The sequence below is a fragment of the Actinoallomurus bryophytorum genome (assembly GCF_006716425.1).
GTDB classification, from domain to species: Bacteria; Actinomycetota; Actinomycetes; order Streptosporangiales; family Streptosporangiaceae; genus Actinoallomurus; species Actinoallomurus bryophytorum.
The window spans coordinates 1879632-1993758 of sequence record NZ_VFOZ01000001.1 but is presented as its reverse complement, the minus strand read 5'-3'; the positions used below and the strand labels follow the sequence as shown (position 1 = coordinate 1993758).

Here is a 114127-nt window from a genome sequence, read left to right as displayed (position 1 = left end):
CAGCGCGCGGTCACGTGCGATCTCGCGGACCATGAGCGCGAGCGGTACGAGGAAGGCGAGCGCGACCATCGACGTGACGGCCGCGGACACCAGGGCGAGGGACCGTCTCATCCGGGGCTCGTGCGGGTCTCGTACCGGGATCGTCCAGGGCTCATGCGGGGCTCACGGGACTTATGCGGGCTCATGCGGGCTCATTCGGGGGGCAGGAGCTTCACACCGACCCCGCGGACCGTGTGCAGGTAACGCGGACGCGACGCGGTCTCACCGAGCTTGCGGCGCAGCCAGGACAGGTGGACGTCGATCGTCTGGTCGTCGCCGTAGGACTGACGCCACACCTCGGCGAGCAACTCGCGCCGCGAGACCACCTGCCCCGCACGGAACGCCAGGTGCGCGAGCAGGTCGAACTCCCGGCGGGTGAGATCGAGCAGCGCTTCGTCCAGGTACGCCTCGCGCCCCTCGAGGTCGACCCGCAGCCCGCCGACCTGGCAGACCCGCGGAGGGGCGGACTGCCGGGACCGGCGCAGGATCGCGGTGAGACGGGCGATCAGGTGCTCGGGGGAGAACGGCTTGATGAGGTAGTCGTCGGCACCCGCGTTGAGGAGCCGTACGACCTCGGCCTCCTCGTCGCGAGCCGTCGCCACGATCACGGGCACGTCGGAGACCGCACGCAGCATCTTGAGAGCCTCGGCCCCGTCGAGATCAGGTAGTCCCAGGTCGAGGACCACGACGTCCGGCGCGGCCTGGGCCACCTCGCGCAGAGCGTCGAGTGCCGTGCTCGCGCTGCGTACGGTGTGGGAGCGCTCGGAAAGCTCGCGGATCAGTGCGGAGCGTACGAACTGGTCGTCTTCGACGACTAGCACATTCGCCATGTTCCGTACCCTAAGGGGCACGATGGCATCGATGCGGCAAGTGTTGACATATGTGGTTATGTGGTGTGGCGCGACCGCGCTGGCCGTGCTGCTGGTCTGGTTCGGTGCGCGCCCGGTCCTGCACAACGCCGTGTTCGGCGAACCGCCGGCCCGGCCGGTCGTCGGCGACCAGCCCTCCGTGCTGCCGACCGCCGTGAGTTCGAGCGCTCCGCCCGCCGACTCTTCCACGTTCGCGACACCCGCGCGAAAGCCGTCGTACTCGGCGACGGCCTCCCTTTCCTCCGCGGGGAGCGACCACACCTATGTGGTCCGCGGCGGCCGGGTCGTGCTGTCCATGACGGACACCGCCGCGCGGCTGGTTTCGGCCATCCCCAACCCGGGGTACACCGTGCAGACCTGGCGGGGCGACCAGTGGCTCCGGGTCGACTTCACCAAGGAGGACCGGACGTCCAGCGTGATCGCTGCATGGAATGGGCACGCGCCCACGGTCCAGACCGCCGAGTGATCCCGTGGGGTTTTGGCGACCGTTGCTGGGTTCATCGACGAATCTCATGTTCCATCGATGGACGTCATTCGTTGACGCAGCCTGAGCCCTTGTGCTGTCGGACCCTGCCATTACCGTCTCGGCTGTGGAGTACCGCGATCGGTTGACCGTCGTCCAGGCGTATCGCTTTGCTTCGGACCCAACGCCCGGCCAGGTGCGCGCGCTGTTGCGACATGCCGGTGCGGCGCGCCTCGCCTACAACACCGGCCTGGACCAGCTCGCTCGCGCGTTGAAGAACTGGTCCGACTTCCGGAAGGGTGAGCGGAAGGGCCGCCGGATGGGCTTCCCACGTTTCAAGTCCAGGCGCAGGTACGCGCCGTCGGTGCGGTTCACCACTGGCACGATCCGGCTTGAGGATGACCGCCGCTATGTGAGGTTGCCGCGCCTTGGGCGGCTCAAGACCCACGAGTCCACGCGCAAGCTCCAGCGACGTATCGCGGAGGGCCGCGCCCGGATCTTGTCGGCGACCGTCCGTTCCGAGGCAGGACGCTGGTTCGTGTCCTTCACGGTCGAGGTCCAACGGTCCATACGCGCGCCGGCCCGCCCGGATGCGGTGGTGGGTGTGGACCTGGGGATCAGGACCCTCGCGGTATTCTCCGACGACCGGCCGACGGCCACCAACCCGAAGCACTACGACGCGGCGCGACGCAAACTCACCCGGTCCTCCCGTGCGGCCTCTCGCAAGCGGGGTCCGGACCGGCGTACCGGACAACAGCCCTCCAATCGCTGGAAGAGCGCCAACGCCGCCCGCAACCGCGTCCACCATCGCGTCACTGCCCGAAGACGCGATGCGATCCACAAGCTCACCACGGCCCTGGCCCGCGAGTACGGCTCGATCGTGGTGGAGGACCTGCACGTTGCCGGGATGGTGAAGAACCGCCGGCTGGCGCGAGTCATCTCTGATGCCGGGTTCGGTGAGATCCGCCGGCAGCTCGCCTACCAAACCGTCTGGAACGGTGGGACGCTCATCGTCGCGGACCGCTGGTATCCGTCCTCGAAGAGGTGCTCGGGATGTGGTGTGGTGAAAGCCAAGCTGCGCCTGTCCGAACGCGTCTTCACCTGCGGTGAATGCGGCCTGTCCTTGGACCGGGATGCCAACGCCGCGAGCAACCTCGCTTCCCTGGTCGAACATGTTGTTGTCGCCGGGAGTGGCCCGGAGACCCAAAACGGACGCGGAGCCGACCATAAGACCCGGCCAGGCCGGGCTGGTGGCTGTGAAACGTCTACCCCGCACCGGGCGGCCCCCGCCCAGGTAGGACGGGGACCTTCGCCCAGCGATGAGCGAATCACCGAGATTATGAGGTCTCGGTGAACGGTGAGTAAGGTCACCCGAATAGCGTTCGGTCGACTCCGGTAACCTCCTGCTTATGGACGTAAACGGAGCTGCAGCCATTGTCACCGGTGGCGCGAGCGGACTTGGCGAGGCCACCGCGCGCGACCTCGCCGCACAGGGCGCCAAAGTAGTGATCGCCGACCTCAACGAGACCACGGGCAAGGCCATCGCCGACGAGCTCGGCGGGGTGTTCGTCAAGGTGGACGTCTCCGACGAGGCCCAGGTGCAGGCCGCCGTCGACGCTGCCGTCGCCACCGGTGCGCCGCTGCGCGTCGTGGTGAACAGCGCCGGCATCGGGTGGGCGTCGCGGACCGTCGGCCGGGACGGGACCCCGCACGACCTCGCGTCGTACAAGAAGGTCATCGACGTCAACCTGATCGGGACCTTCAACGGCATGCGCCTCGGCGCCGCGGCGATCGCCAAGACCGAGGCGCTGGACGAGTACGGCACCCGTGGCGTGATCATCAACACCGCGTCCGTCGCGGGCCTCGAGGGCCAGACCGGGCAGGTCGCCTACTCCGCCTCCAAGGGCGGCATCATCGGCATGACCGTGCCGGCGGCCCGCGACCTCGCCGCCGTCGGCGTACGCGTCAACACGATCTGCCCCGGCATCATCGACACGCCGATCTACGGGCAGGGCGAGCAGGCCGAAGAGTTCAAGAAGAAGCTCGCCGCGCCGGTCGTGTTCCCCAAGCGCATGGGCACCGCGCCCGAGTTCGCCCACCTGGTGCGCTCGCTGATCGAGAACGACTACGTCAACGCCGAGACCGTCCGCTTCGACGGCGGCATCCGCTTCCAGCCCAAGTGAGGTCGTGACCATGTCGGATGCAGTGCTGACCGAGGTCGACGGCGGCGTCGCCGTCATCACGATCAACCGTCCGGAGGCCAGGAACGCGGTCAACGGCGCGGTCGCGAAGGGCATGGCGAGCGCGCTCGACGAGCTCGACGCGCGCAAGGACGTGTCCGTCCTCGTGCTGACCGGCGCGGGCGGCACGTTCAGCGCCGGCATGGACCTCAAGGGCTTCCTGACCGGCGACAACCCGATCGCGGAGGGGCGGGGGTTCGGCGGCATCGTCGAGCGCCCGCCGGCCAAGCCGATCATCGCCGCCGTCGAGGGGTACGCCCTGGCGGGCGGCTTCGAGCTCGCGCTGGCCTGCGACATGATCGTCGCATCGTCCGAGTCGAAGTTCGGGCTGCCCGAGGTCAAGCGCGGCCTGGTCGCGGGCGCCGGTGGCCTGCTGCGGCTGCCGCGGCGGATCCCGTACCACGCGGCCATGGAGCTCGCGCTGAGCGGCGAGCACTACCCGGCGTCACGCCTGGCCGAGCTCGGCCTGGTCAACAAGCTCACCTCGCCCGGAGAGGCCCTGGCGGAGGCGCGTGAACTGGCCCTCAGGATCGCGGCGAACGCGCCCCTGGCCCTCGCGGCGACCAAGCGGGTCATCGTCGAGTCGGCCGACTGGGACAGTTCGGAGCAGTTCGCGAAGCAGGGCGAGATCATCAACCCGGTCTTCGTGTCCAAGGACGCGATGGAGGGTGCCGCCGCGTTCGCGGAGAAGCGCCCTCCGGAGTGGTCGGGCGAGTAACCGCGGTGAGGGCGGCCCCGGTGCGGGGCCGCCCTCAGCCGTTCGCGGCGGCCGAGGACTGGGGGAGACGCTCGCGCAGGGCCTTGAGGTAACGGTCGCGGGGCAGGGTCCGTACGCGTAGCGGCAGGCGCGGGTAGGTGAGCCGTACGGTGGCCATCAGCAGACGGAAGCGCGCGCGGCGCGAGCGGTTCCACCGCCAGCCGTACTGGTCCCGTATCTCCTCCGGCATGAGCCCGGCCGTGATGAGCCGGATCGCGGCGAGCGCGGGTGCGTTCAGCGGGCCGCCGGGCAGCTTCGGATGCAGCACCTGGTGGGCGATGGCCCGTGAGGCCTCGCTGATCCGCAGCGAGGCGAGCGTCCCGGCGTAGTAGTCGCGGAAGTCGGCGTAGGTGGCCGGCATCATCGCGTACGGGCAGCCGAGGATCGTCGCGTAGATCTTGCTCTGCTCGTAGTACGCGGCAAGCTCCTCCGGGGACAGCCGGCGGAAGATCAGCTCGTACACCTGCACGGCGGTGGCGAAGAGCGTGGCGGCGACCCAGACCTGCAGCTCCGGTTCGCCGGCCGCGTAGCCGGGGCCGGTGACGCGGTCGTGCATTCGCCGGACGACGTCGCTGAGGCGTTCGGCCTGCGCGCGGGAGCCGAAGCCGACCACGTAGACCCACTGCATCGTGCCCCGCAACCGCCCGAGCGGGTCCTCGGCCGTGTAGCTGTGGTCGTAGACGCCTTGGGCGATCTTCGGATGGGCGGTCTGGAGGAGCGACGCGGCGCCACCCGCCGCGATCAGGAATCCCTCGCGGCCGATCACCCGGATCAGGTCCTCGTCGTGGAAGAGGTCGTCGTTGGGGGAGCGGCCGTCGTCGGACCGGCCGGAGGAGCCAGATGCCATGAACGCATTGTAAGTAACCACTTGCGTCACGTCAGCCCCCGCGCAGGTCGCGAAAACAACACGACATTCGGGTCGTGGTCCGGGGATAATCAGATCTATGTCCGGTCCAGTACACGTGCGAGGTTCGGTGGTCATTCCTGACGCCGAGCTCAGCTGGCGTTTCTCGCGTTCGTCAGGGCCGGGCGGCCAGCACGTCAACACGAGCGACACCGCGGCGGAGTTGTCCTTCGACGTGGCCCGGTCGGCGGTCCTGCCGCAGACGTACAAGGACCGGGCGCTGCAACGCCTCGCGGGCCGCCTCGTGGGCGGCGTCGTGACGATCCGCGCGGAGGAGCACCGCTCTCAGCTGCGCAACCGTGAGGCGGCCAAGGACCGGCTGGCGGCGTTGCTCGCCGAGGCCACCGCGCCTCCGCCCAAGGCGCGGCGCCCGACCAAACCCAGCCGCCGCGTGCAGGCGCGGCGGATCGAGGGCAAGCGCCGGCGCGGACAGATCAAGAAAGGGCGCTCCGGTCGTTTCGACGACTGATCACGCGCTCCAGGTCGCGGAGCGTACGGCGCGCAGGGCCTCTTTGCGGGTGGCGCCCTCGAGCGTGTCGACGTACAACTGGCCCTTGAGATGACCGCTCTCGTGCTGGAGACAGCGCGCGAAGTAGCCGGTGCCCTCGACGCGGATCGGCTTGCCCGTCAGGTCGACCCCCTCGACCACGGCGCGGGAGTACCGAGGCGTCGCGAACCGCAGGCCGGGCAGCGACAGGCATCCCTCCTCGTCGTCGACCAGCTCGCCGTCGGCGGCCACGAGTGTGGGGTTGAGCACGTGCCCGACGTGACGCCGCCCCGCCTCGTCGGCGCAGTCGTAGACGAACGCCTGGAGCGAGACACCGATCTGGTTCGCCGCGAGCCCCGCGCCGTCGGCCGCGTACATCGAGGCGAACATGTCATCGACCAGGCGTTTCAGGTCGGCGTCGAACGCCCGGACCGGGTCGCCCTCGGTGCGGAGTACGGGATCGCCCATGTAGCGGATCGGGCGTACGGTGCCGGCGCCCGCCTGGCGGCGTTTTTCGGTTCCCACGAGACCAAGACTCTAGGGCCTCATCCGAAGTCTCGCTGTCCTACCGCGCGGCGCCCATAGGACGCCTCGCCGCGTTGTCGTCGGCACCGGGCCGACTCCCTCCTCCGCCTTGCGACGCGCCGCCTGGACGCCGTTCGCTACGGACGGAGACTTCGGATGAGGCCCAGCGGTCTTTGACCTCGTCCCACTGCCCGCCGGTCGCCACGAACGGCTGGGACGAACAGATCGCCCTGGCGGCCGTGACGGCTGCCAGGGCGATCCGCATCACGTCACTCCGCCGGGTCGCTCGCGGGCGGCGACGGCGGAACCTGGATGATCCGCTGCGGGTCGGGCTGGCCGGCGGGCGGCATCGGGTGCGCCTGTCCCTGCGGGTGGGCGTGCGGCTGCGGCTGGGCATGGGGATGAGCGGGCGGCTGTGCGTGCGGTGCCTGCTGCTGGGGACGCGCGTGCTGGGCCTGCGGCTGTCCCTGCGGCCGGCCGGGCCCCTGGCCGTCGCCCTGCCTCTCCTGCCTGTCCTGCCTTTCCCCCCTGTCCTGGCGGGGGGCGGCGGCGATGTCGCTCACCATCTTTTCCAGCGGACCGGCCTTGTCCTCGTTGCGCAGCAGACCGACGAGGGTCTCGCTGATCTCGCCGAGCCGTCCGAGTGCCTGTGAGTGCTGCTGGGTGAGCTGCGTCAGCCGGTCCGAGGCGTCCTCGTTGATGGCCGAGGCGCGGCGCTCGGCGTTCGTCAGAGTGCGCTCGGCGTCATTGCGGGTGTCGAGGAGGAGCTTGTCGGCCTCCTGCTTGGCGCTGGACAGGACCCTCTCGGACTCCTGCTTGGCCGCCGACAGCATGTGGCTGGCGTTCTCCTGGGCCTGGGCGACCGTCCGCTCGGACTTGCCGTGGGCCTCGTCGATGACGCGCTTGGCCTCTTTTTCGGCGTCCTGCCGAATCTGGGTGACCTTCTGGTCGGCGTCGCCCAGCTTCGACTGCGCCTCCTCCTCGGCCAGGTTGATGATCTGACGGAGGCGCTCGCTGAGGTCGTCACCGGTCGGCCGGCGGGCCTCGCGGACCTCGGTCATCTCCCGGCGGGTGCGTTCGACCTCGTCGAGTGCACGGGACAACCGTGCCTCGAGCTCGCGGATCTGGTTGCGCGTGCGGGCGATGTATTCGTCGACCTGGCGGCGGTTGTAGCCGCGCATGACGATCTCGAACGTCTCCTCGCGGAGGAGATTTGGCAGGATCTCGGCTTCGTTGCTCATTGGCCCAAAGGGTTGAAGGTAGGTCTGATGAACTCTCGACGCTTCTACCCCTTTCGCGCAAGGGGAATGCAGCGTCTAGTGAGAATTAGTGACTCTCCGCTGTCGCGACCCAAGAGTCTGCACACGATATATACCGCTAAATGACCCCCTTGGGAGCGAGAACCGTCCCATCCGCAGGGAAGGTTTCGGCCAAGCCGCTCCGATGAGGGCCGGACACGTGCTTGCACGGGTGCTCGTCGGTCACGGTCCGTTCGCTCCTAGACTCGGGGACCGTGACTGACTTCTTCCGTGGTGTGCTGGGTGACCATGAGCCGCAGATCCACCCCGAGGCGTGGGTCGCGCCGGGTGCCGTCATCGTCGGGCGGGTGACACTGGGACGTGCCGCGAACGTCTGGTACGGCTCGGTCCTGCGTGGCGAGGACGAGGAGATCGTGGTCGGTGAGGAGTGCAACATCCAGGACCTGTCCTGCCTGCACTCCGACCCGGGCGAGCCGGCCGTGCTGGAGGACCGGGTCAGCCTCGGGCACAAGGCGATGGTGCACGGCGCGCACATCGAGACCGGTTCGCTCATCGGGATCGGCGCGATCGTGCTCGGCGGCGCGCGGATCGGAGCGGGGTCGCTGGTCGCCGCGGGCGCCCTCGTACCCCCGGGCAAGACCATCCCTGCGGGCGTACTCGTCGCGGGCGTGCCGGGAAAAGTGGTGCGGGAGCTGAACGACGACGACCGCGCCGTACTCGCGTACACCCCCGCCGTGTACGTGGAGAAAAGCCGCCTGCACCGTGAGGCCCGCTGGATCTGAGTTTTTCTCGTGATCGCCTTTGTGATGGTCATCCGTTTACCATTGCCTGGTGGTCTGGGGGCAGGCATATGGGGAAGTTCCCTCGTCCGCCGTACAAGATCCATTTACGGTGGCCGAGCGTGACACGCATGCCATGGTCTCCTCGGGATGGTGGCCCGGCACACCACCACAACAACGACAGAACCTCGTCGCCGCGCGCATGCTCGCCCTGCCCGACGGCAGCTGGTGGCTCTTCGGCGCGTGGGGCCGCTGGTACCGCTGGACCGCCGCCGACGGCCAGTGGCACCTCTGCCCGCCACCGCGACTGTCGATCACGCGGATGTCCGCGCGCCCCCTCCAGCGGGGCATGCCGGTGCCGCCGGTGCCCCCGCACGTCGTGCCGACCGGCCCCGACCTCACCTACGAGCCACCTCCCGCGCTCGCGTTCGTCGACGCGAGCATCAGGCCGGAGGTCACCTCCCGCGTACGCGCGACCGTCGAGTCGGCGGCCGCGCTGCCGCCGCCGGACTTTCCGCACTGGTGGGGCCTGTTCTCCTCGTCCGTACCCAGCACCGTGGCCCTCACCTGGGGCGTGATGCTCTGGTGCGCGACCGCCCCGGTCTTCGACGCACGCCTCGACGGCCAGTTGCTCGGGCTCTGGGCGTCCCACCGCTCCCGGCCCCTTCCGGAGATCGAGGGACCTCGCTGGCTGACGCCGCCGCCACTGGAGTCGCTGATCGGCCTGTACGCCGAGCGGCTGCGGTCCGGCCGCGTCGACTCGGCCGTGGTGATCCTGCGCACGATGTGGGCGATGGCGAGCGCGCTGCGCGAGGACTCCCGCTTCCAGCCACGCGCCGACGCGCTGCTCGCCATGCTCGGCGTGACCCTCCAGAACCCCACGGTCGACTACGGCGCGCTGTCCTACGGCGACCGGGCGGTCATGCAGCAGTGGCTCACCCGCTGCCCACCGGCCCTGGCCCCCGCGTTGCGCATCGAGGCATCGGCCGGCGAACACTTCCGCAACACCTACTACGACCTGGCCGTCGCGCTCACCCCGGTCGCCGGCGACCCGTCCGGACGCGGCTACGTCGAGCCGAGGCTGCTCGCGGCCGCACTGCTCGCCGCCGACCTCGCCGTCGTACGCCAGGACGTCTCCACCCAGGTCATCGGCTGGCTGGACCCCCAGGTCGGCGAGGCCATGCGGGCGATGCTCATCCAGCGCGACCATCCGCTGCGCCCGTACTGGCCCGAGGGCGACCGGATGCCCCGCTCCCTGCGCGAACGCATGGACGTGGTCGAACCGGCCGTACGCAACGCACTCCTCGCCACCATGTACACGGCCGACCTGGCGTGGTGCCGGCTGGGCGGCGGCATCCCGGCGAGACCACGCGGCTTCCCGTCACCGGTCGCGATCCTGGCGGAGATCATCGGCCCAAGACGCGCGACGTCCGTGGCGTCCACCGAGCCGATGTCGCAGGCGCCGGGCATCGCACCCTTGGCGCAGCAGTACCCCGCCAACCCCGGCACCCCGGCCACGCCGGGCGTCGCCCTGGCACAGGAACCCCCCACCGGCCCACCCGGCCAGGCCCCGGCCTGGGCGCCCCCGAGCGCGAACCCACCACTCCCACCACCGTCGACCGAGGCATGGGAGGGCGCACGGCCGTGGCCGTCCGCGAGCGAACCCGGCCCGGCCACACCGGCACCTCCGCCCGGAACGGAAGCCTGGCCGGGCGCGCCCGGCGGCACGGGAGACGAGACGCGCCGCGAAGGCGGCGGGGGGAGCACGGGGGCGGGCGTGGTACCGCCGTCGACCGCGGCCTGGTCCGGCGCCGAGGGCGTCGACGTGGGCGGATCGGCACAGCCCCCAGGGCAGGCCTGGCCTGGTACGGGTGAGGGCGCCGCTTCTGCGCCCGTTCGTCCGCCCGCGACGGAGGCGTGGTCTGGTGAGGGCGCGGGTCCCGCGCCTGCTCGTGCGCCTGCGACGGAGGCCTGGCCTGGTACGGGTGAAGGCGCGGTTCCTGCGCCTGCTCGTCCGCCTGCGATGGAGGCGTGGTCGGGTACGGGTGAGGGCGAGGCTCCCGCACTTGCCCGCCCGCCCGCGACGGAGGCGTGGCCTGGTGAGGGCGCGGGTCCCGCGCCTGTTCGTGCGCCTGCGACGGAGGCGTGGCCCGGTACGGGTGAAAGCGAGGCTCCCCCTGTTCGTGCGCCTGCGACGGAGGTGTGGCCCGGTACGGGTGAGGGCGCGCATCCTGCGCCTGCTCGCCCGCCTGCGACGCAGGCATGGCCCGGTACGGGCGAGAGCGAGGTCCCCGCGCCTGTTCGTGCGCCTGCGACGGAGGCGTGGCCGGGTACCGGCGAGGGCGCCGGCTTCACGTCCGGGGGTTCACCCGCGGCCGAGAGCCGGCCCGGCGCGGACGAGCATGCGGCCCCGACGGCGGCCTCTTCGTCGGAGGCCGATGCCCGGCCCGCCACAGGTGAGCGCGCGAGGTCTCCGTCGGTTGCCTCACCGGAAGCCGAGGACCGGCCCGATACGGGTCAGGGTGTGGCATCTGCGCCCGCCCGCCCCCCGGCGACGGCGATGTGGCCCGGCACGGGCGAGCGTGAGGTGGTGACCTTCTCACCGGCGAGCGGATCGCGGACCGGACCGGAGAACCGTGAGGGGGTCGCTCCGCCGGCCGCGTCCGAGGCCCGGCCCGCAGCCGAGGGCCGCGACGCGGGCAGGCCCACTCCGCCCCCGGCCACGCAGGCATGGCCCGGGACCGGTGAGCACGCGGCCGCGTCACACGGAACCGAGGCGCACCCCGGCCCGAACACGAGCGAGACGGACGACGCGCCGCCCCCACCCAGCGAAGCCCGCGCGATGTCCGCAGCGGCCGGGTCCGGCGAAGGCGCCGAGCCGGACAAGCCGATCTCGCCACCTGCCACGATGGCCTGGCCAGGATCCGAGGAACCCGACGCGGACGGATCACCCGCCGCCACGCCACAGGCGCCGGCAGAGGGCTCAGCACCCAAGTCGCCCGAGGCGGCGCCGGGGCATGACGACCCGGGCGTGGAGATATCGGATTCGCCGTCCGGAATGACGTCTGGCCCCGGGCCCGATGGGCCTGACGCGGACGGGACGTTCACTCCGCCCACGACGGCAGGCGGATCCGGAGGCGAAGACCTCGATTCGGAGGGACCCGGTTCGCGACAGGGTATGGCGGCTCAGGCGCTACCCCAAGGACCTGACGTGGGCGGGTCGTCCGCCTCCGCGGGGCAGACGCCATCCGGACTGGGACAGGGTGTGGTGCCCGCGCCGCCGGGGGTGGTGCCCGGGTCCGGGAGCGGAGATGCCGAGTCGGACGGGCCGGGAGTACGCGCGCTGCCCGGACCCCCTCACCTCGTCGATCGAGGTGAAGCTCCGCCGCTTTCCGAGGCGGCGGCTGGGTCGGTGTCCGGAGGACGTGATGTGGGCGGGTCGGCCGCGTCCGCGGGGCCGACGCTATCCAGGTCGGGACAAGGTGCTTTCTCCGCGTCGCCTGGGGGCGGAGGTGCCGAGTTGGACGGGCCCGGGCCGCTGCCGGAGGCGGCGGCAGGGCCGGTGTCCGGAGGACGTGATGTGGGTGGGGCGCCCGTCCCTGCGGAGCGGGCGCGGTCGGGGTCGGGACAAGGTGCTGTGTCCGCGTCGCCCGGGTCTGGGGGCGGAGGTGCCGGGTCGGACAGACCCGATTCGCTGCCGGAGGCGGCGGCTGGGTCGGAGGCCGGTGGACCTGACGTGGGTGGATCGGGCGTAGCCGCGACGCCGGCTGCATTCAGGGCGGAGGAGCGCGAGGTGTCCGGGCCGCCCGAGGCGGCCGCCTGGTCGGAGATCGAAGGGCGTGATGGGAGCGGACCCGCGGCGCCGGTGCCGCAGGCACCGTCCGGCGGCGTGGGACAGCGTTCGTCCGCGACTGTGGGGCGGGGCTTGTCCGAGGGTGTGGCACAGGACTCGTCCGGGACCGTGGGGCGGGGCTTGTCCGATGGCGTGACACAGGGTTCGTCCGAGGGTGTGGCACAGGACTCGTCCGCGACTGTGGGACAGGGCTCATCCGAGGGTGTGGAGCGGGGCTCGTCCGAAGGCGTGACACAGGGTTCGTCCGAGGGACTGACCCAGCACTCGTCCGAGTCCGTGGGGGAGGGCCTTTCCGAGAGTGTGGCGCGGGGCTCGTCCGGGGCGAGCGAGAGTGAGGTTTCCGCGGCGCCCTCTGCCGGGAGTGCGGAGCCTCCGGCGACGCCTTCGCCGTCCGTGACGCCTTCGCCGTCCGTGACGCCTTCGCCGTCCGTGACGCCGGTCCGGAGCGCCGCTGACGATTCCTCGGCCTCCGCGGCGGCCGGCGGTTCTCCAAACGTTTCCTTCGTCGGCGATGCGGAGCGCACCACCGTTGACGGGAGTGCCTTTGGCGACGACCACACGGTCGTCGACAGCGGCGCCTTCTCCGGCGGGACCCGGGCCGTCAACGAGGGTGACCCACTCGGCGGCGAGGCTGTGGCCTCGGGTGAGGGTGTCAGTGGTGGTGAGAGCGGCGAGGACGACGACGCCACAGCTCCAGACAACGGAACAGCATCAGCCGGCGACGCTTCCGACGATGGCGCCCACGACAACGGCACCCGCGACGACGGCACCCACCATGACGGCACTCCCGGCGACGGCGCCCCCGGCGATGGCGCCCACGACAACGGCACCCGCGACGACGGCACCCACCATGACGGCACTCCCGGCGACGGCGTCCCCAGCGACGGCGCGCACGACGACGGCGCGCACGACGACAGCACCCATGACGGCGCGCATGACGACAGCACGGCCGAGGACTTCTTTGAGGGCGTGAGCGGGGATGCCGGGGGGATGGATCCGGCCGGCGAGGGTGTGAACGACGCCACCATGCTGGATCCGCTCGACTCTCCGGGCGACCCCGGATACACCCCCACCTACGTCGACTGGATCGGCGGGACGCGTGCCGACAGTGGGTCGATTCCGATCGTGCCGCCCTCGCCTGTGACCTCCGGCCCTCCACGGACCCGACGCCCGGGCGACGGCCAGGACACCGCGCCGCCCCCGCCCCCGCCACCCCCGCCACCCGCCCACCCCGACCCGCACCCGCCGGCCGACCACCCCGGCACCCGCATCATGTCCGGGACGATGTTCGGCGGGCTGCTCGGCGCCGCGCCGATGCCCGAACGCCCGGTGGACCAGATCGCGCCGCCGGTGCCCGCGCCCATGCCCAAGGTCGCCGAGCACTTCGGTATCCGGTTCCTCTCTGACGCCGACGACGCCAGTGAGCTGTTCGGCGACCTGCGCAGGAGGGTCGCGACGCCGGACAGTACGGCTCCCGCCCTGCTTCTCGTCGGCGGCCCCCACAGCGGGCAGCGGCGGCTCACCCGCCTCATCGCCCGTACGCTCGCCGACGCCGGGGTGGGCGACGGCTCCGTCCGTACGGCCGACGGTGGCGAGCTGCGCGGCGACCACGCGACGACCGTGGAGGCGATCATGCGTGGCAAGGGCCCGCCGCTGCTGTTCGAGCGCCTCGACCGGGCCGTCCTGGACGCCGCCGACCCCGCGAGAGTGGCCTCCGCCGTGACCGGGGCCCGGACGAACAGGACGGTGCTGATCGCGACCTGCGAGCCGGACTCGTACGCTCGCATGGCGTCGGACTTCCCCGAGCTGACCAGGGCGTTCGAGATCTTTCGCCTGCCGGATCTGTCGGGTGTCCAGGCGCGGCTGGCGCTGTTGCACGTACTCGCGGACGAGCGGCGGGTGACGATCAACGCGGCGGGGCTCGATGTCGTACGAACGGATCTGGCGCGGCTCGGTGGTCATGGTGACCTCGCCGGCGCCCGGCTCGTCGAGGCGTACCTCGACCTGGCGGTCGGCCGGCACCTCGACCGGGCCGGGGCACCACGGGACCGGATGGTGCTGGCACCGGTGGACTTCGCCGGGGTCGCGGAGAAGATCGAGCCGTCCCTGCGGCCCCCGCGGGACGTGGACGGCTTCCTGCGCGGCCTCGAGGAGATGATCGGGCTCGAGGAGGTCAAACGCACCGTCGGCGGTCTGGTCGCCGAGGCTCGGCTGGCCGCCGACCGGGCCACGCGCGGGCTGCCGTCCGGCAATCCCAGCCGGAACCTGATCTTCCTCGGCCGGCCGGGTACGGGCAAGGCCACCGTCGCCGGGCTGATCGGCGGCATCTACGCGGCCCTGAACCTCCTCGACACCGGGCATCTTCTGGTGTGCGGGGCACGCGACTTCGCCGACGGGGAGACCGCCGCGAAGGTCGCGGCGCGTGTCGACCGGGCCGTCGGCGGTGTCCTCCTCATCGAGGACGCCTACCTCCTCGACCGGATGCCGGCGGCGGTCGACGAGCTGTCGCGCCTCATGGCCGGGCGACGCGACAAGTTCATGGTCATCTGTACCGGCCTGCCGGACGAGATGGAGGGGTTCCTGCTCGCCAACCCCGGCTTCCGCGCGGAGTTCGGGGCGATCATCGAGTTCCGTGAGCCGACCGACCGGCAGCTCGTGCAGCTGTTCTCCCGGCTGGCCGAGCGCGACCTGTACATGCTCGACGAAGAGCTCCGCGTCGAGCTGCTGGACCGGTTCGGCGGCATGCGTAACTACCCCGCGTTCGCGTTCGCCGACACCGTACGCCGCCTGTTCGACCAGATCGTCGCGCGCCAGGCCTCGCGGCTCGGAGGTTCGCAGGTCAGCGCGGCCGCGGTCGCGCGGCTGAGCGTACATGATCTGCCCGCTTCCGAGGGCGGCCGCCTGCTCCAGGAGCTTCATCCGAACCGGTCACGGCGGTCACCCGACCAGACCCCCGGGTAGACCCCCAAACAGACCAGAACCACCCCGGTGGGGTGGCTGCCGAATGGCCCTCTTGGGTCATGTGCGGAACCGTCGGCGGCGCGTAGCCTCGTCAGCAGGTGGGGACGAGCGGAGGTGGACGCGGTGCGTCAAGCAAATGTGGATCTGCGCGTCCACGATCGTGTTGCGCTTGATGAGATCGAGCTCTACTCAGAGATGCTCAGCGCCGTCGCTTCGGCCGAACGGCCGCTGACGGTCGACGAGATCGACATGGTGCTCGGTATCGGTCACGCAGCCAGATCGTGATCGCCGTCGTGGCCGGCGTCTCCGTGAGCGTGCGGAGACGGCCACGGCGACGGAATGCCGGTGAACTCGGAGCAGATCCGTCAAAGTGTGATCATTTTCACGAACGTACGAGCCGCGCGATGGCGGCGGAGGCCTCCTTGACCTTTTCCTCGGCCTCGGGCCCGCCCTCGTCGATGGCCTGCGCGACGCAGTGCCCGAGGTGGTCCTCGAGTAGCCCGAGCGCGACCGACTGGAGCGCACGGGTCACGGCCGAGACCTGGGTGAGAACATCGATGCAGTACTCATCTTCGGCGACCATGCGCTGCAGCCCGCGTACCTGACCCTCGATGCGTCGCAACCGGGTCAGGTAGGCGTCCTTGTCCTTCGCGTACCCGTGCATGAGGCGCACAATATACCCCCAGGGGGTAACTTTCAACAGATCGTTTGGGTAGATCTGTTCCGGGTAAAGCGGGCCGGGCACACTGTGTGACCACCAAGGACGTCGACGAACGCGTCTCAACGGGAGGGTACGTAACCGGTAACTTGGGGGCGAAGGTTCGCTTTCCTGCTGGTTAGCCGTAGCATCCTCTGCGGACTGTTCCCGCACTTCAGGAGAAGGACGTGCGATTCCGACTCACCCCGCGTGAGGATAGCTACTACGACATGTTCGCGGACTCCGCGAACAATCTGGTCACTGGCGCCCGGTTGCTCGTGGAGCTCATCAGCGACGGCGGTAACCGTGAGGGGATCGCCGAGAAGATGCGCGCCTGCGAGCACGCCGGCGACGAGTTCACTCACGCGATCATGCGCAGGCTCAACGAAAGCTTCATCACGCCCTTCGACCGAGAGGACATCTACCGGCTGGCCTCCTCACTCGATGACGTCATGGACTTCATGGAGGCGGCCGCCGACCTCGTCGTCCTCTACAAGATCGGGGAGTTGCCCCGAGACGTCGTCGGCCAGGTCGAGGTGCTCGAACGCGCCGCCGAGCTGACCGCCGAGGCGATGCCGCGGCTGCGCGGAATGAAGGACCTCAGCGAGTACTGGATCGAGATCAACCGCCTGGAGAACCAGGGCGACCAGGTCTACCGTCGTCTGCTGGCCGAGCTGTTCGGCGGCGAGTACGACGCGTTGACGGTGCTCAAGCTCAAGGAGGTCGTCGACCAGCTCGAGGCGGCGGCCGACGCCTTCGAGAAGGTGGCCAACACCGTCGAGTCCATCGCGGTCAAGGAATCGTGACCGCGACGCGACCGGGGCGGGCCGCCCGGCACCGAAGGAAGGACGCGCAGGCGTGGAGCTAACGGCCCTCATCGTCGTCGTCGGCATCGCGCTGGTCTTCAACTACACCAACGGCTTCCACGACGCGGCGAACGCCATCGCCACCTCCGTCTCGACGCGGGCGCTGACGCCCAGAGCGGCGCTGGCCCTGGCCGCGGTCATGAACCTCGTCGGAGCCTTCCTGGGTACGGGCGTCGCCAAGACGGTCGGCAGCGGCATCATCGACCCTCCGAAAGACATGCACGGACTCACGATCGTCGCCGCGGCGTTGATCGGTGCCATCGCGTGGAACCTCATCACCTGGTACTACGGGCTGCCCTCCTCGTCCACGCATGGGCTGGTCGGCGGCCTGATCGGGGCGGCGCTGGCCGCCTCGGGCAGCGTGCTCTGGGCCCAGGTGCTGGAGAAGGTCGTGCTCTGGATGGTGCTGTCGCCGGTGGTCGGGCTGATCCTCGGCTACTTCGTGATGGTCGCGATCCTGTGGATCTTCCGGCACGCGTACCCGGGGCGTGTCAGCCGCCGTTTCCGCATCGCCCAGTCGCTGTCGGCGGCCGCGATGGCACTCGGGCACGGGCTGCAGGACGCGCAGAAGACCATGGGCATCATCGTGCTCGCGCTGGTCACCACCGGTTACCAGGGCGCGTCGGACTCCCACGTTCCGGTGTGGGTCATCCTGAGCTGTGCCGCGGTCCTGTCGCTCGGCACCTATGCCGGCGGCTGGCGGATCATGCGGACACTCGGCCGGAAGGTGATCGAGCTCGACCCGCCGAAGGGTTTCGCCGCCGAGGCCACGGCGGCGAGCATCCTGTACGCCACGGCGTTCATCTGGCAGGCACCGGTGTCCACCACGCACACGATCACCGCGGCCATCATGGGCGTGGGTTCCACCAAGCGCCGCTCGGCGGTCCGCTGGGGAGTGGCCGGCAACATCGTGACCGCCTGGATTCTCACCATCCCGGCGGCCGGCATCGTCGCCGCCGTCGCCTACTGGATCATCAACCTGTTCCACTGACACGTACGCCGGAGCCCGGACGGAACCCTCGATCCGTCCGGGCGTCGCCACCACGATGATCAACCGAAACGGCCGGTGATGTAGTCCTCCGTCGCCTTCTCGGTCGGATTCGTAAAGATCTTGTTCGTGTCGTCGATCTCGATCAGGCGGCCGGGTTGTCCCTGGGCGGACAGGTTGAAGAAGCCGGTCGTGTCGCTCACCCGGGCGGCCTGCTGCATGTTGTGGGTGACGATCACGATCGTGTACTGGTCCTTCAGTGAGGCGATCAGGTCCTCGATGGCGAGTGTGGAGATCGGGTCCAGGGCCGAGCACGGCTCGTCCATGAGCAGCACCTGCGGCTCCACCGCGATGGCGCGGGCGATGCACAGCCGCTGCTGCTGACCGCCGGACAGCCCGGCGCCGGGCCGGTTCAGTCGGTCCTTGACCTCGTTCCACAGGTTCGCGCCGCGCAGGGACCGCTCCACGATCTCACCGAGCCGGCCTCGGCCGCGTACGCCGTTCAGCTTCAGCCCCGCGGCCACGTTGTCGAAGATCGACATCGTGGGGAACGGGTTCGGCCGCTGGAACACCATGCCGATCGCGCGGCGTACCGCGACCGGGTCCACCTCCGAGCCGTACAGGTTGAGGTCGTCGAGCAGCACCTTGCCCTCGACCCGCGCCGCGGGGATCACCTCGTGCATGCGGTTCAGTGTGCGCAGCAAGGTCGACTTGCCACACCCGGACGGACCGATGAACGCGGTCACGGAGCGAGGCTCGATCGTCATCGAGATGTCCTCGATGGCCCGGAACTTGCCGTAGTAGGCGTTAAGCCCGGAGATCTCGATCCGCTTGGCCATGGGGGCACTACTCCTATCGGGAAACGGGCTTGCGCAGGCGGGCGATGACGCGCGCCACCAGGTTGAGCAGCATGATGAGGACGATCAGCGTGAGCGCTGCCGCCCACGCCCGGTTGATCGCGGTGTCGTTCGGCCGGCCGGCCTGGTCGAAGATGAAGAGCGGCAGTGCCATCTGCGGCCCCTCGAACGGGTTGTTGTTGATCGCCGAGGTGACGAACACGGTGAGCAGCAGCGGAGCCGTCTCTCCCATGACGCGGGCGATGGCCAGCATGATGCCGGTGACGATGCCGGTGAAGGCGGTCGGCAGCACGACGAAGCAGATCGTCCGCCACCGCGGCACGCCCAGCGCGAACGACGCCTCGCGCAGGTCGGTCGGCACCAGCTTCAGCATCTCTTCGGCGGCGCGTACGACCGTCGGCATCATCAGGATCGACAGTGCCATCGAGCCGGCGAACCCGGAGAAGCTGAAGCCGAGCAGCAGCAGCCAGAACGCCAGGACGAACAGGCCCGCGACGATCGAGGGGAGGCCGGTCATGACGTCGACGAAGAAGCTGACGGTCTTGGCCAGCCGGCTGTCGCGGCCGTACTCCACCAGGTAGACGGCGGTCAGCACGCCGATCGGGATCGCGATGACGCTGGCCAGGGCGACCTGCTCGATGGTGCCGATGATCGCGTGGTACGCGCCACCGCCGGCGTCGTTGGCGCCGATGCCGTTCAGGGAGTGGGTGAAGAAAGTGAGGTCGAAGCGCTTGGCGCCCTTCGAGATCACCGTCCACAGCACCGAGACGAGCGGGATGACGGCGAGCAGGAAGGCGACGTAGACCAGGATCTGGATGATCCGGTCCTTGGCCTTCCGCCCGGCGGAGACGCCGGCCAGCGCAGGCGAGGTAGGGGTGCTCACACGAACTCCTTGCGCCGGGCGACGATCGCGCGGGCGAGCATGTTGACGATGAGGGTGATCACGAACAGCACCAGGCCGGAGGCGATGAGCGCGCCCCGGCCGGTGTTGCCGGCCATGCCGAAGGTGTTCGCGATGTTGGCGGCGAACGTGTTGCCGCCAGGCTTGAGGATGCGCAGGGAGATCCCGGCCGCGGTCGACAGCACCATCGCGACGGCGATCGTCTCGCCGAGCGCGCGGCCCAGGCCGAGCATCGCGGCACTGACCATGCCGGAGCGGCCGAACGGGAGGACCGCCATCCGGATGACCTCCCACCGCGTCGCGCCCAGGGCCAGCGCGGCCTCCACGTTGGCCTGGGGGACCTGGAAGAAGACCTCACGCGAGATGGAGGAGATGATCGGCAAGATCATGATCGCCAGGACAACGGCGGCGGTGAGGATGGACTGGCCGCCGACGCTGTCGCCCCCGAACAGCGGGATCCAGCCGAAGTTGCCGTTCAGGAAGTTCGCGACGCTGGCCATCTTCGGGACGAAGAACTGCAGGCCCCACAGGCCGTACACCACACTCGGCACCGCGGCGAGCAGGTCCACGACGTAGCCGAGGCCCGACGCCAGCTTGCGCGGTGAGTAGAAGGCGATGAACAGCGCGATCCCGATCGCCACCGGGGTGGCCAGGAGCAGCGCCATCAGCGACGACAGCAGGGTGCCGAACGCCAGCTGCAGGATGCCGAACCTCGGCTCTGCCGCGTCCGGGTTCCACACCTGCGAGGTGAGGAAGTTGGCCTTGTCCGCCTTCAGGGCGGGCAGGGCCTTCGCGACGAGGAACACCGCGATCGCCGCGATGATGAGGAGCAGCAGGATGCCGGAGCCACGGGCGGAGATGCCGAACAGGCGATCCCCCAGGCGGCCGGTGCTGAGCTTGCGTCCCCGTCCGCCTCGAGCGCGGGTAGCGCCCTGTTCCAGGGTATCGCTGGTCACTCGTCCCCCTCGTGGGTCACGCGGTCGTTGTGGTGGTATGCCGCCGAGCCGGCGCGGATCGACCGCGCCGGCTCAGCATGCTTCTCGGTCAGGACAGGCCCTTAACGGCCGCCTGGACCTTGGTCAGGATGCTGTCCGGCAGCGGGGCGTACCCGAGGCCGCTCAGAATCGACTGACCCTGCTGGCTGGAGGTGTAGGTGAGGAAGGACTTCACGAAGTCCGCCTGCTCCTTGGGGAGCCCCTTCTCGCAGGCGATCTCGTAGGTGACCAGGACGACCGGGTAGCCGTCCTTGGCCTTGTAGTCCAGCGTCAGCGCAAGGTCGTTGCCCTGGCCGGAGACCTGGGCGCCGGCGATGGCCTTGGACGCGGCGTCCGAGCTGACCTCGCTGAAGTCGCCCGCGCCGTTCTGGACCTTGGCGGTCTGCAGCTTGCCGTTGGTGGCGTAGGAGAGCTCGGCGTAGCCGATGGTCCCGTCGCCCTGCTTGATCCCCGTGGAGACGCCGTCAGAGCCCTTCAGGCCCTGGCCACCGGCCGCGGCCGGGAAGGTCTTGCCGCCCGGGAACTTCCAGGCGTCCGGCGCCGTGGCGAGCAGGAACTTGGTGAGGTTGTCCGTGGTGCCCGAGTCGTCCGAGCGGTGCAGCGGCTTGATCGGGGTGGCCGGCAGCTTCACGCCGGAGTTGTCCTTGGCGAGCGCCGGGTCGTTCCAGGTCTTGATCTTGCCGGCGAAGATGCCGGCGATCGTCGCAGGCGTGAGCTGAAGGTTGTCGACACCCTTGAGGTTGTAAATGATCGCGATCGGGCCGCCGACCATCGGCAGGTCAAGTGCCTTACCGGTCTTGCAGCGCGCGTCGGCCGGGCCGTGCTCCTCCGGCTTGAGGGCCGAGTCAGAGCCGGCGAAGGCCACCTGGCCGCCGGTGAACGCCTGCACGCCGGCTCCCGAGCCGCTGGCGTTGTAGTTGACGTTGGCGCCCGCGCAGCTCTGCTGGTAGCCCTTGATCCACTCGCTCATGGCGTTCGCCTGAGCGGACGAGCCGGCCGCGTTGACCGTGGACTTCACACAGTCGCCGCTCGCGGCAGGCTTGCCGCTGCCGCCGCCGTTGTCATCCGAGCCGCACGCGGTCAGCGAGAGCGCACCCACAAGGGCCACGCCGCCGAGGGCGGCCAGCCGTGTGCCGATCATCACCGAAAATTCTCCTCATAGGTAGGTGGGCGGCCCCCCTGGTGTTTGTCCAGGTTGAGACCACCGTCGATGCCCGACGCTAAGGAGAGGAGATGACCACTCACTCTGATCTAGGTGAACGGCGAATGAACTCAGTCATGATGTCTGGCTAAAGAAGGTCTTACTTGAGGCGACCGTACGGTTAACGGCCTTACGCGGAACCGCGTCGGGGCTGGTGGCCGAGGATTATCTGCGAGGTTTACCGGGAGTTGCGGTACATCGCGTCCGTTGACCGGCGCTCGAAGCCCAGCTTCCCATAGAGCGCCGTCGCGGCCGTGTTCGACTCGTCGACGTACAGGATCACCGAGGGCAGGCCGAGATCCTGGAGATGGTGGAGCCCGGCCAGCGTCAGCACCCGGCCCAGCCCGAGTCCCTGCGCGGACGGGTCGACACCGACGACGTACACCTCGCCGACCGGTCCGTCCTCCTCGTGCACCTTCGTCCAGTGGAAGCCGACCGGCTCACCGTCGCGCTCGGCGAGGAAGAAGCCTTCGGGGGAGAACCACGGCTCACGCTCGCGGCGCTCCAGATCGGTACGCGTCCAACGGCCCTGTTCCGGGTGGTCCGCGAAGGCGCGCGCGTTGATCCCCACCCAGGCGTCCTCGTCCCGTCCGGTCTCGAACGTGCGCAGCCGTACGCCGGCGGGCACGGCGACCTCCGGGAGGGTTCCGCCGAGCGGACGCGCCATCTTCCACAGGGCACGGAACCGTTCGAAGCCGAGCGCGCCGCCGAGTCCGACCGCCGCCGGGAGCTCTCCGTGCGCCCAGACGTTCAGCGACTCCACCTGGCCGGCCAGCGCGGTGACGAGGGCACGGCCGTGTCCGCGCCGCCGGAGCGACGGGCGGACCGCGAGCTCGCCCGCGTCACCGTCGAGGATCGCGACCCCGGCGAGCGCGTCCCCGTCATAGGCGAGCACGGCTCCGGCGCCGTCGCGCAGCCGCAGGAGCGCGCTTTCGCCCATCGGCCGCACCCCATCGGCCGCCGCGGCCTCTTCGGTGACCTCCAAGGCCGCCGCGACCTCGTCGTTCGTCAGTTCTTCGCGTACGACCAGGCTCATGATCCGGAGCCTACCGAGCCCTCTTCATCCCGCTCAGCCCAGGTCGCCCTGTCACGATGTTGTTTCGGGGTGCCATCGGCCCCTCCCGCATGCCCACGCGTGTGTCGTAGCATCTGGCCCTTGTCTGTGCGGGAAGGCGGTCGTCGTGGGCGATCCCGGAGTGCCGGTGATGGCGGCTCTGCTCGCAGTGCCGCTCGGTGTCCTGCTGTTCGTGGTGGTGCTGGCGGCGATGGGCGGCCGGTGGGCCGTCCCTGAGCCGAGCTACGAACTCGAGCCGGGTCACGAGCTCGAAACGGGGTACGAGCCGCGAGCCCTGGCGCAGCCCGCGTGGTTCGACGACCCCTGGCGACACACGGAGCCGGCGCGGCAGGACCCCGTCCCGGCGCCCCGCACCCAGGAGCGCCCTCCGGCTCCGCGAAAGGCGCGCCACGCGCTGCCGCCGGCGTCACGGCCGGCGTCGCGGCCGGCTCTCCCCCCGGCCTCGCGGCCGGCTCCGCCGCCCGCGCGACCGGCGATCGCACCGCCTGCCCGTCCGGCTCTGCCGGCGCCCGCGCGCCACGCGCTGCCACCGGCGCGCCCGGCGTACGGGTCCCTCGCCCGTGAGTCCCACGCCCAGCCGGACAGGGATTCCCCTTCGCTGGAGAACTTCCCGTACGGGTCTGTCGCTCGTGAGCCGTATGGTCGTCCTGCCGAGCCCGAACCGGAGTCCTCCTCACAGGAGGGCTTCCCGTACGGGCCGTACCCGGACTCTTCCCCACAGGAAGGCTTCCCGTACGGGCCGTATCGGCATCAATGAGGCTCGTCGGCGAAGAAGGGGATTCATGACGGTACTCGAGCTGCTGATCATCCTGGTGCTGCTCGGCGCGGTCCTGGTGATCGTGATCGGCGTACGGTCGGCGTCGCGCCGTTCGCGTCGGCCCAGCCCGTTCCCGCCGCCGGGCTACGGCCCGCCACCCGGTTATGGTCCGCCGCCTGGCTACGGTCCGCCTCAGGGGTACGGTCCCCCGCCGGGACAGGGGCCGCCGCCGGGCTACGGTCCTCCGCCTCAGGGCTACGGTCCTCCGCCGGGCCAGGGGCCGTACCCAGGCTACGGGCCGCCGCCCGCCCAGCATCCGACCGCAGCGGACCCGCAGGGACCTCCGGAGCAGGCCTGACCCCTCGGTTGGGGACTGCGTGCGGAACACGGGCGGCCACACCCACCCGCGGCTGTACATCACTGGGCGCACGCCGGGGCACTACCGGACCCTCGGCCGCGTCGACGGGACGACCGACACCAAGCGGTGCGCGTCGGCCGGCCACACCTACGCGGTCTGGTTTCGACGGCCCCGCGTACGTGCTGGGCGTGCGAAGGCTCTGAGGGCCTTTCAGGTGTGCGCCGGGACCTCCTCGGCGCGGTGGTCGGGCACGAAGCGGTAACCGACGTTACGGACCGTTCCAATCAGCGACTCGTACTCCGGGCCGAGCTTGGCCCGTAGCCGCCGTACGTGGACGTCGACCGTGCGTGTGCCACCGAAGTAGTCATACCCCCAGACCTCCTGGAGGAGCTGGGCGCGGGTGAAGACCCGGCCCGGGTGCTGCGCGAGGTACTTCAACAGCTCGAACTCCTTGAACGTCAGATCGAGTACGCGACCGCGCAGCCGCGCGCTGTAGGTCGCCTCGTCGATCGTCAGCTCACCGCTGCGGATCTCACCCGGCACGTCGTCCTGCTCGGCCGCGGTCGTACGGCCGACCACCAGGCGCAGCCGGGCCTCCACCTCGGCCGGACCGGCGGTCTGGAGCAGCACGTCGTCGAGACCCCACTCGGGGGTCAGGGCGGCCAGGCCGCCCTCGGTTACGATCGCGAGCAGCGGTACGTCGAGTCCTGTCGTGCGCAGCAGCCGGCACAGACTCTTGGCCTGGGCGAGGTCCCGGCGCGCGTCGACGATGACGACGTCGGACGGGGGCGCGTCGATGAGCGCCACCCCCTCGGCCGGGGCCACCCGTACCGAGTGAAGGAGCAACCCGAGCGCCGGCAGGACTTCATCGGACGGCTCGAGCACATTCGTCAGCAAAAGCAGAGTGCTCAATACGGCCTCCTCGGTTGGCGGCCCCCAAAAAGACATTGAGGACCCGAGGGCGACGCTGCCCGGATCCCTACTACGGGAGGATACCGAATGGCGGGCGAGACCTCACTACTGAGTGGTGTAGACCATGAGAGAGGGAACATGGCGAAGGGGCTGATCAGATACTGGGCGGCGGCGCGGGCGGCCGCCGGAGTCGCCGAGGAGCCGTACGACGCCGCGACGCTGGAACAAGCGCTGACCACGGCGGCGGCCGGCCGGGACCTGGAGTTCGAGCGCGTCATCGCCCGCAGTTCCTACCTCGTCGACGGCGACCCCGTCGGCACCCGTGACCACGCGTCCGTCCGGCTCCCGGACGGCGGAACCGTCGAGGTCCTGCCGCCTTTCGCGGGAGGCTGAGGCCGGACGGTGGCCGGATGAGGTCGGCGACCACGTGGAGGCGGGCAGTGGGACCGCCCGGAGCGGCCCGGCGCCACGGATCGTGTGCGGCAGGTCCCCGGCGATCCGGCCGGGGCGGTCGAGAGCGGTGAGTTCCGCGGGCGGCCGGTGCCGTGTGCATCCTGGTCAGCCGTTACCTGCGGATCGCCCGTTCGTACACCGCCGGCGGTGGCGACGCGCTGGTTCCGTGGGGCGATCGGGCCGGGGCACACGTCAATACGGAAGGTGACTCGGCCGGACCCCGGGCGCCGGTAGTGTGATCACGAATCGGCGACGGGAGAGACATGCGCAAGGGATTGGTGATTTTCCTGATCCTGCTGGTCGGGGTGATCATCGCCGCCGATCGGGTCGGTCTGTGGGTCGCCCAGGACCAGATCGCCAAAAATGTCGCGTCGCAGTACGACCTCGACCACAAGCCCGAGGTGAAGATCAAGGGCTTTCCGTTCCTGAATCAGGCGCTGAACGGCCGGTACGGCGAGATCGACGTCAACGTCGGCGACGTCACCCAGCTCGGTGTCCACCTGACCAACACCGTCGTCACGCTGAAGGGCGTCAAGGCCCCGCTGTCGGACGCGCTGCACGGTGACGCCTCCCAGATGGTGGCCGACACGGCGACCTCCGTCGCGACCGTCTCCTACGCCGACGTCGACAAGCAGGCGCCGCGGGGGCTGAAGGTCTCGGCCAAGGGCAAGGAACTGCAGGTGCGCGGCCCGGTGACCGTCCTCGGCCTCAGCCGTACGGTGACCGCGACCGTGACCGTACGGCCCTCCGGCCGTAGCGTGCGTGTGCTGCCGCTGACGGTCGACGCCGGCGGCACCACGATCCCGGTCACCCTGGTCCAGCAGGCGTTCTCGTTCACGATGCCGGTGAAGGGGCTCCCGCAGAACACGCGGATCAGCGACGTCCAGATCGGCCAGGACGGCCTGCGGGTCACCACCACCGGCGAGCACGTGAACCTCGAAAGCCTCAACGAGCACTGACCTACGCGCGAATCCAGCGGCCGTTCCGGTTGGATCGTTCCTAAATCATCAGTCTTCCGGTGAACCAACCGCGTATTTGGTACGTGTCTGAAGTGTGGGACCGACAGCGAACGAGCGCCTCCTCCGCGCCCTGTACGCCGAACACGGAGGACCGCTCCTGGGATACGTCCTGCGCCTGACCGAAGGTGATCGGCATCAGGCGGAGGACGTGGTCCAGGAGACGCTGCTGCGTGCCTGGCGACATCCTGAGGCCCTGGAGGGCCGCCCGATAAGGCCGTGGCTGTTCACGGTGGCCAAGAATCTGGTCGTCGACGCACACCGGGCGCGGCAGTCCAGGCCGCCCGAGGCCGGTGAGGCGGGACTCGCCGCCGTACCGGCCACCGACGAGATCGGCCGCGCGCTCGAGTCGTGGACGTTCGCGGAGGCGCTCGCCGATCTGAGCCCCGACCACCGGTCGGTGCTGGTCGAGACCTACTACCGAGGACGGTCGGTCGCCGAGGCCGCGGCGGCGCTCGGCGTGCCGCCCGGCACGGTGAAGTCGCGGTCCTACTATGCGCTGCGAGCCCTCAAACTCGCACTGGAAGAACGGGGGTTGGCGCCATGACATCGGGCACCGAATGCTCCCGGCTGCGGATACTGCTCGGTGTGTACGTCCTGGGCGCCATCGAGCCGGCCGAGCGCGCCATGGTCGACGCGCACCTGGGCGTCTGCGGACGCTGCCGAGACGAGCTCTCCTCGCTGGCGGGGCTGCCCGCCATGCTGGGGAGGGTCACCGAGGACCAGCTCGAACAGCTCGGGTCACCACCGGAAGAGCTCCTGGACTCGATCCTGACCAAGGCCGCCGACGAGAGCCGTGGCCGGCGGCGCAACAACCGTCTGTGGCTGGTGGCGGCCGCGGCCGCGCTGGTCGTCGTGACGGGTGTGGGCGTACGCGCGGTGAGCGGCACGGACGGCGGGACGATCGCCAAACCGCCTCCCTCGCCGACCGGCCGGCCCAGTGCCACTCCCTCGGCCGCCACGACGGTGGACGGAAACGATCCGGCCACCGGTGTCCGGGCGGAGATCGGCATGCAGCCCAAGGAGTGGGGCACCGCCTTCTCGGTACGGCTGGCCGGCGCGCCGGCCGACTCCGAGTGCCGTCTGATCGCGATCGACAAGAAGGGCCGGCGGGACGTCGCGGGCGGTTGGAAGGTCGAATACCTCGGCGATGCCAGCTTCTACGGCTCGTCGATGTTCCAGAAGCAGGACATCGCGTCGGTCGAGATCCGCACGCTGGACGGGAAAAGGTTGCTGCACGTCCGCGTCTGAGGGAATGAAGCGGGCGGCGGAGGCCTTGTGACCTTTCGATGACTGGGATGTACGTCGCGGCGGCGGCGCTCGTTCTCGCCATGGCCCTCGGCCTGGTGTGGCGGCGCCGCAATGGAGCGCTGCGCGAGCACGGGCGTCGGGAGGGTGCGGACGTGGAACGACTCAGTACCACCGAGCTCGGCGCGTCCCTGGGCGAGAAGGCCACGCTGGTGCAGTTCTCCTCGGCGTTCTGCGCGCCCTGCCGGGCGACCCGGCGCATCCTCACCGACGTGGCGGGCATGATCGACGGCGTGGCTCACGTGGAGCTCGACGCGGAGGCCCACCTGGACCTCGTACGCCGCCTGAACGTCCTGCGCACCCCGACGGTCTTCGTACTCGACGCCGGCGGCGGCATCGTCCGCCGCGCTTCGGGCCTCCCGCGCAAGGCGGACATCATCGCTGCCCTGGGCGAGACCGTCGCCTGAGACCACCCGCGGACAGGCTGTCTTCCGGGGTAAATTCAGAATGTGACCGCCGCGCACGACTACGAAGACCTGCACCGTCTGGTCGACCAACTGACCCCGGACCAGGTGCAGGAGGTCCGCCGGCACGCCCTGCGGCTGGTGGACGAGGGGGAGGTTGTGAGCGAGGAGACCGGGCGGACGCCCGCTTTCGCGGGCATTATCGAGGACGGTCCCTCGGATCTCGCGGAACGCATCGATGAGTACGTTTCGGAGCGATTTAATCACTCCTTGTGACGACTCTCCTCGACTCGGGGCCGCTCGTAGCCACTGCGAACCGCAGGGATTTCGACCACGAGCGCTGCCTTCGACTTTTTCGTGAGTTCCCCGCCCCCTGTTGCTCCCGGACACTGTGCTGATCGAGGCCTGTTGGGTCATCGGGGACAGGATCGGCCCGAAGAGCCACGCGGTCTTTTGGAGGCGGTCGCGGCCGAACTCGAACGCGACCGATACCAGCTTGTCGCCCTCATGCCGGCGGACCTGGCCCGGATGGCAGAGCTGGTGGCCCAGTACTCCGACCTCCGGCTCGACCCCACCGACGCTTCAGTGATGGCGATCGCCGAGCGACTGAACGTGACACAGGTGGCGACACTCGACCGACGGGATTTCAGCGTCGTGCGGCCGCGGCACGCAGAGGCGTTCTCTATCGTTCAGTAGGTGTGTTGTCGCAGGTCGGAGTGGGTTCTGACGGCTCGAGGGGCGAGATGGCATTTTACGCCGAGCGAGACGCCGCTTACTATCGTCTCGTGCGTTCCTGGACAGAGCTGCTTACCAAGCGACGGGCGGTCGACTTCTGCCGCGTCGCTACCGCGCTCTGTCGTACGGCCTGAGTTGGTTGGCCCCTCTTCAGCCCATCTCACTCGCCGCCGTCACCAGGAGCATCTTCCGATGCAGGTCGACCCCAGAGGCCAGCGCTTCAGCGCGATCCTCACGTCAATTGTCCTGATCGTCGTCTTGGTGACCAGCAGCTGGCTGCTGTTGGCGGCTCAGGCCATCGTGTTCGCCATCGGAGTCGTGTTCGGTCTCCGTAGCGCGCCGTACGGCCTGATCTACCAGGCTTTCGTCCGTCCGCGGCTCGGTCCTTCCAAGGAGCTCGAGCCCGAGACCCCGCCCCGCTTCGCGCAGGGGGTGGGTGCGGTGTTCGCGCTGGTCGGAGTGGTGGGATACGCCCTTGGGATCCCGGCATTGGGTATGACCGCCACAGCGTTCGCGCTGATCGCGGCGTTCCTCAACGCCGCCTTCGGGCTGTGCCTGGGCTGTGAGGCCTATCTGCTCATTCGCCGGCTCACCCCTAGGCGAGCCACGTCCTAGATCGAGTTCGTTCAGCACGTGGCCATGCCGCGAGTGCCCGAAGACCGAACCGCCACTCCAACTAGGAGGACAACAGCATGAGCCGCTCCGACGTCCTGGTCGACGCTGACTGGGTGCAGGCGCACCTCGATGACCCCGGAATCGTTCTCGTCGAGGTCGACGAGGACACCAGCGCGTACGAGAAGGGCCACATCCGCGGGGCCGTACGCATCGACTGGAAGACCGAGCTGCAGGACCCGGTACGCCGCGACTTCGTGGACAAGACGGGCTTTGAGAGCCTGCTGTCCGAGAAGGGCATCGCCGGCGACGACCTGGTCGTCCTGTACGGCGGGAACAACAACTGGTTCGCGGCCTACGCGTACTGGTACTTCCGCCTGTACGGCCACCAGAACGTCAAGCTCCTGGACGGCGGCCGCAAGAAGTGGGAGCTCGACTCCCGCGACCTCGTCGAGGACGTGCCGGCCCGCCCGAAGACCTCCTACTCCGCCAAGGAGCAGGACGGCACGATCCGCGCCTTCCGCGAGGAGGTCGTCGAGGCGATCGGCAACAAGAACCTCGTCGACGTGCGGTCGCCCGACGAGTTCTCGGGCAAGCTGCTCGCCCCGGCGCACCTGCCGCAGGAGCAGGCGCAGCGTGGCGGCCACATCCCGACCGCGCGCAGCATCCCGTGGTCGAAGGCCGCCAACGATGACGGCACCTTCCGCTCTGACGAGGAGCTGCGGAAGCTTTACGAAGAGGCGGGCGTTGACCTCTCCAAGGCGACGATCGCCTACTGCCGGATCGGTGAGCGTTCATCCCACACCTGGTTCGCCCTGCACGAGCTGCTCGGCCTGCCGGACGTGAAGAACTACGACGGATCCTGGACCGAGTACGGATCGCTCGTCGGCGTACCGATCGAGCTTGGGGAGGCAAAATGACGGACGGCTGCGGAGCGCCGGCGCAGACGGCGAGTCTGCCCGCGACTGTGGATCTGGCGAACGAGGCGGTCATTCAGGGCACCGTCGAACGCGAGGGGAATGTCGTCTCCGGTGCGTACGCGCGCCTGCTCGACGCGACCGGCGAGTTCACCGGTGAGGTCGTGACCAGCGACGAGGGCATCTTCCGCTTCTTCGCCGCACCGGGTGACTGGACGGTACGCGTGCTCGCGCCCGGCGGGGTCAGCATCGACTCGACGGTGCGAGCCCAGACCGGAGAGATCGCCAACCTGAAGGTCGCCATCTAGCCGCAGGACCCGGCGAACTCCACACACGAAGAATCCCGCTGCCACGCCATCGCGTGACGGCGGGATTCTGTTTTCGCCGGAACCTTCAGCAGCCTTCCAACGGTGCCACGACCTGAGCACCAAGCCGTTACGATCGCGTATTGTGCTCCGTTTGTCCCCAGTGACTTTGCCCTGGACCACGCTTCGGCTGGCCGGGCGTTTCGCGGTGCCGCTGGCCCTTTGGTACACGGTCGGCCAGGTCCTGCGATACCTGCTCTTCCTCGCGGGATATCACTTCGGACTGCACCGCGCCGCCGTCCCGATCTTCGTGCTCAGCCTGACCGTCATGGTCTCGCTCAGCGTGACCGTGGCGATGGTGCACAGCGTCAGGGACGGCCTGCCCGCGGTCAGGAAACGCGAGCTCGACGAGTCCCTGACCTCCTGGACGGCGTCCGAGGAGGAGTCGATCCTCGACGGGCTCACCCGCGCGCTGCTGCCGTTCATGATCTTCTATCTGGCCTGGAACTGGTTCAGCGAGGACGCGCAGGCCTTCGAACAGTCGGCGGCCGGCCGGGGCAACGCGCAGGGCGGCCTCATGGGCCAGCTCGAGGCGATGAAATCGCTGATCCTGCTGAACGATCACGTCTACCTGGCGGTCGTGCTGACCGCCGGTTTCTTCGCCCTGAAGTTCATCGCCGAGCGCTTCGTGGAGCCGAAATGGTCCCGCGTCGGCGGGGTGGCGGTGGCGTTCTTCGAGGTCAACTGGACGCTCTTCGGCCTCTTCTCGGTGAACAAGGCCCGCGGCGCCTTCTCGGACTGGGTCCAGGGCCGGGTCGCCTGGGGGTGGCTCGGTCACCTCACCGGGCCGGCGCTCGACTGGTTCGGCGCGCTCTGGCCCTCCTTCAAGGAGGCCGTGCTCGGGGGCCTCGTATGGCTGGTGATCGCGGGCGTGATCCTCGGCGTCGACGCCGACGAGGAGACCGCGCTGGGCAAGGGACGGGTCGGGCGCAGGCTTCTGTCGGCCAGCGGGATCGACCGGCCGCACACGCCGTGGGAGGTCGCCACGCGAGAGCTGCGCGACAAGTGGCTGCCGACGTTCTACGGGTTCCGGATGGTGATCCGCGCGGGGCTGCTGCCCTTCGCGGTGTTCTGCGTCCTGTACATGGGGCTGGAGGATCTTGCGCCGCTGGCCGAACGCGGCGTCTTCTATCTCCTCGGGCCGCACCCGATCGGCTACTGGGCGCTGCGCCTCGACTCCATCGACTTCGCCGTGGACCTCGTACACCAGATGTTGCGCGTGTGCCTGATGGCCGCGGCGTTCGACCTCGTGGTGGCGCGGGTCAGTGAGCGAACCTCAGCACCGGCGTCGCAGCCGGGCCCTTCGATGCCAGCGCCCCAGGTCGGACCTCGAGTACGACCGAGCTGACCAGGCGCTCCGGCACGGTCGCGGTGACGCTCACCTCGGTGTCGGTGCCCACGGCCTTCGTGCGGTCCCGGTCCGTCGACGGGAACGCCGACCAGACGTGCCCGGCGCGGTCGCGGACCGTGAACCCGAGAATGTCGATGCTCTTGACCCCCTGGGCGTCGAGAGGCCGCGCCGTCACGACGAGTTTGAGGTTCACCCCGCCGGCCGGCGTCGTGCTGCTCTTCAGGGCGCCCGTCGTGTCCCGGCCGAGCAGCCGCAGCTTGACGTGCCCGAGGGTGCCGGTGCCGCCGCGGCGCACGACGGTGACGCGCTCCTTCGTCTGCCACTGCCGCGACTGCTTGGAGCCGTCGACCCACTCGGCCGCGAGCAGGCCGGGGACGAGCAGGATCAGCGCGACCACCTCGATCGCGTGCCGCCATCCGTCATTCAGGCGCCGTCTGCGCGGGATCGGGTCCGGCGAGGTCTCCTCGAGCGGATCCCGTGTGGTCCACTCCAGCGGGTCGTAGCTCACGTCGTCTTCAGGGCGTACGCCGGGGATGCGTGGGAGAGCAGTTGTGCCGCCTCACCGTTGTCGAGGCCCAGGTCGACCTCGGTCTGCGCGCTGAGCTGGATGAGCAGCGCGGACTCTCCGATGGCCAGGCGCGCTCCGGCCAGCCGGTCCTTGGGGATCTCGAAGACGTACGTCGCGGGAGCCCACAGCATGGGCTGGAAGTCACCGTTGGGGGTCGAGATGGCCGCCCGGCCGCTCTCGTCGTAGGACACGCCACCACGTGTGATGAGCTTCGGGTCGCCGGGCTGGAAGGGCTTCTGGTTGCTCTTGATCTCCAGATGGACGATCACGAAGATGCCCAGGCTCCGCATGACCTGTGCCTTTTGCTGCAGGAAAGAGGACTTCGCGATCCCGGTCGCCACATCGATCTTGCCCACCTTGACGCTGAAGTCGGGGTTGTCGACGACCGCGCCGGCGCGGCCGCTGGTGACGAGGGGATCTTGCTCCTTGTCCTCGAGGTGGGGCTTGAAGGTGTACAGCCACATGGCCAGTGCCATCAGGCCGACGGTCAGCAGACCCGAGATGAGTTTCCGTGGAGCGCTCACGACGTCGCTCCCTGCCGGACCGGGACGGACACCTTGGCCGTGATCGGAGACTGCCCCGTCACGCTCCAGTAGAAGGTGTCGGTGGTGAAGCTCTGGCCGTACTCCCAGGTGCGCAGCGCGACGGTCACATTGGGCGGTGCGGCCGCGTTTCCGAGGACCCAGACGACCTGCACGGTGACGGGCAGCCGCGGATGGATCGAGCTGGTCTCCTCGCCGTCGATGTCACCCTCCGACCGCGTGAAGTCGGCCTCGGCGAACTTGCCGGGCTTCGGCTCGGCCGCGATGCCGTGGATGAACGACCCGATCCCGTACGACTCGTTGCCGGTGTCGGTCACCCGCATTCGCACGATGAGGAGGTTCGCCGCCGGGTCGAACTCGTGCAGCTTCATGCTGCCTGCCCGAGCGTCCAGGATCTGGACGTGGAAAAGCCCTTGGTCGACGGCCCTGCCGGGCTTGGCGGTGATCGGCCCGCCGGGTCGGGCCTTCAGCCCGCCCGTCGCCCAGAGTGTCGCGATCAGGATCACGAGGGCGGCTGAGATCACCAGTAACACCTTCGGCCTGCGCCGGTGTGCCGCGGGGGGGTCGTGAGCCACGAGCACGATCGTAACGGGCGATCTACCGCTTCGATGGAGATAAACGGCCGAATCACCGCCCTGGTCCACCGGCGGCCGCTCACCCACGCCACTGTGGCAGGCGGAGAGCGTAGGTGTCCCTGACCGCACGTAGCCGGACGGTGCCGAAGCGGCCCGGCTCGCGATCGAGGACGGCGCGTCCAGCCGATGTGGTGAACGCCGAGATGGGTACCACCTCCGCTCCCGGCGGCGCGAACTTGAGCACCTCGTCGAGCGCGGCGATCGCGGTCGCCAGGGCGTGGCGGGCGCCCCGCCGCTGCTCCGGGTCAAGGCCGGTACGGGTCGCCGGCACCCGACGAGCCCGGTCGTCGGCGTACGCGAGCCACTGGCCCGGATCCAGTAGCTGAGACGGCTCGTCACCGCCGAAGACCACCTCGCCCGCCTGGGCGTGCAGGATCTCCTCGGGAATCCGGAATCGGTAGACGCGCTCGTGGCCGCAGCGCGGGCAGACGGCGGTGTAGCGCGAGGCGAGGTCACGGCCGGCCCTGATCACCGAACTCCGGTAGTCGCCCCGGGTCTCGCCGCACGAGGGACAGGGCTGGAGGCTCAGGAACACATGAGCCTCGGCGTTGGTCCGTGCGAGGGGAAGCTCGTCGTCGGCCGGCATCTTCGCCCCACTCACCGGGACCGCAGCTGCGGATAGTGCTCACGCTGCTGGAGCGACAGCGACGTGATCGAGAGTTCTCCCGCACCCCGGCAGATCGGGCAGAGCTCCTCGCCCGCGCACAGGGGGCAACGTTTGCCGTCGATCCAGCCGTCGCCCTCGCACACATCGCACCAGCCGAGGCCCTGGCATTCGTAACACAGGACGCTGCCGGGGTGTACGGCCTCGGCCGTGATCACCGGTGCGGGCCGTACGTGGCGGACCTGGGAGATCTGTAGCTCCGGCGTGGCGCCGTGGAGCTCGACGCCGTCCGGATCGGCGTACACCTCCATCGCGGCGTCACCGTCACGTGCGGACATGGCGAGCTTGGGACCGAGTGGCCGGGGTTCGTCGGTCGCCCAGCCCGCGGCGGTCAGTGCCGTACGGGCGCGTGCAAGGACCTGAGCCGGGTCTTCCGGGCGACCGGCACGGGCGAGGACGGTGATCCGGCATCTGGCGACGCCGGGGCGGCCCACCAGATCAACCGGGCTCGGGCCGATGTCGGACCCCACGTCCGGAGTCGCCTCGGGGAGCGCCGCGACCGCCACCGAGTGGAGCAGGTCACGCAGTGCTTCGCGGGCCCGCTCGAGCTCGGCCGCTCTGTCCGGGTCGCTCGTCCACTCCAGCACGTCAGTGACCCCCTCGTTCGGGCGACGAGAGGAACTCGATGACCGTACGGAACTGTGGTCGTGGGCTGGCGAAGGTCTCGATCACGGACTGGTCCGGGTCGTTCCGGGTCGCGGCGTCGATCGAGTAGTCGTAGTCGTCGTTTCCCTGCACGCCGAATTCCTCGTTGGTGACGCTGATGTCGGCTCCCCGTTCCCGGAGTACGTCCACGAGAATATCGCCCTGGACATGGCCCCTGTCGCCCGGCGTTCCGCCCGCCTTTTCGGGCTTCATGTCCCACTGGACCTCCACCCGGCCACCCTCGCTCATCATCCCGATGAACTGGTCGCCGAGCCTGGCGTACTGCTCATGCGTGAACTTGGCGCTCACGTTGTTGAGGTAGACACGCGCCACTCCGCCGTTCTCGCCGTGCGCGAGTACCTGTCCATGGGACAGCAGATCGCCGAAGACCAGGACCGAGCCGTCGCCCGTGAGCGGCGCCGGATCCATGATGTCGATGTCACGGCGGCGCAGCCCGTTGAGCGGTGCGTCGGGGAGCTCGGTCTGGATGATCAGGCCACCGCCCTGCCGGTCCGCCGCCGGCGTCATCTCGGCCGCGTAACCGCTCCGGCCGACGCCGACGTCGATCGTGTGACCGCCGCGGGCGGCGGCCGGGGCCGGAGGACGCGGCGAGTGGCCCACGGCGTCCTGCCGGTGCTGCGGACGCGGCCTGGACAGCACGTCGATGTGGGACTGCCCGTCGACCGGGTCGTGGATGACCACGGCGTACTCCGCGTGGACACCGCGCTCGGCGAATCCCTGGTTGGCGCGGTCGAGCACGGCGAGCAACTCGCGGAACGGAACCCTGGACCCGGCAGGCGCGCCGGGAAGGTCGTGGTTCAGGAGGATGTTTCCGGAGGCGTGGTCGAGCGCGCCGGCACTGCGATAGGGCGCGGCGATCGAGTCCCGTGCCGCTTCGCGCATGGCGTCGAAGTCGATCGCGTCTATGAGTGCCGGGGGGATCTCGCTCACGGCCCGCAGACGATCGAGCATCGCCTCGGCCACCGGCCGGGGGCCCGTCTCCACGGCCCGCATGCGCTCGATCACTGCGTCGATCGCGGCATGGCGCTCCGCCGGGGGGATGTGCCGGTCGCTCATCGCAGCGGTGATCGGCTCCAGGTGCTCGAACACCGCACGCTTTCCACGCCCGGCGGCCTGGAACCGTTCCTTGGCGCCTTCGAAGATCGGGTCGAAGACGCGGCGGGACTGCTCCATCCGCATCCGTCCGTCGAGTGCGGCCGACTCGGCGTACACGATCTCCTCCATGTGCCGGTCGCCCTGCAGGACTTCCCGGAGCCGATCGAGATATCGGGCCCTCTGCTCGGCGTACCGCGGTTCGGTGAGGCGAGGATCGAAGATCGGCCGGTCCTGGAAAAGCCCTTGGCTCTGGAGCTCGAACCGGTGCGCCAGCGCAGGGTCGTACTCGGCGAGGAGCCGCAGTCGGTCGTCCGCCGTCGGGTGGTCGTGCAGGCCGATCCTCTCGGTGAGGTCGCGTAGGTCCTTGGTCAGTCGCGGCAGGTCACCGGCCCTCGACGGGTCGAGCACCGCGCGGTCGATCTGGTGCGAGAGGATCCGCACCTCCGCGAAGCGACCGCCGAGGTGGTCGGTCATCTGCGTCGGCGTCTCGCTGGAGATGTCGTGCACGACGTCCGGGTCGTTCCGCAGCCGGATCTCCTCGACTTCGTGCCCGACCCCGCGTACGACGTCCTCGGGGCGCGCCTGCGGGGAGACGGTGATGCGGTAGCCGTCCGGGTCTTCGGAGAAGCTGGCGACCGCGTCATCCTCGGTACGGCCGGTCTCGATCGTGATGTCCCGGCCGTCCGGCAGTACGAAGTGGTCACCCGCCCAGCGGATCTCCTTTGGCGCGATGAGCCGGATGTTGGGAACGATCTCGTTGAGCACGTCGCGCCGGGTCAGCGACCCTTCCGACGGGTCGATGGCGTCGCCGCGGAAGTCTCCGACGTTGGCAGCGGTCGCGTCCCGTTCACGGGTGCCGGCGTGAGGTGTGCCGGACCCCGGTCGCACGTGCTCGTCGCCGCCCGTGAGGTCGTGGATCGCCCGGTGTGTCGTCTCCGCGCTCGGCAGTGTGCCGAGGCGGTCCGCCGCCGCCCGGTGCAGGGCGTCGGCGGGCGGTTCGAAGTCGCGGGGGCCGCCCATGTCATCCAGGTGCTCGGCAAGCCGGGTCAGGCCCTCGACGTCCCGCGGTGTCGGCTCGCGGCCGGCGACCTCACGCGCGACGTCGAGCATGACCTCGGCGCGAGGGATCATCCCGTCGGGGGCCGCTCCCGACAGGTCGGCCAGGTGGCGCAGTCCCCGCAGGTCGGACGGTGTGAACACATGGTCCGGCGCCGCGCCGTAGAGCTCCCGGGCAGCCTCGGTCAGTGCCTCGGTATAGCGCAGGTGGCCCGGGGTGAGGTGCGCGAAGTCGCCGAACAGCGCATGCATCCGGTCGAGGAGCCGAGCGTGTTCGAGCGGCTCGCGGCCCTGTCGCGGGAACACCGGACGGCCGTCGTCACCGGTACGGTCGAGCAGGTCCCGTACGTGGTCCGGAAGCACCGAGCGGTCCGGACCGCGGTCGGCGTCCGTCATCTCGCGCTGGTAGACGCGGAGACGGCCGTCCGGCAGGTCCTCGACGCCGGTGACCTCGAAGTCGGTGTCGCGACGGAAGTGCACTTCGTGGTCGGTCCCGTGATCGGTGATCGCCGGTCCGACGAGCCGTCCCGTACGGGACTCGATCACGAACTCGGTGTTGCCGTGGAACTGGCCGTGCGGATTGGCCGAGCCGATGACGTAACCCGGTTCGTGCGCGACCTCGACCTGCCGGTAGCGCGCCTGCTGCGCGGGATCGAGATCGACCACCCGGTGCACCCTGCCCTCGAAGGCGGGCAGCTGTTCCAGCACCGCGTCGTGTGAACGGATCTGCTCGGTGTAGGGGGCCAGGGCCTCCTCGTGGCCTCCGTACAGCCCCTCGTTGATCGGCCGGTGGTCCCCCTGGGCGAACAGCCGTGACGAGGCCAGGTCCTCCGTCTCGACCCGTTCGTAGGTCTTCTGCCAGCCGCCCTGTGTCCTGTCATGGACGTGGGAGACCGCGGCGTCGACGGCCTCTCCGCCGTGCCGTCCGACCAGCTCGGAGTGAACGGGGCCGCGCGGAGCGTCCGGCGCCGCGACGGGCCGGTCGGCGCCGGCGTCGAGTGGGGCGGGGGACGGCGGCTCGTCGTGCGTGCCGTTGAGCAGATCCGCGATGCTGGAATGCGGCGCCTCGGCCGGACGGAGCGTGGCAGGCACCGGCTCCGCCACCTCCACGTCGGTGAGTTCGCGCAGATAGACCCGTTTGCCGCCACCCGGCAGGTCCTCGGTGTCCAGCACCTTGTAGTGGCGATCAGGCATGAGGACGACTTCGCGTTCCTGTGGCCGTGCGTGCAGCCCCGGGGCGACGAGCCGTCCGGTGCGGGAGTCGATCACGAACTCGACGTTGCCGCCGAGCTTGGCCCTCGCGTCGGAGGAGGCGCTGATGTACGCGGGCTCGCGGATGACCACGCCAGGCTGGTAGACGTCGAGTTGGTGGAGCTGGTGGGGCTGGAGCCAGATGCGGCGGAAGACCATGTCGGTGTGGACCGGCATCTCGTTGAGCGCCGAGGTGATGCCCTTGATCACGGGCGCCCAGTGCTCCAGGGCGGTCAGATCGCCCGTGCGCATCGCCTCGTTGACCCGGGGATCGGTCGTGTAGGAGTACAGCGCGACCTGGTCCTCGATCGGTACGCGTTCGAGGACGGGGGCCCAGTCGTCGTGGCCGCTCAGCCGTCCCTGGTCGAACTGCCGTCGCGCCTCCCGTACCTGGTCCGCCAGCTCGTTGAACCTCTCCTCACCGAAATGGTCCCGGATCGCCTGCCGGTCCTCGGCCGTGCTGCGGTACCGCGGGCCGAGGTCGTCCAGGCCGAGACGCCGCAGGCCCTCCTCGTGCGCCGGCAACGGGTGATGGCCCGCGGCGGCATGGTCACCAGCGCCGGCGGTGGTGGCGTGCGATGAGGCCGGGTCCGGCGGGTGCGAGGCCACGGGATGGGAGGGTGCCGGGGTGTGGCCCTCCACGCCGTCCGGCCGCGGTCCCGCCGCCGCGTCCGGATGAGCCGTGGTGTGCGTCGTTCCCGCAGAGCGGACCACGTCCGTGCCCTCGTGCGCGGGGTCGTGCCCAGGGAAGAGGTTCAGCGAATCTTGGAGGCTCTCGGCGAGTTTGGGGTGGAGGTCGCCGTTCGCGGCCATCGCCTTCAGCTCTTCTTCGGTGAACCACTTGGCGTCGGTGGCCTCGAGTCCGTCGGACCGGGGTTCGAACCTGGTCGGGGAGTCGATCGCCATGGTCGTGTGAGTGAAGCCGTTCGGACCCTCCACCACGCGCTCGCCCTGAAGAGACAGCGTGTCCAGATATCTCTGGTCGGCCCCCGACTCCTCGCTGAACTCTCGTGCGAAACCCTGGGCCGGGGTCTCCAGGCTGTTGCGGGCGCCACCGGGGAGCTGCCACTTGCCCTCGTGTTCACGGACCATCGGCCCGGCCTGCTGCAGCAGGTAGCGGGGCGTTCCGGTCGCGTCGGTGTGCCTGATCAGTCCGCTCGAGGCGCCGTGTTTGCCCCAGACTCCCGGCGCGACATAGCCGTCGCCGGGACGTCCCTGTTCGACGATGATCTGGAACGGGCTGCTGGGTGAAGCCTCGACCTCGGTGAGGTAAATGACCGTCGTGTCGCCCCGCTGGTCGACGCCGAGCACCTTGAACTCGGTATCGGGAGCGAAGATGACCTCGCGCTCGTGGCCCATGGCGGTGGCGAGCGGGCCGATCTCGCGGCCGTTGCGCGATTGGATGACGAAGTGCGTGTTGCCCGGCAGCCTGCTGTGGAGGCTGGTCGTGGCACTGGTGAAGGCGCGTTCCTTCACCACCGTGTGCGGCAGATAGTGCTTGAGTTGCTCGGATGTCAGGTCGGCGCCGCGATGGGCGATGCCGTCGTACCGCGGGAGCCCGTCCAGGGCGACCTTCAACGCCTCGATGTGGGCGGACTGTTCGGCGAGCGCGGCCTCCGACCCTTCACGCAGCGCGACGTTGAGGTCGCGATGCCAGCCACGGGTGTAGGCGTGCACGGCCGCAAGGAGCTCTTTGGGCATCCGCTGGTAGACCTCGTGCCACGGCGAGTCCGAAGGGAGGCGCCGCAGCCTCTCCTCGAACTCCGCGACGAACCTGTTGTAGCGGTCCGTGCCGAATTCCCTCACGAACGCCTGGCCGACCTCCTCGGGGGTGCGCGCAGCGCCGGCGTGTGGCGTGTGTCCCGCGCCGCCGGGACCGGCATCGACGGGCGCGACCACCACGTCCGGGGTGTCGGGCGCCCGGCCGTCGCCATGACGTCCGGGGGGGCCGTCGGCGCCCCGGCCCGGCTGCGGCGCGGTGTTCGGCTCCGCGCCGGCCTGCCCGCCCTTCGCTTCGCCGGGACGGGCTCCGGTGCCCTGATCGGGACGGCCCGCGCCGGCATGGTCGGGACGAGCCGCGCCACCTTGGTCAGGACGGGGCGTGCCGCCCTGGTCGGGACGGCCCGCGGTGCCCGGGTCGGGGCGCTGTGCGGTCGAGGTCGGGCCACGCCCACCCTCACCGGGAGTCGCCGGACCCGCGACCCGGCCGTCTCCCTGCGCCGGAGCGACGGGGACGACGGGCGACGGTTCCTGGTCGAGGCCGGGCCGCGGGGCGGAGTCGGGCCGGTCGCCGCCCGGCCTCCCGTCGGCCGCGAACGGCTGCGAGGGATGGCCACCGCCGGACATCGGGGCGTGGGCGCCGTCGGCGGCCGACGGGCCGGCGTCCGCGAGAACGGTATGCGGTGTCCCGGCGGAGCCGCCGGAGTCGTACGTGCCCGTCTGGTGCGGCCCGCCACCTTCCTGGTGCGCGACCACCTGCTGGCCACCGCCGTCGTACGCGACCGTCTGGGGCGCGCCCGGGTCGTGCCCGCCGACCGGCGGGTTCTCACCGGCCAGGACGTTCTCGCCCGGCGGGATGTGGTCACCGGCCGGTACGACCGCCCCGCCGTCACCCGAGGGGCCTTCGTAGGACCCGGCCAGGATGCCTTCGGTGTCCATCGGGGGTGGGCCGTCGGAGACGGGGTGACCCGCGTCCGCCACCGTCGGGTGGGTACCGGGAAGCGTGAGATCACCGGGTGGGGGGCCGCTCCCGTGCGCAGCGCTCGTCGGCTCGATCAGATGCCCGTCGGCCGCGCCGATGAGGCCGGAGGTGCCGGCCTTGGCCAGGTGCTCGAGGTCGAGCTGGCCGCTGGCGGCCAGCATCGGCAGGCTGCCGAGCATGTTCGCCGCGCCGCTCTGCAGCATGTGGCCGCCGACCGAGTTCGTCATGAAGGACGCGAATTTCTCCCGGCCGGTCAGTTCGCCGAACTTCAGGTCGTGTGCGGCCGCCGACGCCAGCCGAGACCCGCCGATCTTGCCGAGGAGCCCGGCCATCCCGGTGAACGCGGCGCCGGTCATCACGCCACCTTCGAGGCTGGCGAGGGTCTTGTCGAAGTCCCAGCTCCTGCGGTTCCCCTCGATCATCTGAATGCTCTGGATCCCCCAGTCCATTCCACCCATGATCGCGGTGGACATCAGGATGTTCACCAAGAGCTGGCGGGCGAGTTGCCGGACGCTCATCTGGGTGATGGCGCACGCGCCCGGAATGAGGCTCAGAGAGGTACCGAAGCTGGGCGCGGCCATGGTGATGAAATAGACGATCTGATACGCCAGCAACATCAGCGAGAACAGAATCATGTACTTCGTGTACTCGGCGTCCAGCCCGTAAGCGTGCAGTTGCTTCGCGGCCTCGTTGCAGGCCTCCGTCAGCTTCGGAAGATACTGGGGGTCGGTCTTGTTGAACTGGTCCCAGTACTTTCCGAAGGAGTCGGCGGCCACGCCGTCCATGCAGGCCTTGACCGCGGCGAAGGCGATGTCGCCGGAGGTTCCCGCCTCGGTGGCGCCCTCGCCCGCGTGGGCGACGGCCTCGGCGGCTGCGAAGAGCTTCTCCTCGTCGGCCTCGGGCCAGTCCATGCCGACGATCCAGCCGACGTACGGCTTGACGACCCCCGGAACAAGATCCTCGAGTAGCTGGTCCACGCCCTACGCCTGAACGGTGGTTGCTTTGTTCGCGTTCTCGTAGGTGGTCGCCATGTCGTCGAGACCCTTCTTGACCCCGTGCAGCCCCTTGGCATTGTCGTCCAGCATTTGCCAGATGCTTTCGAGCAGCGGCTTGTAGTTCTTCAGGAATTGTTCGGCATACTGGTCATGGCCGATGTATTCGCCGTCGCCGAGCGCCGCTTCGAGGACCTTCTTGACGTTTTCGAGGTCATGACCGGCGTCCGTGAAGCCCGTGGCCCGCGTTCGCATCTGCGCCGGATACACCTCAAACCCGTTGTACATCACCATGGTGGCGCCCCCTCAGGACTTCGCCTCTTCGCCGGGCTCTTCCCCAGAAGCCGCCGACGGCTTGGGCAGAAAGGCGGTGAAGTCGCCGTCCTTGCCCAGCGTGGTCTCGTATGACAGACCCTCGGGCATGAAGGGCGTCATGATCTTTTTCATCTGCTCGCTGACATCGGTGGTGGCCTCACCGATCAATTGCATGATCGCGCGCGAGAGTTCGTCGCTGTCGAGCCTGCGGTAAACCCGTGGGTCGAGGCGGATGTCCTGCACCTGCCCCCGAGGACCGACGACCACGGTCACGAGACCGTCCGGGCGCGTCGCCGTAGCGCTGACCTTGTCAAGGTCGCGCTGCATCTCGTTGAGGCGTCCCACCTGCTTGGAGTAGTCGTCCATGAGTTCCTCGAGCGAGGCGCGAAACTCAGCCCTCATGTGCGGTCACCCCTCCGTCTCTCGCCCATCGGACTTGATGTAGAGACGCTGATCCCCCGCGATGGGTTCCTTCTTATGACAATCAACCCGTATGTCGCCGTACCGAGCATAAGCTAGTCGGAGCCGCATGGAGGTGGGGGACACGTCATGGCCGAACTCTCCGATGAGGACCGCGAAGCCCTGAAGCGTATGCGCCGTGCCGTCGAAGAGCGCGACGCGATCCCGCCTGAGGAGATGATCCCGGTGGAGGATCCGCGCCGGTACGCCTTCCCGATCGGCATTGACGACGACGGCAACCCCTTTCCCACCTCGGAAACGCGGATGAGGCCTGAGCCCGGCAGTACGCACTAACATCACCCGTTGTGTCGCCTTAGCCGGTGCATCGGCCGTACCCGGTCACGCGGCGCTGGCGGATCCCCGGCCCTGCGGCCGACCGGAGCGACGGTGGATGGGACGGGTATGAGGGCAGTGAAGATGGGCGGACTCGCCGCCGTGGGCGCTCTTGTCACGGCTGCGCTCACGTGCGCACCGGCCGCCGCCGTCAAGCCCAGTCCGACGCCCCGGACCACGGCGTCGCCGAGCCATCCGGCGACCAAGTCGCCGTCGCCTCCATCGACTCCGACTCCGACTCCGACTCCGACTCCGACTCCGCAAGTCCAGTGCACTCCCCCCCAGCCCGTCGCCGCGCTGCACACCGAACCCTGGGCGCAGCAGCGGCTCGACTTCACCCAGGTCTGGAACCTCACGCGCGGCAACGGGGTCACCGTGGCGGTCGTCGACAGTGGCGTCGACGTGAAGCAGGTCCAGCTCGCCGGCCACGTCACCTCGGTCGACGTCACGCACACGATGACACGTGACTGCGTCGGGCACGGCACGGCGGTCGCGGGCATCATCGCCGCCCAGGACCGGCGGTCGAACGACCTCCCGTTCGTCGGCGTCGCGCCCGGCGTCCACCTGGTCTCGGTGAAGTTCACGAACAAGGACCACAGCGATGGCCCCGACCCCAACCTGCCCAAGGCGATCAGGGCGGCCACAGCGCTGCACGCGAAGGTCATCAACGTCTCGGTGACCGCACCCGACACGAGCGAACTACGGTCGGCGATCAGGAACGCGCAGGCGCACGACGCGGTCGTCGTGGCCGCGGCCGGCAACGTCACCGACCAGGACAAGGGAACGGTCGGTCCCGCGTATCCGGCCGCGTACCCGGACGTCATCGGTGTCGGCTCGCTGAGCCCCGACGGTACGATCGCGGACTCCTCCAACACCGAGACGAAGGTCAGCGTCAGCGCCCCGGGCAAGGCGGTCGCGACGACCTGGCCGGGCGGGTACGCGCCGAACGAGGAGGGCACGAGCTTCGCGGCGGCGTTCGTCTCCGGGACCGTCGCCCTGGTGCGTGCCCGTCACCCGGACCTCGACTACAAACAGGTCAAGAGCCGCATCGAGGCGACCGCGGACGGATCCGTCGGCGTCGGCTCCGGCGCCGGCATGATCAACCCGGTCCTGGCGGTGAACGCCCTGCTCCCCGGAGAGGACGCGGACTCGGGAGCGACGGCGACCGGCGACAACCGGCCGATCCGCATCGCCTACCGGCGCCCCGCGGACCGGCAGACCCGTTCGACGGCACTGCTCGTGACCGGCATCGCCGCGGGCGCGAGCGCACTGGCGGTGGCCGCCGGCGTGTTCATCCCGATGGGCCGCCGCCGCGGCTGGCGCCCCGGTCGCCCCACCCCGCCGCAGGAACCGGACGCCTAGGCTCTGCCTCATAGCCATGCTGTTGCCGTGTGACGCCGCCTGCGCCGTGTGGCGCCCGCCTGGGCGGCGCTACCCGGGGTTATCCACAGAACCCCGCTCTACTTTCGTCCGCCGTTGTTCTCGCTGGACAATGAGAGTGGGATGGCACCCCCGGGCGGGTGGGCTCCGGCGGGTGGGCTCCGGCGGGTGGGCTCCGGCGGGTGGGCTCCACGGGGGGGCTCCGGCGGGTGGGCTCCACGGGGGGGGTGGGCTCCAGACGGGTGGGCTCCAGACGGGTGGGCTCCAGACGGGGCACGGCTCAGAGCGAGCGCGCGGCTCAGGCCGGGCGGGCTCAGGCCGGGCGCGGCTCAGACCAGGCCCGGCTCAGACCAGGCCCGGCCCGGCCCGGGCCAGGCCCGGCCCGGACCGAGGACTTCGAGACAGGCCTAAGCCCTGGCGAGCTGCCCGGTCCGTACCTGCGCTCAGCCGGTCGCCGGGCCGCCGATGAACGCGGTCTGGATGAGCCTGGTTCCGGTCCGCCGCTCGACGAAGTACCCCCGCCCTGGCGGCAGTGGCCTCGGCCGTACGTTTCCGAACAGGGGGCCTTCGTCCTTGTTGCCGGACAGGATGAGGGCGGGGTTGGCCATGTCCTTGATTCGCTGGATGACCGGGTCGTACAGGCCACGCCCGGCGCCGCCCATGGCCCGTGCGAGGATCACGTGCAGCCCGATGTCGCGTGCCTGGGGCAGCAGCTCCACGATCGGCATCAAGGGGTTGTTCGAGGTCGCCACGAGGTCGTAGTCGTCGATGATCAGATACAGGTCCGAGCCCTTCCACCACGACCGGTTTCGCAGCTGCTCCGGGGTCAGGTCCGACGTCGGCAGCCGGCTGACGAGGGCGCCCTGTACGTCCTTGAGCAGTGACGTGGCGGACGTGCTCGCCGCCGCGTAGCCGATCCGGTGCTCGGTGTCGGCCGTGTCGAGGAGAGCGCGGCGATAGTCGACGATGATGAGCCGCGCCTCTTCCGGTGTGTTACGGGCGATGATGCCCTCAGCGATCTGCCGGAGCAGGTTCGACTTACCCGACTCCGTGTCGCCGACGACGATGAAGTGAGCGTCGTTGGAGAAGTCGAGCATGACCGGCGAGAGCGTGTCCTCGTCGATGCCGATCGGAATCCGCTGGCCGGTGACCGACGGAGCCGGGAGCTCCGACGGGGAGAGCATGGCCGGCAGCAGCCGGACCTTTGGTGCGGCCGGGCCGGTCCACGCCGCCGACACGGCGTCCACGAGCCCGCGGACACCGTCGGTGAGGTCGTCCGCCTGCTGCCGCCCGTCGATGCGCGGAAGGGCGCCGAGGAAGTGCAGGCCGTCGCGGGTCAGGCCGCGTCCCGGCGAGTTCTGCGGCACATTGTCGGCGAGCTTGCGGTTGATCTCGGACTCGTACGGGTCACCGAGCCGGAGTTCGACCCGGGTGCCGAACAGGTCCCGGATGTTCATGCGGAACTCCGACCACTTGTTGGTGGAGGTGACCACGTGAATGCCGAAGCCCAGGCCGCGCGCCGCGAGATCGGTGATGCCGCCCTCCACGGTGTCGAACTCCTGCCGCAGCAACAGCCAGTTGTCGATGACGAGGAAGACGTCGCCGTACCCGTCGCCAGGGACCTTTCCCTCGGCTCGCAACCGGCGGTACGTCGTGATGGAGTCGATCCCGCGCTCGGTGAACTCACGTTCGCGCTGGGTCAGCAGTGCGGACATCTCGGCGACCGTACGCCGGACGCGGTCGCCGTCGAGACGGGAGGCCACGCCGCCGACGTGCGGCAGGTTCGCGAGTGTCGAGAGAGTGCCGCCGCCGAAGTCCAGGCAGTAGAACTGCACCTCCTGCGGTGTGTGCAGGAGGGCGAGCGAGGTGATCAGGCTCCGCAGCATGGTCGACTTGCCGCTCTGCTGGCCGCCGACGACCGCGACGTTGCCGGCGGCACCGCTCAGGTCCACCCACATCGCGTCGCGCCGCTGGTCGAACGGGCGGTCGACGATGCCGACGGGCGCGCACATCCGGCCCCGGCCCTCCCAGCCAGGGGAGGTGTATCCCAGGGTCGGCGTGGCCGTGAGCGAGGGGATCAGCTGGTCGAGCGATGACGGGTCACCGAGCGGCGGCAGCCAGATCTCGTGCGCCGGTGGGCCCTGACCCACGAGCTGGCGGACCACGAGGTCGAACAGGCTGTCGTCGAGATCGGACTCGCTCACGTCGCGGGTCTGGTCCGGCTCCGGATCCGCGATCATCCGTGGCGCGAGGTATTCCGGCACGAAGGGCACGATCTGCGGGACCGCGCGCGGGCCGGATTCCTTCTCTTCCTCATCGGCCGTGAACGCACCGGAGACGTACGCCGCCTTGAACCTCGTCATCCCGGTCGTGTCGAACTTCAGGTAGGCGTTGCCCGGCTGTGAGGGCAGCTCGTACGCGTCGGGCACGCCGAGGACGACCCGGCTCTCCATGGCCGAGAAGGTACGCAGGCCGATGCGGTACGACAGGTGTGTGTCGAGCCCGCGGAGCTTGCCTTCCTCCAGACGCTGTGACGCGAGCAGCAGATGGACCCCGAGAGACCGGCCGAGACGGCCGATCATGACGAAGAGCTCCGCGAACTCCGGCTTGGCGGACAGCAGCTCGGAGAACTCGTCCAGGACCACGAAAAGCGTCGGCATCGGCGGAATCTGGGCCCCGCGCTCGCGCGCGGCCTCGTAGTCGCGCAGCGAGGCGTAGTTACCGGCCGACCGCAGGAACTCCTGGCGCCGGATCATCTCGCCGTGCAGCGCGTCGTACATGCGGTCGACCAGCGGGAGCTCGTCTTCCAGGTTGGTGATGACCGCGGCGACGTGCTGCAGGTCGTCCAGACCGAGGAAGGTGGCACCACCCTTGAAGTCGACGAGGACGAAGTTGAGGACCTCGGAGGAGTGCGTCACCGCGAGCCCGAGGACCAGCGTGCGCAGAAGCTCCGACTTTCCGGATCCGGTCGCGCCGATGACCAGGCCGTGCGGGCCCATGCCGCCCTGCGCGGACTCCTTGATGTCCATCTCCACCGCCCGGCCGTCGGCGGCGACGCCGATCGGGACCCGCAGCCGGTTACGGGGCGCACGCGGGCGCCACAACGTACGCGTGTCGATGCGGGTCGGGTCCTTGATGCCGAGTAGCGAGGTCAGTGTGCGGTTCGCGCTCAGAGCGCTCTGTTCCGGCTCGCTGACACCGCTGGCGCGCAGCGGGCTCAGCTGCCGGGCCAGACCGTCCATGGACATGAGGTCCACCGAGTCGGGCTTGCCGAGGGACTGCGCGACCTCCTTGCCGGTCCGGTCCCGCCTGATGATGCTCATGGCGTCCGGCAGGACGTGGAGCCGGAGCATGGTGGATTCGGGCGTCGGCGTGACCACGCCGCTTAGGTCGATCACGGTGACGCCGTCGATGCCGTCCGCGCTGAGCTGGCTGTCCACGCTGACGGCCCCGCCGTCCACGATGACGATGTGGTACGGCATGTCGTCCGCCGACAGGCCGGGGGAGAACCGCGGCCGATCCTTCAGCTCCGCCCCCAGCATGGATTCCAGCTCGGACATCGACTTGGCCATCAGCCGCACCGGGCCGGCGGCATCGGTGTCCTCGGGGTGCATCGTGTGCGGGAGCCACTTCATCCAGTCCCACGACGGCAGCCGGTCGGGCGCCGCGCAGAGCGAGATCCGCAGGTCGTCAGGGGAGTGGAACGCGGCGGCCTGCGCGATCAGAGCGTTGACCAGGCCGCGGATGGCGCGGGCGTCGCCGGTCGGCAGGATCCGCGAGAAAGACGAGAGCGAGACCGCGATCGGCAGGTTCGGGACGGTGGAATGGGCGCGCACGAACCTGCGGAGCGCACCCGCGGTCATCGGCTCCAGGTCCTCGATCGGCTTGGTCTCCGGCGGCACGAGCTGGATCGCGAGACGCTGAGGTCCACTGCCGATCCTGATGTTGCCGAAGTCGCCGTCGCTGGCCCGGCGTTCCCACAGCCGTGCACTCATCACCAGCGACCACAGGGACGCGGGGTCCGGGCTGTTCCATTCCAGCGCCTCGCGCTGCTGCGCGGTGGCGCGGCGGACCCTCTGGCGTACTTGGGACAGGTAACGGAAGTAGTCGCGGCGGGCCCCGTTGAGACGATTTTTGCGGTCGCCGGTGCCGCGGCCCAGCTGGCCCAGCATCATGCCCATCATCGACAGCGACATCATTCCGCTGGACAGGAACATGGTGGGGTTCGACCCGGGGGCGACGAGCATGAAGGCCATCGCACCGCCGCCCGCCACCATCGGCACGTATGTCAGGATCGCCTGAAACCCGGCTGACACCGTTTCGGGGATTTCCGGCGGCGATTCGAGCAGGATCTCCCCACGAGGCATGTCCGGGGGTGACCGGCGTTCCTGCCTGCTGACAATCACCGTGCTCAACGGAGTACCTCCAGAGGCCGCTGGCATTGCGCGTAAGTAGGCGTCATCCTATTAAGCCGGTTCGTGTTGTTCCGTTCAAATTCCGCCGTTGGGGGAGACCGTGAGTCCGAGAGCCGGAGCCGACCTGTGCCGGATCACCATCGTCGCACCGGGGCGGCGTATCGATCTGTCTTTGCCGGCCGAGGTCCCGCTGGTCCAGATGCTACCCACTTTGCTGCGCGCCTCCGGCCGTGAGATGGCCGACGCCGGACTCGCCCATTCGGGATGGGTGCTGCAGCGGCTGGACGGACCGCCGCTCGAGAACGGGCTCAGCCTCACCCAGCTCGATATTCACGACGGTGAGGTGCTGTACTTCCGTCCGCGCATGACCCTGATCCCCGAGCTGGTCTACGACGACGTCGCCGATGTGGTCGCGACGGGCAAGAACGACCGGGCCGACCGCTGGCGTACGGAGACGACGCGCCGCTTCGGACTGTTCGCCGGTGCCGCGGCACTCATCCTCGGTGTCGTTCCGATCCTGGCGTCGGGGCCGCCATGGCGGCCCCCGGCGGTGGCGGCGGCGATCGTCGCCCTGGCCCTCGTGATCCTGGGTTCGGCGTTGTCACGCGCGGTGGGCGACTCGACGGGCGGGGCGGCTCTCGGCTACGCGGCGCTTCCCTACGCGTTCCTGGCCGGGCTGCTGGTCCCCGCACGGGCTGAGCTGCCGCTCCTGGACGTGGGCGCTCCGCATCTGCTGGCGGCGTTCGCCGCCACGACCGTGGTCGCGGTCCTGGCGGGCTTCGGGGTGGCCGACGGGCTGCCGTGGTTCGTCGGCATCGGCTTCGCCGGCGTCGTGGGCACGATCTCCGGCGGGATCACTCTGGCGTTCGACGGCATCAGGCCGGCCGGCGTGGCGGCCGGAGCGGCCGTGATCGTGGTCGGCCTCAGCGCCCTCATTCCGACGCTGTCGTTCCGGCTCGCCCGTGTACCGCTGCCATCGATCCCGACCAGCGCCGAGGACCTGCGCAGTGAGGTCACGGTCATCGACGGCAAGGCCCTGTTGCATCGCGCCGCCTCCGCCGACCGGTTCGCCACCGGCCTGGTGGCCGGCATCGCACTGGTGGCCGCCGTGGCGCTGCTGTTCCTCGCCTTCTCACCGGGAAAGGCCGGGCCGTCCATGGCGGCCGTGCTCTCGCTCTCGCTCCTGCTGCGGGCCCGTATCTTCCGCGGCCGTTCGCAGCGGAGCTGGATGCTCGTCGTCGGGCTGGGCGGACTCGGCCTGCTCGACATCGGGCTGTCGCTGCGAGGTACACCCGCGCAGACACTGGTGCTGGTGCTGCCGTTGATCCTGGCGGTCGCCGCGATCGCCCTCACCATGGCGATGTGGCTGCCCGGGCATCGGCCCACCCCGTTCTGGGGCCGTGCGGGGGACATCGTGGACATGATCGCCATCGTCTCGCTGGTCCCGCTCGCTCTGGCCGTTCTGCGGGTGTACTCCAAGGTACGCGGCCTGAGCGGCTGATTCGCTGCCGCTCCAACGGTGCCGGTTAACGTTTGACTCGTACGTCGTGACAAAAAGGATGAAATATGAGCGAGTTCGGAGATCTGGCCAATCTTGATATCGAACGGCTTCTTCGGATCTCCGAGGATTATTCGGCAAAGGTCCAGGAGATGCAGGAGCGCTCCGCCGAGCTCAAGGGATTCGCGGAGAGCAAGGACCGCAGGATCAAGGTGACCTGCACGGTCAGCGGCGGGGTCACCGACATCGACATCGACCCACGCGCCATGCGCATGCCGACGGCGAACTTCGCCGAGACCCTCAAGACGCTCATCCACGACGCCAACGCCGACCTGCAGAGCCAGCTCAGCGACCTCATGACGGAAATCTACGGCGCGGACGCGAACCCGCTGGCGTCCGAGCAGAACCGGAAGAGCGCCGAAGAGAAAGTCGAAGGGGCCGCGTCGATGTTCGATCGTACGCTGGGAGAGGCGATGACCGAACTCGAACGCATCAGCAAACAACTCGGATTGTGAGCCGCGAGAAGGCGATCACAGGCCTTGTGTGCACGTCCGGCCGGCGAGGGTTGTGACTAAGGCTCCGTCGGCCACGTCACCTGCTTGTGGGGAATCGGCAGGATCGAAGCCACCCCGCTTATCGCCTGGTCGTGCATCGTAACGCCGAAAATGCCCAGTGTGGCAAATATCATTTTCCTTTTGGCGGACATGCTTTTGATCCCGGAAAGCATGGTTTTCAGCTTGGAGAGCATGTTGAGGAAGCCCTTGACCACGGTTCTCAGCGTGGCGCCCACGCGAGCGGCGAGGCCATTGGCCTCCGCATAAACCGAAGCATTCACGCCAGGGGCCCAGGAAAGGCTGATCACCCCGGTCGCGGCCAGTGCCAGGGCGCTGCCGACGGCGAGTGACGCCAGACCCAGCGCTTCGACCACGCCGGCCGCCCACTTCAGGATGACGTCGAGCGTGCCATGCTGGTCCTTGGTCTCCTGGAGCGCCGTGGAATAGCTCTCCATGCGCTTGTCGAAGGCCTGTTTGGCGTCGGGGGTCTTGAATCCCTCGGGATTGCCCACGATGGTCTGCACTTCGTCCTTGGCCTGCGCGGTGGTGTCGGCCACGAGCTTGTGCCGATCACCGGCATGCCAAATTTGGCCTGGGTCGGAGATGAGCCCGCCGGCGAGAGCAGCGATCGGAATGGCCATCGGAATCACCGCTGCGGCAAACGTCGCCGTTAGGAATCCGGCCATACTCGGCGCGGTGGTCAGAGTATCCCGTGTGCTAAGGCCCATTGGTTTTATCTCCCGCTACACCCGTGTTTTGGACTAGGCTACCGTTTTTTATCTCGGTGTCCGCATAGGTCTCACCGGTTGTAGCCAGGCTCGTCGAGGTACTACTCAGTGTGCTGCTTCCTTGCTGCAGTTCCGTCGCGGCGGTGTCCGTCAATGCCCCATGGATCATCTGGAGCGGGGAGCCCAGCGCACCGAAACCCGGGAACCCAATGCCGATGTCACGTGCGTGCCCGGCAGCCGTGTCCAGAGTCTTCACCGGACCGTTGACGAGGTCTGTGCCTCTTTTTTTGATCTCGGCACCGTCCACGTCCAACGTGCCGTTGTCGGCGACCGGCACGGTCTTCACCGGTGTGGCGGGTGGCTGTGACTTGGCAGTGGGCGAACCAGCGCCGCTCGGCACGCCACCGCTCGGCACGCCACCGCTCGGGACGCCACCGCTTGGCACGTCACTGCTCGGCGTATCACCGCTCGGTATGCCGCCGGCGGTGGGATCTCCTCCGCTCCCGGCGGAGGGCAGGTCACCTGACCCTCCGCCGCCAGGCGAAGCCGCCGAAGCATCGGGCTGCTGCGGAATGTCGGACACCGGGACGCTTCCGTCCTGCGGGGCGCCGGCCTGCTGCGCCGGATCCGTACCCTGACCGTCGTTCTGTCCGGCGGGGCCCTTCAGCCCGGCCCAGTCGCCCTGCTGCTCCGGGGGGTGGTCGTGGGCATCGATCTTGAGATGCCCGTCCTTGTCCTGGGTGATGTTCAGGTCGACGTGCTTGTCCGGCTGCACGTGGATTTTGATCTCGTGCGGATTGGTGTCGCTCTTGGGCACCGTGAGGTCGAGGCTGCCGTCCTTGTTCGACTGGACGTGGACGGTGATGGCCTGCGGATTGTCCGGCCCCTTGGGGATGGTGATGTCCTGGCTGCCATCGGGGTTCTGGTGCGTGACGGGCGCCGGCATGTTCGCGTCCGGCCCGTGCACCGCGAGGTCGGCCTGGGCGGCGTGATCGCCGGTGCCATGCAGGTGCTCGACCGGGGTGGTGTCCTGCGAGGGGTCCGGTGCCGTCCCGGTCGGGTCTGACTGGCCCGCTGCCGCCGCGGAGCCGGGGTCTGCCGTGCCGTCGCCGGTCGGTTGCGTGCCGTCCTGAGAAACGCCCGACTGGTCGGGCTGCCCCTGCGGGGACGCGCCGGAACCCGTCGGATCACTGCCCGGAGGCAGCGTGCCGTTCTGGCCCGTGACCTGCGTGCCGTCCTGCCCTGCGACCGGCGTGCCGTCCTGGCCCGTGACCGGCGTGCCGTTCTGACCCGTGACCGGCGTGCCGTTCTGTACGAGCTGGGTGGGCACCCCCACCGTGCCGGGTGTCTGGACACCGCCCGGCTGCGTACCGTCCTGCGGTGCGTGGATGACGTGCGTCGATCCGTCCGGGGCGACGTCGATACTCAGACCGCTGTCGCCTGCCGCGACCTGGTGACCGTCGACGGAGATGAGGGCATCGGGTGCGGAGTCGATTCCGAGTTGTGTGTCCGAGGCGCTTTGACCGGGCGATATGTCATACGTACCCGGCGTCGCCGCCCCGGTCGAGGGATCGGCGCTCGTGTCCGATCCCGAATTCAGCAGTGTCGCGATGCGGTTCTGCTGCTCGCTCATCCGGCCTCCACCAACCCGCCCCCGTACGTTCCATTACTCCCACGACGCCCATTAGATTACGGTGCGGGAGCGGGGGTTCCGCAATGGTCGAGATATCGGGAGGTGCGAATGCAGACTCGTCGTGACCTGTATCAGGCGCACCGCCTGATGATGCAACGTATCGGTATGGCCCTGCTGGCCGGGGAGCCCGATCTTCCCGAGCCGCCTACGCGCAGGCTGGTCGTTTCGGTGTTCGCCGGATTGATGGTGGGCATCCTGGTCGTCGCCGGTTTCGGTGTCTGGGGCCTGCTGTCGCCGGGAGGCGCATCCGGGCTCGACGCGCCGGGGACCCTGATCATCGAGAAGGAGACCGGCACCAAGTACGTCTACAGCCAGCAGGACAAGAAGCTCTACCCGGTCGCCAACTACGCCTCCGCCCGGCTGATCCTCAACACCGACAACGTGACCCGCAAGCTGGTGTCGCAGTCCTCGCTCGCCAAGTTCACGCGGGGCCGGCCGGTGGGCATCCTCGGCGCGCCCGAGTCGCTTCCCGACGCCGCCCATCAGGTGATCGGTCCCTGGTCGGTCTGCGTGCACAGCGCCGACAACGGGACCGGCGGCACCCATTCGTACGCCTCGCTCGTGGTCGGCAGCCCTGTCGGCGGAGGATCGCTGGGCGACGGGCACGCCGTGGTGGTGCACGGCGCCGGCGACGCGTGGGTCGTGTGGCGGAATCAGCGGATGAAGCTGCCGGCAGCGGAAGTACGCCCGCTCAGCGGGACCGACCATCCGACCGAAGTGTCGACGACGTGGCTGAACGCGGTGCCTGAGGGGCCCGACTTCAGCCCGCCCCTGGTTCCGAACCGCGGCGACGAGGTCACCGGGCCGGACGGCACCAAGGCGACCGTCGGGACCTTCTACATCTCGCATACGGTCGGCGGCACCGATCGCTGGTACGTCCTGCTGCGGGACGGCATCGCCCCGATCAAGCAGACCGAGGGCGTGCTGCTGCAGAACGACCCGGACAGCCGGCTGGCGTACAAGGGACAGCCGGTGCCGGTCGACATCAACCCCGCGGTCGCGGCCGCGGCGCCGCAGTCCACCTCGAAGGTCTCGAAGGACGGTCTGCCCGACCAGATGCCCAAGATCGACCCGTACGACGCCGCGACGCCGCTATGCGTCGTCTACGCCAACACCGCGACGGGATCACAGGACGCGCGGGTGTTCTTGGGCGGCACCGTGCCGACGCCGACCGCGGACCCGTCCACGTCGGGCGGATCGAGTGCGGGCGTGGTGGACCAGGTGGTGCTCCCCTCGGGCGACGGCGCGCTTCTCGGCCTGTTGACCGCGCCGGACCAGGTCAACTCCATCAGCTCGTACTCGATCCTGACCGATCAGGGGCTGCGCTTCGCCGTTCCGTCCGCCGATATCGCGGGCAAACTCGGCTTCGACGTGAAGAAGGTCGCTCCGGTTCCGGGAAATCTGCTCCATCTCATCCCGGAAGGGCCGGCACTGGACCCGAAGCAGGCTATGCAGGCATTGTCTTTTCCCAGGTCAACGGGGTGAGTGTCACTCTAGAGGAAGCGGTCTAGCACCGATCGTCGATGTTAACGATTCGGCATCTTTCGCCCGAGTGGCCGAGTTTCCAAATGTCGCTGGACAATGCGGTTAAACCGCTCGTATGCTGACCGAAGTTCTGAGCGGCCATTGGCGTGTCTCGTGTCGCAAGCGCCCCCGGGACGGCGGCGGGGTGTCCGGTCGGCCGCGGACTGCCAGCATCTGGAGGCAAGTATGAGCACACCGTCCTACATTCCCGAGTCGAAGATCGACGGTAATACGTCTCAGGTTTCGGCGATCGACCCGGCTCTGGCGCATAAGGCCGTGGGCAGGCTCGACCAGTCGTACAACAGGATCCATCAGATCAAGAAGACGCTTGAGGAGCAATACCTGGGTCTCCGTAAGTCGTGGAAGAGTTCGTCGGCGCTTGCGTTCGACGTCAAGTTCGCGGAATTCGACGAGGACATTCTGCACGTCCTCCACGCACTCGAGACGCTGCGCGACAAGCTGAAGCAGGGCACCCTGCATTACGAGAAGGCCATTCAGGAGACGCACGAGACGGCGAACCGGCTCCAGGGTCTGCTCAACCGCTGACCCATTCTTCGACACAAGACTCGTACCTATCTCGGAGGATAAGATGTCAGGTACCGATGACGGTTACACTCAAGTCCACTTCGGGTCCATGGCGGAAGCGGAGGAGGACTTCAAGCAGGCGTACAGAGCCTTGCGTGAGGAGCTCGACAGTCTCGATCCCGAGCTGAGGCGCGACCTCGCTCCCTGGGTCGGCAAGGCCAACAGCGCCTACGAGGTTGAACACACCAACTGGACCAACGCGGCGGATGACATGGCGCTGACCATCCAGTCGTTCGGCAGCACCCTCACGCAGATCCACGGCACCTACCAGGATGCGGAGAACGCTGCCACCCGCCTGTGGTCGAGCAGCTGAAGTGACGGCGGGCCGGGCTTCTGGCGAGTTCACAGCAGAAGCCCATCGCCGATCCAGGGTTCTGGATTCTTCGATCGGCTAAGGCTTCGACATGCGTTTGACGCGACGGGGTCTCGCCGGCGCGGGAGCACTTGTTCTGGTAGGGCTGACGGTGTTGCTCGCCGACGCCGCGCCCCCCAAGGCTCCGTGCGGACGAATGGTGGTTCGTCTCCGTGGGCCTTCAGCGATATCTGGAAGACGAGCCACGGCGGAACCGGTCGGCAGTGGATATCGTCCTAAGTCTGAATAGCATCCTGCGTACAGTAGGTCTCCGGTGAGAGGAGGATCATGGCGCCAGAACCACAGGTCGGCCCCAACTATCCATGGGGAGACCAGCCGTGGCCCGGTACCGAACACATCAAGGATGAGCTCAAGAGCCATCCAGAGGCAAAGGACGAGCTCTGGTTCAACCAGGGCGAGTTCGACGCCCTGATGGCGAGGCTCAAGTCCAGGCGAGCTGAGCTCGACAGCCGCAAGGTGGGCGGTAAGACCGCGCGGGAAAACCTGCAGCGTGCCGGAGAAGCGCACCTCCAGGTCAAGGACTTCGGCCAGTGGGCGGCGGCCCGCAGCCTGTACGCCAGCGCGGGTGGCGCCGCAAGTCTGATGCTTCAGGCCTACGACTACTTCATCACTGCCCTCGATGCGGTGATAAAGCGCATGGAGACCACCAAGAACATCAACACCGGCGCCGAAGTGGACAACGTGGACGCCGTGACGTTCCACAATATTCTGACGATCGACCTGGGTGCGAACCCGAAACCGGCGCCGCCCGCCCAAGCGGCTCCACCCGGCCAGCCGGGTCAGCCGGCCCAGCCGGGTCAGCCGGTCCAGCCCGGTAGTTATTCCTGAGGGGTGATGGTCATGGGTGACGTTACGGGTGAGATGTACGGCGGTCCGCTCAAGGGCGACACCCCCGCCGACGACGAGAACCTGTACTCCGCCAAGGAGATCCGGCAGTGGGCGCTGGACACCAACCCGGACGCGGTCATCGACGCCGGACAGGCGTACGAGGACTTCAAAAGTGCGTTCCAGAGCGATGGCGACGGCGAGCTTCTGGGGTTTCTCAAGAAATTCGGATCCAATCTCGACACCGCCTGGGGTGGTCCGAAGAGCGGTGCGCCGGAGTGTCAGCAGCAGCTGGCGATGCTCTGGCAGTCCGCCAAAGCTCTGATCGACTCAGCTGAGATGCTGGGAATATCTCTCAAAGGCCACGGCGAAAACCACCTGAAGCCCTTCAAGAGTTATTTCCAGACGGACAGTTCGGGGCTCTATCACCTCTGGGGACTGTATACCAGCGCGAGCCAGTTTCAGTCTGACTGCTCTGACACCGGGATTCTGCCGGATTCGGGCTTCGCGAACTCGGAAGACGTGGGCAGCGAGTACGGCAACGCTGACTCAGGAGTAGTGCCCGGGCTGTGAAAAAGGGGACGGTCTAAATGGGTAACATGGCAGACGTCGACAAGATCGCACAGGCAAAGCTGAGGGAGCACAACGGCTTTATCGGCGATACCTACAACGGGATGCCGGGTTACCTCACGCTCGAACTGCCGCCCGGCACGCTTCCTCCGGAGGCCGTCCAGAACCCGGACATCCAGACCCCCCCGAAGCAGACCCCGTACCAAGACCCGAATTCTCCTGGGACAAGTCACAACAATCCTGGGTCGAGCGGGTCTCACGTGCCGAGCAGTAACGGTGTCGGCAGTGGCCTGCCGGGCAGCAGCGGCAGCGCCCACCCCGAGAACCTCAGCGCCCTGAACACCGGCGGCAGCCCGACCGGTCTCCCTACCGGCACCGGGCACAGTGGTGGTGGCACCGACCTGTCCGGGATCGGCGGCAACGGCCTCGGCCCCACGGGAACAGGGCTGGGTTCGCCTTCCGGAACCGGCGGTACGGGCGGCACCAATCTCGGCAGCGGACCTGGCACCGGCACGGGGCTCGGGACCGGCACCGGACTCGGGACCGGCACCGGCACCGGCACCGGCACCGGACTGGGCACCGGCGGTGGATCGACCCCCGGCAACCTTCCCGGGTACGTGCCTCCTGCGCTGGGCGGTGATCCGAGCAAGTCCGGACTCGGCAAGATCGGTGGTCTGGGCTCCGACCCGCTGGGACTCAAAGGGTCTGGCGGCGGTGGCTTCGGCTCAGGTTCCGGTTCGGTCCCTGGTGCAGGCTCAGGCTCGGTGGCCGAGAGCGGAGCCCTTGGAAGCAACGGGACGGTGAGAGGCGCCACCGCCGCGGAGGCGGCGACCGCGGCGAATGCCGCGAACGCCGGTCGGTCCGGCGGCATGATGCCGATGATGCCGCCGCCGATGATGGGCAATCAGGGAGCCGGGCAGGACCGTGACCGTGGCACCTGGCTGACCGAGGCCGAGGACATCTGGGGTTCCGACGACGGCGATGTCGCCCCGCCACTCATCGGCTGACGGCTCCCGTTCATTGCCCGGAAGCCCGAGCGCGGGCCGGCACCGGTGGCGTGAGGAGTGAGTGCACGATTGCGTAGTCCCCAACGGCTGCTGGCCGCTCTGGGCGCGCTGGGCATGGCCCTCGTGTCGGCACTTCCGGCTGCGGCGGCGGCCCCCCAGCCCCGTACGGACGAGTGGTGGTTCGCGCCGTGGAGCATCGAGCAGAAGGTATGGCCGGTCACCCAGGGGCAGGGAGTCACGGTCGCGCTCCTCGACGGCGGGGTCAATGCCGCCATGCCGGAGATCGCAGGTGCGGTGCTCCCGGGTACCGACACCTCCGGGCACGGGACTGACGGCCGTACCGATCTCAGCAAGTACGGGCACAGCACGAGTATGGCGGCGCTCATCGCGGGCCAGGGCCTCGGCCGTTCGCGGTATATGGGTACGGCGCCGCAGGCGAAGATCCTGCCCGTGGACGTGACGGGCGGTGCCATCTCGCCCGACAGGCTCGCGACGACACTGGCGCAGGGCATCCGGTTCGCGGCCGACCACGGAGCCAAGGTCATCGCCATGCCGCTGGGAGCCAGGGCGTCATCACCATGCCCCCCGGCGGTGGTGGACGCGGTCGCCTACGCCGTCAAGCGCGACGTGGTCCTCGTCGCGGGGGCCGGGAACACCGGCGACACCGACAATGACGTGGAGTTCCCCGCCTCGTGCGCGGGCGTGCTCGCGGTCGGCGCGACCGACGACTATTCGCGGCCCTGGAAGCAGACGCAGGCTCACGACTATGTGTCGGTGGCGGCACCGGGCGTGGACATGCCGACGATCGGGAAGAGCAAGGACTACTACTACGCCCACACGAACGGGACGAGCAATTCGACGGCCCTGGTCGCGGCGGCGGTCGCTCTGGTCCGTGCGGCGAACCCCACGATGTCCGGGCGCGAGGTCGTCCACCGTCTCATCGCCACTGCCCTGGACGTCGGCACGCCCGGCGCGGACGCCCAGACGGGTTACGGGATCATCCGCATCAGCCGTGCGATGGACACGAGTTATGCCGTTCCGGCGAACTCCCCGAACCCCCCGTACGAGCGCTTCGACCAGGCGCAGAACCCGCGAACCGCAGCGCCGGGCGCGACCGCGCCTTCCGGGGCATCACGGAACGGCCCCGGTCTGGGCCCTGTCGTCGTCATAGTCGTCCTCATCCTGGCCGTCGCCGTCCTGGTGGTGATCGTCGCGGGAAGGCTCGTCCGGCGGAAAGCGCAGTCGCGGAGGCCGGGGGGCGATGGCCCGGCCCCCGCCCCGACGGGCCCGGCGTCCACGGCCGGCCCGGCCCACGCACCGAGCCAGGGCGATCCGGCGGCCCCGGCCGGGTTCGACAGGAGCGCACGGCCGACCTTCGAACCGCCGTACGAAGACCATCCGCGCGGCGAGTGAGCCTCCGGCCTGGACGCACCGCTCTCAGGGGACGGGTGCCCGGGCAGCGGCGGCGGGCCTCGCCGTCCGGCCCTCCATACGGGACGTATGGTCGGCCACAGGGCTATGGTCGGCCACAGGGCGACGAACCGCCTCCACGGCAGCAGGGGTACCGGTAGCCCCTGGTACAAGATTGGGAGATATGTGGTGATGTGTCCCGCAATGGCCGGTTATGCCACTCCTGGTCACTCGACACCCCCTCTAGTCGGTTGAAACCGCACCCCACTTCACGCGAAGCTTTCTACGCTGTGCCCCTAGAGAAGCCGAAGAAGTACGGGACGTGGTCGATGTGACAGCCCGCGAAGCGCGGTTACTGCAACCGGGCCGCGTCTACGTCGGCTGGCGCTATGCCCAGGTCCACGACGATCCTGGGCCTCCACCGAAGCGACCGACACCTCCTGAGTCGGAACAGCTCGACCGGGCGTGGCTGGCGTCGCAGCGGCAGAAGGAGAACCTCTTCAACCGGCCGCTCAAGATGGTCGGCGTCGCCACCGGCGTCGGAGCGGTGCTGTTCATCGCGGCCGGGATCAGCGGCACCCTTCCGTGGGCGTTCGCCATCGCCGGCCTCGTGGCGTGCGCCGCCGTCGCCGTCATCACCGGCTACTCCATGTGGCAGAGCGAAAAGGCGCTGCGCGCCCGTATGGCGGAGGAGAACGAACGCTTCCAGCGCAAGGAGGAGGACCGGCGCCGTCGCCTGGAGGCCGCACACGCGGCGCACGCGCGTGCGTACCAGGTGTGGCAGCACCGCCGGGAGGCCTTCGAGTCCCAGCACGAGTGGTACGCCGTCACGGTGCCCCAGGGAGTGGGCCGGGTCGACGTGGCCGGAGGCACCCTGGCCGGCTGGTCGGCGATGGTCACCATGCTGGGCGCGGCGAGGCTGGCCAGCGGTTCGGAGGTCACCGTCCTGGACCTGTCGGAGGGCGCGGTCGCCAAAGAGCTCGTCGAGCTCGGCGACGACCAGGGCGAGCGGCCGCTGGTCTGGGTGCTGCCCGGCGACCTGCCGCAGCTCGACCTCACGCACGGCCTGGGGCCCGAAGAGCTCGCCGACGTGCTCTCGCTCGTGGTGAGCGTGAGCGAGGAACAGGCCAGCACCCGCGACCTGTCCTTCGACAACACCATCCTCGAACGCGTCCTCGGAGTGTTCGGCGGCCGGGCCTCGATCCCGCGCATCACCGCCGCCCTCCGCGCCCTGGCGCAGGTGGGAGACCCGCGTGACGACCTGCGCGACGGGCTCATCACCGATGATGAGCTGGCGAAGATCACCACGATGTTCGGCCGGGGCGCCGCCGACCGGGTCGTCATCGAACGGGCCTGGGCGCTGGAGTCACAGCTGCGCAAGCTTGAGAAGCTCGGCTCCAACCCGACCCTGCTCCCGCCGAGCCGGCTACGCGTCATCACCACCGACCGCCGCGCCGGCGTGCTGACCAACCGCGTGCTCGGCACGTACGTCACCGCGGCGCTGACACACGTGCTGCGCGCCTCCAAGGGCGGCGAGCCGTGGGCCAACACCCTGATCCTGTGCGGTGCCGAGAAGCTGCGTGGTGACGTTCTCGACCGGCTGATCGACTCGTGCGAGGCGACCTCGACCGGCCTGGTCCTGATGTACCGCTCGATCCCGCCGCACGTGAAGGAGCGGCTGGGACGCGGCGACGCGGCGGTGGGCTTCATGCGGCTCGGCAACGCCGAGGACGCCCGCGTCGCGGCCGAGCAGATCGGCACCCGCCAGCTGCTCGAGGTCGCCGAGCTCACCGACAAGCTGGCCGAGGCGGTCGCCGACCCGGAGAACGGTTCGTACACCAGCACGGTCGGGCGGTCCGTGCCCTCGGTCTTCGACGGCACCGGCACCTCCGAGGAGGCGCTGCCCGACGGCATCGGCCGCGCGACGGCCTGGGGGCAGAACACCTCGCGGGCCGCCGACGCGGGAAAGGGCTCCCGCGAGTTCGCCGTCGAGCCGCAGGAGCTCCAGCAGCTCCCTCCCACCGCCATGATCTTCACCCATGCCGAGCCGTCCGGGCGGCGCATCCTCCTGGTCGACGCGAACCCCGGCATCATGACGCTGCCCACCGCGAACATCCAGGAGTACGAGGAGGCCACCGGCCCCTCGCGCGCCCGTCACGCCAAGCCGGACGTCACCCCGCCGGACGGATCACGGCCGGCACCCAACCTCGGGCCGCCACCGGAGCGTCTCGACTTCCGCAAGAAGAAGCGCTGACCGACGGAGAAGCCGGCGCGTGCCGGCTCCTCCGGTCAGTGGAGCCGGCCCATCGCGGCGGTGACCAACGACATCGCCTGGCGCCTGGCGTCCGGGTAGGCGAGTCTCCGGCCCACCAGCTTCTTGTGCCCACGCGCGCCCGGTGGATAGTCCGCGCCGCGCCACCTCACCGTCAGGACGACGTTGCGCCTGCGGACCTCCACCAGCGCGCCGCCCATGTCGTAGGCCTTCGCGCTCTGCTCGCTGGGTCCGGACACGACGAGTTTGGACGCCGGTGCGGCGAACGCCTCATCCCCGAGCCCGTCCACACGCTCGGGGTCGCTCTCGAAGCCGCCGTTCCGGTCGCCGTCGGCGGCGTAGCCGAGGTCGTCGGCGAAGTCCTTCGCGGCCTTGACCGTGCCCGACGAACCCGAAGACGCGGTCTTCTCCAGCCGGAACTCCACCTCGAGCGAGCGCGACCGGTCCGGCCGCAGCAGCTCCCACGTGCACAGGCCCTCGAAACGGTGCGGCTTCAGCGGGCGCACGTCGGCGGGAAGGGCCGGCCCGGCGGCCGTACAGGAATCCGGCACCGCCACGTACTCGACGGACGGGAGTGCGCGGGCCGGTGACGGGGCGCCATCGCCGTACCGCAGGAATGCCAGGGTGCCCACCAGCAGGATCGCCATCAGCACCGCGATGAGCAGTACCCGCCGGTCATGCGAGGGTTCGCCAGGCGCGACAGGACCCTCAAGGCCGGGTAGCAGCGGCGGATCGGACGGCTCCGGATCCTCCGGCGGGAGGAAGGTGGGCCTGCCTTGGTCGGACACGACAAGTCATTCCCCTCTGGCACGAAAGGGTGCGTTCCTGTAATCCTGCATGGATGGCAGGGGTTGCTGGGGGACTTCAGGGACCGTGGTACCGAATTCAGGCGATTCTGTCACCGGCCCGTAGTGCCTCCGCCGAATGGGACTTCGTCACGGTCCTGCCGGCGGTGCTCTCGGCGGCGCAGGGCGGCCGGCCGTTCGTCGTGGGCTGGATGTCACGGGGCGGAGGCGCGCCCCTCGAGCTCATCACCAACGCGGGTCCGCTCACCCCGTCGGACGAGCGGCAGCAGGGCCTGCTCTTCCCCAACGGCGCGCGTGGCGTCGAGATCGGCGACGACTGGCTTGCCGACGCCGCGGCGATGACCTGGAGCCGCTGTCCGGCACGGCTCGCGCCGCCGCTGATGTCCACCCGCGACGACGCCGGCCCGAGTCTCTTCGAGTCGACGCTGGTCACCCTGATGGGGCGCCCGTTCGGCTGGCTGGTCATCGCCGAACAGTGCGACGAGCAGGTACTGAAGGACGAGGTCACCGACCTGCAGTACGAGCTGCAGGTGCAGCGCCGCGGTGACGACGAGCTCGCGGTGGAGCGGATCGAGCGCCGGATGGCCGAGCTGGAGGCGTTCCAGGAGGCCGGGCTGTGGCGCGTACGCGTGCTGGCGGGCGCGGAGTCCGCTCAGGAGCTGGACCAGATCGCGCCCGTCCTGGTCGGCTCGGTCGAGATGAGCCACCACCCGTACCGCCTGCGGTCCGGAGAGCGGTCCGTGCGGTTCCACGAGGCCGTTCACGTCGACACCCAGGACCAGGACCTCAAGTCCCCGTTCATCGCCACCGCGGGCGCCCTGGCGGCGCTCGCCGGGCTGCCCCGCCGCGAGGTCCCGGGCCTGCGCGTCCTCGACGCCGGCTACTTCGACGTCACCTCCGAGGTCGGCGGCCCCGACGCGAGTCCCGCGCAGCGTGAGGGCCTCGCGCTGGGCGCGATCCTCGACGGGCAGGACCGCCAGGTCGGCACGTTCACGGTGCCGCTGCAGACGCTCAACCGGCACGTCTTCGTCACCGGCTCGACGGGCTCGGGCAAGTCGCAGACCGTCCGTCATCTGCTCGAGCAGCTGACCAAGGCGGGCATCCCGTGGCTGGCGATCGAGCCGGCCAAGTCGGAGTACGCCGCGATGGCGGGCCGGATCGGGGAGCCGGTCACCGTCGTGAACCCCTCCGACCCGGCGGCGGTCCCACTGTCGATCAACCCGCTCGCGCCCGAGCCGGGCTACCCGGTGCAGGCCCACATCGACATGGTGCGCGCGCTGTTCCAGGCCGCGTTCGACGCCGAAGAGCCGTTCCCGCAGATCATGTCGCAGGCGCTGCAACGCGTGTACGAGGCCAACGGCTGGGACGTCGTCACCGGCCGGGGCCGGCCCGGGTCGGCGATCGAGCCGGCCGTGCCGACGCTCGAACAGCTCCAGCAGGCCGCCCTTCAGGTCATCAGTGACGTCGGGTACGGGAACGAGCTCATGGCCGACGTCAAGGGCTTCGTCGACGTACGCCTGCGGTCGCTGCGGATCGGCTCGGCGGGGAGGTTCTTCGAGGGCGGCCATCCGGCCGACATCGAGGGCCTGCTCGGCAAGAACGTCGTGCTCGCGATCGAGGACGTCGCCAACGACGAGGACAAGGCGTTCCTCATGGGCACGCTGATCATCCGCATCGTCGAGCATCTGCGGCTCCGCGCCCGCCGCCAGGGCAACGACGCGCGCGGACTCGAGCACGTCATCGTCATCGAGGAGGCACACCGCCTGCTGCGCAACCGCGGCGAAGAACGCGCCAGCGCGCACGCGGTGGAACTGTTCGCCGGGATGCTCGCGGAGATCCGTGCGTACGGCGAAGGCATCATCGTGGCCGAGCAGATTCCCACCAAGCTCGTCCCCGACGTCGTCAAGAACACCGCGCTCAAGGTCGTGCACCGGCTGCCCGCCTACGACGACCGGCGGCTGGTCGGCGCCGCGATGAACCTCGACGAGGACCAGTCACGCGAGGTCGTGTCGCTGCCGCCCGGCGCGGCGGCCGTGTTCGCCGACGGCATGGACCGCCCGCTTCGGGTGCGGGTGCCGCTCGGACGCGACCGCGAGCGGACCCTGCCCGGGCCGATGCCGCCCATCGCCGCACGGCGGTCCGCCGCCTGCGGCGGTCAGTGCCGCCACGGGCGCGCGTGCTCGCTGTACGAACTCCGCGAGGCTGACCTGCTCGCCACCGCGCCCGAGTGGGCATGGCTGCGGGTGTGGGCGGACACGTTCGTCCTGTCTCATCTCGTCGACCGCCCGATGCCGCGGGTGCCGGACGAGCTGGGCGACATCTGGGCGGCCCAGCACCCACGCCTGCGCGAGTGCATGCTCGCGACCGTGCTCGACCGCGTCGTCGGCCGGCGTTCCGTGATGCTGCGCGCGGCATACGCTCCGGAGGACCTCACCGAAAGCGTCGCCGGAGTGGCCGACCGCCTGCTCGGCGGCGCTCGCCGTCCGGAGGACCCGCTGCCCGGACCGGTCTGGGTGATTCCCCAGCTGCGGTGGCTGCACGAGATGAGCCGGCTGTTCCCTCGCGGCAGGGACATCCCCGACAAGCACGACCCGGTCCCGCCGCTGGACTATGAGCTGCCCGGCCTGAGGCAGCCACCGGAGCCGCTGTTCGGGCACCGCGTACGCGCGCTACGCCGCCATCCACTGTCCATGGCGCTGGAGTCCAACCGGCCGGTCGTACGCGTGGCGATTCTCGGCGAGGACGATCATGTGGAATTCGACCGGGACCTCGCCGTGATCGGCGTCGGCCTCGACCCCGCCGACCGGATCACCCATGCCGCCGAGCGGATGCGGGTCACCTGGCTCGAGGACGTGCTCGACTGGCCCCATCGCTTCACCTCCGCCTTCGAGGACCCCGGGGGAGCACTGCCGTTCTTCGACACGTGAGGAACTGTCGGCGGCGCCGTGCAGACTCGCAAGGGTGACAGGGGCGACCGCGGCGGCTCTCGGGTGCCTCGCCGCCGCCGTGGCCTGCGCACCGGCGAGCGCCCCGCGGGCGAGCCGCCCCTACCTGACCCACCGGCCGTCCTGCGGGCCGGGGTGCGGTGCGGTGACGGCCGGCGTGGTGCGCGTCATCGACGGTGACACGCTGGTCCTGCGCACGCGCGGGCGGCCGGCGCGGGTGCGGCTCATCGGTGTGGACGCGCCCGAGAAGTGGCTGCGCCACGACTGCTTCGGCGCGGAGGCCACCCGAGCGCTGCGCCGGCTCACCCCGCCCGGATCGGCCGTACGCGCCACCGGCGACGCCGAGCCGCGCGACCGGTACGGACGGCGGCTCCTCTACCTGTGGACGCCACGTGGGGTGCTGGTGAACGCCGCGCTGGTCCGCTCGGGCTTCGCGCGCGCCATGGCCGTACCGCCCGACACGCGGTACGCGGCCGTTCTCCGCGAGGCGGAGGACGCGGCGAGGCGCGCACGGTCCGGACTGTGGCGGCCTTCTCCGGCCGGATGCGGTCCGTCCCAGTGACGGGGCCATGGCCGGCCGTCGGAGGCCTAGCGGCGCGGCCCTGGACGGGTGCCGTCAGTACACGAGCGCCTGAGCGCCCTCGGCGATGATCTCCTCGACGAACGTCGGGGCACCCGCGATGCGGATGCCCGGAATCACCTCGTCATCGGTGATGTCCCGCCGTGCCGCGCACTGGGTGCAGACCGTGACCTGGGCGGCCGAGAGCACGATGCCGAGCAGGTCCTCCAGCGGAGTGGCGTGCGGAAGCTCGAACTCCTTGGCGCGGCCCGGCAGGGCGAACCACGCGGATTCGCCGGTCAGCCAGAGCGATACGCCGACCCCGCTCGCCACCGCGGCGGCAGCGACCGTAAAGGCCTGATTGCACCGTTCGGGCGACTCTGCGCCCGCCGTCACCTTGATCACGAGTGATCGTGCCATATCCGGCACACTAGTCCTGTGCGGCGGTGAGCCGCACGGCCGGAGTCCTCGACACGATGAACGGCTGCATCGAGGGCTTGCCGATCACCAGGTCACCGAGCTCGGTGCGCGCCTGACCGACGACGTAGAGTGGATCGCCGACGGTGACGACGAGCTCCTCCACGAGGAAGCCGAGCGTGCGTTCGCGGTGCCGCGGGCGCAGCCGGCCACCGAGCATGGCCGACAGCCGGGTGGTCAACGGGCCGTTCGGGACGTTCTCGAATTCGGCGAACGCCGGCTCTCCGAGCTCCAGCCGCGCGCCACGGGCGTCCACGCGCACGGCCGCGGTGTCGCCGGTGACGTACAGCGGGCCGCTCAGTTGCTCGGCCACCTTGACGTGCCGGACGACCTTCGCCGGGCCCAGCGGGCCCGGGCGCCAAGCGTGGTAGCGCTCGTGCACCGTCAGGGCGTACCAGACACAGGGTGTTCCGGAGAAGGGCGCGGTGATCTGCCCGGCCGGGCCGGCCGTGGCCCGTCCGCTGATCTCGCGGAGCCGCCCCACGCCGGCGTCCGTGACCGGCTCGGCCTTGTCGATCACCCGCCGTCTGCGCGCCGTGCCGACCTTCTTCGACACCGCGTCGGCACCCGCCTCGATCCCGGCAGACAGCAAAGTCATCAGCGCGTACACCCGTGTCCTCCTCGACCCTGAGGGCCTCTTTCAGGCTAGGAAGATCAGACGCGGCGGTGGCCCCATCGGTTCACCGGTGACGCCTTGATCGCAAGCCCGATCAGGCTATCGCGCGTAAACCCGACTACGCTGGCCGTACATGGAGCATGAGCTGCACCCCGACCTTGAGCCGCTGAAATTCCTCCTCGGAGACTGGGAGGGCGCGGGCGTCGGCGGTTATCCGACCATCGAGAGCTTCCGCTTCGGGCAGGAGATCTCATTCAGCCACATCGGCAAGCCGTACCTCATCTACACGAGCCGTACCTGGCGTCTTGACGACGAGGGCAACCTCGGCGCCCCGCTGGCACGCGAGAGCGGCTACTGGCGCGCGCAGCCCGGCGGGCGCGTCGAACTGATAATCGCGCATCCGACCGGGATCGCCGAGATCTACATCGGCGAGGCGACCGGCACGCGGGTGGACCTGCGGAGCGACGTGGTCGCGCGCACCGAGACGGCCAAGGAGTACACCGCCGGACACCGGCTGTACGGCCTCATCGGCGAGGACCTGGGTTACGCGTACGACATGGCGGCCGAGGGACAGGGCCTGCAGTCCCATCTGTCCGCGCAGCTCAAGCGCGTCTCCTAAGGCCTGTCTCGAAGTCCTCGGTCTGGGCCCCCAGGCCTGGGCCCGCCCGGTCTGGGCGTGCTCGGTCTGGGCCCCACCCGTCGTGGGGCTCATCCGCGTGGGGCTCATCCGCGTGGGGCTCATCCGCGTGGGGCTCATCCGCGTGGGGCTCATCCGCGTGGGGCTCATCCGCGTGGGGCTCATCCGCGTGGGGCTCATCCGCGTGGGGCTCATCCGCGTGGGGCTCATCCGCGTGGGGCTCATCCGCGTGGGGCTCATCCGCGTGGGGCTCATCCGCGTGGGGCTCATCCGCGTGGGGCTCATCCGCGTGGGGCTCATCCGCGTGGGGCTCATCCGCGTGGGGCTCATCCGCGTGGGGCTCATCCGCGTGGGGCTCATCCGCGTGGGGCTCATCCGCGTGGGGCTCATCCGCCTGGAGCCCACCCACCTGGAGACCCACCCACCTGGAGCCCACCCGCCCGGGGGTGCCATCCCACTCTCATTGTCCAGCCAGAACAGCGGCGGGCGGAAGTAGAGCGGGGTTCTGTGGATAACCACGCCCGGGCGGCGCTCAGGCGGCGCCACACGGCACCAGCATGACCCTGCGACAGACCCCACGGCGGACCGGTCTCGAAGGACTTCACGGAGTCGGCTCCAGGGTGCACGCGCGTCCTGGAGTCCGTACCGCGGGCGGGCATGAGACGACCCCCGGGCTGTTCCTGCGAAGCAGGGGCCGACAGGACTGGGTCGGCCGGCCACGGGGGTCGGGTGTCTGCCTGGGTCTCGCCGGCCGCGTCCTCGACCGGTTGCCTGCCCTCAAAAAAAGGAGGCGAAGGCGGGACGGCGACTAGCGGACAGCCACCTCACGAGTCCTCGTACTATGCATACTTCAGGACCACCTCCTTTCGCGCGTAATCCGCACGCTAGATCAGGTCGCCCGACGAGGCAAGTGACTTTTCCGCCCTGCCGCCCTCCGATCGGCCGCGAGGCGCGCCCCAGCCGAAGACGCCGCGGCATAAACTCGATTCCGTGACGGAACCCTGGCACAAGGAGCTGCGAGCGCGGGGCTACCGTGTGACGCCCCAGCGCCAGCTCGTGCTCGAAGCGGTGACCGCGCTGAGTCACGCGACTCCCGAGGAGATCTGCGCCGAGGTGCAGCGGACCGCGCGCGGCGTCAACATCTCCACCATCTACCGCACCCTTGAGCTGCTCGAACAGCTCGACATGGTCAAGCACACCCATCTCGGTCACAAGCCGCCGACCTACCATCTCGCCGCCGAGGCGGAGCACGTGCATCTGGTGTGCCGCGAGTGCGGTGAGGTCTACGACGTGGACCCCTCCGTGGCCGACGGCCTGGTCGAGGTCCTGGGCGCCGGCCATGGCTTCGAGACCGACGTGCAGCACCTCACCGTCTACGGACGCTGCCGGAATTGCCGGAAGTCGTAGTCTTGCGGGTATGGACAGCCCGCTGTTGAGCACCCCCGGAGCCGTATCGGCCGATTCTCCCGACACGGAGGTCGCGGCACACTACGGCGAACCCTCGGCCGAGCAGCGCGCGCTCGCGACCGGTGCGGCGGTCGTCGACCGCAGCAATCGCGGTGTCGTGCGCATCGCGGGCGCCGACCGGCTGCGGTTCCTGCACAGCCTCACCAGCCAGCACCTCGAGTCGCTGGCGCCGGACTCGCCGGCCGAGGCCCTGCTGCTCAGCCCCAACGGTCACGTCGAACACCACCTCGCCCTGGTCGATGACGGCGAGGCGGTCTGGGCGCACGTCGAGCCGGGCATGGCCGCGAGCCTCGCGGAGTTCCTCGACCGGATGCGGTTCCTGATGCGGGTCGAGGTGACCGACGAGACGGAGTCGTACGCCGTCGTGACGCTAGCCGGCGCCGAGGCGCCCGGCGGTGCCCTCAGGACGACGGACGGCCTCATCGTGCCGCGCAAGGAGCTCGAACGCGACTGGCACGCGCGTCTCGCCGGGCTCTGGGCGTACGAGGCGCTGCGCATCGCCGCCCACCGCCCGCGCCTGGGTCTGGACACCGACCACCGGACCATTCCGCACGAGGCCGGCTGGATCGATGTCGCCGTGCACCTCGACAAGGGCTGCTACCGGGGCCAGGAGACGGTCGCGCGGGTGCAGAACCTCGGCCGCCCGCCGCGTCGGCTGGTCTTCCTTCATCTCGACGGGAGCGTCGACCACCTGCCCGCGCACGGCGACCCGATCGAGCTGGGCGGCCGCACCGTCGGCTTCGTCGGCTCCGCCGCACGTCACTACGAGCTGGGACCGATCGGGCTCGGGATGATCAAGCGGAACACCCCGGTCGAGGAGCCGCTTCTCGCCGGTGGCGTGGCGGCCTCGCAGGAGGTCATCGTCTCCCCTGATTCGGGATCTACCGTCAAGATCGACCTTCGTCGCCGATAATCGGATATCCGTCAGGCAAACAAGATCATAACGGGCGGCGCTCATGGGAAGGTTCTCTCCGTCGGATGGTGCGTCGGACGGCGCACCGGAGACCTCGGCGAGGAAAGGGAACATGGGGCGACGGCGGCGTCGGGAGCGGGAGCCCGTCTACATCTGGTGGGTCGCCATCGGCGGATTAATCGTCGCGGCGATCGTGCTCGGGGCCTGGCGGCTGGCGCTGCTCGGCGTACTGGCCTGGTGCCTGTACGAGTTCTCGCTGAACCCCACCGTCTGCCGGGTGATGACGAGGCAGGGGTTCGCCTGCCACGAGCCGGTGCGCGGACGTCTGTTCGCCTGCTCGGCCGCCCACCAGCGGGTGAAGAACGACGCGGTCTGGCGGGCGTTCGGCCTGCCGAACCCCTTCAGCCGCACCACGTCCCACGATCCGAACCGGGATACCGGGGTGGTCGTCTACTCGCCGGCGGTGCGTGCCCGGCTGGCGCAGAACGACCGGCTCGTGCTGACCGCCGCAGGGGTCGCCAGCCTGGTGGGCATCATCATCGCGATACTCGGCATCATCGCGTTCTGAGCCCGCCGGGTGTGGACCTGTCAGGTTCCGGGCCCGTCACATGTCCAGGATCAGGGTGACCGGGCCGTCGTTGGTCAGCGAGACCTTCATGTCGGCACCGAACCGGCCCGTCTCGACCCGGGCCCCCAAGCGCCGCAGGGCCTCGACGACCTCCTCGACGAGCGGCTCGGCCACCGGTCCGGGCGCGGCGGCGATCCAGGACGGCCGGCGGCCCTTACGGGTGTCGCCGTAGAGCGTGAACTGGCTGATCACCAGAAGTGGCGCACCGAGGTCGGAGCAGGAGACCTCGCCGTCGAAGACGCGCAGTCCCCACAGCTTGGCGGCGAGCCTGGCCGCCTGCGCGGGTGTGTCGTCGTGGGTGACCCCGACGAGGACCATGAGGCCGGGTTCGTCGATCGCGCCCACCACGTCACCGTCGACGGAGACACTCGCCTGGCTCACCCGCTGCACCACCGCTCGCACGAGATGGCATTCTGCCGTACGGGCCCCAGACGCCTGGCATCGCGATGAATTACGAAAAATTTTACGCCGAACAGGGCGTTTACTTGAAATCATGTTGTCCATGGCCAGAACACTGATAACCATTGCGCCCACGGGCGCCGAGGCCGAGAAGGTCGCCGCCCCGGCGCTCCCGGTCACACTTGAAGAACTGGTCCACGCGGCCAAGGAATGCGAAGGCGCCGGCGCGGCCGTCATCCACGTCCACATCCGCGACGCCGAGGCCCGGGCGACGCTCGACCCGATCCGGCTCCGCGACACGGTCACCGCGCTCCACGAGAGCACGAACCTCATCGTCCAGCTGTCCACCGGCGGCGCGGTCACGGACCCGTACGAGCATCGCCTGAAGGTCCTCGACGCCGCGCCGGACGCCTGCTCGCTCACCTGCGGCACCGTCAACTTCGGCACCGACGTGTTCATGAATCCCTGGCCCTTCATGGCCGAGCTCTACCAGCTCACGCAGGCGATGGAGATCGTGCCGGAGTTCGAGCTGTTCGACCTGGGCCAGGTCGCGTCGCTGCGCCGCCTGCTGGACACCTACGGCGCGCCGTACGGCGGGCACGTCCACTGCGATCTCGTCATGGGAGTGCCCGGCGGCATGCCGGGGGACGCGCGCTCGCTGGTCGCCGCGGTCGACGCGCTCCCCGAGGGAGCGACCTGGTCGGCCACCGGGATCGGCCGGACCACCCTGCCGGTGATGTACGCGGCACTGTCGGCCGGCGGTCATCTGCGGGTCGGGATGGAAGATACTCTGACGTACGCCAAGGGTCGGCCCGTAACGGCCAATTCCCAGCTCGTGGAGCGTGCGGCCACCCTGGTGAAGCTCGCGCAGCGGGAGCCGATGTCCCCGGACGAGGCACGGACGTTCCTGGGCGTGAAGCGCCGCTGACGGCGCCCGCACAGCCCGAAGGGGGAAGATGAATCCCGTCATCATCGAAGTGGAACGTTCCGGTTTCGTGGAGTCGCGGCACCGCGGATCGGTGTCCGGGCTGGCCGCCGACGGATCGGCGGTGGTACGCCTGGGGACCGTCGATGAGCCGATCTTCCCGCGTTCGTCCAACAAACCGATGCAGGCGGCCGCGATGTTGCGGCTCGGTCTCGGTCTCGAGGGCGAACTCCTGGCGCTCGCGTCGGCCAGTCACTCCGGGGAGGACTTCCACGTCGAGGGCGTGCAGAAGATCCTCGCCGGGGCCGGGCTGACCCCCGAGGACCTCCAATGCCCTCCGGCGCGGCCGATCGATCCCGAGCTCGCCGTCGTCCGCGACAAGTCCCGGCTGCGGATGAACTGCTCCGGCAAGCACTCCGCGATGCTCGCCACCTGCGTCATCAACCACTGGCCGACCGAGTCCTACCTGGACCCGGACCATCCGCTGCAGGTCGCGATCAACAAGACCGTGGCCGAGCTGACCGGCGACGAGATCGCCGCGACGGGCGTGGACGGATGCGGTGCGCCGCTGTTCGCCGTCACCCTGACCGGCCTGGCCCGCGCGTTCCGCGCGCTCGTGCTCGCCGCGCCCGGCACCCCCGAACGCCGGGTCGCCGACGCGATGCGCGCCCATCCGCAGTGGACGTCGGGCACCGACCGTGACGAACGCCGGCTCATGGAGGCCGTTCCGGGCCTGCTCGTCAAGGGCGGCGCGGAGGGCGTCGACGCCTTCGCCCTCGCGGACGGCCGCGCCGGCGCGGTCAAGATCGATGACGGGGCGGCTCGTGCACGTACCCCGGTGACCGTCGCCACGCTGCGCGCCCTGGGCGCGGACGGTGTTCCCCCGGAGCTGACCACGGGGCCGGTGCACGGTGGCGAGTCGATCGTGGGAGAGATCCGCGCGGTCGGGTTCTGAGCGAGGTTCGAGCGAGGCGATATCGCGGTGCGGAGCCGGCCGTGAGCGCCTACCGTGATCGGCCATGAGGACGCGACCCAAAGATCTTGACGAGGAGCGGCTGCTCCAGGCCCTGGGCGACTGGGGAATCGGCGGGACCTCGCTGGAGTACGCCCCGGTCGGTTTCGGCGACCATCACTGGATCGCTGCCGGTGACGCCGGGAGAAAGTGGTTCCTCACCGTCGCCGACCTGGACCTCAAGGGCGAGCCGGACTCGCACGCCGCTCTACGGAGCCTGACCCGGGCCATGGAGTCCGCCGCGGCCCTACGCGATGAGGGACGCCTGGATTTCGTGGTGGCGCCTCTGCGGGCCGCCGGAGGCGAGACCGTCCGCCGGCTGGGGCCCCGGTACGCCCTCAGCGTCTTCCCCTTCGTGGACGGCACCCCCGGGGACTCCGACCGGCCATGGACCTCACGCGAACGCCACGCCGTCCTGGATCTGCTCGCCGAGTTGCATCGTCAGGCGGCTCCGGCATCGGTGCCCGTGCTCGATCCCGGGCTGTCGATGCGCAGCCTCCTGGAGAGCGCCCTCGACGACGCGGTCCAATGGGGGAGCGGGCCGTTCGCCGAGCCCGCCAGAACTCTGCTCTCCACGCACTCCACCGCCATCCGGCGCCGGGTGGCGGAGTTCGACGGGCTGGTCGAGGACCTCGGCAGAGGCGGTGGCGCACCCGTCCTCACCCACGGCGAGCCGCACGAGGGCAACCTTCTGTGGCACGAAGGCCGCTACCTGCTGATCGACTGGGACACGGTCGGCCTAGCGCCGCCCGAACGCGACCTGTGGTCCGTCGCAGAGAGCCCAGAGGACCTCAAGCGGTACGCCGAGGCCACCGGAAGGACACCCAGCGACTCGGCCCTCATGCTCTACCGGCTCCGCTGGGACCTTGAAGAGGTGTCCAGCTACGTCGACTGGTTCCGCGCACCCCATGAGCATTCCTCCGACACCGAAGAGGCATGGGCGGGGCTGGTGGAATCGGTCGAGAACCTTGGAGAGTTCGATCGCCGTTAGTACGGCGAGCCGGGCGCCATGGTCGGCGCCCGGTCTCGGGGATATTCGCCCAATTCGAGCGAGCAGGGTCTGACAATAACGGTGACAGTTCTCCTCATCGACGATGACTCGGAATTGTTGCCGCTAGGCCGGCCCTTTGTCCCTGCTGGTCCGTGGTTCCTACCAGCCGCGGTGGTGGTGGTACCGGTGGTGGCGGTGGTGCCTGTGGTGACGCCGGTGGTGGCGGTGCCGGCGGTGGCGATACCGCCTACGCCCTTCGTCCCTGGTCACCGTACGCGCGTTCGCGACCAGCGACTGCGCCTGCCCGGCGGTGGCCGAAGCGGGGCCGGCCACGACGGGTGCGCCAGTGATCGAGGCGATGTCGCCCTCCGCGAAGGCGGGTGAACTCATGATCAGGGCGCCGGCTGCTGAAATGGTCACCAGGCCAGCGGCGGCGCTTAGCTTTTTTCGCACGTCGTCTCCTTGTTACCGGAATTGGCACGAGACCCATTAGTATCGGCGCTCTCGTGGTCCTCTACAGCTTCCAGTATCCCGGCGTAATATCCCGATGACACAATGCAAAGGTAAGGTCCTCATAAAACTGGACATTTCCGGCCTTTGACCTATTGGTCAGGTCGCCGGCGCGGTCACCCGGTCAGGACAGGGTGCGAAACTGCCGGGAGGCCGAGATCGCGCCCGAGGTCGCCAGGGTGAAGCTGCGCATCGACTCGGCGAAGTTGGACAGGTCCCACTCGGCTGGACCCTCGTACCAGTAGAGGTTGTCGGCCCGTTCGCCGTCGCCGCCGACGTCGGCCACCGTCCCCGCCCAGCGCGAGACCGAGTCGAACACCACCGCGTACGGGAGGTAGCGCGAGAACAGGGCGATACGGTCCCCGGACGAGGCGTCGGGCGCCTCGCCGCGGTAGAGGTGCGCGCGGAAGCCGAGCGTGTGGGCGAGCACGGTCGCGCCGCGGGTGGTCTTGGCGGGCATGTACTGGCCGCCGATTGCCAGCGCCGCCCCGGCGATGATCAACGCCAGGCCGATGAGAGCCAGGTGGGTGTACAGCGCCAGCCCGATCGTGCCGATGACGCCGAGCGTGGCGAGCACCGTTCCGGTGGTGGTCCAGCGGGTGCGCTCGGAGTCGGGCCGCCGGGTGAACCAGCCCTGCCGTACGACGTCCTCGTACAGCGCGCCGCGTACCGCCGACAGCTCGCCGGCGAACGTGCCGCCGAGCTCGGAGAGGCGCACCACCTCACGCCCGGTGAACAGGGCGTCGTGGAGAAGCCGCTCGTAGGGCATCAGGTCGTCGCCGGGCCGGTCCAGGCGGCGCAGCTGCCAGTCGAGACGGCCGTACGTCTCGCGGGACAGCTCCTCGATCAGCAGGTAGCGGCGTACGGCCAGGTCGATGATGGTGGCGGTGACGTCGATGACGTCGGCCTGCTCGTCGATGAGTGTGCCGATCTGGCCGGGCCGTACACCGTCCGGGGGTGAGAACTCCCCGTCGTCCACCGGAGCGTGGTCGCCCTCGGCCGCCTTCTTGCTGACGATGCGGGCGTCACGGCCGCGGGTGGAGTAGAGCAGGGCGATTCCGCCGAGGAGCAGCACGAGGAGGCCGACGAGGGCGGCTCCCGTCACCCGGTTGACCGTGAACGCCGCGGCCAGGGTGTGCCGCTGGTCGAGCATCGGCTTGCCCGACGTCGTCCCGGGCGGGTACCCGATCACGATGGTGAGGAACTCACCCGGCTGGAGGCTCTCCTGCCGGAACTCCGCCTGCACGTGCGTGTGGTTGGTGAAGAACTGCGTGCAGCCCACCGTGCTGTCCAGCTCGCCGGCGAAGCAGTTGAGGTCCTGCACGGCGGCGCCGGACTCGACGGTCACCTCGGTCTGCGCCACCGGGACGTTCCAGCCGCCCGCGGCGACCCAGTTCAGCTCCTGCCGTCCGGACAGCGGCGTCATCGTGCCCCGCACGGTGTAGGACAGCTTCACGGTGTGCTGGCCGGGACCGCCCCCCGACGGCGTCACGATCGTGCGTTCGGCCTCGGTGGTGACGGTGCCGCCCCGCACGTCGGCCAGCTCGAAGAGGCGGTCCTGGCGGTCGTCGACGTGCTTGAGACGGACGAAGGCCCTCTTCACGCCGCTGCCCTGGAAGGTCACCGTCTCCTTGGCGTGGAGGGTGCCGTCGGAGGACGCGGTGAGCGCGATGTCGTCGGAGACGACCTGCCCCGAAGCCTCCGCATGGGCCGGCACCGCGCAGGCGAGAAGCCCCGCCGCGGCGGCGGGGGCGAGGAGGAGCCGCGTCCGTACCAGCATGGGCGCACAGCGTACCGGTGAACGTCCTGCCGCTCAGAGTCGGCGCGGAGCAGGACGCGTGTGGTGAGCGGCCTCCAGGCGGCGCGGGCTCTCATGAGCACGACGTACGCGACAGCGAGTGATCCGGTTTTTCCGTGCTATGCGATGATTCTGGTCGCGGCCGCCTCCCGTCCGTCGGGACCGGTGCCAGCGGGAACCCGATCGCGAGGAGGGACGGAGAGCGCGTGGCAGGCCCCGATCGTTCGCCTTCGCCGAGTGGTTCCGCGCCGCACCCTCCGCCGTCCGTGCCGTCGCCCCGATCGCAGAACTACGGCTACCACCGGCCCGCCCGCCGCCCGCGGCGTACCGCGAGCGCCGTGGTCATCGGGGCTCTGGGCGGCGTCGCGGCGCTGTTCGTGGTGGCGGTCGTCGGGTTCTGGGTCGCCGGGAGCGGCCGAGAGCCGGGTGCCGGAACCAACGGGAGCCGGCTGCGGGCGGGCAGCCAGACGCAGGCCCTCTCGGGCCCGCTGTACAGCAGCGGCACCCTCCCGCGCGTCGAATGCCGGCTGCCCAAGATCGCCGAGCACGACGACCGGTCGATGCTGAAGTTCCTCCAAACGCTTTCCAACTGCCTGGACGACGCGTGGAACCGGCAGTTCGCCAAGGCGGGGGTCAAGGGGTTCACCGCACCGCAGCGGGTCTTCTGGAGCATGCCGGGCAGCAGCCCGTGCGGGTCCTACCCGGCCCCCGGCGCCTCCGCGTTCTACTGTCCGGTCAACGACACGATGTACGTCGGCCTCAGCAATGTCGTCGACACGGCCGGCGGCGAGCCGGTCTCGCACTACGGCGTGTACGCCCGGGTGATCGCCCACGAGTACGGCCACCACGTGCAGGAGGACGCCGGGATCCTGGAGTACGGGCACCGGCTGATGGCCTCCGGCGACACCGACGCGCGTGCCGAGGCGAGCCGGCGGATCGAGCTGCAGGCACAGTGCTTCGCCGGGGCGTTCCTGTCCGCCGAGCGCCGCACGCTGCCGATGACCCAGGCCCAGTACCGCGCGATGGTCGCAGACAATCGCGCGCGCGGCGACGACGAGTCGAGGCCGGACCTGCGCGACCACGGATCCGGGCGGCACTACGCCGGCTGGGTGGTCAAGGGCTACCGCGACGGCGCCCTGTCGGCCTGTGACACGTGGACGGTCCCCGCCTCCGACGTCTCCTGACCGCGGGCGTTCACACGACGGGCACGGGGTGCCTGTGGAACCGCTGTGCGTCGCCGCCGAAGGCGAGCTCCTGGAGGTTCCCGTGGCCGACCGCGCTCACGCGGTCGAGCCGGTCGTACTGCTCGGCGCTCAGTTCCAGATCCAGCGCGGCGAGGTACTCGCGCAGCTGCCCGAGGGTGCGCGGGCCGACGACGGGCACCAGTGCCGTCGTGGAGCGTGCCGCGCGGCCGGCGAGCCAGGCGACCGCCACCTGCGCCGGGGTGGTGCCGATCTCCTCGGCCACCGCCAGGACGGTGTCGAGGACGGCGGTCCGGTGCTCGGTGTCCTCGACCTGCACGCCGGCGCCCCACGCGGCCAGCCGGCCGTCGGCGCCGCGGCGGTACTTGCCGGTGAGGAGTCCGCCGCCCAGCGGCGAGTAGAGGCACGTGCCGAGCCCGAACGCCTCGGCCGCGGGCAACAGGTCGCGGTCCGCGCCGCGGTCGCTCAGGCTGTACGCCTCCTGAACGCCCACGAGCGGTCCGCCGCCGCGCAGCGCGGTGGTCGCCGCCGCGGCGGCCACGCGCCATGCCGGGAAGTTCGACAGGCCGCCGTGCAGGATCTTGCCCGCGCGCTTCAGGTCGTCGAACGCGCCGAGGATCTCCTCCATCGGGGTGACGCCGTCGGGCAGGTGCACCCAGTACAGATCCACATGATCCGTGCGCAGCCGTTTGAGGCTGCTCTCCAGCGACCGTACGGCGTTCCGGTGGCTGTTGCCCGTGGCGTTCGCGCCGGATCCGTGCGTGGCGTTCCTCGTGTACTTGGTGGCGACGACGAAGTCGTCACGGCGTCCGTCCAGGAATTCCCCGACGAGCTCCTCCGCGTCGCCGGACTGGTAGGCGTCGGCGGTGTCGATGAAGGTGCCGCCGGCCTCGGCGAAGGCCTCGAAGATCGCGCGGGCCTCCTCGGGCCCGGTGCGCGCGCCGGGGCCGTTGCCGAAGATCGCGGTGCCGAGGGCGAACTCCGACACCCGAAGGCCGGTCAGGCGGCCGAAGGTCTGGTAGCGCATCGCCCTGCTCCTCGGCGGTGACTGATCCGTGGTCACGTGAGCTCCTGTCGGCCGATAAAGGGAGGCCCCCCTCATGTTCAGGGAAACCGTAGCACGGAATATGAGGACCCCCTCCGGTTGGTACGCTCAGGGCATGACCTCTGGCCCGGAAGGCCCCCGCACCCTGCGCCGGGACGGCAGGCGCAACCGCGACGCCCTGCTGGCCGCCGCCCGCGAGGCGTTCGCCGAGCACGGGCTGGGCGCCTCGCTGGAGGGAGTGGCCCGCGCGGCGGGCGTCGCCATCGGCACGCTCTACCGTCACTTCCCCACCCGGGGCGACCTCGTGCGGGCGGTGTTCGCCGACAAGCTGCGGATCGTGGTGGACGCCGGTGAACGCGGGCTCGAGCTGGACGACGCGTGGGAGGGCTTCCTGCTGTTCCTGGAGACGCTGTGCGGGCTCCAGGCCGAGGACCGGGGGTTCAACGACCTGGCGTCGTTCAACCGGCCGGCGACCGGTGAGGCCGCCGAGGTGCGCGACCGCGTCAACGAGCTGTGGGGACGGCTGCTCGTCCGCGCCCAGGAGTGCGGCGTGGTGCGCCGCGACCTCGTACTCCAGGACATGACCATCCTCGTCTGGTCGCACAGCCGGATCATCGAGGCGACCTACGGCATCGCGCCGCGCGCCTGGCGCCGCCATCTGCACCTGATGCTCGACGCCTACCGCGCCGAGCACGCGCACCCGCTGCCCGAGCCACCGCTGACCGACGCCGAGCTGGATCTCGCGACGGCCCGCATCAGCGGCGCCTCCTGAGTCGCGGCGTCGCGCCGAGCATGATCGCGATGTGACTCGTCTCACCGAAAGTGCTTGCAACTCTGCTTGCAATAGCAAGCAGAGCGACGCACAGTAGACACATGGCGACTTCCAAAGTCGGCTCCATCGGGGACTACATCCGGGAGCAGCGTCAGCGGGCCAAGGTCTCGCTGCGTCAGCTGGCCGAGGCCACGGGTGTTTCCAACCCGTACCTGAGCCAGATCGAGCGCGGGCTGCGAAAGCCGAGCGCGGAGATCCTGCAGCAGATCGCCAAAGGTCTGCGCATCTCCGCCGAGGTCCTGTACGTACAGGCCGGGATCCTCGATGAGCGCGAGTCCGACACGGACGTCCAGGCCGCCATCCGCGCGGATGTGGCCTTGTCGGAGAGGCAGAAGCAGGTGCTCCTCGACATCTACGAGTCGTTCCGTAAGGAAGAGGGGGACCCTGCGGAGGCCGCCACCCGAATGACCCCACCGGAAGGATGAGAAGCACGATGACCATCACCGACAAGCTGCGTGACAGCAAGGCCTTCTACGTCGCCGCCGGTGCCGGCGACCTCGCCGTCGAGAAGCTGCGCGAGGTGCCGGACCGCCTGAACAAGCTTCAGGAGAAGACCGACCCGAAGGACATCGGCGGCGCCGCCGTCGCGTACGTGACCCACGTGGGCACGCGCGCCGTCGAGGTCTACGACGGGCTGGCCGAGCGCGGCAAGCGCATCGTCAGCCGCGTCGACCGCCAGAAGGCCACGCAGGAGCTCGAGGAGTCGGCCAAGGCCACGGTCCGCAGGGCACGTACGGCCGCCGGCTCCGCCAAGAGCACGGTTCGCTCGGCCGCCAAGGCCACCGGCGACGCGTCGAAGAAGGTCGGCACCTGAGTCGAGGTGACCGGTCGGCCGCCGGAGATTTCGGCGGCTCCAGCATGAGGGCCCGGGCGGGACGACCGCCCGGGCCCGTACGTTTTCCGTCTTCGAAACGGTCCTGGCCCCGGCGAAGCGCATACGCTGGGGCCGTCAGGGAGAGATGTCGCGGCGTTCCGGCGCCGCCCACCGCAGGGAGTCAGCCGTGCTCGGAGGAGCCCAGGGTGTCGTGGCCTACCTGTTCTGGGCCGTGGCGATCGTCGCGTTCGTCGTGGAGGTGTGGGCTTTCGCCGACGCCGTACGACGTCCGGCCGGTGCCTACACGGCCGCAGGCAAGCTCACCAAGAACCTCTGGTTGATCATTCTGGGGATCGCGCTGCTGTTCGGTCTGGCAGGCGCGGTCCAGCTCGTCTCGATCATCCAGATGCTGCCCGTCATCGGCTTCATCGGTGCCGCGGTCTACCTCGCCGACGTGCGCCCGGCGGTCCGGCAGTACGGCCGCGGCGGGTCGTCCTCCTCGGGCCCGTACGGGCCCTGGTAAGTCCCTACGGCTTGGCGAGTTTGAGGGTGCGCAGGTCGGCGACGAGCCGGGTGGCGATGTAGCGCGCGCCCACGGTGCTCGGGTGGATGCCGTCGCGCAGGATGTACCTCGACGCGTTGCCGGTGCCCTGGACGCGGTCCCCGGTGATCCAGCGCTCTCCGAGCGGGTCGATGAAGGGCACGTGCTGCTCGCCGGCGACCCCCTCCAGCGCATCGCGCACGTCCTCGACCGGAGGCGTGGGGTCGCCGCCCCACATCGGACCCACGACCAGCACGCGGGTCCCCGTCCAGGTGTGCTTGATCGTGGTCAGCAGCTGCCGGGCACCTTCGGCCACCGCCTCGGGTGAGTGGAGTTGGTCGTTGTGGCCGCCCGACACGATCACCAGGTCGGGCGCGGGCCGCCAGGCGAGCTGCTCGACGAACAGGTCGAGGAAGTTCTTGTCGATGTGTCCCTTGGACACGAACCCGGTGCCCCGGTAGCCGCCGATGATGACCTGCCAGCCGAGCGTACGCGCCGTGTCGGCGGCGTAGGTGAGCTCCGGGACCTGCCCGAGACGGCCGGTCGTGTAGCTGTCGCCGAGGAACATCACGACGGGCGTGTGGTGGGACACGGGCTTGGTGGGAGAACTGTCCGCACGTGCCCTGCGCGCCGTGCCTCCGCACCCCGCGGACGCGAGGAGAGCGGCAACGGCGGCGACGCTGCACACCACGCGTCGTCTCATGCCGCTCCTTAGCCCGCGCCCGGTTCCCGGGCGTTCTATGGTGACCGTTATGGCGACGACGCATCGGACACGACGACTCGAGCTGGCCGACCAGACACTACGTGAGTGGGAGGCGGTCGTACTCGAGTCCGGCCCCGAGGGGATCGTCCTCGACCGTTCCGCATTTTATCCAGGCGGCGGAGGACAACCAGCCGATCTTGGGGTCTTGCTGTGGCAGGGAGTGCAGACTCACATCGCCGGAGTCCGAAAAGGTGAGGATCTTTGCCTCGTCCCCGCCGAAGGTGACCCCATCCCACCTGCGGGTACACCCGTACGCGCGGCGGTAGAGGACGATCGACGCACCAGTCTCATGCGGACACATTCCGGGCTCCACGTTCTGTGCGGCGTCGTCTTCCGCGACTACGGCTGCCTCGTGACGGGAGGCAACATGGAGCCCGGCGTGGCACGGATGGACTTCAACCTGCCCGAGGTGCCGCCCGGCTTCAAGGAGGCCGTCGAGGAGGCCTGCAACGCCGAGATCACCGCCGACCGGCGCATCGACGTCCGGACCCTGCCGCGCGCCGAGGCGTTCGAGATCCCCGACATCATCCGCACCGCGACCAACCTCGTCCCCGAGGACGTGGAGGAGGTCCGCATCGTCGACATCGTCGGCCTGGACACCCAGGCCGACGGCGGCACCCACGTGGCCTCCACCCGCCAGATCGGCCGCCTGCGCGTCGCCAAGGTCGAGAACAAGGGCCGCGGTTTCCGCCGCGTGCGCATCAGGATCGAGGACTGACCGCGACCCGTCAGGCGCGGTGCCCGGCGACCGCGCCGACCTGCGCGCGGTCGAGTACGGCGGGAAAGACGCGCACGTCGTCGATGGCGCCGTGCCAGCCGTCGACGGGCTCACCGTCATGAATCGCCCGTCCGATGTCCAGCGGGCCGTTCGCGCGGGTCAGGGAGGCGCGCGTCCGGCACGCCTCGAGTGCGCCGTCGACGTACAGGCAGACGCGCCGGTCGGCAGGATCATGGACCACGGCGAGATGGGTCCATCGCGCGGGTACGGGCCGCAGGCCGGCGAAGACGGTCTCCTTGCCCATCGCCCACCCCTTGCGGCGGTCGGGCATCATGAACGCCCAGTCCCGGTGCTCGGCGTCGTAGTCCAGTAACGCGACGTCCGGTGCTTTCGCGCCATGGTGCTCGCTGACGACGGTGCCCCAGTCGTCGGTCTCGTCCAGGCGTACCCATGCCGTGATCGTGAAGGGCTCGTCGGTGCGGACGATGGGCCCGCGTGCCGTCACATGGCCGCCGCCGTCGAACGTCAGTGCGTGGCCGCCGGGGGCCGCCGTGCGGGTCGCGCCACCGCCGATCGCCGCGTCCGCGCCGTGACGGGAGGAGTCGTACGCGGTGGAGCCGCCGGTCTCCTCGAAGCGCCACCAGGCCGCCGGCGACGGCAAGGGCGTGCTCGCGGCCGTCGCGGGATCCCCGGCCTGAGGACGGCCCTGCTCCGGATGGCCCTGCTCCGGACGGGACGAGGCGCCGAGGACCACCATTCCCGCCAGCAGCATCGCCGCGAGGGGCGCCATCCGGCCGATCCGCCGGGCGAGACCGGGCCGGGCGCCGGGCGGCCCGGCGTCACGCGGCCGTACCGGCACCGGGGGTGTGCCCGCGTCATCGGGCGGCCGGGCCGGGCCGGTGTCCTGAAGGTGGTCACTGCCATCGGCCGGGTGGGCCGTGCCGGCGTCATACGGCGTGGCCGGCGAAAAGGTGGGTGCGGCGGCGCCGTCGCCGGTGTTCAGCCGCTGGCGCACCGCGACCCAGAGGGCCACGGTCTCCTCGTCGCAGCCGCACGCGCTCACCAGCGCCGCGAGGAGTTCGGTACGTGGGAGCGAGTCACGCTTGAGCGCCGTGGCGATGGTGCTGTGCGGCAGGACGTGGCCGCGTCGCATCGCCTCTTTCTCGAGTCTGCGGTAGGTCAGGTCCGACCACGCCTTGAGCCGCCGTAACTGGGCGACGAACTCGGCCGGAGAGGCCGCATGACGGGGGTCCGGGGCCGAGCTCTCAAAGGGCACGACGCGAAACCTATCGCGTCCTATCCGGATGGTCGTCATTTGTCCCCACTCAGAATTGAACGGTGAATGACGCGATGGGGACCGTTGCGCCCGTGAACGGTCCCCATCTTGCGCCTACTTCACGTTCTTGTAGCGGATGCCGTAGTAGTGGTTGGCCTTGACGTAGGACCAGGACCAGTACTGCTTCTGGGCGTGGCTGCCGGAGTGCGGCTCGGAGTAGACGTTGACCCCCTTCGAGCTCTTGGAGACGACGAGGACGACGTGGCCGCGGGCCGTACTCGTCGCGTAGTGGGTGAGAGCGTCACCGGCGGTGAGCTTGCTCTTCGACACCTTCTTGGAGACTCCGAGCAGGCTGCCGGTCCAGTACGAGGTGTGCAGGCCCCAGGCCATCGAGACGAAGCCCGAGCAGTCCCTGCGGTAGCGGCCGTACCCGTTGCAGTACGTGCCGGTCTGGGAGTAGGGGACCTTGGCCGTGACCCAGCTCTTGCCGCGCTTGAGCATCGTGGCGCGCGACAGGTGTGAGTTCTTCGCGGGGGTCTTCCCACAGCTCTGCGCGGACACCTCCGCCGAGAGCGGCGCGGCGTCGGAGGCCGCGTGCGCGGTTCCGGCGCCGGCCAGACCGGCCATCGCCAGCGTGGCGAGTTGCAGGGGGATGAGCGATTTTCGAGCGATGTTCATGGCACCTCTCCTTTTTCGGGGGTCGGGCACTTTCGCCGTCACCTTTCGCGAGTCGCGATCGGTGGTCATAGCTCTAGTGACTGGACCGTCCGAGTTACAAGGAATTGTGCTGTTCGAGCCTGTTCGCATCTGTTCGAGGAGCCAGGTCGAACGGAGTCGGGCGAGGTGACGCGCAGGTCGGCGAGGCGGCGGTGGAATACCGCGGCCGATGGGTGAATGACGCTCAGGCGGGGCCCGGCCGGGTGATGCCGGGGATCGACTCGAGGACCTGCTCCACGATCGCGAGGGCGCGCTCGGCCGCCTCGCGGGTGCGGTCCGGGCCGTACCCCTGGGCCCGGCAGTACATGATCGCCGCTCGCAGGCCGCCGAAGGCCACCCCGATGACGGTCACGGCGGTCACGTCGTCGACCTCGGGGGCGATCTCGCGCAGGACGTCGACGAAGCCGTCCTCGGCGTCCGACAGCCGCTTGAGTGCCATCGCCTGAAGGGAAGGGCGCTCGCGGATCAGGGCGACCTGGATCGCGCCGTACTCACCATCTTCGGCCGAGATCGCCCGCAGGAGCGCCTCGGTGACTCGGCGGAACGTGGCCAGCGGCGTCTCGCCACCAGGTCGCTCGGCGAGCCCGGCGCGCACGTCGGCCAGGCGCTCGTCCATCTCCGCGAACACCACGTCGTCCTTTGACGGGAAGTAACTGAAGAACGTGCGGGGCGACACCTCGGCCGCCGCGGCGATGTCGGAGATCGTGGTCTCCTCGTAGCCGCGCTGGTCGAACAGGCGAAGGGCGGCTCCGGCGATGGCCCCGCGGGTGCGCAGCTTCTTCCGCTCCCTCAGCCCCATGTGATCCATTTCACCAATATATACACTCGATGCGACTTTGCAGGCGTTGCACCTTTTTTGGCGCCATGCTGTCCTTGTCTCATGGCACGGATACTGGAGCGGATTGGGCGGTTCTGTGCCCGGAACCGGCGGTGGGTCTTCGCGGTCTGGGGCGCGGTCGCGGTCGCGGCGGTGGTTCTCGGGGCGACCGGCGGCGGGACCTTCGTCCAGCAGGACCGGTTGCCCGGTACCGAGACCCAGCGCTCGATCGACCTGCTCCGGCACAACTTCCCCGACGTGACCGGGCCGACCGCCACCATCGTCTTCCATCCGCAGCGCGGCGTCTCGATGACCGACTGGCGCGTCGCCGTCCAGGTCGGGCAGGCCATCAAGCAGATCGGCGAGCTGCCACGCGTGGCCACCGTCGAGAACCCCTACGGCGGCACCGGGGGAGCCAAGGGGCCGAACGCCGTCGTCGCGGTCGCGCATCTCAAGGGCACCGCACGTGACCTCGGGCCCAGCGACATGCGCGCCCTGGACGAGGCCACCGAGCCCGCACGGCTCGCCGGGGTCGACGTCGACTACGGCGGCATCGTCTCGCTGATCCTGAACCAGCCGAAGGCCGGTCCGGAGGAGGGCATCGGCGTCGTCCTGGCGCTGGGCGTGCTGCTGCTGGCCTTCGGGTCGCTGCTGGCCGCCGGGGTGCCGATCGTGGTCTCCCTCGTCGTGATGGCGGTGGCGTACTCCCTGATCCACTTCGGCGCGTCGCTGTTCCAGGTCCATCCGACCGCGCCGATGGTCGCGGCGATGCTCGGTCTCGGTGCCGGCATCGACTACGCGCTGTTCGTGGTCACACGGCACCGGCGGCAGCTGGCCGACGGCATGGAGGTGGAGACCTCCATCGGCCGCGCGCTGGCGACCTCGGGGCACGCCGTGGTCTTCGCCGGTGGCACGGTCGTGTTCGCGATCTGCGGGCTGTGGTTCTCCGGCATCACGTTCATCGGGATCATCGGCCTGGCCAGCGCGGTCGCGGTCGCGCTCATGGTGGCCGGCGCGCTCACCCTGCTGCCCGCGGTGCTCGGCGCGCTCGGCACCGGAATCGACCGGTACCGGCTGCCGCGCCTACGGCCGGACAAGGCCACCGACCGATGGGAGCGCTGGGGGCGGCATGTGGACGGGCACGCCTGGCCGTACGCGATCGCCGCGACGCTGTTCCTGCTCTTCCTCGCGATCCCGGTCCTCACCCTGCGTTTCGGCATCATGGCCGACAGCACCCTGCCGCACTCCAACAGCGCGCGGCGGGCGTACGACGTGACGGCCAAGGAGTTCGGGCCCGGCTGGTACAGCCCGTTCGCGGTCGTCGCCGCCGTTCCGGCTCCCGCGGCGCCGACGCGGTCGGCCGAGTCCACCAAGACGGCGAAGGGCTGGACGGAGCTGCGCCGCGAGCCCGGCGGGCGGCTGGAGGTCAGCCCGGACGACCGGCCCGCTCCGAACCCGGAGGCGAAAAGGCTGGGTGAGGATCTGCGGCGGAGGTTCCGCGGCGTCCACAACGTGGCGGCGGTCTTGTCTCCCGTGGTCGCGGGGGACAGCGTGATCGTGACGGTGATACCCGGCTCGCCACCGCAGGCCGCGGCAACCGCGGACCTGGTCCGGAAGCTCCGCCAGGACGTGATCCCGCCGGTGGTGAAGTCCTACCCGGGGTCGCGCGCCTACGTCGGCGGCGAGTCGCCCGCGATCATCGATATGGCCACCATCGTCAAGCAGCGCATGCCCTACGTCGTCGCGGTGGTGGTCGGCGTCGCGCTGGTCCTGCTGGTCATCGCGTTCCGCTCGGTGCTGGTGCCGCTCAAGGCCGCGCTGATGAACCTGCTGTCGATCGGCGCCTCGTACGGCGTCGTCACCGCGGTCTTCCAGTGGGGCTGGGGGATACGCCTGCTCGGGCTGGACCAGCCGATGCCGATCGTGTCGTTCGTGCCTCTCTTCATGTTCGCGCTGGTCTTCGGGCTGTCGATGGATTACGAGGTGTTCCTGCTGTCCCGCGTGCGGGAGGAGTATCTGCGCACCGGCGACCCGCACGAGAGTGTCGTCACGGGCATCGGGTCCACCGCCCGGCTCATCACCTCGGCCGCGCTGATCATGATCTGCGTCTTCCTGAGCTTCCTCGGCCAGCCGGACACGATGGTGAAGATGATGGGCATCGGCCTGGCATCGGCCGTCGCCGTCGACGCGACCGTGGTGCGCCTCATGCTCGTCCCCGCGCTGATGAGCCTGCTCGGCCATGCGAACTGGTGGTTCCCCGGGCGGCGACGCCCGGCGCCGCCCCGGAGCGAGGAAGCGGCCCCGCGGGAGTTCGAAACGGTCGGCTGATCCGCCGGGATGGGGGAACATCGATGCCATGGAATCCTTCCCCGCCATGCCGCTGGCCGAATGGCAGGACACGAAAGCCACACTTCACCGATTCGCCCAGATCGTCGGCAAGATCCGGCTGGCCGCCGGCGTCCGTCGCAACCATTGGTGGGGAGTGCCGTTCCATCTCACCGGGCAGGGTCTGACCACCCGCCCGATGGGGCAGGTCGACGGCAACCCGATCTTCACCATCGACTTCGACCTCATCGGCCACCGGCTGCTCGTCACGACGATGGACGGGCGTGCGGTGTCGTTCTCGCTTCCCGGGCGGTCCGTCGCGTCCTTCTACCAGGAGACCATGGGGGCGCTGGCGAGCCTGGGCGTCCAGGTGGAGCCGGCCATACCGCGGCCGTTCGACCTGCCCGACTCTGAGCGGCCGTTCGCCGAGGACACCGAACACGCGAGCTACGACCCGCTTCAAGTCACCCGGTACTGGCAGGTCCTGAGTCAGGTGAACCTCGTCCTGGAGGAGTTCGCCGCGCGCTTCTCGGGCAAGGTCAGCCCGGTGCACCACTTCTGGCACACCTTCGACATCGCCTGCACGCGGTTCTCCGACCGGATGGTGGACCAGCCGCCCGAGAACGACCCGGTGACCCGGGAGGCGTACTCCCGACAGGTGATCAGTTCCGGCTTCTGGTTCGGCGACGACGCCTTCCCCGAACCGGCCTTCTACTCCTACACCGCTCCCGAGCCCGCCGGGCTCGGGGACGAGCCGCTGCTACCCGCGTCCGCGCGGTGGATCGAACAGCGGGGCGGTCATCTCGCCGTCCTGCGGTACGACGACGCGCGTGCCGAGGCCGATCCGCGCGCCACCGTCCTGTCCTTCTATGAAAGCGCCTATCAGGCCGGGGCCGACCGCGCCGGGTGGGACGTCATCGGGCTCGCCTGTCCCGGCGGGATCACCGACCCACAGGCGACTCCGGCGACGGGCGGGTCTCAGGTGGGGATGGCGTAGAGGATTAACGGAAGCACGGCGACGAGGGTGGCACCGGCGAGCATCGCGCCGCGCATCGGCCGGGGCAGCGGCGCCGGTGCCAGCAGCCGCCGCACGCGCACGAGGATCGGACTGGTCTCGTCGGCACCGATGACGCCGAGTGTGCCGACCGGCGTCGGCGCGGATCCGGCGGAGGCGAACCTCAGCAGCGCCGTGGCGAGCTCCTTGGCCGGGCGGTGCCGGCGCGCGCGGTCGTCGGCCGCCATCTCGATGAGCAGCTCGACCGCGTCGAGGGTGCGGGCGACGATGCTCGACTGCGGGAAGATCCGGCGCAGCGAAGTGAACGGCAGCAGGACAAGATCGTGGCGTTCGCGTGCGTGGGCCCGCTCGTGCGCGAGCACCGCGGCCAGTTCGTACGGGGCGAGCAGCTCGAGCGTGCCTGCGCTGACCACGACCTGGGAGGAACGTACGCCCGGAACGCAGTAGGCGGCGGCGACCGGATGGTCCAGGACGAGGGTGCCGGGCACGTCCGGGTCGCCGTGGGCGACCAGGGCCAGCAGCGCGCGATGGCGCCGCCGCGCGCGGACGACGGCCGCGATGGCGACCAGCAGGACGCCGATGAGCAGGAGCGCGAGCATCAGCCCGGCGGCGACCGCGGCGAGCCGGACCGATGACAGTACCCCGGGGTCCTCGAAGGTACGCGCCACGCCGACGAGGATGCCCTGGCCGTACGGGGCGACGCCGAAGCCGAGCAGGGTGCCGATGGAGGCGAGGCCCCAGGCGAGGCCGAGCGCCTGCCAGAGCGCGATCGCGGTGCGGGGCGTGCGCCAGGTCCACCGGGCGCGGGTCAGCAGATGCGCACCGAGCGCGCTTCCGGCCGCCATCAGGGCGAGCAGGGCCGTGCCGGTCATGCCGGTTATGTCCCTTCCACCTCATCGAGGACGCGGCGCAGGAGTTCCGCCTCGTCGCCCGACACCGAGCGTGCGAAGTGAGCCAGGGCCGCGTCGCGGTCACCGGTCATGCTGAGCGCGCCCAGCATCAACTCGGCGACGTACGCTTCCCTGGTCGCGATCGGACGGTAGCGCCAAGCGCGCCCCTCGCGCTCCCGTACGAGGAAACCTTTTTTGGCGAGCCGGTCGAGCACCGTCATCACCGTCGTATGCGCGAGGTCACGTTCGTCGGCGAGCGCACGCCCGACCTCGCGTGCCGTGGCGCCGTTGTCCCGGTGCCACAGAACCTCCATGACCGTGCGTTCAAGCTCTCCAAGACCCTTCACACACCACATCCTATCCGCCGTAGTACTACAGCGCGTAGTAGGAGTGTCGCACCGACGACGCCACACCGGCCGAGCCGCTCGACACGAGCCATGGCCAGTGAGGGGCCGGTTGGTCTACGCGGTCTACTCTCGCCGATCCTTCGGCGGCGGGCCTGGCATGCCGGGCAACGGACCCCCACCGTCCTCGATCACATCGTGGACGATCTGGTTGCCTCGGCGCTCGGCATCCTCCTGAGCCGCCCGAATCGCCACTGTCACTCCCTCGGCCAGGTCCTCGCTGGGCATCCGCAGGGCGCGCGGTTTAATAACGATCTCCTCCAGCAGACCGTTCGCGTCGGTGACGGCATGGACCATTCCGTCCCCGCTCTCGCCTTTGCCGGTGACCCCGCTGAGCTCCTCTTGCACTTGCTCCAGACGACGCATCGTCTTCTCGGCCTCGTCGGCGGCTCGCTCGAGATCCTCAGGCCGGAGATTGAACGGGTTGAAGTCGAACACCCCAGAGAATCCCTTCGCTCGGAGCCGGCGGCGCCTGCGGTCGAACGCGACTTCATGCGTGCTGAACGTGGCCGACCGGTCATCGGCTTCAGTGTGAGCTCTTGGCCGCCGGATCCGGAATCGTCGGGATTTTCAGGACCATGCCATCGCGAATCATGTCCGGATCATCGCCGATCAGGTGGCGATTGGCATCGTAGATGACCCGCCACATGCCGGCGTCTCCATAAACCTTCGCCGCGATGTGCGTCAGCGAGTCGTAGTCGCTGTAGCCCCACCGGCTAACGGTGACGTTCTGGCCACCGACGGTCTGGGGTGGAGCCGGGGTGGGCGGGGGCTGGGGCGGATCGGGTACGGACGGCGGCTGCGGGTATCGCGGTGCGGGCGCGGTACCGGCCTGCGTCGGTACGTCCCACTGGTTCCGATCCATGTGGGGTGAGGGCCCGGCGGTGGCGAAGGCACGCATGCCCGCGAGGCCGATACTCGGCTCGTAGCTCAGGAGCGAGCTCTGCGCCATGGTGCCCGGCAGCTTGTTGAACGCGGTCGCCTTGATCGGCAGTGCGGTCAATGGAGTGAAGATAGTTTTCCCTGCGTCCATCTTCTGGACGAACCAGGGCGGAGGCGTAGTGGAGTCCTTGGGAATCCAGATCGGGGCGGCGTAGGGATCGACCGGCGATGTGTAATGAAAGCTACTGAATCTATTGAGGATGGGAATCCGGCTCAGGCCGGGCACCTTGTAGGTCGCGTTGGTCGCAAGAGACTCATAGGGAACAGTTGGATCCACACTCGTGTTGAGCAGCCGGTGGGTTCCCGCCAGGGCCGACGCGTCAACCTCACTGAGCACCGAGACCGGCTTTGACGTGTAGCTACCGACCTGTACAGGAGTCTTCTCCACGGCCACCGGCACGAGTTCTTGATCGAAAGGATTGAGGCTACTGGGTTTCCACTGCAGTACGACAGGTCGTCCGTCCGGCGTGAAGGAGTGCGACTCATCCAGTAGCTTGCGATCGATCAACTGCCAGTCCTGGGAATTCTTTACTGCTATCTCTTTCAGTCCCCCAGGACCCGGGAATTTGTTGCCGATCCAAGCGTTGAACCCGCCGGCCACCGCAGCCGACATGCCCCAGCGAACCACGATGCTGTTCAGCGGGTTTTTGCTGTCCCACAAGGGCTTGGGATCGAAGACCGTGTCTATCAGGGTGAGCGGAGCCACACCCGCGACCGCACCAAAACCCAAGTTGAGCAAGCGTGAGTTGTTCGCAGCCAGTTTCGTGAGCCCCGCCGTCTGTCCGACCGGGCCGGTCAGGCCACCGAACCGGCCGATGAAGAGCAGATCTCCGATCTGGCTGATGGACATCGCGGTTGGATCGGTCCACTGGTGTGGCTTTCCCTGCACGCCGTCCACCACGGCGCTGCCCACCTGGAACACCTCATTGGCCAAAACCGTCGCGCCAAGGTTCCCTGCCAGAGACCAGCGGCCGACGGTCTTATTGGCCTGCATCGCGCGGAGGAAAACCGACTGGTTGCCGACGGCTTCTCTTCCGTACAGCGTGAACGGCTTGAGGAGGCGGAGCACGACGGCGGCCATGCGCTGAATCGACGCGAACGTCGACGTCAGCTCACCGGCCGTTGCCAGCACCCTGGTCTCGACAGCCCAGGCTGCGGCCATTCCGGCCAATGTAAAAACGGCGGACAACGCGGCGCCCGCACCCATCCAGAAAATCACAGATGCAATAAGCTTGTTAAATGCATGCTTGGTCTGGCCGGCTGCCTCAGCGATTGTGTCCAGCGCCTTGGCGGCCTCGTTGCATCGCTGGATGACTTCAGCGTCGCTGATGTTCTTGGAGTTGCCTGGTGGATTGATGTAATCTTTCCACCAGTCATCAAAGTTGGTGCGAGCGGCTCCGGCCCATTGAGAATCCGTCAATCCCTGCTGTGCCGAAGTTATGTTGTCATCGTGCAGCGTCTGTATCTTGCCGGCGAGATTGCGGCATTCTTGCGCCATGTCCCTGAGCTGTTTTTCATCATTGTGATCCCCAAGCGTGGCCACGCAATTTTCGAGGACCTTTATAAGATCAGGAATCCATTCGAACATCAATCATCCTCCGTAGGCTCACTAAAGTGGGTAGGCGGTACCAAAATATGGTTGCCTGGAAATCCCAGAGTTCCTACCGGAGGGGCTTTGCGGGCTCCGCGTCACTGTAGTTTCTCGCGGAGGTCTGGAGCATTTTGCTGCAGTCTTCCAGGGCATCTTGCCTTAGCGACATGTGGCTTAGCATCCCATTGTAAAACTCTTGGTACGCTGCGGCGACCTCATCAGAGGATCCGCCTTCGATAAATCCGAAGCACCGAGATGTCGGTTGGGCGCCCAACCTGAAAGCATCGATAGCGGGGAAGAGGCTCTTCGCGGCGTCGGAGCAGGCGTTTGCGGCCTTGGACAGCCCTTCCCAGTGGACCTGGTATCCCTCAAGTGGTGGAGCCACGGCAACCTCCTCTGTGCAGCGTCCCCGGCCCACGGTCGTACCGGTGACGCACGTACCGTCTGCGAGCGGTGAATGTTTCCATCGCATTACCTACACGTGATGTACGTTGCGGCAAAGTAAACCACCAGTGTCCAGCGAAAACCAGATCACCCAATTCTGAATCGATACAGAGAAGGGACTGCCTGCGCTGCGGTTAATCGGACGTACTCGCGTCGTGACAGTCGGTGAGGTGCGGCCTCTGCCTCGTCACATGTAGGGCGTCCGACGTGGTCGTCACACGATTCAAGGGATCTGGCGATCACGTGGGCCGAGGAGATGTTGTGCCATCGGTCACGTGTGAGGATGCGCGTGCCCCAAGGGCGCGTCCGTACCGGAGATGTAGGCTCAAAACGGACTTGGGTGACTCGTGTGAGGTCCGGCTACGGTGCTGTGAGCGGGGCTTCCAGGTCGCGTGCTGTACGGCCGTTCCACGGGGAGGTGTTGAGGTGCCCGATTTCGACCCGGCTGGTTTCCTGCCCGAAGACTTGGAGCGGTCCGTCGAACAGGCAGCAGGCATGATGCGGCCCTTGCAGGAGGCGATGGATCGGTTCGCCGAGATCACCGGTGAGGGCGAGGGCGCGGACGGCCTGATCCATGCGGCCGTGGAGGCCAGCGGGCGGGTCAAGGCGGTCACCTTCAATCCGCGGATCAAGCGGCTCGACGAGAAAGCGCTGGCCGGTGAGATCGTGGCGGCCGTTCAAGCGGCACAGAAGGATGCCGCGAACAAGAGGCAGGAAATGTTGACCGAGGCAATCGGCGACAGCATTCCGTTCGCCAAAAATTTCGGCGTTGACAAGGCCCTGGAACAGATCCAGCAGATCGAGGAATCTTTCAGTCGCTCGATGAAGCAGCATGTCGAGGAACTGGAACGCATACAGCGCACGTTCGAGTGACGGCCTCCTCGCGAAGACGCTGACGCCGTCTTGGACTCACTCCGGGTGACAAGGTTCGGCCGCGAGGGATCCAGGTCGGGTCCATCCGACAAACCCCCGAGGGTCGGTGTCGGCGACGGACACGAGGCTATACGCGAGATACCTCTCTCACATCGATGCGCGAGGACTTGCGTGCCATCGCGAACGCGGTGAGCGCGGCGAGAGCCATCGCGCCGATCGCCGCCACGGCCAGCTCGAATATGGTCGGCGATCGGCCGATTCCGGCGCCGACACCACTGGTACGACCTTGCAGGTCGATCAGCCGGGTGGACAGGGCCAGGCCGCCGCCGATCCCGGCGATCACCGCGATCAGCGCGAGCACGCTCGTGCCGGCGACCAGGGTGGTGGTCACCTGCCGGGGTGTCAGACCCATGGCGCGCAGCACGACGATGTCGCGCAGGTGGTCGCGGAGCCCGACCGACGCCGCGGTCAGGAGGTTCGCCGCCCCGATCAGCGCGAGCACGATGAGCAGCCCGAAGATCACCACGCGGACGATGACCAGCCGCTTCGCCGGGTTCTGCGCGGCCTGGAGGTCCAGCCGGTTCTCCGACTCCCGCAACAACCGCGTCCGTACGGTGTCGACCGGCGCGCCGTGCCGCAGGACGATCCGGTAGGACAGCGTGGACGTGTCGATCCCGGACTGCTGAAGCGTGTCCAGGCCGAACGACAGAACCTGCCCGCTCAGGGACGGCTCGATCGTGCGCCCGACGATGTGAATGATCACCGGGACGCCGCTGAGCGTGAGCCGCACGCGGTCGCCCACGTGAACCTGGAGGAGGTCGAGCAGTCCCTGACCGGCGACCGCCTCGCCGGGACGTGCGTACATCCGCCCGTCGTGGACCGGGAAGGGATACGGCTGATCGGACGTGCCGAGGGCTCGCGCCTGAATGGTCCGGGTCTGCCCGGGAAGCAGCGCATTCGTCTGAACCTCCGGGTACACCGTGGCCACGTCGCGGTCGGCGGCGATGATGGCGGCGGCCGCATAGGGGGACACCCCGACCGGCCGGGCGACCAGCGCGCCGGCCAGGCCGATCTGCTCGGGGTGGTCCTCGAAGTTGTCGAGGGTCGACCAGCAGCCGAGGGCGATCGTGACCATCACCATCGGGATGGCCAGGCCACCGATCGTCATGACGGCGCGCATCCGGCGGGTGAAGGCGTCGCGGGCGCCGAGGACGAGCGCCGGCGGCAGCCGTACGAGCAGTGCCACGCGGGCGAAGCGCGACAACCGGCCGCTCGGCGGCACCGCGGTGACCGTGCTGGTCGGCGACACGCGGCTACCCCGCCAGGCGGGAAGCAGCGTCGCCACCGTCACGCTCAGCACGGTGGCGGCCGCGATCAGCGCCAGCCGGCTCAGCGAGAGCGGTGCCGACGCGGTACCGGTGACGGAGCCGAAGAGCCGCTGGGAGAGCGAGGATCCCGTGAGCACCGACCCGGCGAGGATGCCCAGCACCACCCCGGCGACGCCGAGACAGGTCTGCTCGAGAATGAGCATCCGCCTGATCTGGGCCGGCGTGAAACCGAGCGCCTTCAGCAGCGCGATGTCCTGGAGCAGGGACAGGATGCGCCCTCCGGTCGCGTTGCCGATGGCCAGCGCGCCGGCGATCAGCGCGACCACGCCGAACATGCCCAGCAACAGGCCCAGCAGGCGGCTGTCCACCTCCATCGAGGCGCGCACCTGCTGCCAGGTCGACGCGCGGTCCACGTGGTCGCCGCCGAGAACGGTCACCACGTGCTGGACGAAGAAGTCGCTGGCGCTCGGGTCGGCGAGCCGCAGGCCGATCAGCAGTTGGGTGGAGCCCGCCCCCGGTTCGACCGCGCTCACGGTCCCCGGGAGCGCCCAGACGAGCCCCGGCGTCACCGCCGGATAGGGGCCCTGGCTGGAGTCGTCGGCGACACCGATCACCGGGAGTCGGTGGGCTATCGCGTCCAGGCCGCGGACGTTGAGGGTGTCGCCCACGCCGACGCGCAGCACACGGGCCAGCGTGCGTTCGAGGACCACGCCGTCGGGCCTGGACGGGTCGAGCCACCGGCCCTTGGCGAGAACCGGCCGGCCGACCTCGGGCATCTCGGTGCCCATCGCCCGGAGCTCGAGCGGCGCTCGCTGTCCCTGCTGTACCGCCGTCGCGCTCGCGGTCTGGTAGGGGCCCGAGACACCGGTGACGCCGTCCATGTGCGACAGCGGGCTGAGGTCGGTGCCGGGACGGGCATGGATCCAGACGTGTGCGCCATGGGAGCGGGCGAACACCCCTTTCCACGGGTCCATCGCGCCCGCGAGCATGGTGATCGCCAAGATCAGCGCCGTGACGACGCCGGCCACGACGCTCACCGAAAGGAGCGCCTGGCCGGGGCGGGTACGAAGGTCCGCGCGTATCCAGCGGATGGTGGCGTGCACGGGTTTCACAGATCCAAGATCGAGCCGATGGTGTTCTTGCTGTCGTACGCCGGCCTGACGTCGGCATCGTCGATGATCATGCCGTCGAACAGAGAGATCACCCGGTCGGCGGCACTGGCGACCCGTGCGTCGTGTGTCACGAGAAGGATCGTCTGACCCTGGTCGTGGACCTGCTCGAGCAGGCGTACGACGCCGCGCGTGTTGGTGCTGTCGAGGTTGCCGGTGGGCTCGTCGGCGAGCAGAAGGCTGGGCTCGTTGGCGAGCGCCCGCGCCAGCGCGACCCGCTGCTGCTGGCCGCCGGACAGCCGTGCCGGCGACATGTCGGCCCGATCGCTCAGGCCGAGCTCGTCCAGCAGGTACTTACGGCGCTCGCGTGCCTGTTTCGGGTTGGTGCCGGCGAGCAGGGAGGGCAGCTCGACGTTGTCGGCGACCGTCATGTTCGAGATGAGGTTGAAGAACTGGAAGACGACGCCGATGTGACGGCGGCGCAGCACGGCGCGCTCGGCCTCGCTCATCTCGCTGAGACGGTTGCCGCGCACCCAGATCTCTCCGCTGGTCGCGGGGACCAGCCCGGCGAGCAGGTGCAGCACGGTCGACTTGCCGGACCCGGACGGGCCCATCACCGCGACGAACTCCCCGGGCTGTACGACCAGGTCGATGCCACGGATGGCACGGACGTCGAGGCCGTCCGCGTGGTGGACCTTGACCAGGTCCTTGGTGCGGATCATCGCCCCAGACGCCTCGGCGGTTGCCGGGTCTGACGTCTGCGTACGGCTCACGTGAGCGCCTCCTGGCAGCGTTCGAGCCATTCGAGGTCGGCCTGCAGATGCAGTTGGGCGCCCTCGATGAGTAGGGATGCGATGGGATTGTCGCTTTCCTCGGGATGGCCGGGTTCGGACAGGCCGCGCATGAGGTTGAGGCAGTGGCGGCGCTGTCGGTTGATGAGCGTCATGCGGTCGGCGGTGCCGGTCAGCGGGACGAGCGCGAGCTTCACGAAGAAGTCGGTGCGCGGACGCGGACCGTCGCCGGAGGTGTCGAGCCATTCCGCGACGGCCTCACGGCCGGCCGGGGTGAGCTCGTAGACGCGTTTGTTCGGGCGGTCGCTCTGCGTCACATCTTGGCTGCGGACCAGGCCGTCTTTCTCCAGCCGCCCGAGCGTGACATAGATCTGCCCGATGTTAGGGGAAGGGTAGGCGCTGCCGAATGTGTGCTCCAGAGCCTGTTTGAGCTCGTATCCATGTGCGGACTCCTTGGCCAGCAGGGCCAGCAACACCGATCGCACCTGCGGGCACCTCCTCAGGATTCCTGCATGTCAGGCATGTTAGGCGGGATGCTGGTGGCAGGACATAGGTAACGAAGCCGAAACTTCCCGTTGACACGTGGATTACGGGTGTGCATAACATGTATGTATCCCAATGAGGGGTCACAGAGAGGCTCAACGATGGTGCGGTCGCTGGCAAGCAGACTCCTTGTGGTCGTGCTGGCGGCGGGCTGTGGTGTATCGGGCCCGTCCCACGCGACGAGCGATGGCCCCACGATGGACACCAGTGGCCCCATCACGTACGCCGCTGGGCCGGATCTTACGGGTTACGTGCACCCATTGGTTGACAAATGGAATGCGCTGCACCCTGCGGAGAAAGTGACCCTGCTTGAACTCCCCGCGGCCGCGGACGACCAACACGCCCAAATGGTCACAAACCTTCAGGCGAAGAGCGACCGCTACGACGTGCTCAACATCGACATCATATGGACGGCGGAGTTCGCCGACTCGGGATGGGTCATCCCGCTCGATCGTCGGCAGTTTCCACTCGACCAGTTCCTCAAGCCGGTCGTGGACACCGGGGAGTTCGGCGGAAAACTGTACGGCGTCCCCTACACCAGCAACGCCGGACTGCTGTACTACCGAAAAGACATTTTGGACAAGGCCGGCAAGCGACCGCCCAAGACCTGGGCCGAGCTGCGTCAGCTGGCCAAGACCGTCGCACCGAAATACGGCCTTGAGGGCTACGCCGGGCAGTTCCTTCCCTACGAGGGGCTGACCGTCAACTTCGCCGAGGCCGTGCAGTCGGCCGGCGGGACGATCCTCACCGATGACGGCACGAAGGTCGCCGTCAACTCGCCGCAGGCCAGACAGGGTCTGGACTTCCTGGTCCAAGGCTTTCGCGAAGGCTGGATCCCCAAGCGGGCCCTCACCTTCAAGGAGGAGGAGTCCCGCGCGGAGTTCCAGGACAAGAAGCTGCTGTTCCTGCGCAACTGGCCCTACGTCTACGGGCTCGTGTCCCGTCCGGGCAGCAAGGTCAAGAACGACTTCGGTGTCACCCTGCTTCCCGGTGAGGACGGGCCCGGTTCGAGTTCGCTCGGCGGCGCCAACCTCGCCGTCAGCGCCTACTCGAAGCACCAGAGGACGGCCATCGCGTTCATCAAGTATCTGACCAGCCTCGAGAACGAGCGGGTGGCCCTCACCCAGGGATCCTTCCCACCCGTGTGGGCGCGTCTCTATGACGACCCCACGCTGATCAAACACTTCCCCTATCTACCGGTCCTGAAGAACAGCATTCTCGCGGCCAAGCCGCGACCGGTGAGTCCTAATTACAACCAGGTGAGCCTCGCGATCTCCAATGCCGTGAGCGGGGCTCTGTCCTTCCGTCAAACTCCCGACGCGGCCATCTCCCAGATGGCCGGAGATCTCGGGAGCGTCATCACCAACCGTTGATCAGCGGCATCGACCCAGGTAACCCCGCCCACATGGACGGCGGGTTCGGTAAGAAACGCGAGGAGTTCTCCTTCGCGTGCCTTCCATCGCCTCTCGATGCCGGAAATGGCCAAAATTCGGGGGCCAGTTCAAGTGCAGAAAGGTACGCAGATGCAAACAAGAAGTTTCTGGGCGACCGCGCTCACCGCGGGTCTGCTCGTCACCGTCTCCGCCTGTGGCGGCAGCGACCCCAAGCCCGCCTCCGGCTCCTCCGGCAGCGCCGGTACGCAGGAGTTGAAGGGGGTGACGATCGAGGTCGCGGCGAAGTGGACGGGTCCTGAGCAGGCGAGTTTCGAGAAGGTGTTGTCTGCTTTTGAGAAGCAGACGGGTGCGAAGGTGAATTACGCGTCGACGGGTGAGAACACCGATGCGTATCTGGGGCCGCGTATTCAGGCGAAGCAGCCGCCGGACATCGCGATTCTGCCGCAGCCGGGTCTGGTGGCGCAGTACGCGAAGAAGGGTGATCTGAAGCCGTTGTCGGCGGATGTGGCGTCGACGATCGATGCGAATTACACCCCGTACTGGAAAGAGCTGGGGTCGGTCGATGGGAAGACCTACGGGGTGCTGGTGAAGGCGGCTTACAAGTCGATCATCTGGTACCGGTCGAAGGCCTTTGATGACGCGGGTGTGCAGCCGCCGGCGGATTGGGCTTCGTTCACGAAGGCCGCGCAGACGCTGTCGGATGCGGGTTCGACGCCGTTCGAGCTGGCGGCGGGGTCGGGGGATGCGTGGACCCTGACGGACTGGTTCGAGAATGTGTACCTGTCTCAGGCGGGTCCGGACATGTACGACAAGTTGACCAAGCACGAGATCAAGTGGACCGACGCGTCGGTGACCAAGGCGCTGCAGACGCTGGTGCAGGTCTGGGGTAAGTCGAACATGATCGCGGGCGGTTCTTCGGGGGCGCTGCAGCAGAAGTTCGATGGTTCGGTGACGGACACGTTCGGTAAGAACAAGGCCGCGATGGTCTATGGGGGTGACTTCGCGGCGGCGAACATCGGGACGACGTCGGCGAAGGTCGGTACGGACGCGAAGGTGTTCGCGTTCCCCAAGGCGGGGTCGACGACTCCTGCGGTGCTGGGTGGTGACACGGCGGTCGCGCTGAAGGACAGCAAGGGCGCGATGGCGCTGATGAAGTATCTGGCTTCGCCGGAGGCGGGCACGGTGTGGGCCAAGGGCGGCGGTTACATCTCTCCGGACAAGAACGTCAAGCCGGATGCGTATCCGGATGCGCTGACCAAGCAGTTGGTGGCGCAGATGCAGGCGGCTGGGGATTCGGCTCGGTATGACATGTCCGACCAGGCGCCGGCGGCGTTCGGTGGTACGCCGGGTCAGGGTGAGTGGGAGGACCTGCGGGGCCTGGTGAAGAACCCGGGTGACATCAAGGGTGCTCAGGCGAAGCTGGAGTCCGACGCGGCCAAGGCCTACAAGTAGGCGATGAGTCATGACAGCGATTACTGAAGAGATGGCCTCGCCGCAAGACGGCGGCGAGGCCGGGGACGACGCGTCCCCTGATGGCGGTTCGGGCCGGCTCGGCCCACCTTCGTGGCTTGCGCTGGGATTCTTGTTGCCGGCGTTGTTGCTGCTGGGTGCGCTGGTGGTCTATCCGATCGTCTACACCGCGATCCGCAGCTTCTTCGATGCTTCGGGCAAGAAGATGGTGGGGCTGGACAACTACACCGCCATCTTCACCGACCATGACAGTTTGACCGCAGTACGTAACACCGCCATCTGGGTGGTCGTCGCCCCGACGGTCGTGACGATCCTTGGGTTGTTGTTCGCGGTGTTGACCGAGCGTATTCGCTGGTCGACCGCGTTCAAGATGGTCGTGTTCATGCCGATGGCGGTCTCGTTCCTGGCCTCGGGTGTGATCTTCCGGCTGGTCTATGAGCAGGACCCCTCGATGGGTGTGGCCAACGCGGTCGTCACCTCGGTGCACGACACCTTCGCGGGCGGCTCGCGTTATCCGGGTGCTTCGGCCAGGGAGGGCGACAAGAGTCCCGACGTGGCTCAGGCGGGCGCGGTCGTCACCCGGGCGCAGGTCCAGCCCGGCGCCACCACGTTGATCCCACTGGTCGGGGTGAAACCGGAGAACCTGCCGAAGTCCCCGACTCCGGCCAAGGCGCCCTCGGCCGCGCCGGGTGGGATCTCGGGTCTGGTGTGGTTCGACTTCACCAAGGGCGGCGGCGGCACGCTGAACTCGCCCGACGCCTCCGAGGCGGGCCTGAGCGGAATGAAGGTCCAGGCCGTCGGGGCCGGCGGGAAGGTCGTGGGTTCGGCCACCACCGAAAAGGACGGCTCGTTCGTCATCAAGAAGGTCCCGGCCGGTTCCTACACCCTGAAGTTGCCGAAGGACAATTTCGCGGCTTCCTACGGGGGCGTGAACTGGCTGGGGTCGGCGTTGATCACTCCGGCGATCATCGCGTCGTACATGTGGGTGTGGGCCGGGTTCGCGATGGTGTTGATCGCGGCGGGGCTGGCGGCGATTCCGCGCGACGCGCTCGAGGCGGCGCGGGTGGACGGCGCGACCGAGTGGCAGGTGTTCCGGCGGGTCACGATCCCGTTGCTGGCACCGGTCCTCACGGTGGTGTTCGTGACGCTACTGATCTACGCGCTGAAGGTCTTCGACCTGGTGTTCATCATCGGTGGCGGTGATCCGAACGCGTCGGTGCTTGCGGTGCGGATGTGGACCGACTCCTTTGGTGGCGGTAACGACCAGGGGGCCGGGTCCGCGGTCGCGATCTTGTTGTTCTTGCTGGTCGTGCCCGCGATGTTGTTCAACCTGCGGCGTTTTCGACAGGAGAGCCGATGAGTACCGACACCGCGACCGTGAAACCCGCGGCCGTCGAGACCGACCGCGGCGACTACAGCGGCGCGCCGCGTAGAAGTATCGCCTCCCGCATCGTCTCCCGGGTCGGCGGTGGGGCGATTCAGGTCGTGCTGCTGGTGCTGGCCGTGGTCTGGCTGGTGCCCACGCTGGGGCTGTTCGTGGCCTCGCTGCGGTCCCAGCAGGATGACAACTCCACCGGCTGGTGGCACATCTTCAGTGCCCCCTCCCAGCTGACGTTCAAGGCCTACTCGGACCTGCTGGGCAAGCCCGACTTCGTGGACTCGTTCTGGAACACCGTCCTGATCGCGGTGCCGACCACGCTGCTGGTCGTCGCGATCGCGTCGCTGGCGGGGTACGCGTTCGCGTGGATGGAGTTCCCCGGCCGGGACTGGCTGTTCCTGATCGTCGTGGCCCTGCTGGTCGTCCCCGTGCAGGTCGGGCTGATCCCGGTCTCGAAGCTGTACGGGGCGCTGGGGGTCTTCGGGTCGATCCCGAGCGTGGTGGCCTTCCACGTGGCGTTCGGGCTGCCATTCGCGATCTTCTTGCTGCGCAACTTCTTCGCCGGCATCCCACGGGACCTGCTGGAGGCGGCGCGAATGGACGGCGGGAAGGAGTGGACGATCTTCGTCAAGGTGATCTTCCCACTCGGCAAACCCGCGATCGCCTCACTCGCGATCTTCCAGTTCCTGTGGGTCTGGAACGACATGCTCGTCTCACTGGTCTTCGCCAACACCGGCTCCCAGCCGATGACCAAGTTCCTGCAGTCCCAGATGCGGCAGTTCACCGGCAACATCGACATCCTGGCCCCAGGAGCCTTCCTGTCCCTGATCGTCCCGCTGGTCGTCTTCTTCGCCTTCCAGCGCTACTTCGTCCAGGGCGTGCTCGCCGGCTCCGTCAAATAAAGGGTCGGAAAAGCTGAATGTCGCGCGATCCGGAATTCCGGTTCGCGCGACATTCAGTCGAAAGGACCGCCTGCGCGGTCGGCGACGCCTCGCCTCAGGTGAGCTCTTCCTGGCAGTGCTCGAGCCAGTCGAGGTCGGCCTGAAGGTGCAGGCGAGCACCTTCGATGAGCAGGAGGGCAACCGTGTTGCCACGGTCGGTCGCGGCGGCCAGGTCCGACAGGCCGCGCATGAGGTTCAGCAGATGACGTCGTTGCCTGTTGATCAGGGTCATCCGGTCGGCCGCGCCCGTCATCGGGGCGAGCGCGAGCTTCACGAAGAAGTCGTCGCGCAGCCGCGGGCCGTCGCTCTGCTCATCGACCCAGGAGGTCAGGGCATCGCGGCCGGCGGGGGTCAGCTCGTAGACCTTCTTGTTCGGCCGGCTGGCCTGTGCGACGTCCTGGCTGCGGACGAGCCCGTCCTTCTCCAGTCGCCCGAGCGTCACATAGATCTGGCCGATGTTCGGAGAGGGGTAAGCGCCTCCGAAGGTCTGTTCGAGCGCCTGCTTCAGCTCATATCCATGAGCCGGCTCCTTGGCCAGCAGTGCCAGCAATATCGGTCGCACCTAAGCCCACCCCCTTTCTCCTACCTACATGTCAGCCATGTTAGGACGCACTGTCAAGCAACACCAAGGCCCACAATCTCGGCATCTTCTATTGACTCGTAGATAACGTCAATATATAACAAGCATGTATCCAGTATAGGCGGCCCTCACGGGAGGAGTCGAGATGCGATCCATGATCGAGAACCCTGTGACGACGGTCCGGCCGGCAGGGGAGGACGGGTCCGGGGCCCTCCGGCGAATTCGACCGAGCCACGGAGGTGGCGAGATGAGAGCGAACCACCGGGTGCGGGCCGGAAGCCATGCGGCGGCCGGCACACCCTCCGCGGTGAGCGTGGCACGCCCGTCCGAAGGCGAGGCTCACGACCGGGGCACGCTCGACTGGCGCATCTCGGTTCCCGGCGTACCGGCCATCGTGGCGATCGCCCGCAAGCTCGTACGCGCCGCCCTCTGGGACTCCCGGCGACTGGACGACATCGAGCTCGTCGCCAGCGAGCTGGTGACCAACGCCATCCGCCACACGCCGAGCGGCCGTACGGGCTCCCTGCTGACGCTCCGCATCCGCGGCACGGCCGGCTGGGCCCGGATCGATGTCAGTGATCTCGGGAGCGGGTCCTGGGCCGAGCCCTCGTCGGCGGCCGAGGGCGACGAGTGCGGTCGCGGACTGGTCATCGTCAACGCACTCGCGGACCTGGCCGGCCACGGACCGGCAGCCGATGGCCAGGTCTCCTGGGCCGAGATCCACTGGGACGTTTCCCCCGACGCCGCACGCACACGTGCCGGCGCCATCAGACACACGTAGTCGGCGCGTGCCAAAGCCGACAGTCCTCTTGTTACGCCATTGTCCAGGGTCGTGCACCCAGCTGAGTGACGACCCGTTCGAAAGGAGACCGCGGAATGACCGCGATCACGTTGAACCGCCTCGACAAGACCTACCCGGCCGGGAACAAGGCCGTCGACTCCCTGAGCCTGGACATCGAGGACGGTGAGTTCATGGTGCTCGTCGGGCCGTCCGGGTGTGGCAAGTCGACCGCGTTGCGCATGGTGGCCGGCCTTGAGGAGATCACCGGCGGCGAGCTGCGGATCGGTGACCGGCTGATGAACCGGACCCCGGCGCGTGACCGTGACGTGGCGATGGTGTTCCAGAGCTACGCGCTGTACCCGCACCTGTCCGTACGCCAGAACATCGGCTTCGGGCTGACGTTGCGCAAGGTTGCCAAGTCGGAGATCCGCAAGCGGGTGGACGAGGTGGCCGAGATCCTCGGCCTCCAGGATTACCTGGAGCGCAAGCCGCGTAACCTCTCCGGCGGTCAGCGGCAGCGTGTGGCCATGGGGCGCGCGATCGTCCGTGAGCCGCAGGCGTTCCTGATGGATGAGCCCTTGTCGAACCTGGACGCCAAGCTGCGCGTCTCGATGCGCGCCTCGCTGAGCCAACTGCACGAGCGCCTGGGCGTCACGACCGTGTACGTCACGCACGACCAGGTCGAGGCCATGACGCTCGGCGACCGGGTCTGTGTGCTGCGCGAGGGCAAGCTTCAGCAGGTCGACACCCCGCAGAGCCTGTTCGACAACCCGGTGAACCTGTTCGTCGCCGGCTTCATCGGTTCGCCCGCGATGAACTTCGTCACCGCCAAACTGGTACGCGACGACGGCCCGCACGCGGCCTTCGCGGACTTCAAGCTGCCGATCCCCGCCGAGACCCTTGCCGCCAAGCCGGGACTGGACGACTACTTCGGCGGCGACGTGATCCTCGGCGTACGGCCCTCCGACTTCGAGGACGCCTCCCAGGCCAACGCCGACTGGGCGCGGATCCACGCCAAGGCGGAGCTCACCGAGGAGCTCGGCAGCGAGATCAACGCCATCTTCTCGATCGACGCACCGCCGGTGCGGCACAAGGACGCCACCGACCTGGCCCAGGACGCCACGGACGGCGACGACGCCGCGACGCTGCCGCTGGGCGACGACAAGGCGATGTGGACCGCACGGGTCAACGCGCGGTCCCGCATCCAGCCCGGCCAGAACATCGAGCTGGCCGTCGACAACCGGAGCCTGCACTTCTTCGACCCCACGAGCGGCCTGGCCATCGGCCACCGCGACAACTAGTCCCCAGGACCACTGCCCGCCTTCTCCGTACCTGTTGAATGCAGTTCGTCCCCCGAGACGATGTCCCGCACGGGGGAGGCGGGCAGTGCACTCTCAGGGCCCGCCGGATGCGACCGCGCTCCGGCGGGCCCTGATCTCATTCCTCGCCGGTGAGTCCCGCCGTGAGCGCCGCGCGTACGTGGCCGACGAACGTCCGTGCCGCCGGGCCGACCGGCCCCTCGGCCCGCCACGCGAAGGCGAGCCGTCCTCGAATGCCGGGTCGCAGCGCGATCGCGTGCAGCTCCGCCGTCCGGCCCTGCATCACCGACTCCGGGAGTACGGCGACCCCGAGGCCGCGTCCGGCGAGCCGCGCGAGCAGGCGCGGGTCGCCGGCCTCGAACGCGAAGTGCGGCCGCAGATCCGCCGCGGTGAAGGCGTCGTCCACGCAGGCGCGGAGACCGGTGCCGCGGGGGAGGCCGATGAGGGCGCGTCCGGCCAGCTCCTTCAGCGTGATCACTTTCCTCGTGGCCAGCGGGTCGGTCGGCCCGACGATCGCGACGAGCGGCTCGTCGGTGATCACCTGGATGTCGATCTCCGGCGGCGGGTCGCCCGCCAGGCCGACGAACGCCACGTCGAGTCTTCCGGCCAGGAGTCCCTCGAGGAGCAGGCCGGAGCCCGCCTCGGACAGCGTGATCTCCACCGCCGGATGAAGGCGGTGAAAGCCGGCCAGCAGGCCGGGAAGGTCGACGGCGTGGGTGGACATCGAGGCCACCATCCCGGCGGTGACGTGCCCGCGTACGAGCCCGGTGAACTCCGCCACCGCGTCGCGCGCGCCGGACACCGCGTCCAGCGCCGCCCGCGCGTACGGGAGCACGGCGGCACCCACCTCGGTGAGGCGTACGGTACGCCCCGAGCGGTCGAGCAGTTCCTCGCCGAGTTCGCGTTCGAGCCGCCGGACCTGGGCGCTCACCCCGGGCTGGGCGACGTGCAGGCGCGCGGCCGCCCGCGTGAAGTTCGCCTCTTCCGCCACGGTCACGAAGTACTCCAGCTGCCGAAGCTCCATAACGAATCATGCTAGCGACCAGACGAACCCGCTCTTGGACTTATGGTTCTTCGCCGGTCACGGTGGATGGGTGATCGAAGAAGGACGTGCACCGGCCCGCGTACGTGGATCGTGGACGGCGGTCGGGGTGCTGGCCGGCGGCCTGTTCCTGGCCGTGCTGTCCACCACCGTCGTCAGCGTGGCGCTGCCGATGATCGGCGATGACCTGTCGGCCGGCGCGACGGCCCTGGAGTGGATCGTCGACGCCTACGTGCTGGTGTACGCGAGCCTGCTGGTCGCGGGCGGAGTCATCGGTGACCGGCGGGGACGCAAGGGCCTGTTCCTGCTCGGCGTCGCGGCCTTCGGGCTCGGGTCGCTGGTCACCGGCCTGGCGCCGTCGATCGGGCTGCTGCTGGCCGGTCGCGTGCTGCAGGGCCTTGGCCCCGCGCTGCTCGTCCCGGGCAGCCTGACGATCATCAGGACGGTCTTCGAGGACGAGCGCCGGCGGGCCGCCGCGATCGGGCTGTGGTCGATGAGCTCGGGCCTGGCACTGGCCGTGGGACCGGTACTCGGCGGCCTCATCGTGGACGGCGCCGGCTGGCGCTGGGTGTTCCTGCTCAACGTCCCCCTCAGCGCCGTGCTGATCCTCCTGGCCGCGCGTTACGTGCCGCGCATCCCGCTGACACCGGCGCGCGGTCCCTTCGACCGGTTCGGCGCGGCCCTGACGACGGTCGCGGTGGCCGCGATCGCGTTCGCGCTCATCGACGGACAGGACCGGGGCTGGTCGTCCGCTCCGATCCTGGCGGCGTTCGCCGTGGGCGCCGCCGCGCTCGCCGGGTTCGTCGCCTGGGAACGCCGCATGACCGACCCGCTCGTGGACGTCGCGCTGTTCCGCAGCCCGGCGTTCGCGGCGGCCAACGTCGCCGCGCTGGTGGTCTTCTTCTCGTTCGTCGGGGCGATCGTCTACTTCAGCGCCTACTTCCAGCAGGTGCTGGGGCGCTCACCGCTCGCGGCGGGGGTGGGCGTCTCCGCGATCGGTGTCGCGTTCGCGGTCGCGGCGCCGCTGTCGGGCCGCCTGGTCGGCCGGATCGGGCCCCGCCCGCCGATGCTCGCCGGTCTGATCGTCAGCGGGCTGGCCATGCTCGGCCTGCTGCGGCTCGGCGTCGGCACGGGTATGGGCGCGATCTGGTGGAACCTCGCGCTCGCCGGCGGCGGCGTCGGCATGTGCCTGACGCCGATGACCGCGATCGCGGTGTCGGCGGTCGATGCCACCCGCGCCGGCATGGCCTCGGCCGTGCACAACGCGCTGCGCCAGCTCGGCCAGGTCCTGGGCGTGGCGGTGCTCGGCGCGCTCGTGTACGGGGACCCGGCCATCCGCGACGACGCCGGCCGCCGGCTCGACCCGCGTGGCAGACCGCTGTTCGTCGCCGGCCTGCACCACGCTCTCTGGGCGTCCGGGCTGGCACTTCTCGCCGCGGCGGCACTCGCCGCCGTACTGCTCCCGCGTTCACGAAAGGGACTCCTCCATGAGTGATTCCGACCTTGAGACTCTTGCCGCCCGCGTACGAGGACCGGTGCTGCGACCCGGCGATGACGACTACGACGGGGAGCGGCGGGGGTTCCAGACCGGCTGGTGCCACGAGCCCACCGTGATCGTCGGTGCCACCGGAGCGGACGACGTACGCGCGGCGGTGGCGTTCGCCGCCGCCCGTGACCTTCCGGTGGCCGTACAGGCGACCGGGCACGGACTGTCGGTCGCCGCGGACGGCGGCGTGCTGATCAGCACGCGCCGGATGACCGGGGTGCGGGTCGACGCCGCCGGGCGTACCGCCTGGATCGAGGCGGGAGTGCGCTGGCGCCAGGTGATCGACGAGGTCACGCCGTACGGGCTGGCGCCGCTGAACGGCAGCGCCCCGGACACCGGCGCGGTCTCCTACACCCTCGGCGGCGGACTGGGACTGCTGGCCCGCCGCCACGGCTACGCGGCGGATCACGTCACCGAGATCGACGTCGTCACCGCCGGCGCACGGCAGCGGCACGTCACCGCGGAGACCGATCCCGACCTGTTCTGGGCGCTGCGCGGGGGCCGGGACAACTTCGGCGTGGTGACCGGCATGCGAATCGGCCTCGTGCCGGTCACCCGGATCTACGGCGGAGGACTGTTCTTTCCCGCCGAGTCGGCCGCCGAGGTCCTGGGGGCCTTCGCCGGGTGGACTCGTACGCTGCCCGAGGAACTGACCGCCTCGGTGGGGATGGTCCCGCTCCCGGACCTGCCCGTGATCCCCGAGCCGATCCGCGGCCGCCATGTCGTCCATGTCCGTGTCGCCCATCTCGGCGATGCCGTCGCGGGGGAGCGGCTGGTGGCACCGCTGCGGGCGGCGGGTCCGTGCCTGCTCGACACGCTCGCCGAGATGCCGTACGCGAAGAGCGACTCGATCTACAACGATCCGCCCGGACCGCACGCGTACTCCGGGACCAACGTCCTGCTGTCCGGGCTCGACGAGGCGGCGGTGAAGACGGTCGCCGCCCTGGCCGGGCCGGACGCGCCCGTCCCGTGCGTGGTCGACCTGCGTCATCTCGGCGGTGCGCTCGCACGTACGCCCGCGGTGCCGAGCGCGGTCGCCCACTGGGACGCGCCGTACCTGCTGCGTCTTCTGTCCCCGCTCGACGGCCTCGACCGGGACACCGTACGCGCCGCGCACCGGCACGTGTACGAGGCGATGGAACCGTGGACGACGGGCGGCCGTGTGCTGAACTTCATCTACGGCGACCACGCCACCGCCGACGAGGTGCGTGCCGCCTACGAACCCGGCGACCACCGGCGGCTGACCGAGCTCAAGGCCGTCCACGACCCGGCGAACCTGTTCCGCCTCAACCCCAACATCCCACCGGCGTGACCCGGCGTCGCGTCCCCTCGGGCGCGGCAGGTCTCCCACCCCGGCGGATAGGGTGCGGGACGTGCTCGTTCAACGCAACGACGTCGGCCCCATCGTGGCCCGCGACGCACGGATCGCCGAGTCGGCCCGGATCGTCGGCAACGTGCTGATCGGCGAGGGATGCGTCGTCGGCCACGGAGCGGTGATCGAGAGCTCCGGGCCCGAGGTGCGGCTCGACGCCGGCGTGGTCGTCCTGCCGGGCGCCGTCGTCCGCTCGGTCGGCGGAGCCCACCGCCCCGCCTTCCCGATGCGCATCGGAGCCGAGTCCCTCATCGGCCCGCTGGTGTCACTCACCGGCTGCGTGATCGAGGCCGCCTGCTACGCGGCCACCGGCGCGATGGTCTTCCAGGGCGCGGTGGTGGGCGAGGGCAGCAGGCTCGGCGCGGGGAGCATCGTCCACGTGAGTACCCTGCTGCCGCCGGGGAGCCATGTCGGGACGCACCACCACGCGGTCCCGGACGGCGACCAGGTCCTGATCACAGCGGACGCGGCCGAGGCGAGCCGCATGGCGGACCTGGACTCCCAGGCCCTCGACGACGGCCACAACGACCTCGCGGCGCTGAACCGCCGCTCGTCCGCCATCCTCCGCGCCGAGGCCTCCGACTGGACCGACCGCGCGCTCTGACCCCGCGTCCGGACCGGCCATGCCGGCCCCGCGTCCGTCCACCGCTGGAGCCTCGCGGCCGGACACACGGTGCCCGGCCGCGATGGCGGTCAGGAGGCGGGCAGGGCGCCGATCCTCTTCACCCAACCCTGGCGTTCGAAGGCGAAGTACCCGTTGGCGGAGCCCTTGGCGCCGCCGGCGCCGCTGGGTAGTTGCTCGAAGTCGAGGAGCTGGGCGGTCGCCGGGTCCACCACCAGCCGTACGCCCTGGGCGGTGATGGCCGCGCCGGACCTGCCCTCGCGGTCTTTGATCTGCCCGGTGACGTGGACGGACGGAGAGTCCGCGAGGATCCGATAGAGGGCCGCGCGTGTGCCGGGAGTGGTCGGGGCCATGAACAGGTCCCAGGCGCTGACGAAGACGTACTCGCCGAAATCGGCGGGGGCGCGGTAGCCGTTCGCGCCGCCCTTGCGGTCCTCCTGCCACAGCCTCCGCAGGAGGCTTTCCAGGCCGCTCCTGGTCGCGGGCAGCTTCGGTACGCTCCTCCACTCGATCTCATGGGAACCGATGTCGGGGTTCACCAGATGCGAGCCCTTGTCATAGGTGACCGTGGACGGCTTGGACGCCGTGGTGCCGCCGTTGACCATGAGCGGCGGGGAGCCCGCCGCCCGCCAGGCCGCCTCGTTCTTCTTGGCGGGGAACCTGACCTGGATGTCCAGTGGCGAGTGCCCACGGAACCGCATGCCGGTCCCGCCCGGCAGGGTGCACGCCCACTGCTCGGCACTGCTCGCGGTCAGAGCTTCGAGCATCTGAGCGCTGGACTTGCCCGCGTTCACCCGGGCGCGGGCCTTGCTCACGTCCTTCCCCATCGGGATCGGCACGTTCTCCCACATGCGGGTCCGGTTGTACCAGCAGGTTCCGTGGGTGGCGGGCTGCCTGGCGGCCGTATCCGCGCTGGCGAGCAGGAACGCCCGGGTGTCGATCGCCCCGTTCCGTCCGGTGACTCCGCCGTCGTGGGTTCCCTGACGGCCTCCGGACAGCGTTCCCGCGGCCAGTACCGCCGTGGCGGCCACCACCGCGGTCGCACCGGTGGCGAAGGCCAGCCGCCGGACCGGCCGCCGCTTCCGCAGCAGGTGCGGACTCACCGTGGACGCACCGGCTCGGATCAGTGCGGCGTCGGAGTGCCGTTCGTAGGCCGCGTCGGCGAGCCGGTCGACCATCGCGGGCTTCAGGGCGTTGATCACGCTGTCGAGTTCGTCGTGCTTCACGGCTTCTCCTGGATGACTCGCGGGCGTGGGGCGCGTGACGGCGCCTCCGCGGATTCGTGGGACGCGTCGAGTGCCCTGGCCAGCCGGCGGCGCCCCCGGTGCAGCCGGACGACGAAGGCGGCACGGGAGCAGCCGGCGACGCGGGCCGCGTCGGCGGGCTCGAGCCCGTGCCAGGCGGTCAGGGTGACCGCCTCCGCCTCCTTGGGCGGCAGGGCACGCAGCGCGGCCAGCGCCTGGTCGCGGGCTATGACATGGTCGGCGGCATCCCAGGCGTGCAGGTCGGCGTCGGTGGTCAGACCGGCCAGCCGGTCGACCAGGCCACGCGCATGACCGGCCGCTCCGTGCGACTGACGGGCGAGGTTCCTGGCCACGCCCAGCAGCCACGGCAGCGCGCGCTCGGGGATCTCGTCGACCTTCCGCCACGCGACCGTGAACACCTCGCCGGTCACGTCCTCGGCGGCCTGGGGCGCGACTTTCAGCACCACGTAGCCGAAGACGTTGCGGTAGTACGTCTCGTAGAGGCGGGTGAATCGGGCCTCTCGCTCGTCCACGCCACCTCCTCTCTTCTCTTCTGGAGGGCGATACGCCAAGAAGTCGGAGAACGCGTCAGCGGATTACACGAGAGAACGAGGATTCTTCACGAACCCCGTCCGTGTGAGGGTTAGGGGGTGAGCCAGTCGGGCAACGGCTCGCGGGCCTCGCGCCAGGCGCGTGGAATGCCGTCGACACCGGTGTGGGCGGCGACGATCCCGCCGGTGATCGCGGCGGTGGTGTCGATGTCTCCTCCCACGGCGACGCAACCGCGTACGGCCTGCTCGTAATCGGTGAGGTGACGAGCGGCGGCCCAGATACAGAAGGGGACGGTGTCGTGAGCCAGGACGCGGGAGCCGTTGCCGAGCTCGTACGCGACCTCTTCACGGGTGCGGCCGAACAGGTCCGCCGCCCGGCGTATGCCGTCGTGAACCTTGCCCGGCGGGGTGTGTGACAGGACCGCTTCGATCAGTCCGGACGCGTCACCCCGCGCGGCGTAGGAGGCCGCGACAGCGACCGCGATCGCGCCGGCGATGCCCTCGGGGTGGGCGTGGGTGACAACGGCGGAGGCAGCGGCTTCCAGAGCGACGCGTTCGAGGTCACCGGGGTAGTACGCGCCGAGCGGCGCGACACGCATGGCAGCACCGTTGCCCATCGAGCCCTGACCGCCGAACTGCGCCGTGGCGGCGGTACGCCAGGCCTCGCCGTTACGCAGGCCGCGCAGCAGGACGACCGTGCCCGGCCCGTACCCACGGTAAGGGTCGTAACGATCGGCGAAGGCGGTGGCGAGGGCATCGCGTTCGACCTGTCCGTGACGCTGGAGGACGTCGAGGAGGTTGCAGGCCATCTCTGTGTCATCGGTCCACGGCCAAGGAGCGGATGGCACTGCCGCCTCATCGAGCAGCAGATGCCGGTTCTCCATGGCGAAGAACTGAGCGCCGAACGCGTCGCCGACGGACAGACCGGTGAGGGAGTCGAAGGCGGTCATCGGCAGAGACGATATCCGCCCACCGCGCCTGGTCGGATCGGGCGGGACGAGATGTCATCCTGCGGGAGAAGGCTCCGAGTATCGCGGAAGGTCGCAGGCATGCGCATCAGGCTGGTTCAGGGGGACATCACGAAGGAGGAGGCCGACGCGATCGTCAACGCGGCGAACTCCTCGCTTCTCGGCGGAGGTGGTGTGGACGGCGCGATCCACCGCCGGGGCGGGCCGGAGATCCTGGCGGAGTGCCGCCGGCTGCGGGCCTCGCACTACGGCAAGGGCCTGGCGACCGGGCAGGCGGTGGCGACCACGGCCGGCCGGCTGCCCGCACGGTGGGTGATCCACACGGTCGGGCCGGTGTACGCCAAGTCCGAGGACCGGTCCGAGCTGGTCGCGTCCTGCTACCGCGAGTCGCTCCGGGTCGCCGCCGAGCTGGGTGCCGCGACCGTCGCGTTCCCCGCCGTCTCCGCGGGGATCTACGGCTGGCCGCTCGACGACGCCGCGCGCATCGCGGTCGGCACCGTGCGCGAGGCGTCAGGGCCGGTGGAGGAGGTACGGTTCGTCCTCTTCACCGCCGACGTCCACCAGGCCTTCGAGCGGGCACTGAACGCATAACAGGCGACGGACGGCCCGGCGCGGGTCCGCGCCGGGCCCTACGGGACGCCCCATGGCGACGGCGTCCCGCGTCCGCCCTCGGCTCAGGCCCCCATGATGTGCGAGGCCCGCGTGCGCATCATCGGAAGATGCTCACGTACAAGAAGTCCGCTCGCCGCCAGGATCCACAGCCCCAGCAGCACCATCGGAATGTAGGTCGGCACCCAGCCACCGGGTGCCCACGCCCCCTTGGTCGCCCACACGGTGAAGGCCGCCACCAGTGAGATCAGCGCGACGATGCCGGCGAAGATGGCCATCCACATCGGGAAGACGTGCGTCCGGGCGATGGCCATGGCGACGGCGGCGAGTGGCAGCGCCATCGCGATCCCGGCGATCGTCGCCATGACGGCCGTGGCGCTGTACGGCACGGCGGCGAGGATCAGCAGGCCCGCGTGCACCGTCAGGGCGTACACCGTGGCGCCGAACAGGGAAATGGCGACGAAGGCGATCGCGGAGACGAAGATGAAGCCGGCCAGCACGATCGCGGGCAGGTCACTCCGGTCATCCGCGCGCCGGAAGGCGGCGGCCAGCGTCGCGCCGAACCACAGGAACAGCGCGATCGCGATGGAGTAGAGAATGGCCGCCAGCAGGATCCGGCCCCGGTTGTCGTT

The 114127-nt window shown here is 69.3% G+C and carries 113 protein-coding genes (2 of these 113 only partly in view); 66 read left to right on the top strand and 47 right to left on the bottom strand.

Going from position 1 to position 114127, the window contains the following annotated elements; translation table 11 throughout:
• Both FB559_RS09410 and FB559_RS09405 read right to left on the bottom strand, forming a co-directional pair.
• Window positions 1-111: the 5' portion of a HAMP domain-containing sensor histidine kinase gene (locus FB559_RS09410; RefSeq protein WP_141955251.1), read on the bottom strand. The gene continues 1176 nt to the left of window position 1, outside the view; 111 of the gene's 1287 nt are visible here — the first part of the coding sequence; its start codon is at window positions 109-111; the stop codon falls past the left edge of the window.
• 80 nt (window positions 112-191) lie between these two features.
• Window positions 192-869 (bottom strand): response regulator transcription factor, encoded by a 678-nt coding sequence (locus FB559_RS09405; RefSeq protein ID WP_141955250.1) that lies wholly within the window; start codon window positions 867-869, stop codon window positions 192-194.
• A 31-nt stretch (window positions 870-900) separates the two neighbouring features.
• Between FB559_RS09405 and FB559_RS09400 the strand changes: the two genes are divergently transcribed.
• From FB559_RS09400 to FB559_RS09385, 4 genes are all read left to right on the top strand, one after another.
• A complete protein-coding gene (locus tag FB559_RS09400; RefSeq protein ID WP_141955249.1) occupies window positions 901-1374 on the top strand; it encodes a hypothetical protein in 474 nt (157 codons plus the stop codon).
• A gap of 124 nt (window positions 1375-1498) precedes the next feature.
• Window positions 1499-2725, top strand: a complete 1227-nt coding sequence (tnpB, locus tag FB559_RS09395; RefSeq protein ID WP_185792116.1) for an IS607 family element RNA-guided endonuclease TnpB — start codon at window positions 1499-1501, stop codon at window positions 2723-2725.
• Window positions 2726-2780: 55 nt separating this feature from the next.
• Window positions 2781-3554 (top strand): SDR family NAD(P)-dependent oxidoreductase, encoded by a 774-nt coding sequence (locus FB559_RS09390; RefSeq protein ID WP_141955247.1) that lies wholly within the window; start codon window positions 2781-2783, stop codon window positions 3552-3554.
• A gap of 10 nt (window positions 3555-3564) precedes the next feature.
• On the top strand, window positions 3565-4329 hold the full coding sequence (locus tag FB559_RS09385) for a crotonase/enoyl-CoA hydratase family protein (protein WP_141955246.1): 765 nt from the start codon (window positions 3565-3567) through the stop codon (window positions 4327-4329).
• Between the two features lie 34 nt (window positions 4330-4363).
• Here FB559_RS09385 and FB559_RS09380 read toward each other — a convergent pair whose 3' ends face one another.
• Window positions 4364-5215, bottom strand: a complete 852-nt coding sequence (locus FB559_RS09380; RefSeq protein ID WP_141955245.1) for an oxygenase MpaB family protein — start codon at window positions 5213-5215, stop codon at window positions 4364-4366.
• A 97-nt stretch (window positions 5216-5312) separates the two neighbouring features.
• Between FB559_RS09380 and arfB the strand changes: the two genes are divergently transcribed.
• Window positions 5313-5741 (top strand): alternative ribosome rescue aminoacyl-tRNA hydrolase ArfB, encoded by a 429-nt coding sequence (gene arfB, locus FB559_RS09375; protein ID WP_141955244.1) that lies wholly within the window; start codon window positions 5313-5315, stop codon window positions 5739-5741.
• Here arfB and def read toward each other — a convergent pair whose 3' ends face one another.
• Both def and FB559_RS09365 read right to left on the bottom strand, forming a co-directional pair.
• The gene (gene def / locus FB559_RS09370) at window positions 5742-6284 is read right to left on the bottom strand and encodes a peptide deformylase (RefSeq protein WP_246121470.1); all 543 of its coding nucleotides are present in this window, start codon (window positions 6282-6284) and stop codon (window positions 5742-5744) included.
• 269 nt (window positions 6285-6553) lie between these two features.
• The gene (locus tag FB559_RS09365) at window positions 6554-7525 is read right to left on the bottom strand and encodes a DivIVA domain-containing protein (RefSeq protein ID WP_185792115.1); all 972 of its coding nucleotides are present in this window, start codon (window positions 7523-7525) and stop codon (window positions 6554-6556) included.
• A gap of 272 nt (window positions 7526-7797) precedes the next feature.
• Between FB559_RS09365 and FB559_RS09360 the strand changes: the two genes are divergently transcribed.
• The 3 genes from FB559_RS09360 (at window position 7798) to FB559_RS43740 (ending at window position 15421) form a co-directional block, all read left to right on the top strand.
• Window positions 7798-8325 (top strand): gamma carbonic anhydrase family protein, encoded by a 528-nt coding sequence (locus tag FB559_RS09360; RefSeq protein ID WP_141955243.1) that lies wholly within the window; start codon window positions 7798-7800, stop codon window positions 8323-8325.
• 109 nt (window positions 8326-8434) lie between these two features.
• Window positions 8435-15136: a hypothetical protein gene (locus FB559_RS09355; protein ID WP_141955242.1), complete on the top strand. Its 6702-nt coding sequence runs from the start codon at window positions 8435-8437 to the stop codon at window positions 15134-15136.
• 114 nt (window positions 15137-15250) lie between these two features.
• Complete coding sequence (locus tag FB559_RS43740) at window positions 15251-15421, top strand: hypothetical protein (protein ID WP_185792636.1); 171 nt, start codon at window positions 15251-15253, stop codon at window positions 15419-15421.
• Between the two features lie 97 nt (window positions 15422-15518).
• Here the strand turns inward: FB559_RS43740 and FB559_RS09350 are convergent, their stop codons facing one another.
• Window positions 15519-15800 (bottom strand): metal-sensitive transcriptional regulator, encoded by a 282-nt coding sequence (locus FB559_RS09350; RefSeq protein ID WP_141955241.1) that lies wholly within the window; start codon window positions 15798-15800, stop codon window positions 15519-15521.
• 221 nt (window positions 15801-16021) lie between these two features.
• Here FB559_RS09350 and FB559_RS09345 point away from each other — a divergent pair, with 221 nt between their 5' ends.
• Window positions 16022-16639 carry a DUF47 domain-containing protein gene (locus FB559_RS09345; RefSeq protein WP_141955240.1) on the top strand — a complete coding sequence of 206 codons (618 nt, stop codon included), beginning with the start codon at window positions 16022-16024 and terminating at the stop codon, window positions 16637-16639.
• A 52-nt stretch (window positions 16640-16691) separates the two neighbouring features.
• Complete coding sequence (locus FB559_RS09340) at window positions 16692-17690, top strand: inorganic phosphate transporter (RefSeq protein ID WP_141955239.1); 999 nt, start codon at window positions 16692-16694, stop codon at window positions 17688-17690.
• Between the two features lie 59 nt (window positions 17691-17749).
• On the opposite strand, the gene pstB is transcribed toward FB559_RS09340, so the two are convergent.
• The 5 genes from pstB to mshD all read right to left on the bottom strand — a co-directional run bounded on the left by pstB (window position 17750) and on the right by mshD (window position 22680).
• Window positions 17750-18526, bottom strand: a complete 777-nt coding sequence (gene pstB, locus FB559_RS09335; protein WP_141955238.1) for a phosphate ABC transporter ATP-binding protein PstB — start codon at window positions 18524-18526, stop codon at window positions 17750-17752.
• Between the two features lie 13 nt (window positions 18527-18539).
• The gene (gene pstA / locus FB559_RS09330; protein WP_141955237.1) at window positions 18540-19427 is read right to left on the bottom strand and encodes a phosphate ABC transporter permease PstA; all 888 of its coding nucleotides are present in this window, start codon (window positions 19425-19427) and stop codon (window positions 18540-18542) included.
• Window positions 19424-20401 carry a phosphate ABC transporter permease subunit PstC gene (gene pstC, locus FB559_RS09325; protein WP_141955236.1) on the bottom strand — a complete coding sequence of 326 codons (978 nt, stop codon included), beginning with the start codon at window positions 20399-20401 and terminating at the stop codon, window positions 19424-19426. Before pstC ends, pstA begins: the two co-directional genes overlap by 4 nt.
• A gap of 88 nt (window positions 20402-20489) precedes the next feature.
• Window positions 20490-21581 (bottom strand): phosphate ABC transporter substrate-binding protein PstS, encoded by a 1092-nt coding sequence (gene pstS, locus FB559_RS09320; RefSeq protein ID WP_185792114.1) that lies wholly within the window; start codon window positions 21579-21581, stop codon window positions 20490-20492.
• Window positions 21582-21819: 238 nt separating this feature from the next.
• A complete protein-coding gene (mshD, locus tag FB559_RS09315; RefSeq protein ID WP_221640379.1) occupies window positions 21820-22680 on the bottom strand; it encodes a mycothiol synthase in 861 nt (286 codons plus the stop codon).
• Window positions 22681-22822: 142 nt separating this feature from the next.
• Between mshD and FB559_RS09310 the strand changes: the two genes are divergently transcribed.
• Genes FB559_RS09310 through FB559_RS46640 form a run of 3 tightly spaced genes read left to right on the top strand, consistent with a single transcriptional unit; the run spans window position 22823 to window position 24093 of the window.
• On the top strand, window positions 22823-23473 hold the full coding sequence (locus FB559_RS09310) for a hypothetical protein (protein ID WP_141955233.1): 651 nt from the start codon (window positions 22823-22825) through the stop codon (window positions 23471-23473).
• Between the two features lie 25 nt (window positions 23474-23498).
• Entirely contained in the window at window positions 23499-23831 is a 333-nt protein-coding gene (locus FB559_RS09305; RefSeq protein WP_185792113.1) for a hypothetical protein, read from the top strand.
• 19 nt (window positions 23832-23850) lie between these two features.
• A complete protein-coding gene (locus FB559_RS46640) occupies window positions 23851-24093 on the top strand; it encodes a hypothetical protein (RefSeq protein WP_425455060.1) in 243 nt (80 codons plus the stop codon).
• Here FB559_RS46640 and FB559_RS09300 read toward each other — a convergent pair.
• On the bottom strand, window positions 24042-24743 hold the full coding sequence (locus FB559_RS09300) for a winged helix-turn-helix transcriptional regulator (RefSeq protein WP_141955232.1): 702 nt from the start codon (window positions 24741-24743) through the stop codon (window positions 24042-24044). The genes FB559_RS46640 and FB559_RS09300 overlap by 52 nt on opposite strands.
• A 138-nt stretch (window positions 24744-24881) precedes the next feature.
• Between FB559_RS09300 and FB559_RS09295 the strand changes: the two genes are divergently transcribed.
• From FB559_RS09295 to FB559_RS09245, 12 genes are all read left to right on the top strand, one after another.
• Entirely contained in the window at window positions 24882-25136 is a 255-nt protein-coding gene (locus FB559_RS09295) for a MoaD/ThiS family protein (RefSeq protein ID WP_141955231.1), read from the top strand.
• Window positions 25137-25459: 323 nt separating this feature from the next.
• Window positions 25460-26155 (top strand): LmeA family phospholipid-binding protein, encoded by a 696-nt coding sequence (locus tag FB559_RS09290; RefSeq protein ID WP_141955230.1) that lies wholly within the window; start codon window positions 25460-25462, stop codon window positions 26153-26155.
• 94 nt (window positions 26156-26249) lie between these two features.
• A complete protein-coding gene (locus FB559_RS09285) occupies window positions 26250-26759 on the top strand; it encodes a sigma-70 family RNA polymerase sigma factor (RefSeq protein ID WP_141955229.1) in 510 nt (169 codons plus the stop codon).
• On the top strand, window positions 26756-27463 hold the full coding sequence (locus FB559_RS09280; protein WP_141955228.1) for an anti-sigma factor family protein: 708 nt from the start codon (window positions 26756-26758) through the stop codon (window positions 27461-27463). Before FB559_RS09285 ends, FB559_RS09280 begins: the two co-directional genes overlap by 4 nt.
• Before the next feature lie 38 nt (window positions 27464-27501).
• Entirely contained in the window at window positions 27502-27927 is a 426-nt protein-coding gene (locus tag FB559_RS09275; protein ID WP_141955227.1) for a thioredoxin family protein, read from the top strand.
• Between the two features lie 42 nt (window positions 27928-27969).
• Entirely contained in the window at window positions 27970-28200 is a 231-nt protein-coding gene (locus FB559_RS09270; RefSeq protein WP_141955226.1) for a hypothetical protein, read from the top strand.
• Window positions 28201-28377: 177 nt separating this feature from the next.
• Complete coding sequence (locus tag FB559_RS45355) at window positions 28378-28620, top strand: PIN domain-containing protein (protein ID WP_246121468.1); 243 nt, start codon at window positions 28378-28380, stop codon at window positions 28618-28620.
• Window positions 28621-28667: 47 nt separating this feature from the next.
• On the top strand, window positions 28668-28793 hold the full coding sequence (locus FB559_RS46635) for a putative leader peptide (RefSeq protein ID WP_425455059.1): 126 nt from the start codon (window positions 28668-28670) through the stop codon (window positions 28791-28793).
• 58 nt (window positions 28794-28851) lie between these two features.
• Entirely contained in the window at window positions 28852-29274 is a 423-nt protein-coding gene (locus FB559_RS09260) for a DUF4395 domain-containing protein (RefSeq protein ID WP_141955224.1), read from the top strand.
• Between the two features lie 77 nt (window positions 29275-29351).
• Window positions 29352-30191 (top strand): sulfurtransferase, encoded by an 840-nt coding sequence (locus FB559_RS09255; protein WP_141955223.1) that lies wholly within the window; start codon window positions 29352-29354, stop codon window positions 30189-30191.
• Window positions 30188-30496, top strand: a complete 309-nt coding sequence (locus FB559_RS09250) for a DUF1416 domain-containing protein (protein WP_141955222.1) — start codon at window positions 30188-30190, stop codon at window positions 30494-30496. Before FB559_RS09255 ends, FB559_RS09250 begins: the two co-directional genes overlap by 4 nt.
• Before the next feature lie 151 nt (window positions 30497-30647).
• On the top strand, window positions 30648-31901 hold the full coding sequence (locus FB559_RS09245; protein WP_141955221.1) for a hypothetical protein: 1254 nt from the start codon (window positions 30648-30650) through the stop codon (window positions 31899-31901).
• Here the strand turns inward: FB559_RS09245 and FB559_RS09240 are convergent.
• The 8 genes from FB559_RS09240 to FB559_RS09205 form a co-directional block, all read right to left on the bottom strand.
• Complete coding sequence (locus tag FB559_RS09240; RefSeq protein WP_141955220.1) at window positions 31816-32412, bottom strand: hypothetical protein; 597 nt, start codon at window positions 32410-32412, stop codon at window positions 31816-31818. The two genes, FB559_RS09245 and FB559_RS09240, sit on opposite strands and share 86 nt — an antisense overlap.
• Window positions 32409-32996, bottom strand: coding sequence for a DUF4352 domain-containing protein (locus FB559_RS09235; protein WP_141955219.1), 588 nt, complete (start codon window positions 32994-32996; stop codon window positions 32409-32411). Before FB559_RS09235 ends, FB559_RS09240 begins: the two co-directional genes overlap by 4 nt.
• Window positions 32993-33589: a hypothetical protein gene (locus FB559_RS09230; RefSeq protein WP_141955218.1), complete on the bottom strand. Its 597-nt coding sequence runs from the start codon at window positions 33587-33589 to the stop codon at window positions 32993-32995. Before FB559_RS09230 ends, FB559_RS09235 begins: the two co-directional genes overlap by 4 nt.
• A gap of 79 nt (window positions 33590-33668) precedes the next feature.
• Window positions 33669-34235: a hypothetical protein gene (locus FB559_RS09225; RefSeq protein ID WP_141955217.1), complete on the bottom strand. Its 567-nt coding sequence runs from the start codon at window positions 34233-34235 to the stop codon at window positions 33669-33671.
• Between the two features lie 11 nt (window positions 34236-34246).
• Window positions 34247-34900 carry a hypothetical protein gene (locus tag FB559_RS09220; protein WP_141955216.1) on the bottom strand — a complete coding sequence of 218 codons (654 nt, stop codon included), beginning with the start codon at window positions 34898-34900 and terminating at the stop codon, window positions 34247-34249.
• Between the two features lies 1 nt (window position 34901).
• Window positions 34902-42059 (bottom strand): WXG100-like domain-containing protein, encoded by a 7158-nt coding sequence (locus FB559_RS09215; RefSeq protein ID WP_141955215.1) that lies wholly within the window; start codon window positions 42057-42059, stop codon window positions 34902-34904.
• A 3-nt stretch (window positions 42060-42062) separates the two neighbouring features.
• Complete coding sequence (locus FB559_RS09210; RefSeq protein WP_141955214.1) at window positions 42063-42368, bottom strand: hypothetical protein; 306 nt, start codon at window positions 42366-42368, stop codon at window positions 42063-42065.
• A gap of 12 nt (window positions 42369-42380) precedes the next feature.
• Window positions 42381-42755: a YbaB/EbfC family nucleoid-associated protein gene (locus FB559_RS09205; protein ID WP_246121466.1), complete on the bottom strand. Its 375-nt coding sequence runs from the start codon at window positions 42753-42755 to the stop codon at window positions 42381-42383.
• 183 nt (window positions 42756-42938) lie between these two features.
• Here FB559_RS09205 and FB559_RS09200 point away from each other — a divergent pair, with 183 nt between their 5' ends.
• Both FB559_RS09200 and FB559_RS09195 read left to right on the top strand, forming a co-directional pair.
• Window positions 42939-43142, top strand: coding sequence for a hypothetical protein (locus FB559_RS09200; protein ID WP_141955212.1), 204 nt, complete (start codon window positions 42939-42941; stop codon window positions 43140-43142).
• Between the two features lie 108 nt (window positions 43143-43250).
• The gene (locus FB559_RS09195) at window positions 43251-44543 is read left to right on the top strand and encodes a S8 family serine peptidase (protein WP_141955211.1); all 1293 of its coding nucleotides are present in this window, start codon (window positions 43251-43253) and stop codon (window positions 44541-44543) included.
• Window positions 44544-45004: 461 nt separating this feature from the next.
• Here the strand turns inward: FB559_RS09195 and eccCa are convergent, their stop codons facing one another.
• Entirely contained in the window at window positions 45005-48928 is a 3924-nt protein-coding gene (gene eccCa / locus FB559_RS09190) for a type VII secretion protein EccCa (protein WP_342781020.1), read from the bottom strand.
• 148 nt (window positions 48929-49076) lie between these two features.
• On the opposite strand from eccCa, the gene eccD reads away from it, so the two are divergent.
• Entirely contained in the window at window positions 49077-50477 is a 1401-nt protein-coding gene (eccD, locus tag FB559_RS09185; RefSeq protein WP_141955209.1) for a type VII secretion integral membrane protein EccD, read from the top strand.
• A gap of 65 nt (window positions 50478-50542) precedes the next feature.
• The gene (locus FB559_RS09180) at window positions 50543-50989 is read left to right on the top strand and encodes a YbaB/EbfC family nucleoid-associated protein (RefSeq protein ID WP_141955208.1); all 447 of its coding nucleotides are present in this window, start codon (window positions 50543-50545) and stop codon (window positions 50987-50989) included.
• A 56-nt stretch (window positions 50990-51045) separates the two neighbouring features.
• Here FB559_RS09180 and FB559_RS09175 read toward each other — a convergent pair whose 3' ends face one another.
• The gene (locus FB559_RS09175; protein WP_141955207.1) at window positions 51046-51669 is read right to left on the bottom strand and encodes a hypothetical protein; all 624 of its coding nucleotides are present in this window, start codon (window positions 51667-51669) and stop codon (window positions 51046-51048) included.
• Between the two features lie 76 nt (window positions 51670-51745).
• Window positions 51746-53389 (bottom strand): hypothetical protein, encoded by a 1644-nt coding sequence (locus FB559_RS09170; RefSeq protein ID WP_141955206.1) that lies wholly within the window; start codon window positions 53387-53389, stop codon window positions 51746-51748.
• 108 nt (window positions 53390-53497) lie between these two features.
• On the opposite strand from FB559_RS09170, the gene eccB reads away from it, so the two are divergent.
• The 8 genes from eccB (at window position 53498) to FB559_RS09130 (ending at window position 61997) form a co-directional block, all read left to right on the top strand.
• The gene (eccB, locus tag FB559_RS09165) at window positions 53498-54934 is read left to right on the top strand and encodes a type VII secretion protein EccB (RefSeq protein WP_141955205.1); all 1437 of its coding nucleotides are present in this window, start codon (window positions 53498-53500) and stop codon (window positions 54932-54934) included.
• 225 nt (window positions 54935-55159) lie between these two features.
• Window positions 55160-55519, top strand: a complete 360-nt coding sequence (locus tag FB559_RS09160; protein ID WP_185792112.1) for a WXG100 family type VII secretion target — start codon at window positions 55160-55162, stop codon at window positions 55517-55519.
• 43 nt (window positions 55520-55562) lie between these two features.
• Window positions 55563-55871 (top strand): WXG100 family type VII secretion target, encoded by a 309-nt coding sequence (locus tag FB559_RS09155; protein ID WP_141955203.1) that lies wholly within the window; start codon window positions 55563-55565, stop codon window positions 55869-55871.
• A 327-nt stretch (window positions 55872-56198) separates the two neighbouring features.
• Window positions 56199-56759: a hypothetical protein gene (locus FB559_RS09150; protein WP_141955202.1), complete on the top strand. Its 561-nt coding sequence runs from the start codon at window positions 56199-56201 to the stop codon at window positions 56757-56759.
• A gap of 12 nt (window positions 56760-56771) precedes the next feature.
• The gene (locus tag FB559_RS09145) at window positions 56772-57329 is read left to right on the top strand and encodes a hypothetical protein (protein ID WP_141955201.1); all 558 of its coding nucleotides are present in this window, start codon (window positions 56772-56774) and stop codon (window positions 57327-57329) included.
• A 17-nt stretch (window positions 57330-57346) separates the two neighbouring features.
• Window positions 57347-58333 (top strand): hypothetical protein, encoded by a 987-nt coding sequence (locus FB559_RS09140; protein ID WP_141955200.1) that lies wholly within the window; start codon window positions 57347-57349, stop codon window positions 58331-58333.
• A 69-nt stretch (window positions 58334-58402) separates the two neighbouring features.
• On the top strand, window positions 58403-59746 hold the full coding sequence (locus FB559_RS09135; protein WP_141955199.1) for a S8 family peptidase: 1344 nt from the start codon (window positions 58403-58405) through the stop codon (window positions 59744-59746).
• A 319-nt stretch (window positions 59747-60065) separates the two neighbouring features.
• Window positions 60066-61997, top strand: coding sequence for a hypothetical protein (locus FB559_RS09130; protein WP_141955198.1), 1932 nt, complete (start codon window positions 60066-60068; stop codon window positions 61995-61997).
• A gap of 35 nt (window positions 61998-62032) precedes the next feature.
• Here the strand turns inward: FB559_RS09130 and FB559_RS09125 are convergent, their stop codons facing one another.
• Window positions 62033-62803 (bottom strand): hypothetical protein, encoded by a 771-nt coding sequence (locus tag FB559_RS09125; protein ID WP_141955197.1) that lies wholly within the window; start codon window positions 62801-62803, stop codon window positions 62033-62035.
• A 53-nt stretch (window positions 62804-62856) separates the two neighbouring features.
• Here FB559_RS09125 and FB559_RS09120 point away from each other — a divergent pair, with 53 nt between their 5' ends.
• Entirely contained in the window at window positions 62857-65748 is a 2892-nt protein-coding gene (locus tag FB559_RS09120) for an ATP-binding protein (RefSeq protein WP_141955196.1), read from the top strand.
• A gap of 34 nt (window positions 65749-65782) precedes the next feature.
• Complete coding sequence (locus tag FB559_RS09115) at window positions 65783-66328, top strand: thermonuclease family protein (RefSeq protein ID WP_185792110.1); 546 nt, start codon at window positions 65783-65785, stop codon at window positions 66326-66328.
• Window positions 66329-66382: 54 nt separating this feature from the next.
• Here FB559_RS09115 and FB559_RS09110 read toward each other — a convergent pair whose 3' ends face one another.
• The gene (locus FB559_RS09110) at window positions 66383-66745 is read right to left on the bottom strand and encodes a DsrE family protein (RefSeq protein ID WP_141955194.1); all 363 of its coding nucleotides are present in this window, start codon (window positions 66743-66745) and stop codon (window positions 66383-66385) included.
• Window positions 66746-66755: 10 nt separating this feature from the next.
• Window positions 66756-67400, bottom strand: a complete 645-nt coding sequence (locus tag FB559_RS09105) for a GIDE domain-containing protein (protein WP_141955193.1) — start codon at window positions 67398-67400, stop codon at window positions 66756-66758.
• 151 nt (window positions 67401-67551) lie between these two features.
• On the opposite strand from FB559_RS09105, the gene FB559_RS09100 reads away from it, so the two are divergent.
• The 5 genes from FB559_RS09100 to FB559_RS09080 all read left to right on the top strand — a co-directional run bounded on the left by FB559_RS09100 (window position 67552) and on the right by FB559_RS09080 (window position 71003).
• Window positions 67552-68037 carry a nitrobindin family protein gene (locus tag FB559_RS09100; protein WP_141955192.1) on the top strand — a complete coding sequence of 162 codons (486 nt, stop codon included), beginning with the start codon at window positions 67552-67554 and terminating at the stop codon, window positions 68035-68037.
• A 97-nt stretch (window positions 68038-68134) separates the two neighbouring features.
• The gene (locus FB559_RS09095) at window positions 68135-68551 is read left to right on the top strand and encodes a hypothetical protein (protein ID WP_141955191.1); all 417 of its coding nucleotides are present in this window, start codon (window positions 68135-68137) and stop codon (window positions 68549-68551) included.
• Between the two features lie 494 nt (window positions 68552-69045).
• On the top strand, window positions 69046-69462 hold the full coding sequence (locus tag FB559_RS09090; protein ID WP_141955190.1) for a Fur family transcriptional regulator: 417 nt from the start codon (window positions 69046-69048) through the stop codon (window positions 69460-69462).
• A 10-nt stretch (window positions 69463-69472) separates the two neighbouring features.
• Window positions 69473-70435 (top strand): CAF17-like 4Fe-4S cluster assembly/insertion protein YgfZ, encoded by a 963-nt coding sequence (gene ygfZ, locus FB559_RS09085; protein WP_141955189.1) that lies wholly within the window; start codon window positions 69473-69475, stop codon window positions 70433-70435.
• 112 nt (window positions 70436-70547) lie between these two features.
• A complete protein-coding gene (locus FB559_RS09080; protein WP_246121464.1) occupies window positions 70548-71003 on the top strand; it encodes a hypothetical protein in 456 nt (151 codons plus the stop codon).
• A 36-nt stretch (window positions 71004-71039) separates the two neighbouring features.
• Here the strand turns inward: FB559_RS09080 and dtd are convergent, their stop codons facing one another.
• On the bottom strand, window positions 71040-71465 hold the full coding sequence (gene dtd / locus FB559_RS09075; protein ID WP_141955187.1) for a D-aminoacyl-tRNA deacylase: 426 nt from the start codon (window positions 71463-71465) through the stop codon (window positions 71040-71042).
• Window positions 71466-71565: 100 nt separating this feature from the next.
• Here dtd and FB559_RS09070 point away from each other — a divergent pair, with 100 nt between their 5' ends.
• From FB559_RS09070 to FB559_RS09060, 3 genes are all read left to right on the top strand, one after another.
• Window positions 71566-72390 (top strand): beta-keto acid cleavage family enzyme, encoded by an 825-nt coding sequence (locus FB559_RS09070; RefSeq protein WP_141955186.1) that lies wholly within the window; start codon window positions 71566-71568, stop codon window positions 72388-72390.
• A 28-nt stretch (window positions 72391-72418) separates the two neighbouring features.
• Entirely contained in the window at window positions 72419-73342 is a 924-nt protein-coding gene (locus FB559_RS09065) for an asparaginase (protein ID WP_141955185.1), read from the top strand.
• A gap of 64 nt (window positions 73343-73406) precedes the next feature.
• Window positions 73407-74390, top strand: coding sequence for a phosphotransferase enzyme family protein (locus tag FB559_RS09060; RefSeq protein WP_185792109.1), 984 nt, complete (start codon window positions 73407-73409; stop codon window positions 74388-74390).
• Window positions 74391-74549: 159 nt separating this feature from the next.
• Here the strand turns inward: FB559_RS09060 and FB559_RS09055 are convergent, their stop codons facing one another.
• Both FB559_RS09055 and FB559_RS09050 read right to left on the bottom strand, forming a co-directional pair.
• Window positions 74550-74843: a hypothetical protein gene (locus tag FB559_RS09055; RefSeq protein WP_185792108.1), complete on the bottom strand. Its 294-nt coding sequence runs from the start codon at window positions 74841-74843 to the stop codon at window positions 74550-74552.
• A gap of 181 nt (window positions 74844-75024) precedes the next feature.
• Entirely contained in the window at window positions 75025-76680 is a 1656-nt protein-coding gene (locus FB559_RS09050) for a DUF2207 domain-containing protein (RefSeq protein WP_141955184.1), read from the bottom strand.
• 284 nt (window positions 76681-76964) lie between these two features.
• On the opposite strand from FB559_RS09050, the gene FB559_RS09045 reads away from it, so the two are divergent.
• Window positions 76965-77882 (top strand): neutral zinc metallopeptidase, encoded by a 918-nt coding sequence (locus tag FB559_RS09045; RefSeq protein WP_246121462.1) that lies wholly within the window; start codon window positions 76965-76967, stop codon window positions 77880-77882.
• Between the two features lie 10 nt (window positions 77883-77892).
• Here FB559_RS09045 and FB559_RS09040 read toward each other — a convergent pair whose 3' ends face one another.
• A complete protein-coding gene (locus FB559_RS09040; protein ID WP_221639930.1) occupies window positions 77893-78963 on the bottom strand; it encodes an aldo/keto reductase in 1071 nt (356 codons plus the stop codon).
• Between the two features lie 97 nt (window positions 78964-79060).
• On the opposite strand from FB559_RS09040, the gene FB559_RS09035 reads away from it, so the two are divergent.
• The 4 genes from FB559_RS09035 (at window position 79061) to FB559_RS09020 (ending at window position 81114) form a co-directional block, all read left to right on the top strand.
• Window positions 79061-79717, top strand: coding sequence for a TetR/AcrR family transcriptional regulator (locus FB559_RS09035; protein ID WP_141955182.1), 657 nt, complete (start codon window positions 79061-79063; stop codon window positions 79715-79717).
• Between the two features lie 101 nt (window positions 79718-79818).
• Window positions 79819-80202 carry a helix-turn-helix domain-containing protein gene (locus FB559_RS09030; RefSeq protein WP_141955181.1) on the top strand — a complete coding sequence of 128 codons (384 nt, stop codon included), beginning with the start codon at window positions 79819-79821 and terminating at the stop codon, window positions 80200-80202.
• Between the two features lie 8 nt (window positions 80203-80210).
• A complete protein-coding gene (locus FB559_RS09025; protein WP_246121461.1) occupies window positions 80211-80591 on the top strand; it encodes a hypothetical protein in 381 nt (126 codons plus the stop codon).
• 187 nt (window positions 80592-80778) lie between these two features.
• Window positions 80779-81114 (top strand): DUF2516 family protein, encoded by a 336-nt coding sequence (locus FB559_RS09020; RefSeq protein ID WP_246121459.1) that lies wholly within the window; start codon window positions 80779-80781, stop codon window positions 81112-81114.
• Window positions 81115-81118: 4 nt separating this feature from the next.
• On the opposite strand, the gene FB559_RS09015 is transcribed toward FB559_RS09020, so the two are convergent.
• Window positions 81119-81835 carry an SGNH/GDSL hydrolase family protein gene (locus tag FB559_RS09015; RefSeq protein ID WP_141955178.1) on the bottom strand — a complete coding sequence of 239 codons (717 nt, stop codon included), beginning with the start codon at window positions 81833-81835 and terminating at the stop codon, window positions 81119-81121.
• A 349-nt stretch (window positions 81836-82184) separates the two neighbouring features.
• Here FB559_RS09015 and FB559_RS44520 point away from each other — a divergent pair, with 349 nt between their 5' ends.
• Entirely contained in the window at window positions 82185-82613 is a 429-nt protein-coding gene (locus FB559_RS44520; protein WP_221639929.1) for an alanyl-tRNA editing protein, read from the top strand.
• A gap of 10 nt (window positions 82614-82623) precedes the next feature.
• Here FB559_RS44520 and FB559_RS43735 read toward each other — a convergent pair whose 3' ends face one another.
• The 3 genes from FB559_RS43735 to FB559_RS08995 all read right to left on the bottom strand — a co-directional run bounded on the left by FB559_RS43735 (window position 82624) and on the right by FB559_RS08995 (window position 85414).
• On the bottom strand, window positions 82624-83889 hold the full coding sequence (locus tag FB559_RS43735; RefSeq protein ID WP_185792107.1) for a LamG domain-containing protein: 1266 nt from the start codon (window positions 83887-83889) through the stop codon (window positions 82624-82626).
• Window positions 83890-84003: 114 nt separating this feature from the next.
• The gene (locus tag FB559_RS09000; RefSeq protein WP_141955176.1) at window positions 84004-84567 is read right to left on the bottom strand and encodes an NlpC/P60 family protein; all 564 of its coding nucleotides are present in this window, start codon (window positions 84565-84567) and stop codon (window positions 84004-84006) included.
• 223 nt (window positions 84568-84790) lie between these two features.
• A complete protein-coding gene (locus tag FB559_RS08995; protein ID WP_141955175.1) occupies window positions 84791-85414 on the bottom strand; it encodes a TetR family transcriptional regulator in 624 nt (207 codons plus the stop codon).
• A 72-nt stretch (window positions 85415-85486) separates the two neighbouring features.
• Between FB559_RS08995 and FB559_RS08990 the strand changes: the two genes are divergently transcribed.
• Window positions 85487-87751 (top strand): MMPL family transporter, encoded by a 2265-nt coding sequence (locus FB559_RS08990; protein WP_141955174.1) that lies wholly within the window; start codon window positions 85487-85489, stop codon window positions 87749-87751.
• Between the two features lie 28 nt (window positions 87752-87779).
• On the top strand, window positions 87780-88745 hold the full coding sequence (locus FB559_RS08985; RefSeq protein WP_141955173.1) for a DUF5996 family protein: 966 nt from the start codon (window positions 87780-87782) through the stop codon (window positions 88743-88745).
• Here the strand turns inward: FB559_RS08985 and FB559_RS08980 are convergent.
• From FB559_RS08980 to FB559_RS08965, 4 genes are all read right to left on the bottom strand, one after another.
• On the bottom strand, window positions 88727-89635 hold the full coding sequence (locus tag FB559_RS08980) for a M56 family metallopeptidase (RefSeq protein WP_141955172.1): 909 nt from the start codon (window positions 89633-89635) through the stop codon (window positions 88727-88729). The two genes, FB559_RS08985 and FB559_RS08980, sit on opposite strands and share 19 nt — an antisense overlap.
• Window positions 89636-89640: 5 nt before the next feature.
• Complete coding sequence (locus FB559_RS08975; RefSeq protein WP_281286239.1) at window positions 89641-90000, bottom strand: BlaI/MecI/CopY family transcriptional regulator; 360 nt, start codon at window positions 89998-90000, stop codon at window positions 89641-89643.
• Window positions 90001-90123: 123 nt separating this feature from the next.
• On the bottom strand, window positions 90124-90495 hold the full coding sequence (locus FB559_RS08970) for a YbaB/EbfC family nucleoid-associated protein (protein ID WP_141955170.1): 372 nt from the start codon (window positions 90493-90495) through the stop codon (window positions 90124-90126).
• 88 nt (window positions 90496-90583) lie between these two features.
• Window positions 90584-92587 carry a hypothetical protein gene (locus tag FB559_RS08965; protein WP_141955169.1) on the bottom strand — a complete coding sequence of 668 codons (2004 nt, stop codon included), beginning with the start codon at window positions 92585-92587 and terminating at the stop codon, window positions 90584-90586.
• 873 nt (window positions 92588-93460) lie between these two features.
• Here FB559_RS08965 and FB559_RS08960 point away from each other — a divergent pair.
• The gene (locus tag FB559_RS08960; protein ID WP_141955168.1) at window positions 93461-93907 is read left to right on the top strand and encodes a YbaB/EbfC family nucleoid-associated protein; all 447 of its coding nucleotides are present in this window, start codon (window positions 93461-93463) and stop codon (window positions 93905-93907) included.
• Between the two features lie 127 nt (window positions 93908-94034).
• Here the strand turns inward: FB559_RS08960 and FB559_RS08955 are convergent, their stop codons facing one another.
• The 3 genes from FB559_RS08955 to FB559_RS08945 are packed head-to-tail and all read right to left on the bottom strand — an operon-like array spanning window position 94035 to window position 97611.
• Entirely contained in the window at window positions 94035-96347 is a 2313-nt protein-coding gene (locus FB559_RS08955; RefSeq protein ID WP_141955167.1) for an ABC transporter permease, read from the bottom strand.
• Window positions 96344-97117, bottom strand: a complete 774-nt coding sequence (locus FB559_RS08950; RefSeq protein ID WP_246121457.1) for an ABC transporter ATP-binding protein — start codon at window positions 97115-97117, stop codon at window positions 96344-96346. Before FB559_RS08950 ends, FB559_RS08955 begins: the two co-directional genes overlap by 4 nt.
• Window positions 97114-97611: a PadR family transcriptional regulator gene (locus FB559_RS08945; RefSeq protein WP_246121455.1), complete on the bottom strand. Its 498-nt coding sequence runs from the start codon at window positions 97609-97611 to the stop codon at window positions 97114-97116. The genes FB559_RS08950 and FB559_RS08945 overlap by 4 nt, the downstream gene beginning before the upstream one ends.
• 132 nt (window positions 97612-97743) lie before the next feature.
• Between FB559_RS08945 and FB559_RS08940 the strand changes: the two genes are divergently transcribed.
• The 4 genes from FB559_RS08940 to FB559_RS08925 all read left to right on the top strand — a co-directional run bounded on the left by FB559_RS08940 (window position 97744) and on the right by FB559_RS08925 (window position 102822).
• Entirely contained in the window at window positions 97744-99051 is a 1308-nt protein-coding gene (locus FB559_RS08940; RefSeq protein WP_342780923.1) for an ABC transporter substrate-binding protein, read from the top strand.
• Between the two features lie 96 nt (window positions 99052-99147).
• Window positions 99148-100524 (top strand): ABC transporter substrate-binding protein, encoded by a 1377-nt coding sequence (locus FB559_RS08935; RefSeq protein ID WP_342780922.1) that lies wholly within the window; start codon window positions 99148-99150, stop codon window positions 100522-100524.
• A gap of 10 nt (window positions 100525-100534) precedes the next feature.
• A complete protein-coding gene (locus tag FB559_RS08930) occupies window positions 100535-101902 on the top strand; it encodes an ABC transporter permease subunit (protein WP_141955164.1) in 1368 nt (455 codons plus the stop codon).
• A complete protein-coding gene (locus FB559_RS08925) occupies window positions 101899-102822 on the top strand; it encodes a carbohydrate ABC transporter permease (protein WP_141955163.1) in 924 nt (307 codons plus the stop codon). The genes FB559_RS08930 and FB559_RS08925 overlap by 4 nt, the downstream gene beginning before the upstream one ends.
• Before the next feature lie 94 nt (window positions 102823-102916).
• Here the strand turns inward: FB559_RS08925 and FB559_RS08920 are convergent, their stop codons facing one another.
• On the bottom strand, window positions 102917-103423 hold the full coding sequence (locus FB559_RS08920; protein WP_141955162.1) for a PadR family transcriptional regulator: 507 nt from the start codon (window positions 103421-103423) through the stop codon (window positions 102917-102919).
• A gap of 265 nt (window positions 103424-103688) precedes the next feature.
• Between FB559_RS08920 and FB559_RS08915 the strand changes: the two genes are divergently transcribed.
• On the top strand, window positions 103689-104222 hold the full coding sequence (locus FB559_RS08915) for an ATP-binding protein (protein ID WP_185792106.1): 534 nt from the start codon (window positions 103689-103691) through the stop codon (window positions 104220-104222).
• A gap of 95 nt (window positions 104223-104317) precedes the next feature.
• Window positions 104318-105523, top strand: a complete 1206-nt coding sequence (locus tag FB559_RS08910) for an ABC transporter ATP-binding protein (protein ID WP_141955160.1) — start codon at window positions 104318-104320, stop codon at window positions 105521-105523.
• Between the two features lie 136 nt (window positions 105524-105659).
• Here the strand turns inward: FB559_RS08910 and FB559_RS08905 are convergent, their stop codons facing one another.
• On the bottom strand, window positions 105660-106565 hold the full coding sequence (locus FB559_RS08905) for a LysR family transcriptional regulator (RefSeq protein WP_141955159.1): 906 nt from the start codon (window positions 106563-106565) through the stop codon (window positions 105660-105662).
• Between the two features lie 70 nt (window positions 106566-106635).
• Here FB559_RS08905 and FB559_RS08900 point away from each other — a divergent pair, with 70 nt between their 5' ends.
• The 3 genes from FB559_RS08900 (at window position 106636) to FB559_RS08890 (ending at window position 110105) form a co-directional block, all read left to right on the top strand.
• The gene (locus FB559_RS08900; RefSeq protein ID WP_185792105.1) at window positions 106636-108078 is read left to right on the top strand and encodes an MFS transporter; all 1443 of its coding nucleotides are present in this window, start codon (window positions 106636-106638) and stop codon (window positions 108076-108078) included.
• Entirely contained in the window at window positions 108071-109441 is a 1371-nt protein-coding gene (locus FB559_RS08895; protein WP_141955157.1) for an FAD-binding oxidoreductase, read from the top strand. Before FB559_RS08900 ends, FB559_RS08895 begins: the two co-directional genes overlap by 8 nt.
• 61 nt (window positions 109442-109502) lie before the next feature.
• Window positions 109503-110105: a gamma carbonic anhydrase family protein gene (locus FB559_RS08890; RefSeq protein WP_185792104.1), complete on the top strand. Its 603-nt coding sequence runs from the start codon at window positions 109503-109505 to the stop codon at window positions 110103-110105.
• Window positions 110106-110194: 89 nt separating this feature from the next.
• On the opposite strand, the gene FB559_RS08885 is transcribed toward FB559_RS08890, so the two are convergent.
• The 3 genes from FB559_RS08885 to FB559_RS08875 all read right to left on the bottom strand — a co-directional run bounded on the left by FB559_RS08885 (window position 110195) and on the right by FB559_RS08875 (window position 112868).
• Window positions 110195-111349 carry a hypothetical protein gene (locus FB559_RS08885; protein WP_141955155.1) on the bottom strand — a complete coding sequence of 385 codons (1155 nt, stop codon included), beginning with the start codon at window positions 111347-111349 and terminating at the stop codon, window positions 110195-110197.
• The gene (locus tag FB559_RS08880) at window positions 111346-111900 is read right to left on the bottom strand and encodes an RNA polymerase sigma factor (RefSeq protein ID WP_185792103.1); all 555 of its coding nucleotides are present in this window, start codon (window positions 111898-111900) and stop codon (window positions 111346-111348) included. Before FB559_RS08880 ends, FB559_RS08885 begins: the two co-directional genes overlap by 4 nt.
• A gap of 110 nt (window positions 111901-112010) precedes the next feature.
• On the bottom strand, window positions 112011-112868 hold the full coding sequence (locus FB559_RS08875) for an ADP-ribosylglycohydrolase family protein (protein WP_141955153.1): 858 nt from the start codon (window positions 112866-112868) through the stop codon (window positions 112011-112013).
• 99 nt (window positions 112869-112967) lie between these two features.
• Here FB559_RS08875 and FB559_RS08870 point away from each other — a divergent pair, with 99 nt between their 5' ends.
• Window positions 112968-113477 carry an O-acetyl-ADP-ribose deacetylase gene (locus tag FB559_RS08870; RefSeq protein ID WP_141955152.1) on the top strand — a complete coding sequence of 170 codons (510 nt, stop codon included), beginning with the start codon at window positions 112968-112970 and terminating at the stop codon, window positions 113475-113477.
• A gap of 83 nt (window positions 113478-113560) precedes the next feature.
• Here the strand turns inward: FB559_RS08870 and FB559_RS08865 are convergent, their stop codons facing one another.
• Window positions 113561-114127: the 3' portion of a hypothetical protein gene (locus FB559_RS08865; protein WP_141955151.1), read on the bottom strand. It continues 135 nt past the right edge of the window; the window shows 567 of its 702 coding nt (coding positions 136-702); its start codon lies off the right edge, out of view — the gene reads right to left on this strand; the stop codon is at window positions 113561-113563.

What these genes read in the sequence shown, in the direction of transcription:
- FB559_RS09405 (WP_141955250.1), bottom strand. Translation starts at nt 869, where the DNA reads ATGGCGAATGTGCTAGTCGTCGAAGACGACCAGTTCGTACGCTCCGCA.
- FB559_RS09400 (WP_141955249.1), top strand. Translation starts at nt 901, where the DNA reads ATGCGGCAAGTGTTGACATATGTGGTTATGTGGTGTGGCGCGACCGCG.
- FB559_RS09390 (WP_141955247.1), top strand. Translation starts at nt 2,781, where the DNA reads ATGGACGTAAACGGAGCTGCAGCCATTGTCACCGGTGGCGCGAGCGGA.
- FB559_RS09385 (WP_141955246.1), top strand. Translation starts at nt 3,565, where the DNA reads ATGTCGGATGCAGTGCTGACCGAGGTCGACGGCGGCGTCGCCGTCATC.
- FB559_RS09380 (WP_141955245.1), bottom strand. Translation starts at nt 5,215, where the DNA reads ATGGCATCTGGCTCCTCCGGCCGGTCCGACGACGGCCGCTCCCCCAAC.
- arfB (WP_141955244.1), top strand. Translation starts at nt 5,313, where the DNA reads ATGTCCGGTCCAGTACACGTGCGAGGTTCGGTGGTCATTCCTGACGCC.
- FB559_RS09365 (WP_185792115.1), bottom strand. Translation starts at nt 7,525, where the DNA reads ATGAGCAACGAAGCCGAGATCCTGCCAAATCTCCTCCGCGAGGAGACG.
- FB559_RS09350 (WP_141955241.1), bottom strand. Translation starts at nt 15,800, where the DNA reads ATGCACGGGTACGCGAAGGACAAGGACGCCTACCTGACCCGGTTGCGA.
- pstB (WP_141955238.1), bottom strand. Translation starts at nt 18,526, where the DNA reads ATGGCCAAGCGGATCGAGATCTCCGGGCTTAACGCCTACTACGGCAAG.
- pstS (WP_185792114.1), bottom strand. Translation starts at nt 21,581, where the DNA reads ATGATCGGCACACGGCTGGCCGCCCTCGGCGGCGTGGCCCTTGTGGGT.
- FB559_RS09305 (WP_185792113.1), top strand. Translation starts at nt 23,499, where the DNA reads ATGACGGTACTCGAGCTGCTGATCATCCTGGTGCTGCTCGGCGCGGTC.
- FB559_RS09295 (WP_141955231.1), top strand. Translation starts at nt 24,882, where the DNA reads ATGGCGAAGGGGCTGATCAGATACTGGGCGGCGGCGCGGGCGGCCGCC.
- FB559_RS09290 (WP_141955230.1), top strand. Translation starts at nt 25,460, where the DNA reads ATGCGCAAGGGATTGGTGATTTTCCTGATCCTGCTGGTCGGGGTGATC.
- FB559_RS09280 (WP_141955228.1), top strand. Translation starts at nt 26,756, where the DNA reads ATGACATCGGGCACCGAATGCTCCCGGCTGCGGATACTGCTCGGTGTG.
- FB559_RS09275 (WP_141955227.1), top strand. Translation starts at nt 27,502, where the DNA reads ATGACTGGGATGTACGTCGCGGCGGCGGCGCTCGTTCTCGCCATGGCC.
- FB559_RS46635 (WP_425455059.1), top strand. Translation starts at nt 28,668, where the DNA reads ATGGCATTTTACGCCGAGCGAGACGCCGCTTACTATCGTCTCGTGCGT.
- FB559_RS09260 (WP_141955224.1), top strand. Translation starts at nt 28,852, where the DNA reads ATGCAGGTCGACCCCAGAGGCCAGCGCTTCAGCGCGATCCTCACGTCA.
- FB559_RS09255 (WP_141955223.1), top strand. Translation starts at nt 29,352, where the DNA reads ATGAGCCGCTCCGACGTCCTGGTCGACGCTGACTGGGTGCAGGCGCAC.
- FB559_RS09250 (WP_141955222.1), top strand. Translation starts at nt 30,188, where the DNA reads ATGACGGACGGCTGCGGAGCGCCGGCGCAGACGGCGAGTCTGCCCGCG.
- FB559_RS09225 (WP_141955217.1), bottom strand. Translation starts at nt 34,235, where the DNA reads ATGCCGGCCGACGACGAGCTTCCCCTCGCACGGACCAACGCCGAGGCT.
- FB559_RS09210 (WP_141955214.1), bottom strand. Translation starts at nt 42,368, where the DNA reads ATGGTGATGTACAACGGGTTTGAGGTGTATCCGGCGCAGATGCGAACG.
- FB559_RS09205 (WP_246121466.1), bottom strand. Translation starts at nt 42,755, where the DNA reads ATGGACGACTACTCCAAGCAGGTGGGACGCCTCAACGAGATGCAGCGC.
- FB559_RS09200 (WP_141955212.1), top strand. Translation starts at nt 42,939, where the DNA reads ATGGCCGAACTCTCCGATGAGGACCGCGAAGCCCTGAAGCGTATGCGC.
- FB559_RS09195 (WP_141955211.1), top strand. Translation starts at nt 43,251, where the DNA reads ATGAGGGCAGTGAAGATGGGCGGACTCGCCGCCGTGGGCGCTCTTGTC.
- eccCa (WP_342781020.1), bottom strand. Translation starts at nt 48,928, where the DNA reads ATGCCTCGTGGGGAGATCCTGCTCGAATCGCCGCCGGAAATCCCCGAA.
- FB559_RS09180 (WP_141955208.1), top strand. Translation starts at nt 50,543, where the DNA reads ATGAGCGAGTTCGGAGATCTGGCCAATCTTGATATCGAACGGCTTCTT.
- FB559_RS09175 (WP_141955207.1), bottom strand. Translation starts at nt 51,669, where the DNA reads ATGGCCATTCCGATCGCTGCTCTCGCCGGCGGGCTCATCTCCGACCCA.
- FB559_RS09170 (WP_141955206.1), bottom strand. Translation starts at nt 53,389, where the DNA reads ATGAGCGAGCAGCAGAACCGCATCGCGACACTGCTGAATTCGGGATCG.
- eccB (WP_141955205.1), top strand. Translation starts at nt 53,498, where the DNA reads ATGCAGACTCGTCGTGACCTGTATCAGGCGCACCGCCTGATGATGCAA.
- FB559_RS09160 (WP_185792112.1), top strand. Translation starts at nt 55,160, where the DNA reads ATGAGCACACCGTCCTACATTCCCGAGTCGAAGATCGACGGTAATACG.
- FB559_RS09155 (WP_141955203.1), top strand. Translation starts at nt 55,563, where the DNA reads ATGTCAGGTACCGATGACGGTTACACTCAAGTCCACTTCGGGTCCATG.
- FB559_RS09150 (WP_141955202.1), top strand. Translation starts at nt 56,199, where the DNA reads ATGGCGCCAGAACCACAGGTCGGCCCCAACTATCCATGGGGAGACCAG.
- FB559_RS09145 (WP_141955201.1), top strand. Translation starts at nt 56,772, where the DNA reads ATGGGTGACGTTACGGGTGAGATGTACGGCGGTCCGCTCAAGGGCGAC.
- FB559_RS09140 (WP_141955200.1), top strand. Translation starts at nt 57,347, where the DNA reads ATGGGTAACATGGCAGACGTCGACAAGATCGCACAGGCAAAGCTGAGG.
- FB559_RS09120 (WP_141955196.1), top strand. Translation starts at nt 62,857, where the DNA reads ATGGCAGGGGTTGCTGGGGGACTTCAGGGACCGTGGTACCGAATTCAG.
- FB559_RS09110 (WP_141955194.1), bottom strand. Translation starts at nt 66,745, where the DNA reads ATGGCACGATCACTCGTGATCAAGGTGACGGCGGGCGCAGAGTCGCCC.
- FB559_RS09105 (WP_141955193.1), bottom strand. Translation starts at nt 67,400, where the DNA reads ATGACTTTGCTGTCTGCCGGGATCGAGGCGGGTGCCGACGCGGTGTCG.
- FB559_RS09100 (WP_141955192.1), top strand. Translation starts at nt 67,552, where the DNA reads ATGGAGCATGAGCTGCACCCCGACCTTGAGCCGCTGAAATTCCTCCTC.
- ygfZ (WP_141955189.1), top strand. Translation starts at nt 69,473, where the DNA reads ATGGACAGCCCGCTGTTGAGCACCCCCGGAGCCGTATCGGCCGATTCT.
- FB559_RS09080 (WP_246121464.1), top strand. Translation starts at nt 70,548, where the DNA reads ATGGGGCGACGGCGGCGTCGGGAGCGGGAGCCCGTCTACATCTGGTGG.
- FB559_RS09070 (WP_141955186.1), top strand. Translation starts at nt 71,566, where the DNA reads ATGGCCAGAACACTGATAACCATTGCGCCCACGGGCGCCGAGGCCGAG.
- FB559_RS09065 (WP_141955185.1), top strand. Translation starts at nt 72,419, where the DNA reads ATGAATCCCGTCATCATCGAAGTGGAACGTTCCGGTTTCGTGGAGTCG.
- FB559_RS09060 (WP_185792109.1), top strand. Translation starts at nt 73,407, where the DNA reads ATGAGGACGCGACCCAAAGATCTTGACGAGGAGCGGCTGCTCCAGGCC.
- FB559_RS09050 (WP_141955184.1), bottom strand. Translation starts at nt 76,680, where the DNA reads ATGCTGGTACGGACGCGGCTCCTCCTCGCCCCCGCCGCCGCGGCGGGG.
- FB559_RS09035 (WP_141955182.1), top strand. Translation starts at nt 79,061, where the DNA reads ATGACCTCTGGCCCGGAAGGCCCCCGCACCCTGCGCCGGGACGGCAGG.
- FB559_RS09030 (WP_141955181.1), top strand. Translation starts at nt 79,819, where the DNA reads ATGGCGACTTCCAAAGTCGGCTCCATCGGGGACTACATCCGGGAGCAG.
- FB559_RS09025 (WP_246121461.1), top strand. Translation starts at nt 80,211, where the DNA reads ATGACCATCACCGACAAGCTGCGTGACAGCAAGGCCTTCTACGTCGCC.
- FB559_RS09015 (WP_141955178.1), bottom strand. Translation starts at nt 81,835, where the DNA reads ATGAGACGACGCGTGGTGTGCAGCGTCGCCGCCGTTGCCGCTCTCCTC.
- FB559_RS44520 (WP_221639929.1), top strand. Translation starts at nt 82,185, where the DNA reads ATGCGGACACATTCCGGGCTCCACGTTCTGTGCGGCGTCGTCTTCCGC.
- FB559_RS09000 (WP_141955176.1), bottom strand. Translation starts at nt 84,567, where the DNA reads ATGAACATCGCTCGAAAATCGCTCATCCCCCTGCAACTCGCCACGCTG.
- FB559_RS08995 (WP_141955175.1), bottom strand. Translation starts at nt 85,414, where the DNA reads ATGGATCACATGGGGCTGAGGGAGCGGAAGAAGCTGCGCACCCGCGGG.
- FB559_RS08990 (WP_141955174.1), top strand. Translation starts at nt 85,487, where the DNA reads ATGGCACGGATACTGGAGCGGATTGGGCGGTTCTGTGCCCGGAACCGG.
- FB559_RS08985 (WP_141955173.1), top strand. Translation starts at nt 87,780, where the DNA reads ATGGAATCCTTCCCCGCCATGCCGCTGGCCGAATGGCAGGACACGAAA.
- FB559_RS08980 (WP_141955172.1), bottom strand. Translation starts at nt 89,635, where the DNA reads ATGACCGGCACGGCCCTGCTCGCCCTGATGGCGGCCGGAAGCGCGCTC.
- FB559_RS08965 (WP_141955169.1), bottom strand. Translation starts at nt 92,587, where the DNA reads ATGTTCGAATGGATTCCTGATCTTATAAAGGTCCTCGAAAATTGCGTG.
- FB559_RS08940 (WP_342780923.1), top strand. Translation starts at nt 97,744, where the DNA reads ATGTATCCCAATGAGGGGTCACAGAGAGGCTCAACGATGGTGCGGTCG.
- FB559_RS08935 (WP_342780922.1), top strand. Translation starts at nt 99,148, where the DNA reads ATGCCGGAAATGGCCAAAATTCGGGGGCCAGTTCAAGTGCAGAAAGGT.
- FB559_RS08930 (WP_141955164.1), top strand. Translation starts at nt 100,535, where the DNA reads ATGACAGCGATTACTGAAGAGATGGCCTCGCCGCAAGACGGCGGCGAG.
- FB559_RS08925 (WP_141955163.1), top strand. Translation starts at nt 101,899, where the DNA reads ATGAGTACCGACACCGCGACCGTGAAACCCGCGGCCGTCGAGACCGAC.
- FB559_RS08915 (WP_185792106.1), top strand. Translation starts at nt 103,689, where the DNA reads ATGAGAGCGAACCACCGGGTGCGGGCCGGAAGCCATGCGGCGGCCGGC.
- FB559_RS08910 (WP_141955160.1), top strand. Translation starts at nt 104,318, where the DNA reads ATGACCGCGATCACGTTGAACCGCCTCGACAAGACCTACCCGGCCGGG.
- FB559_RS08905 (WP_141955159.1), bottom strand. Translation starts at nt 106,565, where the DNA reads ATGGAGCTTCGGCAGCTGGAGTACTTCGTGACCGTGGCGGAAGAGGCG.
- FB559_RS08895 (WP_141955157.1), top strand. Translation starts at nt 108,071, where the DNA reads ATGAGTGATTCCGACCTTGAGACTCTTGCCGCCCGCGTACGAGGACCG.
- FB559_RS08875 (WP_141955153.1), bottom strand. Translation starts at nt 112,868, where the DNA reads ATGACCGCCTTCGACTCCCTCACCGGTCTGTCCGTCGGCGACGCGTTC.
- FB559_RS08870 (WP_141955152.1), top strand. Translation starts at nt 112,968, where the DNA reads ATGCGCATCAGGCTGGTTCAGGGGGACATCACGAAGGAGGAGGCCGAC.